Raw genomic sequence first — 93,009 nt, forward strand, 5'->3', positions numbered from 1 at the left:
TTCTTTGGCTACTTTCTGTCGCCGGACAGAAAGTGGCTCGCCGTCCAGGCGAAATACAGCGCTTCCAGTCGCTACAGCACTTGGTGAGAGGGCTGGTTTTGAGTGTCGGTGGTCTCGCCAAACGTCAGTGCTGACGTTGGCGCTGAGTTTCGCCCTGATGGCGAGTGACTTTCTTTTGGGTCGCCAAAAGAAAGTCACCAAAGAAAAGGCGACCCCTGCGCCCCTGCCGCCGGGCCGATGAAGCCGGCCCAGCGGTGCCCTGCGCGGCTCGCCGTCCCGGGGCGGCTGCGGAACTCGGCCTGCGGCCTCAAACAGTCCTCGCCGACACCTCCCCGGGCCGGCTGCGCTGCTCGGCGGGGGTGAAGGGGGGAGGGCGCAGTGCCGCCGATGTGGTGGGAGCGTTTTGCGTTAAGGGCGGTGGAGGGCTGGCGGCTGCCCGAAAGCGGCGCCAGCGGCTCAAAAGGCGTGCTGACGCTTCAGGCCCACACCCCGCTGCGCCGGTCCTCCACACGCTTGGCCTTGTGGGTGGCACGGGGCAAGGTGTCCGGGGGCAGGATGGTGACCGCCGGCAGCACGCCGGTGACCGACTTGAGGTGCTTGGCGAAGCGCTCGGCCAGGTCCGTGTCGCTGCCTTTGTAGCTGGCGGCCCGCTCCACTTCCACGGTCAGGTGGTCCAGGTGGTCGATACGCTCCACCACCAGCTTGTATTCTCCGGTGAGGTCGTGGTCCTTGCGGGCGATGGCTTCCACGTCGCTGGGGAAGAGGTTCACGCCCTTGATGATGAGCATGTCGTCGAGCCGGCCGTGGACGCCGAGCAGGCGCTGGGAGGTGCGGCCGCAGGCGCAGGGTTCGCTGGTGAAGGAGACGATGTCGCCGCTGCGGAAGCGGACCATGGGGCGGGCGCTCTTCTTCAACGTGGTGAGCACCAGCTCGCCCCGTTCACCCTCGGCCACCGGCTCGCCGGTTTCCGGGTCGAGCACTTCGGCCAGGATGTGGTCCTCGGCCCAGTGCAGGCCGTGCTTCTCTTCGCACATGCCGGCGCAGGAGCCGAAGATGTCCGAGAGGCCGTAGTAGTCGTACACCGAAGCGCCCCACAGTTCCTCGATGCGGTTGCGGGTTTCGGGGATCGAGCCGCCGGGCTCGCCGGCGACGAAGATGCGTTTGATCGCCAGATCCTGCTTCGGGTCGATGCCTTCCTTCTTGGCCGTCTCGCCCAGGTACCAGGCGTAGGACGGGGTGGTCCAGATGGCGGTGGCCTGGAACTGGCGGGCGATGGTCAACAACCGCTCGCTCGGCACGGTGCCGGCGTGGATGGAGAGGGCGCCGAGCTTCTGGGCGCCGAGCACGCAGGGGCCGCCGACGAACAGCGAAAAATTGAGCGAGTGGCAGTAGCGGTCTTCCGGGCGCAGGCCGGAGGACCAGAACTGGCGCGCCTCGTAGTCCATCCAGTCGTCGAAGTCCCGGGCGGTGAACGGCGAGGCGGTGGGGATGCCGGTGGAACCGCTGGAGGCGGAGATGTACACGATGTCGCGCTCGGGCACCGCCACCAGGTCGCCGAAGGGCGGGGCGGCGAGCTGGCGCTCGCGCAGGGTCTGCTTGGTGATGAAGGGAAAGCGGCGGATGTCGTCCAGGCGTTTCACCTGGTCGGGGTGCACCCCGGCGGCGTTCCAGGCGGCCCGGTAGTAGGGCGAGCCGGCGTAGGCGTGGCGCAGGTGGCGCTGCAACAGGTCGAGCTTGAGGGCGTCCCAGTCGGCCCGGGGCTGGGTTTCCAGGGCGGCGTCCCAGTAGGGGGCGTCGGAGGCAGGGACGGACGAGGGGGAAAGATGGCGGTCGGCGTGGCCCATGGCGGCAAGGCTCCTGTGATCCTGTGATTCTGTGGCTCCGTGATTCCGGGGCCGCGCCCAGCGTGGCGGGGCGATCCCCCGGCCGGAGCGCCGGCAAGGCCAGGGAGTATGGGGAGCGGGGCCGGGAGGGCCAACGAAGATTTATCTCCTAGCATATGAACATCGGGAATAAGGGCCGGCCTACGCTTTGTTACAGCGGGGGCCGGCGCCGTGATTTATTCTTCAGTCGTCATGATCGCCGCGCTGCCCGCGCGCTCCCGTTTTCGGGAAAGCGGCGGGCAGGCTTGTGCCCGCGCGGTTCTTTCATGGCGGACGGCAGCCGTCGCCAGACCGTCCCCCCGCAGCACCCGCACCGCCGCCGTACCTGCGTCAGCCGCAGCATCCCCGCCCTTCCCGCTTTTCACACAATTCGAGCGATGCACGACTTTCCGATACTCATCACGCTATCCGGCGGTCTCGCCCTGGCCCTCGTTTTCGGCTGGATCACCCAGCGCCTGGGGCTTTCCACCCTGGTGGGCTACATGATCGCCGGCATCATCGCCGGTCCTCATACCCCGGGGTTCGTGGCCGATACCAAGCTGGCTACCGAGATGGCGGAAATCGGCGTGATCTTGCTCATGTTCGGCGTCGGCATGCACTTCCATCCCCAGGAACTGATCCGGGTGTGGCGCATCGCCGTGCCCGGGGCGGTGGTGCAGAGCACCGTGGCCACCGTGGCCGGCTGGGGCCTGGCCCGGGCCTTCGGCTGGGAGCACAGCGCCGGTCTGGTGTTCGGCATGGCCCTGTCGGTGGCCAGCACGGTGGTGCTGATGCGCATGCTGGTGGACCAGAACCGCCTGTCCAGCCACGACGGCCACGTGGCCGTGGGCTGGCTGATCGTGGAAGACCTGTTCACCGTGGTGGCCCTGGTGGTGCTGCCGGCCCTGGCGGTGGAGCAGGCCTCGGCCGGCGCCGTGTTCGCGTCCCTGGGCCTGGCCCTGGGCAAGGCCGCCCTGTTCGCCGCCCTGGTCTGGCTGGTGGGCAACCGCTTCGTCTCGCCGATCATGGAGCGCATCGCCCGCTCCCGTTCCACCGAGCTGTTCACCCTCAGCGTGTTCGTCATCGCCCTGGGCGTGGCCATGCTGGCCGCCGAGGTGTTCCACGTCTCGGTGGCCCTGGGCGCCTTCTTCGCCGGCCTGGTGGTGGGGCAGTCCCGCTTCGGCCCCCAGGCCACCGCCGACATGGCGCCGTTCCGCGACGTGTTCTCGGCCCTGTTCTTCGTCTCCATCGGCATGCTGTTCGACCCCAGAGTGGTGCTGGAGCAGCCGTGGATTCTGCTCGCCTCTTTGGGCATCGTGCTGATCGCCAAGCCCCTGGCGGCTCTGGCCATCGTCGCCCTGCTGCGCGACACCCGGCGCACGGCCCTGACCGTGGCCGTGGGCCTGTCCCAGATCGGCGAGTTCTCCTTCATCCTCGCCTCCCTGGGCCGGGCCCTGGGCGTGCTGCCCGACGAGGGGCTGGGCATCCTGGTGGTGGCGGCGATCCTGTCGATCGCCCTCAACCCCTTGCTGTTCCGCATGACGCCCTGGATCGAGGCGCGCCTCGACGCCCGCCGCGCCGCCCGGGGTCTTGCTCCGGCGGACGTGGCAGCAGCGATGGTCGCGCCGCCGCCGGTGTCCACCGAACCCCACGGCGAGGGGCCCATGGTCATCGTCACCGGTTTGGGCAAGGTGGGCGGTCGCTTCGTGCGCCGCTGCGCCGAGGCCGGCCTGTCGTTGAGCGCCATCGACCAGGCGGTGGAGCGGGTCCAGGAGGTGCGTGAACTGGGCAACCCGGACATCAGCGCCGTCTATGGCGACGCCGGCCGGGAGGATGTGCTGGCCGCTGCCGGCGTGGCCGAGGCCCGGGTGCTGGTGGTGACCAACACCGCCCTGCCGGACAAGATGCGCATCTGCATGACCGCCCGGGCCATCAACCCGCGCATCGCCATCGTCGCCACCGCCAACACCCCGGCGGAGCGGGGCTGGCTGCAGGAATTCGGCGCCACCTCGGTGTGCGACCTGTTCGACGAAATGAGCGAGGCCCTGCTGCGCTCGGTGCGCGGCAGCCTGTAACCTGCCGGCAACTGGGGGTCGGGCCGCTCCGGTTGCCGAAACCCGGCGCATGACCTGCATCACCCGGTGCTGCGGCACGCTGTTCGAGATGGTCTTCTGGCTGACCGACGTCGCAGCCCTGGGCTACAACGTCCCCCCCGCTTCCTATTGCTGATCCGGCCGCTGCCGGTCCTCACCGTGGCCGTGGGCGTCGTCCTGATCGTCCACAACCCGGTGCCTCCTGCCGCTGGCCGTCCGGCAACCCGGCATGGTCGCCGTGCAGGTCGAGGATAGGGGGAGCGGGGTGCCGACGGTGCAGCGCCCGCTGTGGCGCGCCAAGGGGAGGGCGGAAAATGGTGGCGGCAACGGTGTGCCGCCTAGGAACGGTAAATGGGCGATACGCTTCAGGCGGCGTCGGTGCCGCCGGTCCCGCCGGTCCCGTTCGTCAGGCCGCTTTCCTGCGGTTGGGCCAGCCCGGCGGCTGCCCGCTCCTTGGCCTGGACGGCCTGCCACTGGGCTTCGCTCAGGCCGTGGCTGCCATCGCAATATTCCCGGCGGCCGCAGCCGCAGCGGCCGAAGTCGGTGGGGTTGGTCTGTACGCGCATTGCTGTTTTTCCTGAAATCGCTGGGTGAATCCGGCTGAAGAATGGTCCGGCACGGGGCGCATCCTACCCCAGGATGCCCCGGCGTTTGCCGGGAAGCTTCGGGCAGCGGTGCAGGATTGGCGCCGCTGCCGCCCTCCGGCCATGGAACTGTTCGCATCCCAGGGAGTCCGGAATAATCTTCGCCATGCCCGTTGTTGGCCACATGCCTGATGTCGCGCCGTCGGCACGGCGCCTCTTACGAGCCTTTCGACCATGACCCACGACGTTCCCGTTTCATCTCCCCAGCCTCTCAACCTGTCCATCCTCGATCTCGCCCCGGTGGTGGCCGGCAGCACACCGGCCCAGGCGTTGCGCAACACCGGGGATCTGGCCCGGCATGCCGAGGCGTGGGGCTACCGGCGCTATTGGCTGGCCGAGCACCACAACATGGCGGGCATCGCCAGCGCCGCCACGGCGGTGGCGATCGGCTACGTGGCGGCGGCCACCACCACCCTGCGGGTGGGGGCCGGCGGCGTCATGCTGCCCAACCACGCCCCCCTGGTCATCGCCGAGCAGTTCGGCACCCTGGAATCCCTCTACCCGGGCCGCATCGACCTGGGCCTGGGGCGGGCGCCGGGCACCGACCAGCTCACCGCCCGGGCCCTGCGCCGCAATATGGGCAACAGCGACGACACCTTTCCCCAGGACGTGGCCGAGTTGCAGGGCTATTTCCGCCCCGCCGCCCCGGACCAGGCGGTGCGCGCCGTGCCCGGGGCCGGGCTGAACGTGCCGATCTGGCTGCTCGGCTCCAGCCTCTACAGCGCCGGATTGGCGGCGCGGCTGGGCCTGCCCTTCGCCTTCGCCTCCCACTTCGCGCCGCGCTTCTTGCTGCGCGCCATCGACCTCTACCGGGAACAGTTCCAGCCCTCGGAAGCCCTGGCAAAGCCCTACGTGATGGTGGGGGCCAACGCCATCGCCGCCGACACGGACGAGGAGGCCCACTTCCTGTTCAGTTCCCTGCGCACCCGCTTCGCCAACATGGCCCGGGGCGTGCGCGGGCTGCTGGAGCCCCCTGGCGATTTCGACGAATCGCGCTGGACCCCGGGGGAACTGGCCTTCGCCACCGAATCCCTGTCCTGCTCGGTGGTGGGTAGCCCGGCCACGGTGCGCGCCGGCCTGGACGACCTGATCGCCCAGACCGGGGCCGACGAGGTGATGGTCACCGCCCAGATCTACGACCACCAGGCGCGGCTGCGTTCCTTCGAGATCGTCGCCCGGGCCGGGGGCTTGGCGGCATAACGGCCGGCGTGGCCCCGCGCCCCCTGCTGGCGCGCCAAAAGCACGGCGGGCGTGGGGAACGGGGATGTCCCCGTCCACCGCGCCCGCCGGTGCGTCGTGTTGGCGAGAAGGCCGGTCAGCCGTGCAGCACCGCCGCCATGGCCTCGGCCACGTAGTCCACGTTGCCGCCGTTGAGGCCGGCCACGCACATGCGGCCGGAGGCGACCAGGTACACCGCGAACTCCTCGCGCAGGCGGTCCACCTGGGCGGGGGAGAGGCCGGTGTAGCTGAACATGCCGCGCTGCTTGATGAAGTAGGAGAAGTCCTTGCCCGGCACCCGGGCGGTCAGCACTTCATACAACTTCTGGCGCATGGCCTGGATGCGCACCCGCATTTCGCCCACTTCCTTCACCCACTGGGCGTGCAGGGCGGCGTCGCTCATCACCCGGGTGGTGACCTTCTCGCCGTGGATCGGGGGGCTGGAGTAGTTGCGGCGCACGGTGAACTTCAGCTGGCCCAGGATGCGGCCGGCTTCCTCGGCGTCCTTGCACACCACCGAAAGGCCGCCCACCCGCTCGCCGTAGAAGGAGAGGTTCTTGGAGAAGGAGTTGCTGACCAGGAAGGGGAGCTTGGCCTCGGCCAGGGCGCGGATGGCGTAGGCGTCCTCTTCCAGGCCGTCGCCGAAGCCCTGGTAGGCGATGTCGAGGAAGGGAATCAGGTTGTGCTCGGCGACGATGGCGATGACCTGCTGCCATTGCTCCCGGGAGAGATCCACGCCCGTCGGGTTGTGGCAGCAGGGGTGCAGCAGGACGATGCTCTGGGCGGGGAGGCTCTTGAGGGTGGCGACCATGCCGGCGAAGTCCACGCCGCCGGTCTTGGCGTCGTAGTAGGGATAGTCGTGCACCGGGATGCCGGCGCCTTCGAAGATGGAACGGTGGTTGTCCCAGGTGGGGTTGCTGACCCAGGCTTCGCTCTTGGGGAAGTAGCGCTTGAGCAGGTCGGCGCCCACCTTCAGCGCCCCGGAGCCACCCAGGGTCTGGATAGTGGCGATGCGGCCGGCCTTCAGGGCTTCGCTGTTTTCGCCGAAGAGCAGCTTCTGCACCACTGCCCGGTAGTCGGCGGCGCCTTCCATGGGCAGGTAGGAGCGGGGACCGGATTCGGCGGCGATGGCGGCTTCGGCCTGCTGCACGGAGGCCAGCAGCGGGATGCGGCCCTGTTCGTCGTAATAGAGGCCGATGCCCAGGTTCACTTTTTGCGGGCGGGGGTCCTGGAGGTAGGTTTCGACCAGGGACAGAATGGGGTCGCCGGGGTAGGCGTCGACGTGTTCGAACATGAAGGGGCAAATCCTCGGGGCTGTGGTCGTGGCTTGCGGCGCAGCGCGCCGGCCTGCCGGCGGGCGACTCACGGCCACGCACCCAGGGGATGGGCGGGCATGGCGGGCCGGCGGCAAGGGCTAAAGGGTACCACTCCCGCCGCGCTGGCGGCGGCACCGCCAGGAGGTCTGGGCAGCTGGAACGGGCGGCGGGGCCCGCCCTTGGGCTACTTGAGCCGGATGTCGTTCTTCACGTCCTTGACCTTGCGGGCCGCATCCCCTGCCTTGGCGATCTCGGCGGAGGTGTCGGCCCCACCTTGTTTCACCATAGCCAACCCATAGCCAACCGATGGTGGCGACCAACGTTCCAGGGCCGGTCCGGGGGGCTTTTGAAAACGAAAAAAAACCGCACGGCGCAGGGCCGTGCGGCGGGTGGAAGAGGGCGCGGTAGCGCCGTTTCCGTAGGGGCCGACCGGTGAAGGTGCGGCCAAGAGGAAGAGAACAGACGTCCAACAACGCGACGAACCCGGACCCAAAACCGAAACGGCCGAAATCTGGAATCCGTCCGCGGCCCGGGGGGCTGAGTCCCTAGACCGCACCGCCAGGGTAGGACGGGATGATCCCCCGGGGGAAATCACTATTTTCGATAAGCATAGAGGGGGCGGTGCAGCTCGGCGCCCGGGGGGCGGCGACGGCCCGGGCGGCTTTCTGCCGGGCCTGGGCGATCCACTCCACGGGCAGCGCCCAGGGGCCGAAGCCGGCGGCCACGTTGATGTGGCCGGCGCCTTCCAGCAGTTGGAAACGGGCGCCCCAGACCTCGGCCAGCCAGGCGGCGTCGGCACTCTTCATCCATGGGTCGTTGGTGCTGGCGATCAGGTCGTTCTGCTGGCCGTGGCGGGGCAGGGGCCAGGCCAGGGCCGAACGGGGGATGCCGAAGCGGGCCGGGTTGGCCGGGGCCACGTACAGCCCGGCGGCCACCGGTGCGCCCAGGTGCAGGGCGGCGTAGGCCCCCGCCAGGCAACCGAAGCTGTGGGCTACCAGCAGCGGGGCAGTACCGTATTCGTCGGCCAGGGCCTGGGCCTGATGGGCGACGCGGCGGGCCCAGGGCAGCAGTTCCGGGTTGTCCCAGTTGGCCTGCTCCACACGGCGGCAACCGGCGACCTGGGTTTCAAGCCAGCTTTGCCAGTGGGCGGGTTCGCTGCCGCCCTTGCCGGGCACGATCAGCACCGGCAGTGGGGAAATGTCGCTCATGGGGAGGCCCTTGTGGGGAAGGTATCGATCCTGGAGCGTAGCAGGCCGGGGCGGCAGGCCAAATCGTCTTTGCGCATAAGCAAATGCCGCCGCGGCAGGCGCGGCGGCCTGGGTTGTGGTTATAAACAAATCGATATTTATTCGTATGCGTTATGAAGGGGGCTCCTTACAGTCCGGGCCGTGAATTTCCGCTTCCGCGACTCGAAAGGATGCTCCATGACTGTTGCCCGTAACCGCCGCCGGCTCTCCCTGCTCTCCCGGCTTTCCCTGGCCGCCGCCTTCGGCGCCGCCGCACTGGCGCCCCTGGCCGCCCTGGCCGATACCGCCGTCAAGGTGGGCTACCTGCCGGTGACCGGCCACGCCAAGTTCTTCGTCGCCAAGGAACAGGGTTTCTTCAAGAAGGAAGGCCTGGACGTGGACCTGGTGGAATTCCAGAACTCCGCCGACGGCATCAACGCCGTGGTGGCGGGCAAGCTGGACGTGGGCGCCTTCGGCACCACGGCGCCCCTGGTGTTCTACTCCAAGGGCTCCGACCTGAAGATCATCGGCGGCATCATGGGCCAGGACGCGGCCCTGGTGGTCAAGCCCGAACTGGCCGGCACCATTCGTAGCATCAACGACCTCAAGGGCAAGAAGGTGGCCACGGTGCGCATGGCCTCCGGCGATGCGGTGCTGCGCGGCGCCCTCAAGGACGCCAGGATCAACTGGAAGAACGACCTGCACATCTTCGAGCTGAAGAACCCGCCGGCGGTGATCGAAGCGGTCAAGTCCGGGCAGGTGGACGCCGGCCTGGTGTGGGGCCCCCACGACCTGCGCGCCGAGCAGCAGGGCCTCAAGGTGGTGGTGCGCTCCGGTGAGCTGTCCCCGGGTCACCCCTGCTGCCGCCTGGTGGTGACCTCGGCCAAGCTCAAGGACGAAGCCGTGGTCCAGGGTTTCCTGCGCGCCATCCTCAAGGCCGAAAAGTTCGCCGCCGAGAACCGCAAGGAAACCATCGACGCCATCGCCAAGTACATCAAGCTCGACCGCGCCCTGCTGGAAAAGGGCTACTACTCGCCCAACCTGGAACAGGGTTCCGACCCCAACGTGAAGGGCGTGCAGAAGTTCTGGCTGACCATGGTCGGGTCCGAGTTCATCGAGGGCAAGCGCGCCCTGGACCCGATCTTCGAAGTCGGCCCCTACAAGAAGGCCCTGGACTCCCTGGCCAAGGAAAGCCCCAAGGACCCGTTCTGGCAGGCCCGCCTGAAGGAGTTCAAGGAAAGGGACGTGTTGTGAACACGGTGAGCGCTGCGACCGCCGGCCTGTCCATCGCCGACGTCTCGTTCGCCTACGCCGCCGGGGAAACCACCCTGCGGCGGGTGAGCCTGGAGGTGCCGGAAGGCACCTTCCTCACCCTGCTCGGGCCGAGCGGCTCGGGCAAATCGACCCTGCTGCGCCTGATCGCCGGGCTGGAAGCGCCCAGCGGTGGGCGCCTGGCCTGGAACGGCGTGACCATCGACGGTCCCGGCATCGACCGGGCCGTGGTCTTCCAGAACTATGCCCTGTTCCCCTGGTTCACCGTGGTGGACAACGTCGCTCAGGCCGTGGCCAAGGCCCATCCCCAGGCCCGCCGCGCCGAGCGCCGGGAGCGTGCCCGGGAGTACCTGGCCAAGGTCGGCCTGGGCGACGCCGCCGGCAAGTACCCGTTCCAGTTGTCCGGCGGCATGCAGCAGCGCGCCGCCATTGCCCGGGCCCTGGCCCTGGAAGCGCCGGTGCTGCTCATGGACGAGCCCTTCGGCGCCCTGGACCCGATCAACCGGGGCAAGTTGCAGGACCTGCTGCTCGACGTGTGGCAGAGCACCTCCCCGCGCCGCACCATCGTCTTCGTCACCCACGACGTGGACGAGGCCCTCTACCTGGGCGACCGGGTGGCGGTGCTGGGTGCCTCGCCGGGGCGGTTGCTGGCCCAGGTGGCGGTGCCGTTCCCCCGGCCGCGCCAGCGCGCCCAGTTGTTCGCCTCCGCCGAATTCCACGCCCGCCGCGAGGAAATCGCCGAACTGCTCGATGCCGACGTGCTCCAGGGCCTGTCCGGCCAGGCGGCCTGATCCGGTATCGCCGCCGCAGTCACCGCAGTCACCGCAGTCACCGCAGTCGCTGTAAAGGAAACGCCATGTCCCAATTCATCACCCTGGCGGCGGAAGCGCCCGACGCCGCCGTCGCCGCCGATGTGCATGCGTCGGCCTCCGCCCCGTCTGCCGCGGCCTCCGTCCGCTCCTTCGCCCCATCCTTCACCCGCTTCCTGCCGGCCTGGGAATCCCTGCTGCTGTGGGCCGTGCTGATCGCCGCCTGGCAGATTTCCAGCTACTTCATCGACCAGACCACCAACCCGCTGCTGCCGGCCCCGCGCATCGTTCTCGACGCCCTGTGGGATTCCCTGCCCGAACTGTGGAAGGGCACCGTCTCGTCCTTCTTCATTCTGGTGCCGGGCTATGCCCTGGCGGTGGCCCTGGGCGTGTTGCTCGGACTCTTGGCCGGGTTGATCCCGGGTCTGGGCCGGGCGGCCTTTCCCTTCGCCAAGGTGGTGGCGCCGGTGCCGCCCACGGTGTACATCCCCTACGCCATCGCCGTGCTGCCCACCTTTCACCTGTCGGCCACCTTCGTGGTCTTCATCGGCGCCTTCTGGCCGGTGTTCCAGAACGCCGCCGCCGGCGCCCACGCCGTGGAAAAGCGCTACCGGGACAACGCCCGGGTGCTCGGCTTTTCGCGCCTGGAAACCCTGGTACGGGTGGTCTTTCCCGCCAGCCTGCCGCACATCTTCTCCGGCATGGCGGTGGGCTTGGGCTTCTCCTTCATCCTGCTCACCGTGGCCGAGCTGTTCGGTGCCAACGCCGGCCTGGGACGCTTCGTCCAGTACTACGCCGACTTCGCCGACTATCCGCGCATGGTGGCTGGCATCCTCTACACCGGCTTCATCACCTGGCTGGCCATGACCGGCCTGGACAAGCTGCGCCACCGGGCGCTCTTCTGGTTGCGCTGAGGTTGCCATGGCCGGAGCGAGACGCGCCCCGCCACCGGGCAGCATCGGCGGCTTCGGCCTCTTGCCGCACCCCGCGTCCGGGGCGGCGGGCGAGGCCGAAAATCAAGGCAGTCGGGATGCCGCTGCCCGCCGGCCGCCCGGGCTATCCTGGCTGAAGTGGCTGTCCGGCGGTCTGCTTGCCGCCAGCCTGGCCCTGGGCGCCCTGGCTTGGCAGGGGCCGGCCCACGCAGCGCCTGCCCATCAAAAGGCCGACGCCGGTGCCGTTCCCCCGAGCCTGTTCGTCCTTGAACCCGAGGCCGGCGTTCCCCTGGATCTGGCCCGGGAAGCCGCTACCGCCCGGGCCGAGGGCAAGCGCCTGGCCCTCTACTTTGAGCTGCCGGACTGCCCCGGCTGTGCCCGCATGAAGCGGGAGACCTTCCCCGATCCCCGGGTGCGGGCCGACTTCGGCCGGCGCTACCGCACCGTGCGGGTGGCGCTGCCCGGCGAGCCGGGGGCCCCCGGGGCGACCCTGACCGATCCCCAGGGACAGCCTGGGAGCGCCAGCCAGCTGGCCGACCGCTACCGGGTGCTGGGCACCCCGGCCTTCGTCTTCTTCGATGGAGCGGACTTCCTCTACCGCCACGTGGGGCCTCTGGATGCCACGGATTTCCGCGCCCTGGGCCGTTTCGTCGCTGCCGCCGCCTACGAGCGGGAACCCTTCGCCGAGTACCGGGCGAAGCAGCGCCCCCGGCTCCTGGCGGACCTCGGCAAGGCGAGCCTGCCGCCGCCCACGGCGGTGCTCAACGCCGCCCCGGCGCCCGAGGCGGTCTATGGCTTTGCCCTGCGCGAGGTGGGCATTGCGGGGGCGCCGCTGCGCCGCCTGGCCGACTACCGGGGCAAGGTGGTGGCTCTGGCGGTGGGCTACACCCAGTGCCCGGACGTGTGCCCCACCACCCTGGCCGAGTTGAAGGCGGCCCTGGCCGCGTTGCCCGGATTGTCAGGGTTGGGGGCGGCGGCCCAGGACGTTCAGGTGCTGTTCGCCACCCTGGACCCGGAGCGGGATACCCCGGCCCTGCTCGGCGAGTACGTCCACGCCTTCGACAAGCGTTTTGCCGCCTTGCGCGGCGACGCCCGGCGGACCGCCGCCTTCATCCGCGACTTTGGCCTGGTGGCCGAGCGCCAGCCGTCCGAGGCCCTGGGCTACACCCTGGACCACACCGCCGGCATCTTCCTCATTGATCGCCAGGGCCGGGTGCGTGGCCTGTCGCCCTACGGTCAGCCGGTGGAGCTGCTCGCCGCCGACCTGGCGGCTCTGGTCAAGGAGGGGTGGGCGCGGGGCGCCCAGCCCCTGGCCGGCGCGTCCACCCGGCGTGACGGGGGCGGCTGATCCGTGGCTGTTCAGAGGCGGTGAATCAGGCGCCGTGTCATGCGGAACCACATGCACCAAGGGGGGCAGGCGAGCCGCCACTCGCGGATGAGTGGGCCCCCCGTGTCCGAGGGGAACGGCGATCAGGGCGTGGGAATGGCGGGGTCGATGAGGTACAGGCGCACCCCGTTGCGGTCCCGGGCGCTGTCCGTGCCGTCCCGGTCGCCTACCATGGTGGCCTCGATGCGGTAGGGGCGGATGCCCTGGGCGATCACCCGGCTGCGCACCACCTGGAGGCTCTGTTCGGCCATGGCGATTTCCCAGGCGTTGCTGCCCCGGTCGGGGGAATAGGCTTCCAGGCGTACGCGCACCTGGTCGTTGCCCCGGGCACGGGCCAGGACGCGGTCGAGGCGGGCGTCCATCTCGGGGGAAAGGGCGGTATCGCCCGGGGCGATGCGGATGGTTTCGTCCGGCGCCCGGACCGGTGCCGCCGGCGCGTTGCGGGCCGCGCGGGCCTGGCTGCCGGGGCTCCGGGCCTTCGGGTCGGCGGCGCGGGGGGCGTTTGCCCCCGGCTTGGCCGGGGACGCGTCCGCAGCCGGGTCGGGCAGGGTCTGGCAGCCGGTCAGGACGACCAGCGCGGCCAGCGTGGCTAACGTGGTCACCGCGGCCCGGCGGGGGAAGGGGAAAGGGGAAGGCGGCGACAAGAGCGAGCGCGGCGCCGGGCAGCGGGCGCCGGGGGGCAGGGCAGGCATGGCGTGTTTCAAGATCCCGGGAAGCCCATAAACTTAGAACATTGGCGGCCCCTTGTCACGACCTTGCTCGTCTTTGGATGCCGGCGTAATCGGTGCGGATCGGCTCACGATCGGCGCCAGGTCGCGTCGGCACCGGGCCATGCCGCCGCGGTAGCGCCGCTTTCCGCCGGCGGCCCGGGGGCCGCCTTCGCCGTGGTTGAGCGGGGCAGGGGGCCTTTGCCGCGTAAAATCGGCCCGCAAGCCGCCGTACCGGGCGACCCCGGCGCGGCCTCGTGTTTTTGCTCTCCGGCCTGGGCCGGGGAGCCAGCCAAGGAATCGTGCATGAGCGACATCGCCACCCTGCGCCGGGTGTTGCAGCAGACCCGCAGCATCGCCGTGGTCGGCCTTTCCGCCGACTGGTCGCGCCCCTCCAACTTCGCCGCCAAATACATGCTGGAGCACGGCTACCGCATCGTTCCGGTCAATCCGCGCTACGACGAAATCCTGGGCCAGAAGTGCTACCCGGACCTGGCCTCGATTCCCGAGCCGGTGGATATGGTGGACGTGTTCCGCAAGCCTGCCGACTGCGTGCCCATCGCCGAGCAGGCGGTGGCCATCGGCGCCAAGACCCTGTGGCTGCAACTGGGGGTGGTCAACGAGGAAGCGGCGCGCATCGCCGCCGACGCCGGCCTCACCGTAGTCCAAGACCGCTGCGTCAAGATCGAGTACGCCCGCCTGTTCGGTGGCCTGCACTGGTTCGGCGTGAACACCAAGGTGATTTCCGCCCGCCGCCCCACGGGGCTGCCGCATCAGGGCTGAACCGGCCGCCACCGCCATAACGACATCGAGACAGATTCCATGACCGACCGCACCTTCGGCTTCGACACCCTGGCGCTCCACGCCGGCCAGATTCCCGACGCCGAGACCGGCAGCCGCGCCGCGCCGATCTACCAGACCACCTCCTACGTGTTCGATTCCCCCGAGCACGCCGCCAGCCTGTTCAATCTACAGACCTTCGGCAACGTCTATTCGCGCCTCTCCAACCCCACCGTGGCGGTGTTCGAGGAACGGGTGGCGGCCCTGGAAGGCGGCCGGGCGGCGGTGGCGGTGGCCTCCGGCATGGCCGCCCAGATGATCGCCATCCTCAACCTGTGCCAGGCCGGCGACCAGATCGTGGCGGCCCGCACCCTGTACGGCGGCACCCACACCCAGCTCGACGTGAACTTCCGCAAGCTGGGCATCGACACCGTGTTCGTGGACCCGGACGACCCGGAAAACTTTGCCCGGGCCATCACCCCCAAGACCAAGCTGCTCTACGCCGAGACCCTGGGCAACCCGTCCCTCAACGTTCTCGACCTGGAAAAGGTCGGCAGGATCGCCGCCCAGGCCGGCCTGCCGCTCTTCATCGACAACACCTTCGCCAGCCCCTACCTGTGCCGCCCCGGCGAGTGGGGGGCGGAGGTGGTGATGCACTCCGCCACCAAGTTCTTGGGCGGCCACGGCACCACCATGGGCGGGGTGATCGTCGAATCGGGCAAGTTCGACTGGTCCGTCGGCGATGGCCGCTTCGCCACTATGACCGAGCCGTCGGACGGCTACCACGGTGTGCGCTTCTTCGAGACCTTCGGCAACTTCGGCTTCACCATGAAGTGCCGCATGGAAGGGCTGCGCACCTTCGGCCCGGCCCTCTCGCCCTTGTCGGCTTTCTTGCTCCTGCAAGGGGTGGAAACCCTGTCCCTGCGCATGGAGCGCCACTGCGCCAACGCCCTGGCCGTGGCCCGCCACCTGGAGGCCCACCCCCAGGTGGCATGGGTCAATTACCCGGGTCTGGCCTCCAGCCGCTACCACGACCTGGCGCAAAAGTACCTGCCCAAGGGCGCCGGGGCTGTGCTTAGCTTCGGTATCAAGGGCGGCGCCGCCGCCGGTGCCCGCTTCATCGACAGCGTCGAATTCCTCTCCCACCTGGCCAACATCGGCGATGCCAAGACCCTGGTCATCCACCCAGCCTCCACCACCCACCGCCAGATGAGCGAGGAACAGCAGCGTGCTGCCGGGGTGCCGCCGGACTTGATCCGCCTCTCGGTGGGGCTGGAGACCCTGGACGACATTCTGTGGGACATCGATCAGGCGTTGGCCAAAGCCTGCGCCTGAAATCGGCACCTGAGGCCAGAGGGGACGCCCGCGCCGGTCTGTCGTTTGCCGCCGGATGGCGCCGCCCCATGAAAAACCGCCCCGCCTGGATTTCCGGCGGGGCGGTTTTTTTTACGCTTCAGGCGATTCGCCGGGCCGGATGCGGCACTGGATGGGATGCGCTTCCAGATGCCGCATCGTCCGGCGCCAGGGGCGCCACCGGCGTCCGGTTCAGCCGGCCCTCCACCAGCCAGGCCAGGGAATCCGGCCACAGGGTGGCGCGGAAACGGTCGTTGAACCAGGCGAAGTGGCCGATCCCCGGCACGCCGACATCGGCCGGGTTGAGGTGCACATGGTGGCGCTGGCTGTTGCGGTAATAACCGAGCAGGCGCTCGATGGCCGCCGGAGTGCCGAAGGGGTCGTCGCTGAGGCTGACGGCCAGCAGGTCGCCTTTCATGGCGTCGAAATGGGCCAGGGGATCGTCGTCGTGGCGGCGCAGGCGGCGGTAGGCGGCTTCCAGGGTGGCGGGGCGGAAGGCCCATTCGTAGGCGGCGCCGGCCGGCAGGTCTTCGTGCCAGCCCAGCCGGCGGGCGGGGAAGTAGCCGAGCAGGGCGGTGAGCGCCGGCATCAGCAGGTGCCAGCGCAGCCACATGCGCGCCTTGCCCGGGCCGTAGTCGGGCCAGTAGGCGTATTGGGCGCCGACGGTGAAGGCCCGGGCGACGACGCCGGCGTGGGGCGCCAGCCCGAGCAGCAGACCGCCGATGCTGTGGCCCACCAGATATACCGGCACGTCCGGATAGGCGGCGCTGGCCCAGGCCAGGGCGGCGTCGCAGTCGAAGCGGCCCCAGTCGAGCTTGGTGATGTGCCGCCAGCGGCGCAGGCTGCCCTGGCGCGAGGCGCCGATGCCCCGGTAGTCGTAGGTCAGTGCCGCCAGGCCGTGCTTGGCCAGGTAGCGGGCGTAGCGGTGGTAGTAGTCGGCCTTCACCGCCGTGGCCGGGTTGATCACCACCACGCCCTGGGCCTCACCGTCGGGGCGCCAATGATGGGCGGCCAGGGGGTAGCCGTCCCGGGCGGTGAGGGTGAGGGGCTGGGGCGGCATGGCGGGTCCGATGCGGTGGGGATGGACGGAGGATAACGGCGGCGGGGCGTGCCGGGGGGCGTTCATCGGCCGCCTCCCGGGCCGCCGTGGCCCAGGTGCAACCGTTGCCCGAGGGCGGCCAGCCGCATTGTCAGTTGCGCTGCCAGTTGTGCCGCTCCCCGGGTGCCGCCTTCCATCATGACCCCGACGGTTCGGCCCAGCGTTGCGGTATGGGGGATGGGGTGCAGGCCGCGACCCGGCGGCGCCAGGACGAACCGGGCGGCGTGGCAGGCGGACACCACCAGGGGGCCGCGCCGGGTCAGGGCGATGGCCTGGCCGGCGGCGAGGATGCGGTCGCGCCGGTCGCCGTCTTCGGTGATCCACACTTCCCCGGCCTGGCAGGCCAGGATTTGCCCGGGCTGTCCGGCCAGCACCGCCACCTGGCGGCGTTCCAGGCGCAGGGCGGCGGCGTGGTTGCCGGACAGGATGGCGGGGTGGGGCAAGGGAGCGGCCGAGAGTGCAGGAATCCCCTGGCAGTGCGGTGCATCCACCACGTGCTGAACGCCGCCCTGTGCCGGTGCATGGGCCGAGGCCGGCGGCGACGGGGCCGAGTGGGATGCGAGGGGGGTAAGGCCGGCACTTCGCCTATGCCCGCCCACCGGGGCGGAGATTGGGGATGCGCTGGGCGCCATATCCGCTCCGGTCGTGGCGAGAGGAGTGGCCGGGGGCAACGCACTAGGCGGGGAGGTTGAATCGGTCGAAGTGGCCGGAGCAGCCACTGGCCGTAAACCGGTGGCGCCGTGGGGCGATTGCGGACGGAACGGCATTTTCCTATCCTTCATTCATGCGTTTTTGCCATGGCTTGCCGGGGGGCATGCCTCCATACGCAAAGTATGGAAACGAGCTTGACCGTGGACAAACGGAAAATCCGTATCACATTCATGCGTAAAACGCAGAAATCAAGCCGCCATGAGCCTGCCCTATCCGCTGCGCCAACTGCCCTCCCTGGACCCTCTCAAGGGCTTCGTCGCCGCCGCCCGCCATCTGTCCTTCACTCGGGCGGCGGAGGAGTTGTGCCTGTCCCAGTCGGCGGTGAGCCGCCAGGTGCAGACCCTGGAGGCGCAGTTGGGCGTGGCCCTGTTCCAGCGCAGCACCCGGGCCCTGCACCTGACGCCGGAAGGGGAGCGCCTGTTCCGCTGCGCCAGCGACGCGCTGGATCGCCTCGGCGCGGCGGTGGCCGACCTGGCCGCCAGCCGGCGCCGGCCCAAGGTCACCGTGTCCGCCTCCATCGGCGTCGCCGCCCTGTGGCTGGTGCCGCGCCTGTCAGCCTTCCAGGCCCGGTATCCGGAGGTCGGGGTGCGGGTTTCCGCCGACAACCGCAACGTGGATCTGGAGGCGGAGGATGTGGACGTGGCCCTGCGCTACACCACGCCGGGGGCCGCCCCCGCCGGCAGCCGGCGCCTGTTCGGCGAGCGGCTGGCGCCGGTGGCCAGCCCGGCCGTGGCCGTCGCCCTGCCGGACGGCCCCCGGCTGTCCGCCGCCAACCTGCCCCACCTCACCCTGCTCGCCTTCGAGGACGGGCGGGACCATCCCTGGCTGCGCTGGGACGGCTGGCAGGGCGAACTGGGCGGCGCGCCCTCCGCCGCCCGGGGCCTGTTGCAGTTCAACCACTACGACCAGTGCCTCTACGCCGCCCAGGCCGGCCAGGGTGTGGCCCTGGGCCGCCTGCCCCTGATCGCCGACGCCCTGGCCGACGGCCGCCTGCAAGCCCTGCTGCCGCCCCGGCCCACCCCGGGGGAGCGGGGCTTCTACCTGCTGCGCGGCCGCCACAGCCAGCGGCCCGAAGTGGACGCCTTCGCCGATTGGCTGGTGGGGCAGGGGAGCGGGGCCGAGGCTGGAATGACCGAATGACCGAATGACCGAATGAAAACGGGCCGGCCGGGATGCGCTGCAATCCTGGCCGGCCCGTGCCGGTTTGCTCGATGGGGAAGGGCGCTTGCCGGTAACGTTGGACACCGCCATCCCAACTTGGGGCGGTGCGCCTGGCGCTCGGCAGCCACGTCCCAGTCCCCGGGCCTGCCTGGGGCTGGTCGAGCGCCGGCCTCCACCGAATTCCCCCGCCTACTTCAGCGGCAGATAAATATCCGTCACCAGTTCGTTTTCCTGCGTTTCCGGCAGCAGGTTGAGGTAGTGGAAGAACAGGGGGAAATCCCGCAGCTCCTCGCCGCTGCCGGGCAGCCAGTTGCGGTAGAGCGGGTAGATGCTCTCGCCGATGCGGGTGTGGGAACCCAGGTGGCGCACCCGGGCGCAACGGCCGCCAGGAATGCGCTGAGTCACCACGCCCTGGGGGTTGGGCGGCACGGCGGCAGCCACTTCGCCGGCGATGCCGAAGCGGAACAGGGCAGGCTCGGTGGTGTCCGGGTTGTCGTAGGCGATGCCGAAGGTGTGGCTGCTCGCCTTGGGCGACAGCCCGGTCTGCTGGCGCCATTCGATGAAGCGGCCCACCGAGTCGTTCACCGTTTCGGCGGGACCCCGGTGCTCCAGCATGGCGATCTGGGTGGTGGCAAACGTGACGATTTCGACCTGCACGGCGATATTCCTTTCAGGGAGCCGGAACCGGTAGCGCTCGTGCCAGCTTTCCCAGTCCTGGCGCCGCCGGAAGGCGGAGGGCGACAGGCCGAAGGTGTGGCGGAAGGCGCGGGAAAAGGATTCCGGGTTTTCAAAGCCGGCCTCCAGGGCGATGTCGATGATCTTGGTCTTGCGGTCGAAGGCGAGCAGGTACGAGGCGCGCCGCAGCCGCAACAGCAGGATGTACCGCGCCACGCTGGTGCCGAGGTAATCGGCGAATTGCCGATGGAAGTGGAAGCGGGAAAAGTTCGCCACCCGGCTCAGGCGCTCCACCGGCAACGGCTCCTGGAGGTGGGCCTCGATGTAGGCCAGCACCTTGTCGAAGCGCGCGGCGTAGGTTCTGAGTCTGGTGTCGTTCATGGTGTTTCCCGGTTCGCGGCTCGCACTATGGGGGACGCGGCAGCTTAAATCTTGACCGGAATTGCGCAACACAGCCCTCCTTGCCGCGGCGAGCGCTGGCAACCCGACGGCCCGGCAGGCGACAATGCAGGCTGGATTCCCTTCCCGACCGCCATGCGCGACCTGCCGCCGCTCCACACCCTGCCGGCCTTCGAGGCCGCCGCCCGCCTGGGCAGCTTCCAGGCCGCGGCCGAGGCCCTGAGCCTGACGCCATCGGCGGTCAGCCACCGCATCCGCCTGCTCGAAGACCACCTGGGCCAGCCCCTGTTCGAGCGCCGCCACCGCGCCATCGCCCTCACCGCTGCCGGCCAGCGCTACCTGGCGGTGGCCCGGGAGGCCCTGCTGCGCCTGGACGAAGCCAGCGCCGCCCTGCGCGCCCCGGCCCGCTCCCGGTTGCGCATTTCCGTGGCCCCGGCCCTGGGCAGCAAGTGGCTGGTGGCCCGGGTGGCCGAGTACCAGGAAACCCACCCGGACACCGAATTCAGCTTGGGCACCGCCACCAGCCTGGCGCCGCTATTGGCCGGCGAGGCCGACCTGGGGCTGCGCTACGGCGAGGAGGAATGGCCTGGCCTGCTGGCCTGGAAGCTGTTCGAGGAACGGCTCTTCCCCGTGTGCAGCCCGGCCCTGGCGGCGGGGCTGAAAACCCCGGCGGACCTGGACCGGGCCCGGCTGCTGCGCCACCCGCTGCTTTCCTGGCAGCGCTGGTTCGCCGCCGCCGGAGTGACCCACCCGGAGCCCGCCGAGGGGCCGCGCTACGAGGACGCCCTGCTCATGCTCGAAGCCGCTGTGGCCGGGCATGGCGTGGCCCTGATGGTGGATACCCTGGCCGCCCCCTACCTGGCCGAAGGCCGGCTGGTGCGGCCTTTTCCCCAGGATTGCCCGGACCGCAGCTTCTACGTGGTCGCCCCGCCCAATATCGAGGAACGGCGCGGCGCCATGGATTTCATCCGCTGGCTGGTGCGCTCGGCGCGGAACGATGGCGCCGGCGCCGGCACCGAAGTTCGGCCGGAATGAAGAAACCCCGCCCGAGGGCGGGGTTGGCGTTGCAACGTTTGTACGCCGGAGCGCTGCCGGATCAGCTGGTGGTGCTGACCAGGCCGCCCACGGCGGCAGCCGCGGAGGAACCGTGGTTTTGCAGGTTCTGCTGCAAGGCCTGGAGGAAGGATTGCAGGTCCGGCTGGCTGGCGGCCGAAGCGCTGCTCGACGCGCTGCCCGAGGACGATTGCCCCTGGGTGGCGTTCATCAGGTTCTGGAAGTCGCTTTGCAGGGCGGAAATGGCGCTGTTGCCGGAAGTGCTGCCGCTGCTGCCCAGTTGCGAGATCAGGCTTTGCAGCCCGCTGGCGAAGTTGGCATAGCCGGAATGCACGCCGGAGGCGGAATTGCTGCCGGAGCTGCCGCCATTGTCGCTGTCGCCGTCGCCGCCGGAAGAGCTGCCGCTCCCCTGGGACTGGTGCAGGGCGGTGAACAGGTCGTGCATCAGCTTGTGCATGTCCTGGCCCACGGACTGGTTGCCGGATGCGGCGCTGGCGGAATTGGCGCCGTCGTCCCCATCGCCGTCGCCGCCTTGGCCGCCCTGGGACCCGGGGGCCCCTTGCCCAGCGCCGCCCGGACCGCCGGGCAGGGAAATGCCCAGCTGGCTGAAGGCCTGCTGCACCGCGTTCATGAACTCGCCGCCGCCACCGCCGCGGTGATGGTGATGCCCTTCCGTTTCCTGGGTGGACGAGGCGGGGCTGGAGCCGGCAGCGCTGACGCTGCTGGTCGAGGCCACTTGGCTGGTGTAAAGCGAGCTGGTATCGACGCCGGAAATGCTCATTTTGGTACTCCTTCTTTTGTCATGGGACTGACTTGGGTGATAAATCCTCCCCCGTTTCCGGGGCGGCAATTCGAGACGGAGCGAGACAGAAAAAACCTTGGCGGCTCTGCGTCAGGATTCCCCTGCCTCCAGGGGATTGCCTAGGCAATATTTCGGCCTGAAAGAAAATAACTGGAGTTACCGTTTTGCAAATGGCTGTAATCAAATGTTAAGGAAATCGGGTGGAGTCGTCCCTGTTTGTAGATCGTTGTTTTTCCATTGATTATATTGGCATTTTGTATCAATTTTGATACCGTTTCGGCGCTTCTGCGTGGCAATATTTTCCTTGTTTTGTTTTTGTGTAGATCGCTGTTTATTTTTGATTTTTACAAATACAAAAGGATATTGCCGCAGGTGGCGGCAATATCTGCCGCGCTGTTTTTACGCTGTAAAAATAAATGCACCAATACGGTGCGAATTCATTTACCGGCGGGTCGGTTTTTTTGTATCATCGCCGGGTTTTTCAATTTTGACTTTAATCTGACTTCTATTTGATTGCATCCGATCATGGCGCGCATCGAAATCACCCTTCCCGAGCACTACCTCTTTTCCACCGAGCTGCCCCTCTACATCGGCCACATCAACTACGGCGGCCACCTGGACAACGGCCTGCTGCTCACCCTGGTGTCCGAGGCCCGGGTGCGCTTCTACAAGCACCTGGGCTATTCCGAGCTGGACGTGGAAGGCGTGGGCACCGTGGTGGCCGACGCGGCGGTGCAGTACAAGTCCGAGGCGTTCCATGGCGAGACCATGGTGGTGGAGATGGGCGCCACCGATGCGCACAAGTACGGCTTCGACTTGGTGTGGCGCATGAGCGACCGGGCCAGCGGCCGGGAAGTGGCCCGGGGCAAGACCGGGGTGATCTTCTTCGATTACGGCCCGCGCAAGATCGCGCACATGCCGGAGGCGTTCCGCGCCAGGCTGGGGCTGGCGTAAGCCGCCCCATGGCCAGGGCGGCCGGGGCGGTTTGAGGCCTGGGCGGCCTGGGCGGCCGCCGGCAGAACGGGGCTTGCGCCCCGGCGCGGCTAGTCGGGGAAGGCTTGCAGGTAGGCGGCCACCGCCCGCATGTCGGCGCCGCTCAGGCCGTGGGCGATGGTCTTCATGACGCTGCCCTCGGGGCGCTCGTCGGTGCGTTGGAACACCACCAGTTGCTTGTAGAGGTAGTCGGCGTGCTGGTAGGCCAGGCGCGGGAAGGTGGCGTTGCCTTCGCCGTGCTCGCCGTGGCAGGTGGCGCAGGCCGGGATGTTGCCGTCCGGCAGGCCGTCCTTGAAGATGCGCCGGCCCGCCTCGGCCAGGGCCGGGGCCGCCGGACCGGGCGAGCGGGGGCGCTGGGCGGCGAAATAGTCGGCCAGCCCGGCGATCTGGGCGTCGGTGAGCTTGCGGCTCAGGCCCCACATGTATTCGAAACCGGCCGGATCGAGGCGATTGTGGCCGCGGAACTGGCGCAACTGGGCTTCCAGGTAATCCTTTTGCTGGCCGGCCAGGCTGGGGAAGTTGGGCGAGGGGGCGTTGCCGTCCAGCCCGTGGCAGTTGGAGCAGACCTGGGCCGCCAGGGTGGCGGCCGGGACGTCCGGATTCCCCAGATCGCGGGAGCGTTCGAGATTGACGCAGCCCCCCGCAGCCAGCAGGAGGGCGGCGGTGGCGAGGGCGGGACGGGCGTTCATGGCGGGGCTCCTGGCGTCTGGGGGTTTTATCCGGCGTGGGGGCCGGCGGGTAATGAGGCTGGAGGCTGCGTGTCTGCGGGTCGGTGCGCTCAGTAGGCCGCCCAGAGGTAGAGGAAGGTCAGGTCGTTGTCCTTGGCGCTGCGGCTGGAAACGCCGTCGTAGGCGGTGCTGCCGCCCATGAACTGGGTGTACTTGTAGTACTGGAAGCCGATGCGCACGTACTGGATGGGGGTCCAGAAGACCTCGGGAATCCACACCCGGGTGCCGGGCCGGTTGTTGGCCGAGCCGGTGATCGGGTTGGCGGCGTAAAGGATGGCGTCCTTCGACCCCTGGGAGCTCACGTAGGACAGGCTGGCGCCGTACTTGGCCAGGTAGATGTAGGTGGCGTTGAGCTTGAGCAGGTCGATGGTGTTCGACGAGTTGGCGTAGCTCCCGGTGTAGGCCGGGTTGTTGGGGTTCCACAGGGCGTCGTCGTAGCGCTGCCGCTCCCGGGTGTAGGAGAACTGGGCCGAAAAGGTGTGGGGGTCCAGGATGTGCTGGAACTGGCCGTCGATGCCCACGTCGTCGTTGCGGATCAGGGGCGAGCTGGCGTTGGTCGGGTCGGAATAGACCCGGGCGTTCAGGCCGTGCAGCCCGATCATGGCGCTATTGGCGCCCCAGTCGTGGTTCAGGGCCAGCCGCCAGTAGGGGTTGTAACCCTTGAGGGTGGTGGTGTTGTCGCTGCTCACCCCCTGGCTCATGATCGAGTAGATGCCGTTGGCGTTGCGGTAGAGGCCCACCTCGGCGTACACCGTGTTGTTCCAGAAGGCATAGGCGTTGAGGCCGGCGTTCAGGTTGCCCTGGGTCAGCATCGGCGAGTACTGGGGGCCGGTGAACACGTTGGCCTGCAAGGAGGCGGGGCCGATGGGGGAGGGCACCATCTGGAACGGGTTGTTGAAGGTGTTCCACACGTCGGTGGTGCCGATGTTGTTGTTCAGGCTGACGCCGACGATCAGGTCGCGCCCCGGGTTGATGAGGCGGTCGGCGTAGCGCAGGTCGAACTGGTCGGAGGCGGTGTGGCTGACCCATTTGCCCTGGCCGTTCTGCTGGGAATAGGGGTCGAGGGTCCACTGGGCGAACAGGCCCAGGTTGTCGGTGATCTTGCCGCCGGCGAAGAGGCTGGCCTGGGAAACCGTGAACAGGCCGTCCCGGGGGTAGTTGTCGTTCGGCATGGCGCCGTTGCCGCCGCTGCCGTTGGGGTCGACCAGGGAGCCGTTGGTCTTGTTGGCCACCTTGGTCATGCCCGCCTGGATCATCACCGACAACGGGATCGGATTGCGCACCCCGATGGTGTAGCCGGTGAGCTTGAAGATGCGGCCATAGGGGGTGAGGGCGGGAAACTGGCCGCCGGCATGGCAGGCCACGCAGTTCTGCCCGGTCTGGCGGGCGAACAGGGGAAGCGCCTGGGCTTCGCCGGAAAAAAGGCTGGCCGCGGCGATGAGCCAGGCGGCGAGATGGAAGAAAAACCGGGGCGTGCCCGGACGTACCCATGAATATGCCGATGCCGTGCCGCGTTCCATGACCGCTCTCCCCGGTTGGGACTGCCGAATCGCCAGATTCCACCTTAGGTCATGGCGTTCGATTATTCAAAAATGACGAAAAAACAGTATTGGGAACGATTTCGACTCATATTTAGATTTTTTGTCTTTGCAATGTATTGTTTTATATGAATTATTTGTTTTTATTGACGCCAAGCTGACGAAATTGACACTGCCTTGGGGCAAAGAGTGAGGAATAGGCACCCGCTCAAGGCGATGCGACATCGTCCGTCATGATCGAGGCCGTGTCGTTTTTCATGTTTTTTACCCTGTTGAGGATCGGGCGGCGGAACTGGCGCCATGGCCGATGTTCACGACGGTTTTTGTGCCAGCTGGATTGGGGGGCGAAGCGGTGAGTCGATGGCGCTTACCGAGGGGAGGGGGAATATCGTGCGCATGCTTGCCCCTCGGCGACGCCTGCGCTGTTGGCCGGCTACCCTGGTCCGGTTCATCCGATCGGTTCGGATGAATTATTTTCACCTCACCCTCTGCGGATTCGTTTGAGCGCCGGCCCCGGCGCTTCCATGCTGTGTGCACCGCCTCCTGCGGCTTGCCACCTGGCCCCACCGGGCCTCTCGGGTGCGCGCCGCCCCCGCCCGTTCCACCCACGCTCGGATGCGTGCGCCCGCCGCCACCTCTGGCGGGCCTCCGCCCCCTTTTGTCTGCCGGGGCCGGTCCGCGTGGCGCCTGTGCCTTGCGGCCCCTCCGGCGCTTTCGACATTGCGACATTGCGAACGCTGCGATTGAGGAGGACATCATGTCCATGGAAAACCGCGACGGCCTGATCTGGTTCGACGGCCAATGGCTGCCTTGGCGCGACGCCAAGGTGCACGTGCTCACCCACACTCTGCATTACGGCTACGGCTGCTTCGAAGGCATCCGCGCCTACGCCACCCCCAAGGGCCCGGCCCTGTTCCGCCTGCCCGAACACCTGCGCCGGCTCAAGGATTCGGCCCACATCCTGGCCCTGGACCTGCCCTGGGACAGCGAGGCCCTGGCCGATATCTGCTGCCAGGCGGTGGCGCGCAACAACCTGGAATCGGCCTACATCCGCCCCCTGGTGTTTCTCGGCGCCGAAAAGGCCGGGGTGGACCCGGCCGGCGCCTCCACCCACGTCATGGTGGCCGCCTGGCCCTGGGGCGCCTACCTGGGCGAGGGCGCCCTGGAGCGGGGCATCAAGGTGCGCGTCTCCAGCTACGCCCGCCACCACCCCAACGTGCAGATGTGCCGGGCCAAGGCCATCTCCACCTACAGCAACTCCATCCTGGCGGTACGCGAGGCGCGCCGCGACGGCTACGACGAAGCCTTGCTGCTCGACACCGACGGCTTCATCGCCGAAGGGTCGGGGGAGAACGTCTTCATGGTGCGCGACGGCCAGCTCTACGAGCCGGAAACCACCGCCGCCCTGGACGGAGTGACCCGTCGCACGGTGCACGTGCTGGCCCGGGAAATGGGCCTGACCGTGACCCCCAAGCGCATCACCCGGGACGAGCTGTACTGCGCCGACGAGGTGTTTCTCACCGGTACCGCCGCCGAGATCACCCCGGTGGTGGAAGTGGACGCCCGGCGCATCGGCGCCGGCACGCCGGGGCCGGTGGCCCGGGAGCTACAACGGCGCTACTTCGCCTGCGTGCGCGGCGAGGATGCCAACCACGCCGACTGGTTGCGCCTGGCCCGGGGCTGATCCGCCCAGCCATGCTGTCGCCGCTGGCCATGCCGCGCCGGAGCGCCTTGCCGCACTCCGGCGCGGTTTTTTTGTCTATGCCTATGGGCCAGCGTGGCCCGGACAGGAAAGGATGTTCATCATGAATGCGTGTTGCTGCCGTGGGTTGCCCGTGGTGGGGCGGATACTGCTGGCCCTGATCTTCGTCTGGTCCGGCTACGGCAAGATCGCCGGGTTCGCGGGCACGGTGGGTTACATCGCCAGCAAGGGCCTGCCCCTGCCCGAGGTGGCCACCGCCCTGGCGGCGGCGGTGGAACTGGGGGGCGGGGTACTGTTGATCATCGGCTGGAAGACCCGCTGGGCCGCGGCAGCCATCGCCCTGTTTTCCCTGGCGGCGGCGTTCTTCTTCCATAACTTCTGGGCGGTGCCTGCCGACATAGCCCAGAACCAGATGATCCACTTCATGAAGAACATCGCCATGGTCGGCGGCCTGCTCTACGTGGTGGCCTACGGCCCCGGACCGTGGAGCGTCGATGGGGAAGGGCAGGGCCGGTGCTGAAGGGGCAGCCTCCGGCGAGCGACGGGCGCGGCCGTGCAAGCGCGCTTCACCGCGCCATTTAATCCCTTAACCGTAACGACAACGGCCTCCCGAGGGAGGCCGTTGTCGTTGCCGGGGGAACCTTAGAGGCTCAGGCGGCGAGGAAATCCACCAGGGCTTGGGTGAAGGCCTCGGCCTGCTCCCAGTTGGAGATGTGGGACGCGTCCAGTTCCACATAGCGGGCGCCGGAGATGGAGGCTGCCAGTTCCTGGCCTTGCTGCGGCGTGGCCGCCAGGTCGTGGGTGCCGGCGATGACCAGGGTGGGGGCGGCGATGCGGCCCACCTGGTCGCGCAGGTCGGCGTCGCGCAGGGCGGCGCAGTTGCCGTTGTAGCCGGCTTCCGGGGTACGGCGCAGCATGTCCACCAGCTGGCGGGTCTGCACTGGCGCCCGGGCGCGGAAATCGGCGGTGAGCCAGCGTTCCACCAGGGCCGGGGCCATGGCGTCCAGGCCGTTTTCGCCCACGGCGGCGATGCGGGTCGCCCAGCCGTCGGCGGAGCCGATGCGGGCGGCGGTGTTGCACAGCACCAGCTTGTTCACCCGCTGCGGGTGGGCCAGGGCCAGTTGCATGCCGGTGGGGCCGCCCATGGACAGGCCGCAGAAGTGGGCCCGTTCGATCTTCAGGTGGTCGAGCAGGCCGGCCACGTCGTCGGCCAACTGGGCGAAGCTGTACTCGCCGGCGGGGATCGACGACTTGCCGTGGCCCCGGGTGTCGTAGCGCACCACCCGGAAGCGTTCGGCCAGGGCCGGCAGCTGGGGCGCCCACATGTCGGCGTTGGTGCCCAGGGAATTGGACAGGACGAGGGCGGGGGCGTCGGCCGGGCCGTCCTCCACGTAGTAGAGGCGCGTTGCGCCGAGGTCTGCGTAGGGCATGGAATTCCTTGGCGGGTCAGAGGTAGCAACGGCCGTCGACGTAGGCCTTGCGCCAGCGGGTGATGGTCACCCGGGCGAACAGGTCCGCCGCCGAGAAGGGGTCGGCGGCAATCAGCCGTTCCGCCGCTTCCCGGCTGTCCACATCGACCACGTACAGGCCGCCGCCGGCATCGCTGCCGTCGTCGTTGAGCTTGGCACCACAGGACAGCAGCAGGTGCTTGTGGCGGTCGAGGAACTCCAGGTGGGCCGGGCGGTGCTGCTGGCGCACCTGGGCGTGGCCCGGCTTGTCCCAGGTTTCGATGATGTAGGGCATGGCGGACGTCTCCGGCAGCAGGTCAGATGGCCGAGGGGTGGCGGGCCAGGGGGGTGACCTTGATCTCCATGTAGGGGAACAGGGGCAGGGCTGAGAGCAGGTCGTGCAGCTCGTCGTTGCTGGCCACGTCGAAGATGCTGACGTTGGCGTATTCGCCGACCACGCGCCAGATGTGGGCCCAGCGGCCGTCGCGTTGCAGGGACTGGGAGTAGGCCTTTTCCTCGGCCTTGATCCGGGCGGCTTCGGCTGGGTCCATGTCGGTCGGCAGATTCACTTGCATGTGCACCATGTACAGCATGGGAGGTCCTTTCGGGGAGGGAAGGGCGCCGGGGCCCGGGCCGGGGACTTTACACCCCGGCGGGGGCGGCGGCAGACAGGAAATCGGGGAAGGGAAAAACACGGGCGCCGGCCGTAGCCGGCGCCGGGTAGCGCATCAGTGGCCGAGGAAACCCCAGGCGAGCACGGCGACGATGTAGATGGCGCCCACCCACAGCATCATGATCACGGTGTAACCCATGATGTCGCGCAGCTTGAGCTTGGACAGGGCCAGGGCCGGCAGAATCCAGAAGGGCTGCACCAGGTCGTTCCAGGCGTTGCCCAGCATCACCGACATGGCGGTCTGGTTGAGGGAACTGCCGATCTCCTTGGCGGCGTCGATCATGAACGGGCCCTGAAGCATCCAGTGGCCGCCGCCGGAGGGGGCGAAGAAGTTGATCAGGAACGAGCTGATCAGGCCCCAGAAGGGCAGGCTCTGGGGGGTGGAGATGTCCACGAACACCTGGGAGATGGTGGTGACCAGCCCGGAGCCGGCCATGATTGCCATGATGCCGGCGTAGAAGGGGAATTGCAGGATGATGCCGGAGATGGTCTTGACCCCCTCGTTGAGGCGCGCCATGTAGGCGGCGGGGGTGCCCAGCAGCAGGATGCCGACGAACAGGATCGTGAAGTTGATCATGTTCAGGTCCAGGTTGCCGCCCTTGCTGAAGTGCAGGCCGATGTAGCCCAGGCCGAACAGGCCGATCAAGAGGCTGAGCAGGCGGCTGTTGTTGAGCTTGCTCGCCAGGGTGTTCTCGGCCAGCAGGCCGTCGCCGCTGCCCTCATGGCTTTCCTGGGCCTTGTCGATGTCCGGATTGACCTCCACCACGGCGTCGCCGGCCTTGGGGTGCAGCCAGGCGTTGAGCAGGGGCAGGGTGACGATCACGGCCAGGCTGGTGAGCAGCATGGGCAGGGTGAAGATGGTCTGGCTGAGGGGGATCAGGCCCATCTGCTTTTCCATCGGGTGGCCGGCGGTGGAGATCAGCACCGGGATGCTGGCGGACAGGCCCAGGCCGTACAGGGTGAAGCCGCTGTAGGCCGAGGCGATGATCAGGGGGTAATGCACGCCCTTGACCTTGAGGGCCAGCTTCTTGGCGACGATGCCGCCGATGACCAGGCCGAAGCCCCAGTTCAGGTAGCTGCCGATGCCCCCCACCAGGGTGGCGACGATGATGGCGGTGCGCGGGTTGTGCACCTTGCCGACGATGCGGTTGAGCAGGCGGTCGGTGAGCGGAGCGGTGGCCAGCACATAGCCCATGGCCAGGATCACCGCCATCTGGGTGGTGAAGGCGAGCAGGCTCCAGAAGCCCTTGCCCCAGGCGACGGTGAGGGCTTCCAGGCCCTGGCCCTCGATGGTCATGGCCATCACCGCGGTGAGCAGGGTGAGGCCGATGGCGAAGACGAAGGGGTCGGGCAGGTACTTGCGCATCAGCTCGGTGAAAAACGAGGCCAGCTTGTTCATACAGTCTCCAATTTACTTTTAACTATCCAACCCTAGGGGTGTGATTCCACGGCCGGGAATTGGCTCCCGGCGCCGGGAAATGCGTCACCTCTGATGGGTGCTTGGCTGAAAAAAACGGTGCGTGTTCGATCGCTGGCGGTCAGACCCTTTCGATGATCAGGGCCAGGCCCTGGCCCACGCCGATGCACATGGTGCACAGGGCGTAGCGGCCGTTGCGGCGTTCCAGTTCGTGCAGGGCGGTGGTCACCAGGCGGGCGCCGCTGGCGCCCAGGGGATGGCCCAGGGCGATGGCGCCGCCGTTGGGATTGACCCGGGGATCGTCGTCGGCCAGCCCGTGGTCCCGGGTAACGGCCAGGGCCTGGGCGGCGAAGGCTTCGTTGAGCTCGATCACGTCCATCTGGTCCAGGCTCAGGCCGGCCTTGGCCAGCACCTTGCGCATAGCCGGGGCCGGGCCGAAGCCCATGATGCGCGGCGCCACCCCGGCGGCGGCGGCCGCCACCACCCGGGCCCGGGGCGTCAGGCCGTGGCGGGCGACGCCGGCTGGCGAGGCCAGCAGCAGGGCGCAGGCGCCGTCGTTCACCCCCGAGGCGTTGCCGGCGGTGACTGTGCCGTCGGGGCGTACCACGCCCTTGAGCTTGGACAGGGATTCCAGGGTGGTGCCGGGGCGCAGGTGCTCGTCGTGCTCGACGCGCAGGGGCTTGCCCTTCTTCTGCGGGATCAGCACCGGCACGATCTCCGCGGCCAGGCGGCCTTCGGCCTGGGCGGCGGCGGCGCGCTGCTGGCTGCGTAGGGCGAAAGCGTCCTGGTCGGCCCGGGCGATGGCGAAGTCGGCGGCGACGTTTTCCGCCGTCTCGGGCATGGAGTCAACACCGTGGCGGGCCTTCATCTCCGGATTGACGAAGCGCCAGCCGATGGTGGTGTCCTCGATCTTCATGCTGCGCGAATAGGCCTGGTCGGCCTTGCCCATGACGAAGGGGGCGCGGGACATGCTTTCTACCCCGCCGGCGATGAGCAGGTCGGCCTCGCCGCTCTTGATGGCGCGGGCGGCGGTGGCGACGGCATCGAGGCTGGAGCCGCACAGGCGGTTGAGGGTGGTGCCCGGCACTTCCACCGGCAGGCCGGCCAGCAGGGCGGCCATGCGTGCCACGTTGCGGTTGTCCTCGCCGGCCTGGTTGGCACAGCCGTAGATCAAGTCGTCCACGGCGCTCCAGTCCACGCCGGGGTGGCGTTCCATCAGGGCGCGGATCGGCAGGGCCGCCAGGTCGTCGGCGCGCAGGCCGGCCAGGGCGCCGCCGTACTTGCCGAAGGGCGTGCGCAGGGCGGCACAGATGTAGGCGTTTTCCATAGGTCTCCTTGTCGTTGTTCTCTGGGGGCGGGGTGGGGAAGGGTCAGGCGCCGGCATCCACCAGGGGCACGGGCACCAGGGCCTGCAGGTCGGCGAAGCTCAGGCCGTCCACCCGCTCGCGCACCAGCAGCCCGTCGCGGGTGATGTCGATCACCGCCACGTCGGTGTACAGGCGGTTGACGCAGCCGATGCCGGTGAGGGGGTAGGTGCAGTGCTCGACCAGCTTGCTCTGCCCGGTCTTGGTCAGCAGTTCCATCATCACGAACACCTGCTTGGCGCCGATGGCCAGGTCCATGGCTCCGCCCACGGCGGGGATGGCGTCCGGAGCGCCGGTGTGCCAGTTGGCCAGGTCGCCCATGGCCGAGACCTGGAAGGCGCCGAGGACGCAGATGTCCAGGTGGCCGCCGCGCATCATGGCGAAGGAGTCGCCGTGGTGGAAAAAGCAGCCGCCCCGAAGCAGGGTCACCGGCTCCTTGCCGGCGTTGATCAGCTCCGGGTCTTCCTGGCCGGGGGCCGGGGCCGGCCCCATGCCGAGCAGGCCGTTCTCGCTGTGCAGGAAGATGTCCCGGTCGGCGGGCAGGTAGTTGGCCACCTTGGTGGGCAGGCCGATGCCCAGGTTGACGTAGGCCCCTTCGGGAATGTCGCGGGCCACCCGGGCGGCCATTTCGTTGCGGTTGAGTCGATTCATGGCGTGGCTCCGGGTCAGCAGGCGGCGGTGGCGGTGGCCACTACGCGCTGGACGAAGATGCCCGGGGTGATCACGCCTTCCGGGTCCAGGTCGCCCAGCTCGGCCAGTTCGTCGACCTGGGCGATGGTGCAGGCCGCCGCGGTGGCCATGATCGGGCCGAAGTTGCGGGCCGCCTTGCGGTACACCAGGTTGCCCCAGCGGTCGCCGCGGTGGGCCTTGATCAGGGCGAAGTCGGCGCGGATCGGGTACTCCAGCACGTAGTTGCGCTCGCCGATGCGGCGGGTTTCCTTGCCCTCGGCGAGCAGGGTGCCGTAGCCGGTGGGGGTGAAGATGGCGCCCAGGCCGGCGCCGGCGGCCTGGATGCGGGCCGCCAGGTTGCCCTGGGGCACCAGTTCCAGCTCGATCTCGCCGGCTTGGTAGAGGGCGTCGAACACCTGGGAATCGGCCTGGCGGGGGAAGGAGCAGATGATCTTTTTCACCCGCTTGGCCTTGAGCAGGGCGGCCAGGCCGGTTTCGCCGTTGCCGGCGTTGTTGTTGACGATGGTCAGGTCGCGGGCGCCCTGGGCGATCAGGGCGTCGATCAGGTGGTTCGGCATCCCGGCCGTACCGAAGCCGCCGATCATGACGGTGGCGCCGTCATGGATGCCGGCCACGGCCGCATCCAGGGATGAAACGATCTTGTCGATCATGGTCTCGCTTGCTGGTTCTCCCCTGCGGGGAGACCTCCTATGGGTGATGAAGGACGAACGTGCGACGATCTTTTGTGCGATAACCGCACGTAGATTCGTATTTCGCACAAAGTCTAGGAGGGCGAATGCGGCAGCGTCAACGGCGATAATCGAAATATTGTTCGATTATCGAACTAACGAAATCGATGCACTGCACCATGGGCCATGGGCTTTGGAGCCTGGAATCAGGGGGAAGGGAGGTGCACGGCACTGCGCGGGCGTGCGCGATAATCGTTGGCTTGTGCGATATTCGGATAGTTGGTTATGCTGATCGCTTGATGGCTGCTCCGGGCGCCCGCCGGCTTCCGGCGCCGAAACCCGGGCGGCCGCGCGAGCTACTGGAACCGAGCCCCATGCACAACACTCCCCCCGCCTCCGACGACCTGCCCGACGCCGCCGGCGACGAGGCTGCCGCCACGCCGGCCGACGACATCTCGGCCCAGGCCGGCGATCCCAACTTCATGGCGTCCCTGGCCCGGGGGCTGGCAGTGATCGAGGCCTTCTCGCCGCAGCGGCGGCAGATGTCGATCTCCCAGATCAGCCAGAAGACCGGCATTCCTCGGGCTGCCGTGCGCCGCTGCCTGTACACCCTGGCCAAGCTCGGCTTCGTCAGCGCCGAGGACGGGCGCAACTTCGCCCTGCGCCCGCGCATCCTGTCCCTGGGCCATGCCTACTTGGCCTCTACCCCCCTGGCCAAGGCGGCCCAGCCGGTGCTGCGCGACGTCAGCAACCGGCTGCATGAGTCCAGCTCCATCGCCATCCTGGACGGGGACGAGATCCTCTACATCGCCCGGGCGTCCACCTCCCGGATCATGACCATCGACCTGGACATCGGCAGCCGCCTGCCGGCGGTCTATACCTCCATGGGCCGGGTACTGCTCGCCCACCTGCCCGAGGACGAGCGCGAAGCCTGCCTGGGCCGGGCCAAGCTGATCCAGTACACCGCCCACACCCTGATGACCGTGGAGGCCCTGCGTGCCGAGCTGGCTCGGGTGCGGGCCCAGGGCTACGCCGTCATCGACCAGGAACTGGAACTCGGCCTGCGCTCCATCGCCGTGCCGATCGCCGCGCCGGACGGCAAGGTGGTGGCGGCCATCAACGTGGGCCTCCAGGCGGCCCGGGTGTCGGTGGCGGAAATGGAGGCGCACATCCTGCCGGTGCTGCGCGATGCGGCCGCCGAGTTGGCCCTCTTGCTGGCCTGACAAGCACCCCGGCCTGGCGGCACGCACCAAGCAAAAGCGCCGGGGATTTCCCCGGCGCTTTTGCGTTGTGGCGGCGCCGACAGCGCGCACGGGCGGATCAGTCGGCCAGCCCGGCGGCGGCCAGCAGGTCGCCCTGGACGAGCCGGGGCGGAACGGCGAGCAGGGTCTCGAAGCGGGCCAGGGCCGCCTGGAGCGGCGGCGAGGCCAGGTGGGCGGAACAGGCCGCGTCGTCCCGGTACAGCTCGTAGACGATGAAGCCGTGGGGCACGTCGCGGCGGCGGTGCACCGCGTAGGTCCGGTTGCCCGGCTCCTGGGCGGTGCTGCGCACCAGGTCGCGCAGGATGGCTTCGACGGCGGCATCGCTGTCGGGGCGGGCGGTCAGTTCGGCGAGCAGCAACATGGGGGCTCCTTAGCGTGAGGTGGGGGAAGGAGTTGTCAGGATGCCCGCCGACGAGCCGGGCGGATTGTAGAAATGCGTCCTCCCGGCCAGCAGCGCCCGGTACTGGCCCGGCGTCAGGCGGGCCAGGGCGCGGAAGTCGCGGATGCAGTGGGCCTGGTCGTAGTAGCCCAGGGCCAGGGCCGTATCGGTGAGGGAGGCGTCGGGTGCCAGGGCCAAGCGGCGGGCGGTCTTTTGCAGCCGCACCAGACGCTTCCAGGCCACCGGGGCGAGGCCGGTTAGGGCGCCGACGCGCCGCTCCAGCTGGCGCCGCCCCAGGCCCAGGCTAGCGGCCAGGCGGTCGATGCCGGCGTCGGCCATGTCTCCATCCGGGGTCACGTCTATCGCGGACTTCCCGTTTCTTCCAGCCGCATCGCCAGCCCATGGCGCCCCGGCCGGAGACTGGCGGTAGAGCCGGTCCACGGCGGCTTCGGCCAGGGCGTCGGGGGCCTCGGGGCGCAGCCGGGCGCCCAGGAAGGCGTGCAGCAGGGCGGCCCGGGCGGGCAGGGAAGGGGTCTCGGCGAGCCGCGCCGCCAGCACCGCGCCGGCCGGCCCCCAGAGGTCCCGGGGCGTCAGCGGCGCATCGGCCAGTTCGGCGCCGGGGATGGGGGTGAAGCGGTGGATCATGCCGGCGCGAAAGCGCACGGCGATGAAATCGACCCGGGGCGCCGGCAGCAGGTGCAGGACGCGGCGGCGCAGGGCCAGCAGGTGGGCGTCGGGCAAGGCCTGAGCCGGGGGCGGGATTTCCTCCCGGGCATTGCGGGCCTCCCCATTTGCCGCTGCGGAGGCCAGGGCTTGGAAGGGGGCTTCCCGGTGGAAATAAATCTCGGCACCGGTGCCCGGTAGCAGCAGGGGCAGGGGAATGGACGCCTGGCCCGGATTCCGTGCCGACGCAGGAAACTCCGGCGATTGCCAACCCCAGAAGCGGTCGATGAAGGGCCGCAATTGCAAGGCGGGGCGTAGGTGGAAGATGCGCATCGGACGTTGCGAGTCAGGGGGCGGCAGACACTGGCGAGGTCACAGTCCCCACAGGATGAGAGTGCCGGTACCGGTCAAGCCAGAAGAGCAGGGGAGTCCATGTTGTTTTTTCATCATGGATGAAGACCAGGGGGGAGCAACGGCTCGGGCGGCTGACTCGCGCTGGGCATGGCCGATCCTATGAATGATGGCCGTTGCTGCTGGCGTTTAGAGGCCAAAATCCGGCAAGTCCGTTTCGGTGGGGATTTTGACGAGGCATTTCGTCTTGTCCTGGTCGGGATAGCGTTTGATTATCTTGGTGACTATCCCCGTCTTGCCATCACCGAGTTTGACTTTGGCGCCTGGAATCGGAGATCCCTTCACCGTCATTTCCGTGTCCTCGACGTCGGAGAGAAATGGTGTCGGCGGCGGGCTCATGTAGCCCGGGTAGTCATGCCGCTTGGCATCGGTGAAGTCCTTGCCTGGCTTGTGGATGCTGGGTGTGGGATAGGGGTTGTACCTTGCAGCCGTTCTGCCCATGGTGCTCTGGTAGGCCTGTTGTCCGACATTCTTGGGACGCACCTTGTTGGTGTCGCGGTAGTTGGTGGTGCCAGTGTTGTCTGTGCTCAGGTCGTCATAGCCCGTGGGGGTCGATCTACGGTAAAAGATGGTGCTGGGGTAAGCGATTCCCATGGCGCCAACGCTGATGTCATGGTTGATCTGAGTGAATGGAAGATCGGATTTGATCGCAGCGTTCTCGATCTGGTTATATCTCCAACTCGATGTTCCGCCGTTACTCTGGGTGGAGTCGCTTTCGGCCGTGTATGTCCGAGGGTCGGTATCCATCGTGGATTCGTCATCGTCGGTACTTATCTGGTTTTGTGCCAGTGCGAATGCATGGCCCCTGACTTGGCCTGGGACCGTTGGCAGGCCTCCATAGGTCGCTTCCGATCGTTTGATCGGTTTCTTATATTTCTTCTTTTTCGTGGGCTGGATGTGCATGCCGAGATTCAGCCCGCCCTGGTTCATGATCAATGACGGCGCGTCGGGATTGCCGAAGGTCAGCGGGATCGTGTCTGTCGTCGGCGGATTGAACTGATGTTGATAGAGAAAATAGGAATTCCCCGAGCCTACAGGCATCTTTGCCCAATAGTGGTCCTTTCCGGAAGGCGGCATCATCTTTTCGTCGATGTTGTGAGCGCCCGGCGCCGTTTCTGAAATCTGCTGACTGCTTGGTTGGTAGAGCGTGGCGAAGCGGACGTCCTGGGCAAACTCATGCCCCTGTTTGAGTTTGGCGGAGGATATTTTTTTCTCGGTCGGCGCTTGAATTCCGCTGGATGACTGTTGCCCGGTGGCAGCCTTGAGGTATTGGAGCAGGTGGTTGTCGTCGTTGAAGGAATAGATCGTACTGCGGTCGTCGTTGAGTCTTTTGAATTCGGCTTCCAGCCCTTCTTTCTGCAGATATTCCGTGATTTCCTTCGTCATGTTGACGGTACGTGGAATGGGCCTATCGCCGACCTTGATCGCACGCTGAACCACGGAGTGGGCCCCTCCGCCAGTATTTCCGGGCGCATTTTCATGGCTGTCCGCGAGGGCCTGCAACTGGGTGAGCGCCGAAACGATCCGACTCTTATCCGCGGCGCGCTGATAAACCCCCTGGGCTGGTGCGTCGCTACTCGTGCCGAGACGGCTGGCTGGCGGTTGTTGATCCGTGAATGAGGGTCTTTTTGCCAGGCGTGCCGTTGTCATCGGGAGGCTCCTCGATTCGGCGTCGGAACACGCCAGGTCAGGGGAGACCAAACGTCCATGCTTTTTTCGCCTTGCGGGTGTTGAATCGCCTGGAGCCGCCGGTGTGGCTGGGGCATAGCCAATTCGTAAGGTAGGTATTTCATTGTGTATATGCGGTACTGGATAAGAACCATTCTCGATGACAACAAGATTATCCCGACCATGGGAACGCAGCAAGAAAGGGTAACTTCAAGCCTCGCGCCAATCCCGCCGGATCGTTGTCCGTGCCTTCTGGATATGAATGGGGAATCAACCGCGCCAGCCTTATGTGACAGTACTTATGTGACGGTACTGAATTGGTGCTTCGGCGCCGTGCGGTGGCAACAAAAATCCCGCCGAAGCGGGATTGGGGGGATTGGGGGCAAAAGAGCCAGGAGGCTCGCTTCGGTCAGGGATGGTAGTTCGTACCGTAGGGGTTGCCGCCCACATCCACGCCGCCGGCCATGGGCAGGCCCGAGGCCGGGTTGATGCCGGGGGCTCCGTAGGGATTGCCCCTGGCGTCGACGCCTCCCGGGTCGCCGGTCATCGGCAGGCCGGTGGTGGGATTGATGGCGGGCGCATCGAGATAGACCGGGTTGTTGCCGCTGGCGATGACCAGGGTGCGCCGGGTCCGGGACCGGATCAGGTCGACGAAATACCAGACGAGGCCGATGGCGAAGCCGGCGATGGCGCCCAGAAGGCCCCAGGCGGCGAACGCGTTGTCGAACACGTAGCCGGCGATGCCGGCGGCCAGGCCCAGGGCGATGCTGAGGCCCAGGGTGTATTGCAGGGAGGTGAAGAACAGGATCACTCCGGCGATGCCGGCGACCCACAGGCCGACCTTTTTGGCGCGGCTCCAGGCGTCGTTCGATTCCGCCCCGGCGGCCTTGGCGCTGTTCTGGACCGCGTTCTTCCGGTCGCCCTGGGCGGTGGCGGCGTTCTTTTTCGCGGCTTCCTTCGGCTTGGCCGTTTTCCGGGTTTCCGACGCAGCGGGGCGTCCGGACGAGTCGTCGTCGGCGGCAACGACGCCGCTGCACGAGAACAAGGCGATGAACAGGAGGCCGATGATCTTTTGACAGAGCGTCATGGGGCGCAGTCCGGAAGGTCTGGTGAAAGCGGGCCGGAATTGTAACGCAGCGCCCCGGGGCGCTGCCCGGTTGTCCCGCGACCGGGAACGGCTTGTCGACTGAGGACAGTGGCGTGGCGCGCGTGGTTCCCCATGCGGGCCGGAAGGGGCTGGAAGGGGGGCGAGGAGGGCGGTGCGGGTGGCGACCGCATCGCCCGGGCGGCCCCTCGCCGGAGAACCGGGCGAAGGGCACCGCCGCGGGGTTACATGAAGTTACGGGTGTGCAGGGAGGCCAGCCGCCGGGCCGATTCTCCCTGAAAGCCGAGCTTGGCTAGCCGCGCTTCCCGGCCCCGGGCCATGTCCTGCAACAGCTCTTGGACCCGGGCGTAGCCGGCGGCGATGGCCGCCGGCTCGCTGCTGCCGGCCGCCAGCAGGATCAGGGCGTCGAACACTTCCTCGTTCAGGCCGGAGGTGCCGGCCAGGTGCTCGTAGCGGGCTTCCACGGCGTTGCCCAGGCGGGCCAGCAGGGCTGGTTCCAGGGCGATGTGCTGGCCCAGATGGGCCATGCCGAAGGCCACGTGGCGCGCTTCGTCCCGGGCGGCCAGGCGGGCGATCTGCCGGGTTACCGGGTCCGGGGCGTGGTGGTGCAGAAAATTGAGCAGGCTGACGAAAGTGCCTTCGCCGAGCACCGCCAGCAGGAACTGGGCGGTGGAAAAGTCAGGCTCGTCCACCAGGGTCTTCAGCGACGCCTGCCCGCCGGCGGTGGACAGCCCGGGCTGACGGCCTTTGAGGGCGATGCGGCGGGTGAACACGTCGATGTGCCGGGCCTCGTCCGCCACCTGGATGGCCAGCAGCGCCTGCACTTCGCGGAAGTGAGGGTGGAGCTGGCCGAGAAAGCGGGCCGGCACCACCAGGGCGGCGTTTTCGTTTTCCACCATGTAGGTCATCACCTGGACCACCGCGTCCTCCACCTCGTCGGGCAGATCGCAAGGGGCCTGCCAGTCGATGGCGGTGTCGGCGTTCCACTGGGCGGCCACGGCCTCGGCGTAGAGGGTGGCGGCGCTGTCGGCCCAGACGTCCTCGCGCCGGGTGAGGCGGAAAGCGAAGGCGGGGCTGCCCGCCTCCACGGTGGCGCCCCGGGCGGCCAGGCCCCAGCGGGCATCGGCCTCCGCCCGCACGGCGCCGTCCGCGCCGGGGTCGATCGCCCCGGTGGCCGCCGCGCCGCGCCAGCGGCCGGCCTGGACCGCGCCCCGGGTGATGCGGGCGCAGGGGCGGCCGTCGCCGCCATCCTCGAAGGCCACGGGATGCCCCTGGCTGCGGCACCAGGCGGCCAGGGGGCCTTGCCAGCCCTCGCCCTGGCCGCGCACCTCCAGCACCTCGCCGACGGCTACCCGGCCCAGGGCCAGCTTGACCACCAGGTGGGCGCCGGCGTCGAAGCCGAGGGAATCAATATCGATAGTCGGCGGCAAGGATCTTCCCTTCGGCGTCGTAAAAGGCTTCGTCGTCCACCGCACGGTCCAGGGCCGCGTAGCCGCTGGTGCGGCCGGGGCGCCAGGCGCGCAGGCCTTCCAGTTCGAGCAGGGGGCGCACCGCCGGATCGTCCCAGGACATGCCCAGCAGCAGCTCGATGAAGCGTCCGATCAATTCACTGGGGGCGCCGGGGCTGACGGTGAAGTTGCAGTGGTCGTAGAGGCCGGTGCGGGCCAGGATGCGGGTCGCGCCGCTGGGCAGCACGCCCTCGTTGGCGAAGGCCAGGTAGTTGCCGTCGATCATCCAGGCCGCGTCGATCTCGCCGGCCATCAGGGCCTGGGCGGCATCGCGCTCGCCGCCGATGTGGTCGCCGTGCTTGCCGCCGAGCACGTCGAAGCGGCGGGCGGTGTAGTCGCGGCCGGCGACCAGGCCGGCCTGGCGCAGGTGGTCGAGGGGGATGAGGGTGGCCTGGGGCGAGTCGATGGCGCCGAAGCCCACCCGCTTGCCGACCAGGGCGGTGCGGTCGGCGGGGCCGTCCTGGCGCACCACCAGCACCGAGGACAGGTCCTGGTCCGTGTCGCGCATGGCCACGGCGGCGACCTCCAGCCCCCGGGCCCGGGCCATGCGCTCGGCGCGCACCCAGGCCAGGGGCGAGTTCCAGGCGAGGTGGAGGGTGCCGTCGAACTGGGCTTCCACCTGGCGTTCGTAGTTGGAATAGAGGACGAAATCGAACTCCAGGCCCTGGTCCCGAAACCAGGCCTTGAAGCCTTCCCAGATGGTGACGACCTTGGGGGCGTAGGCGACGGCGCCCATCACGAGGGGTTGGGTCATGGCGCCTCCTCAGCCGAACACCGGCATGCTGCAGACGGCCTTGCCGATGAAGTCGTAGAGCACGTCTGCCGTGGGCGCCATGACGGTGGCGGCCCGGGCGTCGCGGAAGTGGCGTTCGACGCCGTGGTCCTTGCGGAAGGCGGCGCCGCCGCACACGCGCATGGCCAGGTCGGTGACCTCGGTGCCGGTCTCGGCAGCGGCGGCCTTCACTTCGAGCAGGCGAAGCATGGTGTCGGGGCGGCCTTGCTCGACGGCGTCCAGGGTGTCGAGGAGCAGGGTGCGCACCAGATCCACCTTGATGCGGGCGCGGCCCAGGTAGGCGCGCACCGTGGGCAGGTCGGCGATGGATTGGCCCAGGTGCTCGAAGCGGGTGGCGCTGACGTGGGCGATGGCCTTGGTCAGGGCCGCCTCCATGTTGCCCAGGGAGACGGCGGCGGTCATCAGGTTGAAGTAGGGGACCACGGTGCCCATCATGATGTCGAAGCCGCCACCGTCGGCGCCCAGGCGGGCATCGGCGCCGAGCCGCACATTTTCGGCGGTGATCGGGGATGAGGCGTTGCCGCGCAGGCCCAGCCCTTCGAACTTGCCGACCACGGTCAGGCCCGGGGCATCGCCCGGCACCAGCCACAGGGTGCTGGCGCCTTCGGCCGCCACGGGGCGGCTCGACCAGACGTAGGAATCGGCCTCGCCGGCGGAAGTGATCATGCTCTTCTTGCCATCCAGGCGGATCGCGCCATCGGCGGCCGCGGCCGTGCCGACGGGGGCCCAGAAATGGCTGCGGGAGCCGGTTTCGGAGAAGGCCAGGGTGGAAACGTGGCGGCCGGCGGCGACGGCGCGGCGCACCTCCAGGCTGCCGTGGGCCTCGATCACCGCCGTGGCGCAGTAGTGCATGCATAGCACCATGGCGGTGGAGGTACAGCTTTGGGCCACCTTTTCCACCGCCAGGGCGGCGGCGCGGTGGCCCTGGCCCAGGCCGCCTACCTCGGGGCTGCTGATCAGTCCGAGCAGGCCGGCCTGGCCCAGGGCGTCGAGGGCGGCGCGGGGATAGGTGCCATTGGCGTCGACGTCGGCGGCGGCGGGGGCGACGACGCGGGCCACCACGTCGTCGATCTTGGTCAGGTTGGCGGCGAGCGCATCCGCCACGGGACGGTTGTCGTGGGTCATGGGGTCTCCATTCACATAGCCGCCCGGGCACGGAGTTGCCCGGGCTTAATCGCGGCCTGGGGCCACGGCAAAATCGGCAGGCGGTACGCAGACCGCCGTTGCTGAACGGGATTCAAGGATTCAGGCCAGGGGGGATTTTGCCGCAACGGGCGCTATCCCGAGCGGGTTTCGTGCGTCCGCGCCGCGGGATGCAGCCCCTGCATCGAGCGCGGCCGGGGCGCGAAAACGGACACGCCCCGCACAGGGCGGGGCGTGTCGAAGCGGAGAGGGGACCGGGACTGGAAGTCAGCGCAGCGGGCCGAATTCCACCGCCACCCAGCTGTAGCGCTTGCCGTCCTGGCGGACGTGGCCGATGCCGGGGAAGGGCAGGTGCATGCCGGCCACCAGCAGCTTTTCCTTGGCGGCGTAGGCGAAGATCTTCTGCCGGGTGCGCACCGCCTGGGTCTTGTCGGTATCGAACTCGATGGCCACCGTCGGGCGGGCGAACTGCACCGCGGCGTTGTGCACCAAATCGCCCCAGATCAGCAGCTTTTCACCGTTGGAGGTGAACAGGTAGCCGCCGTGGCCCGGGGTGTGGCCCCGGGCGGCCACGGCACGCACGCCGGGCAGCAGCTCGGTTTCGCCGGCGAAGGGCTTCCACTTGCCGGCGGCCTGGTAGGGGGCGGCGGCATCCCGGGCCATCTTGAAGAAGGGCTTGAAGTCCTCCGGCGCCTTGTCGGCGTTGGCCTGGCTCAGCCAGAAGTCGCTTTCCTCCTGGGCCAGGCGCACCTCGGCGTTGGGGAACACAGCCTTGCCGTCGGGGCCGACCAGGCCGTTGGCGTGGTCGCCGTGCAGGTGGGTGAGCAGCACCACGTCCACCTGGGCCGGGGTGTAACCGGCGGCCCGCAGGTTGTCCACGATGAAGCCCAGGGTCGGGCCGAACAGTTTGGCGGCGCCGGCATCCACCAGCACCAGCTTGCTGCCGGTGTTGACCAGGTAGGCGTTCACCGCGGTCTGCATCTTCGGCGCGGCGAGGAATTCCCGGGCCAGCAGGCGCTGGATCTCGGCCTGGCTGGTGTTCTTGAGCAGGGTCGGGTCCAGGTCGATGAAGCCGTCGTAGAGGGCGGTGACTTCGAAGGCGCCGTGCTGGTAGCGGTAGAAACCGGGGACCTGGGTCTTCACCTGGGGCGCCTCGGCATGGGCAGGAACGGCCAGGGGAGCGGCGATGGCGGCGGCCAGGCACAGGGCGGCGCCGCGCAGCAGGCGCCGGGTGCGGGCGAGACGGGGGAGGAGAGCGGAGTGGCGTGGGGTCATGGACTGGCCTCGCGTTGGATCGTTGCACGGGGAGGGCCGCGCCGGGCGCGGCGTGGGGCCATAGTGTGGCACATTCCGGTGGGATTTCGGACCGGAGGCTGACGTAAAACCGGCGGCAGAGCCGGACCGGGCTGAAACCGGCGGGCCCTGCCTGAGTCGGCCTTGATCAGTCCGGATCAAGCCGCCGCAGCGGCTGCAACGGCAGCGGCGGCGCGGAAGCGCAGGGCGATGCGGGTGCCCTGGCCCTTGCTGCCGGCCTCGACGTGCACCGTGGCGTTATGCAGGCGGGCGATCTCGGCGACGATGGCCAGGCCCAGGCCGCAGCCGCCGCTGGGGCTGCCGGCCAGCCGGTAGAAGCGTTGCAGCACCTTGTCGCGCTCCTCGGGGGGAATGCCCGGGCCGTTGTCCTCCACTTCGAGGAAGGGGGCGCCCCGGTACAGGCCGCAGCGCACCGTGACCCACCCGCCGGGTTCGGCGTAGGCGATGGCGTTGTCCACCAGATTGGCCAGGGCCTCGTGCAGCAGCCAGGAAACGCCGTCCACCTGGACCGGCTTCAGCTCGAAGCCCAGGTCGATGTTGCGGGTGATGGCCCGGTCCAGGTGGGACGAGGCGATCTGCTCGGCGATCTGGGACAGGTCCACCCGTTGCAGGGACACGGCGCCGGCGGCGGCGGGCTCGGAGCGGGCCAGGGCGAGGAGCTGGTGGACCAGGTGGGTGACGCGGCGGGTGGCTTCCTCGATCTGTTGCAGGCGGGCGCGGCGCTGGGCGTCGTCCTGGTCCAGGATGGCCAGTTCGAGTTGGGTTTGCAGGGCGGACAGGGGGGTGCGCAACTGGTGGGCGGCATCGGCGAGAAAACGCTGCTGGGCCGCCGAGGATTCGCTCAACACCGAGAACAGCCGGTTCAGGGCTTCCACCAGGGGGCGCACTTCGCCGGGCACGTTGGCCAGGTCGATGGGCCGCAGGTCCTGGGGGCTGCGCTGTTCCACCTCCTCGCGCAGGCGGGTGAGGGGGCCCAGGCCGGCCCGCACCGCCAGCAGCACCAGGGTGACGATGGCCAGGCTGAGCAGCACCGCCGGTCCGATCAGGGCGGTGAGCACCCGGCGGCGCAGCCGTTCCCGCTTCTTGGTGGTCTCGGCCACCTGCACGGTGACGTCGCCGGCGGCGGAAGGGGCCACGTACACCACCCCCCGGATCGGCTCGCCGTGCACCACGCCGTCGTAGAAGAGGGGGCCCTGGTGGTCCGGCTCTACCGGCTCCAGGTTGGGGTCGCCGGCGATCAGCCCGCCGTCCTTGGTGTGGACGGCGTAATAGATCTGGTCGAAGCCGTCGGTGCGGATGATCGAGTCGGCCTGGGGCGAAAGTTGCAGGCTGAAGCGCCCTTCCTCCAGGCGCAGGTGGCCGGACACCGCCAGGGCCGCGTCGAGCAGGGCCTGGTCGTAGGCGTCGGTGGCGGGGGAGAGGATGAAGCGGTAGTCGCTGGCGACGCTGACCAGGAAGATGGCGGTGAGGGGCGGCATCAGCCACAGCAGCAGGCGTTGCCGGATGCCGTGGGAGGGATCGAAAAAGAGCTTCATCCGGTCAGCCGAGGGCGGGTTCGTCGAGGCGGTAGCCGATGCCGCGCACGGTGCGGATCTGGAGGTTGCCCGGGGCGAGCTTGGTGCGCAGCCGAGAGATGTAGACCTCGATGGCGTTGGGCGTCAGGTCCCCCTCCCAGCCACCGATGGACTGGATCAGCCGGTCCTTGCTGACCACGTTGGGGGCTTGCAGCAGCAAGGCTTCGAGGATCGACCATTCGCGCCCGGGCAGGTCCAGGGGGGCACCCAGGAGCAGGGCGGTGTGCCGCGCCGTGTCGAGCTGGAGCCCGCCCCAGGCGAGCACGGCGCTGGACAGGGAATGGCTGCGCCGCACCAGGGCGCGCACCCGGGCGATCAGCTCGGGCAGGCGGAAGGGCTTGGTCATGTAGTCGTCGGCGCCCACGTCCAGGCCGTCCACGCAGTCGGTCAGGGTATCCCGGGCGGTGAGGATCAGCAGGGGCAGGCCGAGGCCGCGCTGGCGCAGGCGGCGGATCAGGGTCAGGCCATCCATGCGCGGCAGGCCCAGGTCCACGATGGCCAGGTCGAAGGCTTCCTCGGCCAGGGACAGCTCGGCCTGTTCGCCCGTCGTCACGTGATCCACCGTCATGTTGATGTGGGACAGGCCCTGCCGGATGCCCTCGGCCACCAGGGGGTCGTCTTCCACCACCAGAACGCGCATCGCTCGATTTCCTTCTTGTTGGCGGGGGGACATTAGACCACGCCATTTTCCATTAACCTGACGATTGACTGACGTTTCGCCGACGTTTGCCGCGCAATTATGGAAAAACAGCACCATCGTGGTGCGTTTTTGGCCAGGCGACAGGTTTCCGCAAGGTTCCCCTACCTAGAATGCAGGTCGTTTCCGTTTCGAGGTCGCCATGCCCTCCCTCGCATCCCTGTTCGCTTCTCCCGCCCTGGCTGCGGCGGGGCGCTTCTCGCGGCGCTTCGCCCTGCTTGCCCTGGCGGCGGGCCCGGCCCTGGCGGCCGCCCCCGCCCCGGTCACCCTGGACGACCTGATCGACGTCCTGCGCCAGCAGAACCCCCAGATCGAGCAACTGCGCCAGCTCCAAGTGGCCGCCCAGGCCGCCGTGCCCCAGGCCCTGGCCAGCGCCAACCCGCAGGTCGGCTTCATCCAGAACCCCATTCCCTCCAGCCCGTTCCGCTTCGGTGCCTCGGAAGGCTTCAGCTACACCCTGACCCAGCCCTTCCAGTTTCCGGGCAAGAAGCGTCTGGCCGCCGACATCGCCCAGGACCAGGCGGACATCGCCGGCACCCAGGTGGATGCCCTGCGCGTCCAGCTGATCGGCCAGCTGCGCGCCACCTTCTATCAATTGCTCGCCCTGCGCCACCAGGAACGCATCAACGCCGAGAACATCCAGCGCCTGGAGCAGATCAAGAAGATCAGCAAGATCCGCTACGCCAACAACGCGGCAGCCTACGTCGATTATTTGAACGCCCAGGTGGCCCAGAGCAGCGCCGAGAACGACCTGTTCGCCCTGCGCCGCCAGATCGAGACCACCCGCCAGACCCTCAACGCCCTGGTGGGCCGCGACCCGGCCACGCCCCTGGAAGTGCGCGGCGAGATTCCCGCCCTGGCTTCCAGCATCCGGACCCTGGGTGAGTTCAACGACCTGGCCTTGCGCCTCAATCCCCAATTGCGCGGTTCCGAACTACAGATCAAGGCGGCGGAGAAGGGCGTGGAATACGCCAAGAAGGCCTACCTGCCCGACTTCCAGATCATTGCCACGGCGATCAGCAACAAGCCGCCCTGGGGGGCTTCCACCGATACCTACGGCATGGAATTCGACGTGATCCTGCCCACCTGGTTCTTCCAGAAGGAAAAGGCCGGGGTGGACCAGGCCCGGGCCAACCTGATCGCCTCCCGCGCCAACGACACCGCCAACCGCCAGCAGATCCTGCTCGGCGTGGCTTCGGCCTACAACACCCTGGAGCAGGCGCGCCAGCAGGTGGCGTTCCTGCGCGACCGCCAACTACCCCAGGCTCAGGCGGCCTGGCGCCTGGCCATCCAGAACTACGCCAACAACGGCCAGGCCTTTTCCGACCTGCTGCTCGCCCAGGTGAACCTGCGCAGCGCCGAACTCGGCCTGCTCCAGGCCGAGAGCGCCGCCGTGCAATCCTGGGCCAGCCTGGTGGCGGCCGTGGGCGCCGAAGCCGACAGTTTCGAGCTTGTCTCGCACTAAAAAACCTGATTAGGACGAATCCCGTGAAACCCGCTCAGATCCTGGTTCCCCTCGTATTCCTCGGCGTCGGCTCCGCCGCCGGCTGGATGCTGGCCCAGCGCGACGAGGCCCCCGCCGCTCCTGCCGCCGGCGCCCCGGCTGCCGCCGCCAACACCGCGAAGGCCGCCAATCCGGCCGGCGCCCGCCCCGCTGCATCCCGCGACATCGTCGAAGCGCCCAAGGGCGGCTTCGACCCGGCTTTCGTCAAGGTGGCCGCCGCGACGAAGGCCCGGGTGCCGGACGGCACCCCCATCTCCGGCAAGCTGGCCTTCGACGCCGAGCACCTGCACCTGGTGTCGTCCCGCGTGGCGGGCCGGCTCGATCGCATCCTGGTGTTCGAAGGCGCCAAGGTGGGGGCCGGCCAGCCCTTGGCCGAGCTGTACAGCCCGGACTGGATTTCGGCCCAGAACGAGTTGCTGCTCGCCCGCAACACCCTGCGCACCCTGGCCTCCGCCGGCCAGCCCGACCTGCTGGAAGACGCCAAGGCCACCGAGCAGTCGGCGCGCAACCGCATGAAGGTGCTGGGGGCTTCCGACGGCGACATCGCCCAGGTGGCCAAGACCGGGGTGGTGAGCAACTACCTGACCCTGCGGGCGCCGATCGCCGGCACCGTGACCAAGCGCAACATGGACCCGGGCGCCTTCCTCAACGTGGGCGACAACTTCATGACCGTTTCCGACACCAGCCACGTCTGGTTCGTCGGCAACATCTACGAGCAGGACTACGCCCGCATCAAGATCGGCCAGACCCTGGAATTGCAGGCGCCGGCGCTGCCGGGCCGCACCTTCCGCGGCACGGTCAACTTCATCGGCACCAACCTGGACCCGGTGACCCACACCTTGCCGATCCGCTGCACCGTGCCCAACGGGGACGGCACCCTGCGGCCCGAGCTGTTCGTCTCGGCCACCCTGGTGACCGGCGAGAAGGACGTGGTGGTGGTGCCCAAGGCGGCGGTGGTGACCGCCCGCCAGGCGTCCTACGTGTTCGTCGAGGAAACCCAGGGGCGCTTCCGCCGCGTGGCGGTGACCGCCTCGCCCTTGCCGGACGGCCGCATGGCCGTCGCCAGCGGCCTCAAGGGCGACGAGCAGGTGGTGGTGGAAGGGGCGACCCTGATCAACGAAATCATGGCGCGCCAGTGAGCGCCGCAACGGAACCCGTCCGATGAGTTCTGCCAGCTCCTTCATCCACGGCGTCCTCAAGCGCCGTGCGATCATCCTCGCCCTTTCCCTGGGCCTATTGCTGCTGGGCGCCTTCTCGTTCAAGCAGCTGCCGATCGAACCCTACCCGAACATCTCGCCCCTCAACGTCCAGATCATTTCCCAGTGGGCCGGGCGCAGCACCCTGGAGGTGGAGCGCCAGCTGACCATCCCCATCGAAACGGCCCTGGCCGGGGTGCCGGAGGTCAAGTCGTTCCGCTCCGTATCCCTGTTCGGCCTGTCGGTGGTGACCTTGCAGTTCCGCGAGGGGGCCGACGCCTTCAAGGCGCGCCACGACGTCCAGCTCTACCTGACCAACGCCAACCTGCCGCAGAACGTGCAGCCGTCCCTGAGCCCGGACGCCGACGCCCTGGGCGAGGTGATGCGCTACCGGGTGGAGAGCGACCGGCACGACCTGATCACCATCAAGGCCTACCAGGACTGGGAAATCTACAAGCTGCTCAAGACCGTGCCCGGCGTGGCCGACATCACCGGCTTCGGCGGCATGGTCAAGCAGTACCAGGTCCAGCCGATTCCGGCCAAGCTGCTGGCCTACGATGTGTCCCTGCCCCAGCTGGTGACCGCCCTGACCAACGCCAACGCCAACGTGGGCGGCGACACCCTGGCCGCCGGCGAGCAGCGCTACGTGGTGCGCGGCGTCGGCCTGATCCGCTCCCTGGAGGACATCCGCAACATCGTGGTGGCGGTGAACCAGGGGGTGCCGGTGCGGGTCGGCGATGTGTCCAACGTCACCCTGGGCTACGCCCCCCGCCTCGGCCAGGTGCAGTACAACGACCGGGACGAGACGGTGGAAGGCATCGTCCTGATGCGCCGCGGCGGCAACGCCACCGAGATGCTCGACAAGGTGCGCACCCGCATCAGCGAGATCAACCAGAGCGGCCAGTTGCCCGAAGGCATGAAGATGGTGCCGTTCTACGACCGGCAGAACCTGCTCGACCTGACCACCCACACGGTCAAGCACGCCCTGTTCTTCGGCATCACCCTGGTGCTGGTGGTGCTGTACACCTTCCTCGGCAACTTCCGCGCGGCGATCCTGGTGGCGGCGGTGATTCCCCTGGCCCTGTGCGTGTCCTTCGTCGGCATGCACCTGTTCAAGGTACCGGCCAACCTGATCTCCCTGGGAGCCATCGACTTCGGCCTGATCGTGGATGCGGCGGTGATCGTCATCGAGAACATCATGCGCAAGCTGGAGGAGGGCGAGACCCACCTGTGGCCGGCGATCATCACCGCCACCGCCGAAGTGCAGCGGGCCATGATCTTCTCCACCGGCATCATCATCACCGCCTACTCGCCCCTGTTCATCATGGGGGGGGTGGAAGGCAAGATCTTCCATCCCATGGCCATGACCATGGGCCTGGCGCTGATGGCCTCCATCGTGCTGTCCCTGACCTTCATTCCGGCGGCCGGCTCGTTCATGTTCAAGGGCGGGGTCAAGCCCCATGCCCCCCGCTTCGTCGGCTGGATTCTCAAGGTCTACGAACCGCTCCTGGTGAAGCTGCTCGACCGGCCCAAGACCGTCCTGTCGGTGGCCCTGGTGGCCTTCGCCCTGGCGGTGCTGAGCGCCATCAAGCTGGGTACCAGCTTCCTGCCGACCCTGGAAGAGAACAACCTGTGGATCCGGGTGACCCTGCCCAACACGGTGGACCTGAGCTACTCGTCCCAGGTGGCCAAGAACATCCGTTCGTTCATCTACCAGCAGCCCGAGGTGCAGAACGTCACCGTGCAGATCGGCCGGCCCGACGACGGCACCGATTCCACCGGCGTGTTCAACCTGGAGTTCGCCACCTTCTTCAAGCATCCGGACACCTGGCCCGCCGGCGAAACCCGGGAGGACATCATCAAGCGCCTGGAAAGCGAGTTGAAGCGCATCCCGGGCATCGAATACAACTTCTCCCAGTACATCCAGGACAACGTGGCCGAGGCCATTTCCGGGGTGAAGGGCGAGAACTCGGTGAAGATCTTCGGCGACGACCTGGTGCAACTGGAGCAGAAGGCCATCCAGGTCCAGGGCATCCTGCGCAGCATCCAGGGCGTGGCCGACGTGGGCATCTTCCGCGAGCTGGGCCAGCCCACCCTGAACGTGGCGGTGGACCGGGCGGCGGCAGCCCGCTTCGGCCTCAACGTGGCCGACATCGAGTCCCTGGTGACCAACGCCATCGGCGGGGCGCCCGCCACCTCCATCCTGGAAGGTGAGCGCAGCTTCGACCTGGCGGTGCGCTTCCCCGAAGTGAACCGGAACACGGTGGACAAGATCGGCAACATGCTGGTGGATACCCCGGACAGCCAGCGCATTCCCCTGTCCATGGTGGCCAAGGTGGAGATCGCCGACGGCCCCTTCTTCATCTACCGTGAAGGCGCCCTACGCTACATCGCCATCAAGTTCGGCGTGCGCGAGCGCGACCTGGGCTCGGCGGTGGCGGAGGCCCAGCAGCGGGTGAACGCCGAGGTCGAGCTGCCCCGAGGCTACCGGGTCAAATGGGACGGCCAGTTCAACCAGATGAAGGAAGCCCAGCAGAAGCTGGCGGTGATCATCCCGCTCACCCTGCTGACCATCTTCCTGCTGCTCTACACCACCTTCGGCAATGCCCGGGACGCCGGCCTGGTGCTGCTCAACGTGCCGTTCGCGGCCATCGGCGGCATCGCCGCCCTGCATCTGGCCGGGGAGGACCTGTCGATCTCGGCCGGCATCGGCTTCCTGTCCCTGTTCGGTATCGCTATCCAGGACGGGGTGATCCTCATCTCCTACGTCAAGAAGCTCTACGACGAGAAGGCCGGCACCTTGCGCGACGCGGTGATCCAGGGCGCCTCCCTGCGGCTGCGGCCGGTGCTGATGACGGCGCTGCTGGCGGGCCTGGGCCTGCTGCCGGCGGCCCTGTCCCACGCCATCGGCTCCCAGGCCCAGCGGCCCCTGGCCCTGGTCATCGTCGGCGGCATGATCACCACCACCCTGCTTACCCTGCTGGTGCTGCCGGTGGTGTTCTACCGCACCCACGAACGGCGCGCCAAACCCCGGGATTGATCCCGGCGGGCTGCGGCCCGGACTCTGCCCGAGCAGACGAAACGCCCTCTTCGGAGGGCGTTTTCGTTTGCTGCTTTCGTTTCGTCGTGGCCGGGAGACTGGAAGGTTGGGGCGGGAGCGTTGCGGGGCTCTGCAAAGGCCGACGCCCTCCGGCAGGGGAGGGCGTCGGGGGTGGGGCGGTGGAGGCGGCGGGCCGCCGTGGGATCGCCTACCAGGTCACTGCCAGCCGTAGCGGCGGGTGTAGAAGCCCTTCATGGCCTGGGTCAGCACCATGTAGCCGAGCAGGATCGCCAGCAGGAAGGGGAAGTAGCCGGCGGGCAGGGGCTGGAACTTGAAGTAGTCGGCCAGGGGCCCCATCGGAATGAACAGGCCGACGGCCATGATGAGGATCGTGGCGCTCATCAGGGGCCAGGAGGCGCGGCTTTGCAGGAAGGGGATGCGCGGGGTGCGGATCATGTGCACGATCAGGGTCTGGGTGAGCAGGCCGACTACGAACCAGCCGGACTGGAACAGGCTCTGGGCGGCCACCGTGTCGGCCTTGAAGACGTACCACATGACGGCGAAGGTGGTGATGTCGAAGATCGAGCTGATCGGGCCGAAGAACAGCATGAAGCGGCCCAGTTCCCCAGCCTGCCAGCGCTGGGGCGAGCGCAGCATGTCGTCGTCCACGTTGTCGAAGGGGATGGCGATCTGGGAGATGTCGTAGAGCAGGTTCTGCACCAGCAGCTGCATCGGCAGCATGGGCAAAAAGGGCAGGAAAGCGCTCGCCACCAGCACCGAGAAGACGTTGCCGAAGTTGGAGCTGGCGGTCATCTTGATGTACTTGAGCATGTTGGCGAAGGTGCGCCGCCCTTCCTGCACTCCCTCTTCAAGCACCATCAGGCTCTTTTCCAGCAGGATGATGTCGGCGGCTTCCTTGGCGATGTCCACCGCCGTGTCCACCGAGATGCCGATGTCGGCGGAGCGCAGCGCCGCCGCGTCGTTGATGCCGTCGCCCATGAAGCCCACCACGTGGCCGTTGGCCTTGAGCTGACGGACGATGCGGTCCTTGTGGGCCGGGGTCAGCTTGGCGAAGACATTGTTGCGCTCCACCGTCTCGGCCAGGGTAGCGTCGCTCATGGTCTCGATCTGGGTGCCCAGCACCACGCCGCTCATGTCCAGGCCCACCTCGCGGCAGATCTTGGTGGTGACCAGCTCGTTGTCGCCGGTGAGGATCTTCACCGCCACGCCGTGGTCGTTGAGGGCCTGGATGGCCGGGGCCGAGGTTTCCTTGGGGGGGTCCAGGAAGGCCACGTAGCCCACCAGGGTCAGTTCCTTCTCGTCGGCCACGCCGTAGGTGTCCTGGGTCGGCGGCAGCTCGCGGCAGGCCACCGCCACCACGCGCAGGCCTTCCCGGTTGAGGGCTGCGGTCACGTCGCGGATTTCGGCCAGCAGGGCGTCCCCCAAGGGCGCCTCGGTCTCGCCCTGGCGCACGTGGCTGCACACCGAAAGGATTTCCTCCACGGCACCCTTGCAGATCAGCAGGTGGTGCTGCTCCTGTTCGGCCACCACCACCGACATGCGCCGCCGGGTGAAATCGAAGGGAATCTCGTCCACCTTGCGGAAGGCGGTGGCCACCTGCAGGTTCCGGTGCACCTCGGCGTGCTCCAGTACCGCCACGTCGAGCAGGTTCTTCAGGCCGGTCTGGTAGTAGCTGTTCAGGTAGGCCAGCTCCAGCACGTCGTCGGAGGGCTCGCCGAAGACGTCGGTGTGGCGTTCGAGGAAGATCTTGTCCTGGGTCAGGGTGCCCGTCTTGTCGGTGCACAGCACGTCCATGGCGCCGAAGTTCTGGATGGCGTCGAGGCGCTTGACGATCACCTTCTTGCGCGACAGCACCACCGCCCCCTTGGCCAGGGTCGAGGTGACGATCATCGGCAGCATTTCCGGGGTCAGCCCCACGGCGATGGACAGGGCGAAGAGGAAGGCTTCCAGCCAGTCGCCCTTGGTCAGGCCGTTGATGAACAGCACCAGGGGCGCCATCACGAACATGAAGCGGATCAGCAGCCAGCTCACCTTGTTGACCCCGGCCTGGAAGGCGGTGGTCACCCGGTCGCCGCCGGTGACCCGCTGGGCCAGGGCGCCGAAATAGGTCTTGCCGCCGGTGGACACCACCACGGCGGTGGCCACCCCGCTCACCACGTTGGTGCCCATGAACAGGATGTTGTCCAGCTCCAGGGGGTTGGCCTGGCTTTCATCGCGCAGCTGAGCGAACTTTTCCACCGGCAGGGATTCGCCGGTCATGGCCGACTGGCTGACGAACAGGTCCTTGGCGGTGAGAATGCGCAGGTCGGCGGGGATCATGTCGCCGGCCGAGAGCAGCACCAGGTCGCCGGGCACCAGCTCGCTCAGGGGAATCTCCCGGCGCCAGGCCGGGCGGGTGTGGATTTCCACCCCGTAGTAGCGGCGGAAGAGGGGAGCGGCCTCCTCGCTGATGTCGCGGCGAATCACCGTGGCCGTGTTGCTCACCATCTCCTTGAGCTTGTCGGCGGCCCGGTTGGACTTGCCTTCCTGCCAGAAGCGGATGAGGGTGGAGAGGGCCACCATGGCGGCGATCACCACCGCCGCCTTCATGTCCTCGGTGACGTAGGAAATGCCGGCCAGCAGGGTGAGCAGCAGGTTGAAGGGGTTCTTGTAGCAGTGCCACAGGTGGTGCCACCAGGGCAGGGGCTTTTCGTGCTCGACCTCGTTGGGGCCGACCCGCTCGCGGATCGCTTCGGCCTGGCTCTCGGTCAGGCCGTCGGTGTGGGAATCGAGCTGGGCCAGCAACTCGGGCACCGCCTTGCGGGCGGCGGCCACCAGGTCCTGGGCCAGGGACGGGGGCATTTCCCGGCTGATGCCGGTGCCGGTGAGCCCCTCCAGCAGCGCCTGGCGGCGGAAGTGGCGGGTGATGGCGCGGGTGCGCACGAAGCCGGCGAAGAATTCTTTGACGATGGAGAGATTCATCGGGGGATCTCCTGGGCCAGCCCCCGGCGCCGGCGGGATGTGCTACGCCGGGGGCATGGATAGCGATGGATTGTCGGGCATAAAGCGGAAACGGGTGAATCCGGTGCGGATGGAGCGAACGGTTGGCCGGGGACGGGACCGGTGGGCCCTGCCCCCGGCGGGGCTTACAGCGTCGGGCGCAGGCCCAGGCTAAGTTGCAGTTGCACCGTGGCGGTGGCCAGGTCGGCGTTGGCTTGCAGGTAGGCCAGGTAGGTGTCGTCGGCGTCGCGCTGGGCGTTCAGCAGTTCGAGCAGGGAGGCGGCACCGCGCCGGTAGGCCTGGCGCATGCCGTCCAGCACCCGGTCCGCGTCCAGCAGCACCGATTCCCGGTAGCGGCGCACGTTTTCCCGGGCAGCGACGAACTGGCCGTAGGTGGCACGCACGTCGCTCTCGGCCTTGAGTTCCACCGAGCGCAAGGTGAGCATGGCCTGGGTCACCGCCGATTCGGCCTGGATCAGCTCGCCCTTTTGCAGACGCGACACCGGGATGGGCAGCGTGACGGTCAGGGACAGGGTCTTGGACTTTTCCGCCGGCGAGTTGATCACGTCGCCCTCGGGACCGTAGATGGGATTGACCCGGGGCGTCTGCGAAATGCCGACGTTGAAGGTCGGGTCCACCCAGCGGTTGGCGTGGGCCAGCTGGGCCTGGTCCCGGGCGTTCTCCAGGGCGGCCTGGGCCACCAGCACGTCGTCGCGCTGCTTGAGGGCCTGGGCCACCAGGGCTTCCGGGTCGCCGGCAGGCGTGTAGGCCTTGAATTCGCAGTCCAGGGACGCCTCGGGGAAGAGATCGGAGTAGCGCCGGCCCAGGGGTACCGACAGGTTGATCAGGGCCGTCTGGGCGGCAGCCCGGGCCGAGGTCACGTCGGCGGTGAAGCGGTCCCGTTCGACCCGGGACTGGGCCAGTTCCAGCCCGCCGATGTCGCCGGCCTTCTTGCGCCGCTCGTTCATGCGCACCACGTCGGACAGGGCCTGAAGCGAATCCTCCTGCCGGACCAGGGCCTGGTTGGCACGGCAGGCCTCGGCGAAGGATGAGGCGGCGTCGTTGAACAGCTGGCGGCGGAAGCTTTCCACCGTGGCCTCGGTGAGCCGCACGTTGCTCTGGGCGGCGCGGATGCGCCGGTCGCGCTTGCCGCCGGTCTCGATGGTCAGGGCCAGGCCCGCGGTCATGGAGTTGGCGGCGTTGGGCTTGTTTGGGGTGTACAGCTCCTTGGAGGCCAGGCCGTAGGTGAGCTGGGGGTCCGGACGCACGCCGGCGATGGATACGCCGGCCTGGGCGCTGGTGATGGTTTCGCGCTGGGCCGCCAGGTCCAGGCTATGGTTTTCCACCGCTTCCAGATAGCGGGCGAAGGGGGTGCGGGCAGCGGCGGTGGCGGTCTGGGCGCCGGCCGTCCCCGGCCCGAAGGCCAGGGGGAGCAGCAGCGCCAGGGCGGTCAGGCGGGGGGCGGCGCCCGCGATGTCGTACAGCATCTTCATGTTGTTGTTCTCCTATAGCGCCATGTCCGGGGCGGCCTGCTTGGCGGCAAGGCGCTGGGCGCGGCGTTCGGCGAATTCTTCGATGACCCGGTAGAGGGCGGGTAGCAGCAGCAGGGTCAGGGCGGTGGCGGTGACCAGGCCGCCCACCACCACGGTGGCCAGGGGGCGCTGCACGTCGCTGCCCAGGCCGGTGGCGAGCATGGCCGGGGTGAGGCCCAGGGCGGCCACGGTGGCGGTCATCAGCACCGGCCGCATCCGGCTGCGGGCGCCTTCGAGCACGGCTTCACGCAGGGGCTTGCCTTCTTCCGAGCGCAGCCGGTTGATCTGGGCCAGCATCAGCACGCCGTTGAGCACCGCCACGCCGAACAGGGCGATGAAGCCCACGGCGCTGGACACCGACAGGGTCATGCCGCGCAGGTGCAGGGCGGCCAGGCCCCCCAGGGTGGCCAGGGGCACTACCAGCAGCACCAGGGCGGGCTGGCGCATGTTGCGGAACTCGGCGAAGAGCAGCACGAACATGATGGCCAGGGTCATGGGCAGGATCACCGCCAGGCGCGCCTCGGCCCGTTCCAGGTTCTCGAACTGGCCGCCCCAGCTGATCTGGTAGCGCAGGTGGTCGTACTTCACGTCCCGTTCGATGGCCTTCTGGGCGTCCGCCAGGAAGGAGGCCAGGTCCCGGCCCCGGGTGTTGAGCTTGACCGTCAGGTGGCGCCGGGCGCTTTCCCGGGTGATGGTGCTCTCGCCGCTGCTGGTCTGGACCCGGGCCACCTCGGAGAGGGGGATCTTGGCGCCGGTGGGGCTGGTGAGCATCAATCCGGCCACCGCTTCCGGGCTGTTGCGTACGGATTCGGGGAAGCGGATGGCGAGGTCGTAGCTCTTCTCGCCGACGAACACCTGGCCGATGGGGGTGCCGCCAATGCCGGTGGAGATCAGGTCGGCCACGTCGCCGGCGTTGAGGCCGTAGCGGGCGGCGGCGGCCCGGTCCAGGTCCACGCGCAGGTTGGGCAGGGGCGGTTCCTGGTCGATGGCCACGTCGGCGGAACCCGGGACCTTGCCCAGGGTGGCCACCACGTCGCCGGCGATGCGCCGCATTTCGTTGAAGTCGTCGCCGAAGATCTTCACCACCAGGTCGCTGTGGGCCCCCGAGAGCTTGTCCTGCACCCCGTCGATCATGGGCTGCATGAAGCCCACCATGAAGCCGGGCAACTGGCGGTAGCGGGCGTCGAGCTTGGCGATCAGCTCCTGCTTGGTCATGCCCGATTTCCAGGTGCGGTAGGGGTGGAGCCCGACGCTGACCTCGATGTGGGAAGGCGTCCACGGGTCGGTGCCGTCGTCGTTGCGGCCGAGCTGGGTGACGATGTAGGCGACCTCGGGGAACTCCCGGGTGGCGGCGCGCAGCTCGCTGGCCATTTCGCTGGCCTTGTTCAGGGTGATGCCCGGGGGCAGGGTCACCTGGAGCCAGATCGAGCCTTCATCCAGATAGGGCAGGAAGTCGCGGCCGATGGTCGCCCCCAGTCCCACCACCCCCGCCAGGGCCACCAGGGCCACGGCGATGGCCAGCCGGGCGTGGGTGACCATGTGGTTGAGCCAGTGGCTGTAGCGGACGGCCAGCCATTCCAGGGCCTTGTTATGGAAGATGCGCCGGGGCTTGCGGAAGGCCAGGTAGGCCAGGCCCGGGATCAGGGTCAGGGCGGTGATCAGGGCGCCGATCAGGGCCGCGCCGACGGCGTAAGCCATGGGCGAGAACAGCTTGTACTCGATGCGCTGGAAGGCGAACAGGGGCAGGTAGGCGGCGATGATCACCAGCATGCCGAAGAAGATCGGCCGGGCTACCTGGAGGGTGGCGTCGATGGCGTCCCGGGGCGTTAGCGCCCGGTTTTCCTCCTCCTCGCGCCGGCGCAGGATGTTTTCCACCAGCACCACGGCCCCGTCCACCAGGATGCCGAAGTCGATGGCCCCCAGGGACAGCAGGTTCGCCGGAATCTTGAAATGGTGCATGAAGATGAAGGCGATCAGCAGCGACAGGGGGATGGTCAGCGCCACGATCAGGGCCGCCCGGGGGCTGCCGAGGAACAGCAGCAGCACCACGGTCACCAGGATCATGCCCTCGGTGAGGGTCATGCTCACGGTGTGCATGGTGGCGTCGATCAGAGTGGTGCGGTCCAGGTAGGGGACCAGCTTCACGTCCTTGGGCAGCAGGTTGTCGTTGAGGTCGCGCACCGCCTCGTGGATGCCGTCCAGGGCCATGGAGGCGTTGGTGTCCTTGAGCAGCAGGACGATGCCAGAGAGGGTGTCGGGCACATCGTCCTTGCCCAGGATGCCGCGCCGCTCCACGTTGCCGTAGCGCACCGTGCCCAGGTCCTTGACCAGCACCGGGGTGCCGTTCTTGGCGGTGACCACCACGTTGCCCATGTCGTCCAGGGAGCGGATCAGGCCCACGCCACGGATCACGTAGCCCTGTTCGCCCCGGTTCATCAGGCTGCCGCCGGCGTTGGCGTTGTTGGCGTTGATGGCGTCCTTCACCTGGCCCAGGGTCAGGTTGTACTGCACCAGGCGGGCCGGGTTGAGTTCGAGCATGAACTGGGTGGTGAGACCGCCGAAGTTGGTGACGTCGACAATGCCGTTCACCTTCTTGAGCCGCGGGATCACGGTCCAGAATTGAAGCTCGGACAGCTCGCGCAGATCGCGGGTGGGGGATTCCAGGGTGTAGCGGAAAATCTCGCCGATGGGCGAGGTGTAGGGGTCCAGGCCGGGCTGGGCGCCGTAGGGCAGGGCCACCTCCTGCATGCGTTCCTGAAGGCGCTGGCGGGACCAGTAGCCTTCGACGCCGTCCTGGAACACCACGGTGATGATCGACAGGCCGAAGGTGCTGCGGGAGCGCAGCACGTGCATCCCGGGAGTGCCGAGCAGGGCGCGCTCCAGGGGGATGGTGATCTGCTGCTCCACCTCTTCGGCGGCCAGGCCGGGCACCTGGGTGATGATCTGGGAGGTGACGTCGGCGATGTCCGGATAGGCTTCCACCGGCAGGCTCTTCCAGCTGTGCCAGCCGTACAGGGCCACCAGCACGAACACCAGCCAGAGGATGCCGCGGCGCTGGAAGCAGAGGGAAACGAGGCGCTCAATCATTGAGAAGCACTCCTTCCTTCACGACGATGCGCTCGCCGGCCTTGAGGCCGCCGGTCACTTCCACCTGGTCGCCCAGGGTGGCGCCCACGGTGACGTTGCGGGCCCGGTAGACGAAGGGGGCGGTTTCCACGAACACCCGGGTGTACAGGCCGCTCTGCACCAGGGCGGTGGCTGGAATGACGGTGGCGCGGCGCTTCTCGCCGGACAGGGTGACCTTGGCGAACATGCCCGGACGCAGTCGGCCGTCCTGGTTGTCGATGGCGACGCGGACCTTCACGGTGCGGGTGTCCGGGTCGAGCAGCTCGCCCACGTAACGCACCCGGCCGCGCAGGGTCAGCTCGTCGAAGGCGTTGAGGCGGATCTCCACCGGCTGGCCGACGAACACGCCGCCCAGGTCGCGCTCGGAGACGTTGGCCACCAGCCACACCGTGGACAGGTCGGCCACGGTCATGATCGAGGCGTTGGTGTCGTTCCAGTAACCGCCCTGGGCGCCGTTCAGTTCCACCACCCGACCGGCGATGGGCGAGCGCATGGCGTATTCGCGGCCGGCGGGGGAGGAGGCCACGGCCCCCAGCTGGGTCAGGCGGGCGTGGGTGGCCTGGGCGTCGCTCTCGGCCTGGCGCAGGCCGGTTTCGGCCGTCTCGTAGTCCTTGCGCGAGATGATGTCGGCGTCGAACAGTTCCTTCTGGCGCTCAAAGTCGCGGCGGGCCTGGATCAAGGCCAGCTGGGCCTTGCTGGCGTCGTTGCGGGCCGAGCTGAGGTCGGACGAATCCAGGGTGAACAGCACGTCGCCCACCTTGACGCCGTCGCCCAGCACCTTGTTCAGGCGGGTGATGCGGCCGGCCAGGGGCGGCACGACCTTGATGAACTTGGCCGGATCGGCCTCGATGGTGCCGGGGGCAGCGATGGGACGTTCCACGTCCCGGTCTTCCACGGCGGCCACCTTGATGGTGGTGCGCAGGGGGGAGCTTTCGGGGACCTTCACCTGGGGGCCGTCATGCTGGACGGCGGCGGGGGGCTGGGCGGGGGCATCGGCCTTGCCGCAGCCGCTCAGGGCGACACAACTGGAGGCGGCCAGGGCCAGGGCCAGGGGAAGAGTGGCGGTACGCAATGTTTTCTCCTGAGTTCTTATCGGTGTTGCCGGTCGTGGATCGTTTATGACGCGATTGTTGCAGCTGTACGTTACGAACGCTCGACGACCTGCCAAGCGGGAAAAAAGGTGCGCCGGTCCGACATCGGTCGGGCGGCGGTCCGACGCACCCGTCGAGGGCTAGGGTCGGGGTCCATGGCGGGTCCTTTGTCGTGACGCCGGCCGGTCAGTGGCAGCGGCAGGCGAAAGTGGCGGAAGGCACGGTTTCCCAACGCACCGAGCGCACCGGGGGAATCAGGCCGATTTCCTGCACCAGGCGCACCAGGATGCCGCGGCGCTCCACGGGACAGGACACCAGCACGCGCATCAGGCGGGCGTCCATGCCGGCGTTGGCGTTGTGGGTGGCGATCTCGGCCGGGGGCAGCCCGGTGTCGTCCAGGGTCAGGCGCACCAGCTGTTCCACCCGATCCTGGACGGATTCGGGGCAGAGCACGGTGATCACGTAGGGCCGGGCGGGAGGCACGGCGGGCAGGGTGCGGGCGGCGGCGCGGCCGCCGGCGAAGGGGATCCAGGAAGCGAAAGCCATGGCGTGTCCTCCTTATTCCGGAGTGCCGTTGAGGGTGGCCCAGCGGATGGCCGAGACGCTCTTTTCCAGGCTGACCCGGCTGACGATCTGCTCCAGCAGGCCGTGGTTGCCCGAGGTGGCGAGCAGGTCCGCCTGGACGTCGATCTTGCCGATGCGGCTGGAATCCTCGCTGTGCAGCGACTGGAGCACCAGAGCGGGCATGGCCCCGAGCATGTGCAGCATCAGGCTGCGCACATGCACTTCCTCGGTGGCGTCGCAGGTGGCGACGATGCGATAGGGCTGTTCGACCTCGATGCCGGCGGCGGCCGCCTGGCGGTTGAGGCGCTGGCCCATGCCGCGCAGCAGGTAGTTGGCACCGATGATGAAGGCGGTGCCGATGGCCGCCTCCAGGGCATGGCCGATGCCCGCCAGCAGGCCCACGGCGGCTGAGCACCACAGGGTCGCGGCGGTGTTGAGGCCGCGCACGTTCATGCCTTCGCGCATGATCACCCCGGCGCCGAGGAAGCCGATGCCGGACACCACCTGGGCGGCGATGCGCTCTTTGTCCTGAGCTTCGGGGGAAAGGATGGACACCGCCACGAACAGGGCGGAACCGGCGGAAACCAGGGCATTCGTGCGCAGTCCCGCCATGCGTTGGCGCAGCTGCCGCTCGGTGCCGATGAGGGCGCCCAGGGCCAGCGCGACCAGCACGCGCATTGCAAAATCAAACCAGATCATCACCGTCTCCCGTGGGTACGAGGAACAACGGTGAGCCTTGAACGAAGCCGTGAACGGGCGCGCCGCGCCAATTCAAGCGGATTCAGGACTGCAGAAGGATCGGGGTGGCGGAGGGGAACTGCATTTCCGCCCAATGACGCCGCGTCGGGAGACGCGACAAGGGAATGGAATTCGCGCGTCTCTTAGCGGTGGTCGTCGTTGCACGATCGACTACTGTCACTAGAACAAGAGCCCACGTCGAAACTCCATGAAGTTGAAAACGGCGCGATTTTCGGCGTCGCTTCAGGCCTTGTCAAGACGGAAAGTATTAAACAAATGTGACATTTTGATGATGTCGGTTTGTGCGCTGCCGCAAGACCCCGGGGGGCCTGGGAAAATTCCCGAAAGTGGCTTGAAAAGCCAGGGTTTTATTGTTTTTCAGGCTTGCGGAAGAAGTCTGACGCGAGACTGATTGTGCGGTGCGGTGCGGTGCGGTGCGGTGCGGTGCGGTGCGGTGCGGTGCGGTGCGGCGTCGCGAGCGGCACCGACAAGGCGCGCTTTCCCGAGCGCGGGGGCGCCACCCGGCCAAGGCCGGCGGTTGGCCGGGGCGAACGATCGTGCGGCGCTAGCAGCCGCTGGTGTTGACCGTCACCACCGGCGTGCCCGATCCGTTATATGTGTATTGGACGGAGCACTGGGCGGGATCGGGAGCGCTTTCGATCCGCCAGCCGGCATCGCCGCCGGGAATTTGGCCGTTTCCGTAGCCATAGAAAGTGAAGTTCCCGTAGGGCACTGCCGCCGCCGAGAGGTAGCAGCCGCCTCCTGGCGCCGTGAACCCCTGCTGGCTGACGCCGATGCCATCGCACCATCGGTCCGGATAACCGTTCCAGATGCGCATTGGCGTTCCGCCGATGGTGATCCAGGTGATATCAATTTGTTCGCCCGGCGTGCCGGTACCGCTGACGCCGGTCATGGCGGCGACCAGGTTCAAGGCGCTGCTCACCGAGCCCCCCAGGCCCTGGATCGCCGCCGTCCGCGCCGATGAGCCGAGGTTGATGAAGCGGGGAAGGGCGGTGGCCGCCAGGATTCCGAGGATGACCACGACGACGATAAGCTCAACCAGTGTGAATCCGCGGTTTCTGCGCATGGGGGACCTTCAGGGGCGACGCGGGAGATCTCGATGACGGGTGGCAATTTTAACTGCAATGCCCCACGGAAACTTCATGTTGAATTTTCATGTCATGAAAACGTGCCCTTCCTGTACCGGGCGAAACCCTTGGCGGGCCCGAAAACGCAACAGCCGCGGAAGTTTCCTTCTGCGGCTGTTGCGCCGTCGGCCCCGAGGGGCCGACCGGGATGGTCGGGGGCTGGGCGTTTAGCCGCAGGAACCCACGGCGCCGCAGGCGGTGCAGAAGTCGCAGCCGTCCTTGCGGATCACGGTGTAGTTGCCGCAGTCGCCGCACAGCTTGCCCTGCATGGTCCGGGGCGAGGTGCCGTCCTCGGCGCTTTCCAGGATGCCCATCTGCTGCAGCGGCAGACCGTTCTCGTCCAGGATGCCGAGCATGGCGTAGCGGTGGATCACCAGCTGGGCCAGGTAGGCGACGGTGGAAGGGTAGGTCTGTTGCTTGCGTGAGCCGGGCACGAAGGCCATGAAGTCGCCCAGGGGCTCCGGGTAGTCGAGCAGCTTGCGCAGCTTCATGCCGATCCAGGCCGGGTCGAGGACGCGCATATCCAGGGACAGCATCTTGCACAGGCCGTCCAGGGAGCGCGGGTAGTTGCCCGACAGCCACATGGAGTAGGGGCGGGTGACGCCGTCGGGCAGGGTGATTTCCTTCAGACCCAGGACGAAGTCCTCGCCGGTGGCCGGGTTGAACACGTCCACGGTCCAGGACAGGGTGCCGTCGGTGCCGGTCTTGGGCTCCTTCAGGCTGAACATGGCGTCCAGCACCGGGGACGGGCCGTCCTGGCCGAGCCAGCCGAGTTGCTCGATGCGGTAGCGCATCAGCTGGGCCATAGCGGACACCACCGAGGGCATGCGCTTCTGTTCGCCGTGGGGCGGGAAGGGCATGTCGAAGGATTCGCCGGAGGGCGTCTTGGCCAGGGTGTCGAGCTTGAGTTGCAGCCAGGCCCGGTCGTTGGCGCGCATGTCCATCGACAAGGTCTTGGCCACGGCGCCCAGACCGCGGGGCTGGGCCGGACCGTTGACCCACACCTCGAAGGGCCAGGCCTTGCCTTCCTGCTCGACGTGGCCGATGAACAGGGCGAACTTGCCCAGGGGCGATTCGAGCATGTAGGTCCAGGCCAGGTTACCTTCCGGAATGCTCGGACGGCTCGGCCATTGCAGGCTGGACAGCACCGGGGCGGGCAGGGACTTGATCGAGAGGCGGCGGTTGGCGTCGGAGACGAAGTCCTGGGGATTGGCCTTGTCGTCGCCGGGCTGGGCTGTGGGGGTGGAGGGCTCCACCGACAGCACCGAGCCGAGCACGCTGTTCGGGCGGTAGGTGGCCAGACCCTTCAGGCCGGACTTCCAGGCATCCATGTAGAGGTTCTGGAATTCGGCGTAGGGGTAGTCGGCCGGCACGTTCACCGTCTTGGAGATGGCGGTGTCGATGTAGGGGGCGACGGCGGCGACCATGTCCTTGTGCGCCTGGGCGGACAGTTCCAGGGCGGTGACGAAGTACTCGGGCAGCTTCTCCACGTTGCCGCCCAGGTGCTTGTACAGGCGCCAGGCGTAGTCCTCGACCGCGTACTCCTTGAGGGTGCCGTCGGGCATGCGCTTCTTGCGGTTGTAGGTCCAGGAGAAGGGCGGCTCGATGCCGTTCGAGGCGTTGTCGGCGAAGGCCAGGGAGATGGTGCCGGTGGGGGCGATCGACAGCAGGTGCGAATTACGCAGGCCGTGCTTGCGGATGGCCGCCTTGATGTCGTTGGGCAGGCGCGAGGCGAAGTTGCCGCCGGACAGGTATAGCTCGGCGTTGAACAGGGGGAAGGCGCCCCGTTCCTGGGCCATGTCCACCGAGGTCAGGTAGGCGGTGTCGCGCATGAACTCGGAGATGCGCGAGGCCATGGCCCGGGCTTCGGGCCGGTCGTAGCGCAGGCGCAGCATGGCCAGGGTGTCGCCCAGGCCGGTGAAGCCGAGGCCGATGCGGCGCTTGTTCATGGCTTCTTCGTGCTGGCGGGGCAGGGGCCAGTGGGTCACGTCGAGCACGTTGTCGAGCATGCGGGTGGACACCTTGACCACTTCGGCGAAGGCGTCGAAATCGAACTCGGCCTGCTCGGAGAAGGGGTGGCGCACGAACAGGGTCAGGTTGATCGAACCCAGGCAGCAGCAGCCGTAGGGGGGCAGGGGCTGTTCGGCGCAGGGGTTGGTGGCCTCAATCACTTCGCAGTAATTGAGGTTGTTGTCCCGGTTGATGCGGTCGAGGAACAAGATGCCCGGCTCGGCGTGGTCGTAGGTGGACTTCATCACCTGGTCCCACAGGTCCCGGGCGCGCACCTTGCGGTACACCCACAGACCGTCTTCGCGCTGGAAGGCGCCGGCGCGCTTCATGTCGGCGTTGGGTTCGGCGCGGTGGGTCAGCTCCACGTCCTTGTCTTCTTCCACCGCCTTCATGAACACGTCGGTGACGCCCACCGAAATGTTGAAATTGGTCAGGTCGCCGTGGTCCTTGGCGTGGATGAAGTCCTCGATGTCCGGATGGTCGCAGCGCAGCACGCCCATCTGGGCGCCGCGGCGGGCGCCGGCGGATTCGACGGTCTCGCAGGAGCGGTCGAACACGCGCATGTAGGAGACGGGGCCGGAGGCGCGGGACTGGGTGCCCTTCACCAGGGCGCCCACCGGGCGGATGCTGGAGAAGTCGTAGCCGACGCCGCCGCCGCGGCGCATGGTCTCGGCGGCCTGGGCCAGGGCGGTGTAGATGCCGGGACGGCCGTCAACGGTCTCGACGATGGAATCGCCCACGGGCTGGACGAAGCAGTTGATCAGGGTCGCTTGCAGGTCGGTACCGGCGGCGGAGTTGATGCGGCCGGCGGGGACGAAGCCGTTTTCCTGGGCCCAGAGGAATTTTTCCTCCCACTTGGCCCGTTCCTTTTCGGTCTCGACGGCGGCCAGTGCCCGGGCTACCCGGCGGCGCACGTCGTGGACGCTGATTTCCTTGCCCTTGGCGTATTTTTCGACCAGGACTTCGACGGAAATCTCCTGCTCGGGCAGGGGGCCCACTTCGGGGGCGTCGGGGATGGCGGTAAGCGACAGCTGTTCGGCAACCTTGCTCATGATTCGGCCTGTCTCCAGAAGGAATTGCGTAGATATTGAAGCTGTGAAAACTCAAAAAGCATGGACCCGCTGGGGGTCCGATTCGGCGCAAAATCTACTACATGTAGTGGTCAGCGGCAACGACTTGACTAAATATAGGTTTTTCTGGGCCAGGGGGCAAAGATTATTTGCAGCCTTGCAACGGCCGGCTTCTGCCCCGTATTGGCAGGGAAAATGCGGGCAACGCGCCTGTCATCGTCAGCGCGCCGGCAGGGAAAAATACCCGGGACGAATAGGTTCGGGAGGGAACCATCGGCCCCCGCTTCCATCAGACCGTTTCCGGGAGCGTTCGTGCCGCCCGGGGGGCGGCAAGGGTGGGCTCCGGACGGAATGAAAAGGAGCAACACCATGCAACTGAACGGAAAAGTCGCCCTCATCACCGGGGCCGCAAGCGGCATCGGCAAGCGCATCGCCGAGGTCTATGCCCAGGCCGGCGCCGCCGTGGCCATCGCCGACATCAACCTGGACGCCGCCCGCAAGGCGGCGGACGAGATCGCCGCCGCCGGCGGCAAGGCCATCGGCGTGGCCATGGACGTGACCAGCGAGGCGGCGGTGGACGCCGGCACCCAGGCCGTGGTCGATGCCTTCGGCCAGCTTGACATCCTGGTGTCCAACGCCGGCATCCAGATCGTCGCCCCCCTGGTGGACTACAGCTACGCCGACTGGAAGAAGATGCAGGCCATCCATGTGGACGGGGCTTTCCTCACCACCCGGGCGGCGTTGCGCCACATGTACCCGGGGGACCGGGGCGGCACGGTGATCTATATGGGCTCGGTCCATTCCCACGAAGCCTCGCCGCTCAAGTCGGCCTACGTGGCCGCCAAGCATGCCCTGCTCGGCCTGGCCCGGGTGCTGGCCAAGGAAGGGGCGGCCCACAACGTGCGCGCCCACGTGATCTGCCCGGGCTTCGTGCGCACGCCCCTGGTGGACAAGCAGATTCCCGAACAGGCCCAGGAACTGGGCATCAGCGAAGAGGAAGTGGTGCGCCGGGTGATGCTCGGCGGCACGGTGGACGGGGTGTTCACCACCGTGGATGATGTGGCCCAGACGGCCCTGTTCCTGGCCGCTTTTCCCAGCGCGGCCCTGACCGGTCAGTCGTTCGTGGTCAGCCACGGCTGGTACATGCAATAAGGGAGGCGGCATGGACGCCTGCAGCGACGGCGAACGCTACTACGACAGCCCGGCCCTGCCGGCCGGGCACAGCTACCAGACCGTGGCCCTGGTGCTCCAGGGCGGCGGCGCCCTGGGGGCCTACCAGGCCGGGGTGTTCGAGGGACTGGCGGCGGCCGGGCTGCAACCGAACTGGGTGGCCGGCATCTCCATCGGCGCCCTCAATGCGGCGATCATCGCCGGCAACCCGCCGTCCCGGCGGGTCGAACGGTTGCAGGAATTCTGGCAGACCATCTGCCGCCCCCCTTTCTTTCCGCCCACCCCCCTGGGGCCCCTGGACGTGAAGGATTGGCCGGCCTCCCTGGCAGAGCTGATGAACGGCTGGGAAGCCTGGCGGGCGGTGACCGAGGGGCAGAACGGCTTCTTCTTGCCGCGCCCGCCCTTCACCGGCGGGCGGGCGCCGGGGCCGGACACGGCCAGTTACTACGACACGGCGCCCCTCAAGGCCACCCTGGAATTCCTGGTGGATTTCGAGCGCATCAACGATCCCGGCGCCATGCGGGTCTCGGTGGGGGCGGTGAACGTGCGCACCGGCAACTTCGTCTATTTCGACAACACCCGGGAACGGTTGCGCCCCGAGCATTTCATGGCCTCCGGCGCCCTGCCGCCGGGCTTTCCGGCGGTGGAGATCGACGGCGAGTTCTACTGGGACGGCGGGGTGGTGTCCAACACCCCCCTCCAGTACGTGCTTGCCACCCCGCCGCGGCGCCATTCCCTGGTGTTCCAGGTGGACCTGTGGAGCGCCCGGGGCGACCTGCCCGCCGACCTGCCCGAGGTGATGCTGCGCCAGAAGGACATCCAGTATTCGAGCCGCACCCGCACCATCACCGACGCCATGGCGCACATGCAGCGGCAGCGCCGCCTGCTGCGGGAGCTGATGGAGCTGGTGCCGGAAACCGAGCACCGCAACCCCTGGTACCGGCGCGCCGCGGAAGAAGCCTGCGACCGCTTGTTCAACGTGATCCACCTGATCTACCGGGACAAGGCCTGCGAGGGCCACTACAAGGACTACCAGTTCGGCGCCCTCACCATGCGCGAGCACTGGAAGAGCGGCCTGGCCGACATCGGCCACACCCTGGACCATCCGGAATGGCTGGAAATGCCCACCCCGGAACAGCCCTTCGTCACCCACGACGTGCATCGGGCCGGGCTACGGCACGAGGAGCATGGGGGGTGAAGGGTTGGGGGGCGGGCGGGCCAACAGGGCTGTCGTTCCTGTCGTTCAGGCGGCGGCTTGAGCGGCGGTCCAGGTCGGTGGCCGGCCCCCGCTTGATTTCCCTGGTTCTCTCCATCTTCTTGGCGGGGGCGGCCTTGCCGTGGCCCGGGCCGGCCCAGGCTCAGGTGCTCTACGAAAAACGAGGGTCGGGGGGCGCCGTGTTCTCCGACACGCCCCTGCCGGGCGGCCGGCCGGCCCGGGTGCCGCCGGACAACGCGGTCCCGGCCCCGGCACCCCCCGCTCCGGCGCCGCTCCCGCCCGCCGCGCCGGGGAAAGACGCCGATGCGCCCCGGCCCTTCGCCTACAGCGCCTTCGCCATCGTCTATCCGGAAAACGCCGGCAGCGCCTCGGCCAACACCGCCGCCTTCGCCGTGCGGCTGCGCATCGAGCCGCCCCTGCGCTTGGACCTGGGCCACACCGTGGCGCTGCGCCTGGATGGGCAGCCGGTGCCGGGGCGCTATACCCAGGAGGAATTGGTGCTGCCGCCGGAAGCCTTCGGCGATACGGTGGCCCTCAACCGCCGCTATCGGCTGGAGGCGAGCATCCTGGACCGGGACGGCCGGGTGCTGATCAGCGCCAGCCCGGTGGATTTCTACCTGCGCCTGCCGCCGCCGCTCCGGCAACCCCGCCGCTAGCCGGGGGGCGCAAGCCACCCGGGGTAGCGCGATAAGACGGCCAGGCGCCCGACCGACGGGGAGGCGGGGCCGTAGGGGCGTTGGGCGGCTGTCGCGCCGCCCCTGCTGTCGTGACGCCACCCCGCGATGTATTAATTTTATTCATGTATTCCGGTGACGGAAACGTGAAACTCGGCGACTGGCGCGGACCTTCGTTTTTCCGTCAGCCGGTTACTTGAATATTTTTAATATATTGCCCGGTGCGTGTGGCTGGCGCGGCTCGCCTTCGCCGACGGCCGGTAACGCCCGGGTCGGCCTTCGGGTGCGAGGCGGGGGATCAGGCGGAGGGTCAGGAGATGCCCGAGGCGGGGCGCGACCGGGCGTCAGCCGTTTTCCCGCGCCGTTCCCAGCACCGCCGCGGCGGCGCGCCGGCCGGAGCGCACCGCGCCTTCCAGGGTGGCGGGCCAGGGCGCCCAGGTCCAGTCCCCGGCCAGGTGCAGGCCCGGCGCCAGGGTGATGGCCGCCGGGCGGCCCAGGCCGGCGCTGGCGGCGAAGGTGGCCCGGGCCTCGACGATGCGCTTGTGCCAGGCGAGGGGCGGCGCGTCGCGCAGCGGCGCCTTTTGGCCGGCAGCGCGCAGGTAGGGGCGAACGTGGGCCAGCAGGCGCTGGGCCAGTTCCGCCTCGGGCAGGGCCTGCCAGGGGCCCCGGGCGGAAATGACGCAGGCCAGCACGCCCGGGTTGCCCGCCGCGCCCCGGTCGAACACCCAGGCCGGGCTGTCGCCCGGGGCCGGGCCGTCGATCTGGACGATGGGGCGGGCTAGCCCGATGCCGGGGGGCAGCCCCAGGTACACCGTGGCGATGGGCTCGTAGCGGTAGCCGGCGAGCAGGTCCCGGGTGGCCTGGGCGGCGGGGATGTCGGGCAGCAGGGCCGACGCGTGCTGGGGGGCCACCGCCAGCACCACCTGGCGGGCCTCGATGGTTTCTTGGGCGGCGCCGTCCAGTTCGATGCTCCAGCCGGCCACGGCCGGCACCAGGCTTTTCACCCGGGCCGAGGTGCGCACCGCGCCGCCTCGGGCGGCGATCCAGGCGGCGGCGGGGCCGGGGAAGACGGCGGAGAGATCGGCGGCGGCCACCAGGTAGTCGGTGGCGCCGGGGATGCGGGCGCCGGCCCCCAGGGAATCCCCCAGCACCCGGGCGAAGACGGCCATGGAGGCGGCCTCCAGGGGGGTGTTGAGGGCGGCCAGGCACAGGGGGGCGTAGAGGCGCCGGGCCAGTACGCCGCCGGCCAGGCCGGTGGCGGCGAGCCAGTCGGCCACGGTCTGTTCCGGCGGGGCGCTCCAGCCGGCGGCCTCCAGGGCTTTCATGGCGCGCACGGCGCGGAATTTTTCGCCCCAGCCGGCGCCCCGGGCCAGCAGCAGGCCGGCGGCCACGTCCAGGGGCGGCGGCAGGGGAGGGAGGGCGAGGCGCAGTTCCGGCGATGCGACGAACAGCCGGTGGCGGGTGAGCAGGGCGTCCGGATCGGCGCCGACCCGGCGCATCAGCGCCAGGGTATCGGTGTAGGCGCCGATCAACAGGTGCTGGCCGTTGTCCAGGCGCTGGCCGTCCACGGCCACGCCCCGGGCCCTGCCGCCCGGCTGGCGGGCCGCTTCGAGCACCAGGGGGCGCTCCCCGGCAGCGGCCAAATCCACCGCGCAGGCCAGGCCGGCCCAGCCGGCACCGATGACGGCGACGCTCATGCGAACAACGGGGAAGATGATCGGGAAAGGGCGCGGGCCATGGCCGGCCTCAGCTGCGCAGCCAGACCTTGAAGGCCAGCCACAGCTTGCGGGTGGGGGGCAGGGAGGTCCGGTGGGTGAGCACCCGGCAGCCGTCCCGCTCGATCTCGGTGAGCAGGGTCTGGTAGATCTCGGCCATCATCAGCCCGGGGCGCTGGGACTTGCGGTCGGCCGCCGGCAGGTGGGCCAGGGCCTGGGCGTAGTACTGGCGGGCGCGCTCGATCTGGAAGCGCATCAGGGCCTGGAAGTTGTCGCTCTGGCGCGATTCCAGGATGTCCTTGGCCGGCACGTTGAAGCGTTGCAGCTCGTCGATGGGCAGGTAGATGCGGCCGCGCCGGGCGTCCTCGCCCACGTCGCGGATGATGTTGGTGAGCTGGAAGGCCATGCCCAGATCGTGGGCGTACTTTTGCGTGCGCGGGTCGGTGCTGCCGAAGATTTCGGCGGCGAGCAGGCCGACCACGCTGGCGACCCGGTAGCAGTACAGGGACAGGCCCTTGAAATCCAGGTAGCGGGTCTGGGTCAGGTCCATCTCCATGCCGTCGATGATCTCCAGCAGCTGCTCCTGGGGCAGGTTGAAGCGCGGCAGCACGTCCTTGAGGGCCTGGGTCACCGGATGGGTGGGCTGGCCGGCGTAGAGGGCGGCCACCTCGCGGCGCCACCAGGCGAGCTTGGTGGCGGCCAGGGCGCTGTCGTGGCACTCGTCCACCACGTCGTCCACCTCGCGGCAGAAGGCGTAGAGGGCCATGATCGCCTGGCGCTTCTCCAGCGGCAGGAAGAGGAAGCTGTAATAGAAGGACGAGCCGCTCTTGGCGGTTTTATCGCGGCAGTAGTCGTGGGGATTCATCGCAGCAGAGCGGTGGTGATGAGGCGGAGCCAGTCGCCGGCCCCGAGGGTGGGGCGGCGGGCGAACACGTCGTAGGAACGGGCCTGGATTTTATCGAGAATGCGCTCGCCCCCGGCCACCGTCAGGGCGATTTCCCACTTGAGCCGGCCGGAAAGGGCGCCGAGCAGGGGGCGGCCGGCGTCGAACAGGGCTCGGGTGCGCTCGACCTGGAAGGCGAGCAGGGCGCAAAAGCGCTCGTCGGCCACGCCCCGGGCCAGGTCGGCCTCGGCGACGCCGAAGCGGGCCATGTCTTCCTGGGGCAGGTAGATGCGGCCAGTGGTCTCGCCGTAGCGGTTCTTCTGCCAGTCGATGCCAACGTCCTGCCAGAAATTGGTCAGTTGCAAGGCGGTGCAGATGGCGTCGGACTGGGCCAGGTGCTCGGGCTCGGTGCGGCCGGACAGGTGCAGCACCAGCCGGCCCACCGGGTTGGCGGAGCGGCGGCAGTAATCGAGCAGGCTGGCGTAGTCGGCGTAGCGGGGCGTCACCACGTCCTGGGCGAAGGCCGAAAGCAGGTCGCGCAGGGGCTGGAGCGGCAGGCCGTGGGCGGCGACGGCCTCGGCCAGGGGGACGAAGATCGGCGCCAGATCGGCGGGCGCCGCCTCGCCTCGTTCCAGTTGGGTGAGGGCGGCATCGAGCCGGGCCAGCTCGGCCAGACGCGGCGCCGCCGGGGCGTCGCCCTCGTCGGCCACGTCGTCGGCGTAGCGGGCGAAGCGGTAGATGGCCTCGATGGGCCGGCGCAGACGGCGCGGCACCAGCAGGGAGGCGACGGGAAAGTTTTCGTAGTGGTCGACCGGCATGGAGGCGGGTGCCGGATACGGCCGGCGCACTGGGAGTGCGGCGGCTCCGGCGCCATGTCTTCTTTTATGGTTTCGTGGCGGCGGCTGACAGTATAGGGGGCAGTCGGTTAAAATGGCAGGCTTGCTCCCGCGAACGGCCCATGGCCGGCGGCGGGCAAGCGCGCCGCGTGCAACGCGCGGCGCAGGCCGTTCGGCCATGCCCGGTTGGTGAAATTGGTAGACACGCGGGATTTAGGTTCCCGTGCCGAAAGGCGTGAGGGTTCGAGTCCCTTGCCGGGCACCATCTGCAACGCTTCCTCAAGACCCCGATTGTTCGGCTGCTGCCGGCGCTTCGCTCCCGGTCCGCTCGTGGGCGCCATGGCTTTCCCGGAATGCGTCAAATTGCGGATTTTGCCGCCGCTGGCGGCATCCTGGCGCTGCTGCGCCGTTTTCCCCTGTTTGGGTCAATATTTACGGTCGATACGCTATCCGCGTGCCGTACTGCAACGCTCTCTCAGCAGCTTGTAAGCGCATCAACTCGAAGCATGATCCAAGCGTGACTTAATGTATTTCAGCATGTCTTCGGCAGACACGTTTGAATTGGCCGGAAGAAGTATCCAGAACGGATTAAGGAACGTTGCTTGCCTTGGAAGTAGCCTTATTGCGGGCTCTGCCGTGCTATTTCGCCTCCCCAGTGGGCGAGATAACGGTGCGAAATCAAATAACTCAGCATTTTTCACCGCTGACCAAGGAATAGTCTTTGGTTTGAAAAGTCCAGGCAATTCCAACCCTCGTTCGTTGATTATGTAAGCCGGCTTTCTTGTGATACACCTAAATATCACCTTGGCAGCACCGAAAATCGTTACAGCGGCCAGAAAAAACGCCGGGACACGGACTAAGAGAGGAAAGGCATTAGTCCATCCGATAAATGCAAAAAATGGAGCCAAGGTCGTCGCCGCAACCAGATGTTTTATGGTGGTCAAACCCGACAGACGAACCTCGACACGATTTGTCATTTATTTACGCAAGCTGGGATGGTTGATTTGCTATGCATCGTGCTGAATTTCAAAGTACGAGGCAATCTTGGAGGCTCGCTTCAGCCCTGATTCACAAGGATTCGGCCTTTCTGCAATGCTGCGGCGCGCAGAAAGAAACCAACCGCAAATTGCGGATACCCCCTATTTCTCCCCATCTTCCAGATTGTCCGCCGCGCGCGCCGCCGGGCTTCCCGGGCGGGCGCCGATGTGGCGGCCGCAGTCGCTCAGCAGGCGGCGGATCCAGCGGTGGCCGGGGGAGTGGTGGTTGCGGTCGTGCCACAGTTGGTAGAAGCGCATCGGTGGGAAGTCGATGGGGGAGGGCAGGATGGTCAGGGGCAGCAGGTCGGCGTAGAAGCGGGCGAAGTGGCGGGTGGTGGTGAACACCAGGTCGGTGTTCTGTAGCAGGTAGGGGGCGGCGGTGAACGACTGGACCACTACCCGCTCGTCCCGGGCGATGCGCATCGAGGCCAGCACGCTGTCGATCACGCCGCGCTGGCTGAGGGAGTAGGGCAGGGGCACCACGTGGGCGGCCCGGTGGTAGTCCTCCTTGGTCATGCCCTTGCGCGCCAGGGGGTGGGTGGCGGCGACCAGGCAGACGATCTCGTCTTCGAGCAGCATGGACAGGTGCATGCGCTCGGGGGGCTCGGGCCAGTTGCCGATCACCAGGTCCAGGGTGCCTTCGGCCAGGGAACGTTCGAAGTCGAAATCGGGCCCCAGGGAGTGGAGGGTCAGCCGGGCCTGGGGCGCCTCCCGGCGAAAGCGCTCGGCCACCGAGGCGACGAATACCGGGGCCAGGTAGTCCGGGGCGCCGATGCGGAAATCCTGGCGGCTGACGTGGGGATCGAAGGATTCGGGAGCGCCGGTCATGCGCTCGATTTCGGCCAGGGCGCTCTTGGCGTGGGAGAACAGGGTCAGGGCCCGCTCGGTGGGAACCATGCCGCCTTTGTCGCGCACCAGCAGGGGGTCGCCGAGGATTTCGCGCAGGCGCTTCAGGGAGGCGCTGATGGCGGGCTGGGACTGGTTCATGCGCAGGGCCGTGCGCGACACGCTGCGTTCGGTGACGAGCAGGCAGAACACCCGCAGCAGGTAGGTGTCGAGCGGGTCGTCGCTGCGCCGGAGCGTCATCGTGTCTGCCTCTGTCCAAGGGCGTGGGCGCCTGGGTGGGCCCCGTTCAAAGATAAGGTAAATCGTATACCGCTTATAAGGATATAAGCGTTCCGATAAGAGCGATCGATCTTACACTGGATTCGTTCCGATAACTTCAATACAGAGGAGACAGCCATGGGACGACTGACCACCCATGTTCTCGACACCGCGTCCGGCAAGCCCGGCGCCGGCATCGCCGTGTCCGTGTTCCGCCTGGACGGCGGGCGCCGCCAGGTGGCCGAGACCGTGACCAACGCCGACGGCCGCTGCGACCGGCCCCTGCTCGAAGGCGAAGCCCTGGAACGGGGCCGCTACGAGATCGTCTTTGCCGTGGAGGACTACTTCCGCGCCCAGGGCACGGCCCTGCCCGAGCCGGCCTTTGTCGGCGAGGTGGTGCTGCGCTTCGGCGTGGCCGAACCCGGCCAGCACTACCACGTGCCCCTCCTGGTGTCCCCCTGGAGCTACTCCACCTACCGCGGCAGCTGACCCGGCCCCGTCGCCTTCCTTTTCCGAACCGGATTACTGAATCATGGAAGCCTATCTGCTTGACTGGGCCAATCTGCTGCTGCGCTGGCTCCACCTGATCGCGGGCATTGCCTGGATCGGCGCGTCCTTCTACTTCGTCATGCTCGACAACTCGCTCCGGCCGCCGAAAAAGCCGGAGGACGCCAAGCGCGGCGTCTTCGGCGAGCTGTGGGCGGTGCACGGCGGCGGGTTCTACTGCAGCCAGAAGTTCCTCACCGGCCCCAAGGGTGAACCCCTCACCGACGACCTGCACTGGTCGAAATGGGAAGCCTACACCACCTGGATGTCCGGCATGGGCCTGATGGCGGTGATCTATTGGGTCGGCGCCTCCAGCTACCTGATCGACCCGAAGGTGATGGCCCTGGCCCCCGCCACCGCGGTGGGCATCTCGATCGCCTTCCTGGTGGGGGGCTGGGTGGTCTACGACCTGCTGTGCCGCCTGCTGGTGGGCCGCGACAATCTGCTGGGCGCCCTGGTGTTCGCCTTCGTCGTCCTGTGCGATTGGCTGCTGCACCAGGTGTTCTCGGCCCGGGGCGCCTACATCCACGTCGGCGCCATGATGGCGACGATGATGGTGGCCAACGTGTTCTTCCACATCATTCCGGGCCAGAAGCGCATGGTCGAGCAGATCCGCGCCGGCCAGGAGGTGGATACCCGGCCCGGCCTCATCGGCAAGCAGCGCTCGGTGCACAACACCTACTTCACCCTGCCGGTGCTGTTCATCATGATCAGCAACCACTACCCGATGACCTACGCCAACGCCAACGGCTGGCTGATCCTGGTGGTGATGATGTTGGCCGGCGTGCTCATCCGCCAGTTCTTCGTGCTGCGCCACCGGGGTCAGGTCAAGTGGTGGCTGCCCGCCTCCGGCGTGGCCCTGATCGCCGTACTGGCCGCGCTGATGGCGCCCCGTCCCGTCGATGCCGGCGGCGCCCCGGTGGCCTTCAACGCCGTGCATGAGGTGGTGGAGCAGCGCTGCATCGCCTGCCACTCGGCCCACCCCAGCCAGCCGGGCTTCGCCCAGCCGCCCAAGGGCGTGACCTTCGACACCTCGGCCCAGATCGGCCAACACGCCGCCAAGATGGCCGAGACCGTGGCCAGCGGCTACATGCCCCTGGGCAACCTGACCCACATCACCGACGACGAGCGCAAGCTGATCGCCACCTGGTACGCCCAGGGCGCCAAGCTGGCCAACTGAGCCGGAAAAGACCCCGACATGAACAGTCCCCACAACAGCATCCCGGGCGCCGCCGCGGCCCCGTCCTCCCTTGACGCCCTGTCGTCCCTATCGACCCTATCGTCCCTTTCCCAGGCCGATTTCGCCGCCCGCCTCGGCGACATCTTCGAGCACTCGCCCTGGATTCCCGAGCGGGCCTGGCAGCGCCGCCCCTTCGCCAGCGTCGACGCCCTGCACGCCGCCATGGTGGCGGCGGTGGACGCCGCCAGCCGGGACGAGCAGCTCGGCCTGATCCAGGCCCACCCGGAACTGGCCGGCAAGGAAGCCGCCGCCGGCACCCTGACCAGCGCCTCCACCGGCGAGCAGCGCGGCGCCGGCCTGGACCAGTGCAGCGCCGAGGAACTGGCGCGCCTGCGCCGCCTCAACGCCGCCTACCGGGAGCGCTTCGGCTTTCCCTTCGTCATTGCGGTGAAGGGCCTGTCCCGCTACCAGATCATGGACGCGGTGGAGGCCCGGCTGAACAACGACGCCGCCACCGAGTTCCGCGCCTGCCTGTCGGAGATCGGCAAGATCGCCCGGTTCCGCCTCGACGCCCTGTTTTCCTGAATCCGCCGCAAGGAGCGCCAGATGCCCCTCGATCCCTCCTACCCCCGCGACCTGGTCGGCTACGGCCGTAATCCGCCCCACGCCGCCTGGCCGGGCAACGCCCGGGTGGCGGTGCAGTTCGTCCTCAACTACGAGGAGGGCGGCGAGAACTGCGTGCTGCACGGCGATGCCGGGTCCGAGCAGTTCCTCTCGGAACTGTTCAACCCGGCCAGCTACCCGGCCCGCCACCTGTCCATGGAGTCGGTCTACGAGTACGGCTCCCGGGTCGGGGTGTGGCGCTTCCTGCGCGAGTTCGAGCGGCGCGGCCTGCCCATGACCGTCTTCGGCGTGGCCATGGCCCTGGAGCGCCACCCGGAGGCCACCGCCGCCTTCCGCGAACTGGGCCACGAGATCGCCTGCCACGGCTGGCGCTGGATTCATTACCAGGGGGTCGATGAGGCGACCGAGCGCGAACACATGCGCATCGGCATGGAAATCATCGAGCGACTCACCGGCGAGCGCCCCCTCGGCTGGTACACCGGCCGCGACTCGCCGAACACCCGCCGCCTGGTGGCCGACTACGGCGGCTTTCTCTACGACTCGGACTACTACGGCGACGACCTGCCGTTCTGGACCGAGGTGCAAAAGAGCGACGGGAGCACGGCGCCCCACCTGGTGGTGCCATACACCCTCGACACCAACGACATGCGTTTTTCCCTCCCCCAGGGGTTTTCCCACGGGGATGAGTTCTTCGAATACCTGCGCGACGCCTTCGACCTGATGTACGCCGAGGGCGAGGAGCGCCCGGCCATGATGAGCGTCGGCATGCACTGCCGGCTGCTCGGCCGCCCGGGACGCTTCAAGGCGCTGCAACGCTTCCTCGACCACATCGAGAAGCACGACCGGGTCTGGGTGTGCCGGCGCGTCGATATCGCCCGCCACTGGATCCGGCACCACCCCTACCTCCCGAAGGCCTAAGACACAACAAGGAGACCACCATGGCCAGCCACACCTCCGGCCCCACCGTCATCGCCCCTCCCGCCGACCTGCCCGACTGGGCCCGCCGCTCGGTGGACCTGGCGAACCCGCGCCTGGGCGCCAAGGCCCTCCATGCGTCCGACGATTTCTTCGCCGAAGTCGCGCGCATGCTCAACCCCGAACCGGCCCAGTTCGTGCCGGGCAAGTTCGACACCAACGGCAAGTGGATGGACGGCTGGGAATCCCGCCGCAAGCGCGTCGCCGGCCACGACTGGGCCCTGGTCAAGCTCGGGGTGAAGGGCCGCATCCGCGGCTTCGACGTGGATACCAGCCACTTCGTCGGCAACTACCCCCCGGCGGTGTCCATCGAGGCCACCGTCTCCGACAGCGACGCGGTGGATGCCCTCCAGGGCGCCGCCTGGACCGAAATCCTGCCCGCCACCCCCCTGGGGCCGAGCAGCCACCACCTGCTCGAAATCGCCAACGACGGCGTGTGGACCCACCTGCGGGTGAACATCTACCCCGACGGCGGCATCGCCCGCCTGCGCGTCTACGGCCAGCCCGTGGGCGGCCTGGAAGGCGCCGGCCCGGATCAGCTGGTGGACCTGGTGGCCCTGGAGAACGGCGGCCGCCCCGTGTCCTGGAACGACGCCAGCTTCGGCTCCTCGGCCACCAGCCTGCTGCTGCCGGGTCGGGGCGTGAACATGGGTGACGGCTGGGAGACCCGCCGCCGCCGCGAGCCCGGCAACGACTGGTGCGTGCTGGAACTGGGCGCCCCGGGGATCATCGAGAAGGTCGAGGTGGATACCGCCTTCTTCAAGGGCAACTACCCGGACCGCTGCTCGATTCAGGCGGCCTACGTGCAGGGCGGCACCGACCAGTCGGCCACCACCCAGAGCATGTTCTGGCCGGTGCTGTTGCCGGAACAGAAGCTGTCCATGGACGCGGTGCACACCTTCGCCGAGCAGCTCGCCGCCCTGGGGCCGGTGACCCACGTGCGCTTCAACATCTTCCCCGACGGCGGCGTCTCGCGCCTGCGCCTGTGGGGCAAGGTGGCCAAGTAATCGAGGAGCCTCTGCCATGACGACGATCACCCTGGTGCCCGAACCGCTGACCCGGGAAGGCTTCGCCCCCTTCGGCGACGTCATCGAAGCCAGCGACGCGGTGCGCCACTTCACCATCAACGCCGGCAACACCGAGCGCTACCACGACCTGGCCGCCGTCGAGCCCGGGCCCGACGGGCGGGTGATCGTCTCGATCTTCCGCGGCCAGCCCCGCCAGCTCCCCTTCAAGGTGGAGATGATGGAGCGCCACCCCCTGGGCAGCCAGGCCTTCGTCCCCATGGCCGACTGGTCCTACCTGGTAGTGGTGGCCCCGGCCGGGGAATCCCCCCGGGTGGAGGACCTGCGGGTCTTTCTCGCCCGGGGCGACCAGGGGGTGAACTACGCCCCCGGGGTCTGGCACCACCCCCTGCTGGCCCTCGATGCGGTGTCCGATTTCCTGGTCATCGACCGCGGCGGCCCGGGGAACAACTGCGACGAAGTCAGCCTCGAAACTCCCGGGTGGATTCCCGCCCCCTAGGAGAAACGCCATGGATGACGCGGCCCGCCCGGACGACGGCACGGCCCCGGCCTACGCCGCCCGCCCGGCCCACATCGGCGAGGCCGAATGGCGGGCCCGGGTGGATTTGGCGGCCTGCTACCGCCTGGCCGGCCGGCATGGCTGGGACGACCTGATCTATACCCACGTCTCCCTGCGCCTGCCGGGGCGGGGCGACGCCTTTCTGATCAATCCCTTCGGCCTGGCCTTCGCCGAGATCAGCGCCTCCAACCTGCTGGTGGTGGATACCCGTGGGCAGGTGATCGACGGCAGCGGCCGCCGCGCCAACCCCAGCGGCTTCGCCATCCACGGGGCGGTGCACCGGGCCCGGGCCGACGCCCATTGCGTCATCCACCTGCACACCACCGCCGGCATCGCCGTCTCGGCCCTGGCCGAGGGGCTGCTGCCCCTGTCCCAGCACGCGTTGCGCTTCTGGCACGACATCGCCTACCACGACTACCAGGGCCTGGCCCTGGGGGCCCAGGAGCAGGCGCAACTGGTGGCGGAACTGGGCGGCCACCGAGCCATGATCCTGCGCAACCACGGCACCCTGACCTGCGGCCGCACTGTGGCCGAGGCCTACGTGCTGATGCACACCCTGGAGAAGGCTTGCGCCATCCAGCTGGCGGCCCTGGCCGCCGCCCACGGCGGAGGGGGCCTGCATGTGCCGCCCGCCGAGGTGCTCGAACGCAGCCACGCCCAGCTCACCGCCGACAGCGAGCCCGAGGGTGCCCTGGAGTGGCCGGCCCTGCTGCGTGGCTTGCTGCGGGAAGCCCCGGGCTTTGCCCGCTGAACGTTCCGGTGCCGGCATTTCCCTTCGGGGCCGGCGCCTAGTGTCTGGAGATTGCCATGCCCACGTTGCACATCGAACTCTTCGAGGGGCGCAGCCCCGAGCAAAAACGCGAACTGGTGAGCGCCCTGACCCGGGAGACCTGCCGGGTCCTGGGCTGCGACCCCGGGGCGGTGGACATCGTGCTGATCGACGTGCGCCGCGACAACTGGGCCACCGGCGGCGTGCTGTGGTCCGATCGGCCGGCCTGATTTCCCGCAGGGGAGGGCGGGGCGGCCGAGCGGGGCGCCCGCCGCATTTTCCCCTGGCATCGGGGCGGCCCTGCCGGCGCCGCCCGTCCTTGTTTTTTCCCGCTTTTTCCGCTTCTACCTCCCTTGTTCCCGCGTCCTGTCCGCACGGCGTTGCCGCCGCGGCAGGCGCGGGCTTTTTTTGTCCGTGAAAACAGGGGGCTAGGACTATATGAATTTCCTTATGTGACGTATCAGGGCTACCCCGTTTCGGCGCGGCAGCCGATCCCTAAACTAGGTTTGCAGTCAACGACGTCCGCAGAGACGCATCAACTCATAACTACTGGATGGAGACAACGATGTCCAACTGTGTCACGGAAACCGTTCCGCAACAGCCGGATGCGGTCGACGAGCGCCTGCCCGCCGGCCGCCTGGCCACGCTGGGATTGCAGCATGTGATGGTGATGTACGCGGGGGCGGTGGCCGTGCCCCTGATCATCGGGGCCGCCCTCAAGATGCCCAAGGAGCAGATCACCCTGCTGATCAACGCCGACCTGCTGTGCAGCGGTCTGATCACCCTGATCCAATCCCTCGGCGCCGGCATGTTCGGCATCCGCCTGCCGGTGATGATGGGGGTGACCTTCGCCGCGGTGACGCCGATGATCGTCATCGGCACCGACCCCAGCCTGGGCATTACCGGCATTTTCGGCGCCAGCATCGTCGCCGGCCTGTTCAGCATCCTCATCGCCCCGATGTTCAGCCGGCTGATGGGGCTGTTTCCGCCGGTGGTCACCGGCACCATCATCACCGTCATCGGCGTTTCCCTGATGCGGGTCGGGGTCAACTGGGTCGGCGGCGGCCAGCCCATGATCAAGAATCCGGCCACCGGCCTGATGGTGCCCAACCCCAGCTACGGCTCCCCGGAGAACCTGGGCATCGCCCTGCTGGTGCTGGTGGTGATCCTGCTCATCTCCAAGTACGGCAAGGGCTTCGTCGCCAACGTGGCCGTACTGGTGGGCCTGGTGGTGGGCTTCTTCGTCTCCCTGGGGATGGGCCGCATCAATTTCTCGGGCCTTGACCAGGCCAGCTGGTTCGCCGTGATCACCCCCTTCGAGTTCGGCATGCCCACCTTCGACCTGGGGGCCTCCACCGTGCTCTGCCTGATCATGATGGTGGTGATGGTCGAATCCCTGGGCATGTTCCTGGCGATCGGCGAGATCACCGGGCGCAAGCTGACCCGGGAGGACCTGGTGCGGGGGCTGCGCACCGACGGCCTGGGCACCCTGGTGGGGGGCATCCTCAACACTTTCCCCCATACCTCCTTCTCCCAGAACGTGGGCCTGGTCAGCGTCACCGGCGTCAAGAGCCGCTGGGTGTGCGTGGTGGGGGGCGCCATGCTGATCGCCCTGGGCCTCTTCCCCAAGATGGCCTTCGTGGTGGCCTCGGTGCCCCAGTACGTGCTGGGCGGCGCCGGGATCGTGATGTTCGGCATGGTCGCTTCCACCGGCATCAAGATTCTCATGTCGGCCAACCTGGGCAGCAACCGCTATAACTCCTACATCGTCGCCATCAGCCTGGGCTTTGGCATGATCCCCGTGGTGGCCGACCACCTCTTCGAACAGATGCCCAAGGCCCTGGCGCCCCTGCTCCATAGCGGCATCCTGCTCGCCGCCCTCTCGGCGGTGCTGCTCAACCTGTTCTTCAACGGCACCGGCCGCAAGCAGGCCGACTGCATCGGCGAAGTCGGCGCCCACCAGGCGACCGCCCACTAAGCCGCTCCACGCTGCACCCGCCAGGCCGTGACCGCCACGGCCTGGCCAACCCCTCCCCGAACACTCCCGAGTCTTTCCGGCATCGCCGGGGCGCGTCCGCGCCCGGCGCCGGCTTCGGCCGCCCGTGACTCACGACCACGATTTCGAGACGACACCCATGAAAACCACCTCCGCCGCCACTGTTTTCGCCCTGTCCGCCGCCGGCCTGGCCCTGTCCGCCGCCACCGCCCAGGCCCAGAGCTGGAGCGACACCTACATCGGCTATCGCTACGGCACCGCCTTCACCGAGCCGACCAACCGCAACGACATCACCAAGAACGTCATCCAGTTCACCCACGCCAGCGGCTATTCCCTGGGGCAGAACTTCTTCAACCTGGACATCCTCAAGTCCGACAGCAAGGACCCGGCCAACGGCGGCTCCAGCGGCGCCACCGAGTTCTACGCCACCTACCGCCACCTGCTGTCCTTCGGCAAGGTGCTCGACAAGAACCTGTCCTTCGGCCCGGTGAAAGACGTGGGCTTCACCGCCGGCTTCGACCTCAATTCCAAGAACACCGCCTTCGCCCCGCAAAAGCGCCTGCTGGTGGCCGGCCCCACCCTGCGCTTCGACGTGCCCGGCTACCTGGACGTGAGCGTGCTGGCGGCCCGGGAATGGAACCACTGCGGCCTGGGTGCCCCGGCCTGTCCCAAGAGCGACATCGTCTTCGATCCCCAGCTGATGCTTAGCGCCGCCTGGGGCATCCCCTTCCAGGCCGGCCCGCTGCCCCTCAAGTTCCAGGGCTTCATCAACTACCTGACCGCCAAGGGCCGGGACTACGCCAACGTGGAAACCAAGCCCGAGACCCTGATGCGTACCTCCCTGATGGTGGACGTGGGCCAGCTGACCGGCGGCAAGAAGAACACCTTCCTGATGGGGGTGGGCTACGAGCTGTGGCGCAACAAGTTCGGCAACCACGCTTACGCCAACGGCGTCACCAAGCCGGGCATCGACACCAATGCCCCGACCTTCCAGGCCGAGTGGCACTTCTGATCCGGGACGCCCCGTAACCGACCCGTCCCTCCGGGGCGGCGGCGCGGACCCGGTCCGCATCGCCGCCCGCCTTTCATTGCGGCTGACACCTAATACCTGATACCACCATGCACGAAATCACCCACATCGAGGCCCTGGAAATTCTCGATTCCCGTGGCAATCCCACCCTGGCGGCCACCGTCACCCTGCGCTCCGGCGCCCGGGGCCGGGCCGCCGTGCCCTCCGGCGCCTCCACCGGCGCCCGGGAGGCCCTGGAACTGCGCGACGGCGACCCGGCCCGCTACGGCGGCAAGGGCGTGCTGCGCGCCCTGGCCCACGTCGAAGGCCCCATCGCCGAGGCCCTGCGCGGCCGGGACGCGAGCCGCCAGGACGAGATCGACCGCCTCCTGATCGACCTGGACGGCAGCCCGGGCAAGTCGCGCCTGGGCGCCAACGCCCTGCTGGCCGTGTCCCTGGCCTGCGCCCACGCGGCGGCGGCGGACCGGGGGCTGCCCCTCTACCGCAGCCTGGCGGCGGAGGGCCGGGCGCCCGTGCTGCCGGTGCCCCTGATGAACGTCCTCAACGGCGGGGCCCATGCCAACAACAGCCTGGACATCCAGGAATGCATGATCGTGCCCCACGGCTTCGAACGCTTTTCCGACGCCCTGCGCGCCGGGGCCGGGGTGTTCCACGCCCTGCGCGGGCTGCTCGACGCCCAGGGCTTTTCCACCGCCGTGGGCGACGAGGGGGGCTTCGCCCCCAACGTGCTCGGTACCCGCCACGCCCTGGACCTGATCGTCGAGGCCATCGAGAAGGCGGGCTACGCGCCGGGGACGGAAGTGGCCCTGGCCCTGGATTGCGCCTCGTCCGAGTTCTACCGGGGCGGGCGCTACGTCCTGCAAGGCGAGGGGCTGGACCTGGGCGCCGCCGGCTTTGCCGCCTACCTGGAAGCCCTGGCGGCCGACTACCCCATCGTCAGCATCGAGGACGGCATGGCCGAGGACGACTGGGCGGGCTGGAAGCTCCTCACCGAGCGCCTCGGCGGCCGGGTCCAGCTGGTGGGGGACGACCTGTTCGTCACCGACGCCGCGACCCTGGCCGAGGGCGTGGCCCAGGGGGCGGCCAACGCCATCCTGATCAAGCCCAACCAGATCGGCACCCTGAGCGAAACCGTGGCGGCCATGGAGCTGGCGCGCCGCCACGGCTACGCCGCCATCGTCTCCCACCGCTCCGGCGAAACCGGCGACACCACCATCGCCGATCTGGCGGTGGCCAGCGCCTGCGGCCAGATCAAGACCGGATCGGCGAGCCGTTCGGACCGGGTGGAAAAGTACAACCGGCTGCTCGCCATCGAGCGCCAGCTCGGCGCCGCCGCCCGCTTCGCCGGCAGCGCGGCCCTGGCCCGGGCGTAGGAGGCGGCATGTACCAGGGCCTCGTGCTGCTCTACGTGGGGGCCGTGCTGATCCTCAACGGGCTGTGGATGCTGGGCCGCATCGACGACCGGGAGATCGGGGCGATCAACGTGCTCGTTGGCGGGGTCAGCCTGGCGGTGGCCCTGCGCCTGGCCTTCGGCCCCGACGCCGACCCGGCCTCGGTGAAGGCGGCGGCCCTCTCGCTGCTGTTCGCCTTCACCTACCTGTGGGTGGCCTACAACCGCTACAGCGGCGCCGACGGCCGGGGCCTGGGCTGGTTCAGCCTGTTCGTGGCCCTCACCGCCGTGGCGGTGGCGGCCGAGACCCTGGCGGGCGCCGCCACGCCGTGGCAGCTCTGGTCGGGCCTTTCCTGGGCGGCCTGGGCCGTCCTGTGGTGGGTGTTCTTCCTGGTGCTCGCCCGGGGCCGGCCCCTGGCCCGTACGGCGGCCTGGCTGGCCATTGCCGAGGGGGTGACCACCGGCTGGATACCGGGCTACCTGCTTCTCACCGGCGCCATTCCCCAGCCATGAAGCGCGCCGCCCGTTCCGTGCCGCCGGGGCGTCTAGCCCCGTTCCCCTTCCCAGTAGCCGGGGGAGTTGTAGATGCCCTTCAGGTAGTCGATGAAGTGGCGCACCTTGGCCGGCAGGTAGCGTTGCTGCGGATAGACGGCCTGGATCGGGTAGCCGGGCACGGCGAACTCGTCGAGCACCGTCACCAGCTCGCCGCGCTTCAGTTCGGCCTGGATCTCCCAGGTGGAGCGCCAGCCGATGCCCAGGCCCTGCTTGACCCAGTTGAACAGCAATTCCCCGTCGTTGCAGGCCAGGTCGCCGTCCACCCGCACGGCGATCAACCGGCCGTCCCGGGCGAAGCTCCAGCCGCGCTGCTGCCCCCCTTGCAGGTTGAAGGCCAGGCAGTTGTGCCCGGCCAGGTCGTCCGGGGTGCGGGGCACGCCGTGGCGGGCGAAATAGGCCGGGGTGCCGCACACCACCCGGCGGTTGGGGAAGAGAGGCACCGCCACGTAGTTCGGGTCGGTCACCTCGCCGATGCGGATGGCCATGTCGTAGCCCTCGCGCACCAGGTCCACCACGCTGTCGGTGAAGTTGAAGGACAGTTTGAGGGCCTCGTAGCGCGCCTTGAAGGCGGGGGCGTGGGGCGCCACGTGGCGCCGCCCGAAGGCCGCCGGAGCCGACACCACCAGATGGCCGCGCACCACGTCGCGGCCGGCGCTGATGCTGCTCTCGGCGGCGTCGAAGTCGCGCAGCAATTGACGGCACTGGTCGAGGAACTGCTCCCCCAGGGCGGTGAGGGTCAGGCCCCGGGTGGAACGATGCATCAGCCGCACCCCCAGGCGAGCCTCCAGGGCGTCCAGGCGGCGCCCCATCACCACCGGGGTGACGTTCTCCGCCAGGGCGGCGGCGGCGAAGCTGCCCTTTTCGGCCACCAGGGCGAAGCTGCGGATTTCGGTATAGCGGTCCATTCGGTACTCCAAGTATCTACAGAAGCAATGGTAGCAGCAATTCAACAGCCCGCCCGTTCTCTTTATTCTGGTCCCATCGACCTGATTAACGCATGGCAATGGAGAAGACAATGGCACGTATGAGAGCAGTGGACGCCGCCGCGGCGGTGATGAAGAAAGAGGGCGTGGGCACCGTTTTCGGCGTTCCCGGTGCGGCGATCAACCCCTTGTATTCTGCGATGCGCAAGAATGGCGGTTTCAGCCACGTGCTCGCCCGCCACGTCGAGGGCGCCGCGCACATGGCCGAGGGCTACACCCGCACCCGGGCCGGCAACATCGGCGTGTGCATCGGCACTTCAGGTCCGGCGGGCACCGACATGATCACCGGGTTGTATTCCGCATCGGCAGATTCGATACCTATTCTATGTATTACTGGCCAGGCCCCCCGGGCCCGGTTGTACAAGGAAGACTTCCAGGCGGTGGACATCGAATCCATCGCCAAGCCGGTCACCAAGTGGGCGGTGACGGTGCGCGAGCCGGCCCTGGTGCCCCGGGTCTTCCAGCAGGCCTTCCACCTGATGCGCTCGGGCCGCCCCGGTCCGGTGCTGATCGACCTGCCCTTCGACGTGCAGATGGCCGAGATCGAGTTCGACCCCGACACCTACGAGCCCCTGCCGGTCTACAAGCCCGCCGCCACCCGGGCCCAGGCCGAGAAGGCGTTGGCCATGCTCAACGCCGCCGAGCGGCCCCTGATCGTTTCCGGCGGCGGGGTGATCAATGCCGACGCCGCCGCCCGCTTGCAGGAATTCGCCGAGCTCACCGGGGTGCCGGTGATCCCCACCCTGATGGGCTGGGGCACCATCCCCGACGACCACCCGCTGATGGCCGGCATGGTCGGCTTGCAGACCTCGCACCGCTACGGCAACGCCACCATGCTCGCCGCCGACTTCGTGCTGGGTATCGGCAACCGCTGGGCCAACCGCCACACCGGCTCGGTGGAGGTCTATACCGAGGGGCGCAAGTTCGTGCACATCGACATCGAGCCGACCCAGATCGGCCGCGTCTTCGGCCCGGACTACGGCATCGTCTCCGACGCCGGGGCGGCCCTGGACCGGCTCCTGGAAGTGGCCCGGGAAATGAAGGCCGCCGGCACCCTGCGCTGCCGCAAGGCCTGGGCCGCCGAGTGCCAGGAGCGCAAGCGCACCCTGCAACGCAAGACCCACTTCGAGGCCACGCCGCTCAAGCCCCAGCGGGTCTATGAAGAAATGAACCTGGCCTTCGGCAAGGACACCTGCTACGTCAGTACCATCGGCCTGTCCCAGATCGCCGCCGCCCAGTTCCTGCACGTCTATCAGCCGCGCCACTGGATCAACTGCGGCCAGGCCGGTCCCCTGGGCTGGACCGTACCGGCAGCCCTGGGCGTGTGCGCCGCCGACCCGCAGCGCAAGGTGGTGGCCATCTCCGGCGACTACGACTTCCAGTTCATGATCGAGGAGCTGGCGGTGGGGGCCCAGTTCAAGCTGCCCTACCTGCACGTGGTGGTGAACAACGCCTACCTCGGCCTGATCCGCCAGTCCCAGCGCGGTTTCGACATGGACTATTGCGTGCAGCTGGCCTTCGAGAACATCAACGCCCCGGAAACCGAGGGCTACGGGGTGGACCACGTGGCGGTGGTGGAGGGCCTGGGCTGCAAGGCCATCCGGGTGCGCCGCGCCGAGGACATCCAGCCCGCCTTCGCCCAGGCCCGCACCTGGATGGAGGAATACCGGGTGCCGGTGGTGGTGGAGATCATCCTGGAGCGGGTGACCAACATCGCCATGGGCACCGAGATCAACGCCATCAACGAGTTCGAGGACCTGGCCGAGTCCCGGGACGATGCGCCCACCGCCATCGCCCTGCTCGACTGACCCGACTGACCCGACTGACCCCGGCCTCACCAGGAGACACCAGAGATGCCCAAGTTCGCCGCCAACCTGACCATGCTGTTCAATGAGGTGCCCTTCCTCGACCGCTTCCAGGCCGCCGCCCAGGCCGGATTCAAGGGGGTCGAGTACCTCTTCCCCTACGACTTCGCCAAGGAGGAACTGGCCGAGCGGCTGGCGCGCCACGGCCTGGTCCAGGTGCTGCACAACCTGCCGGCCGGCGACTGGGCCGGCGGCGAGCGGGGCATCGCCTGCCTGCCCGAGCGGGTCGGCGAGTTCCAGGACGGGGTGGGGCGCGCCATCGAGTACGCCCGGGCCCTGGGCTGCGCCCAGGTCAATTGCCTGGCCGGCATCGTCCCCGCCGGGGGCTGCCAGAACACGGCGCGCCGCACTTTCGTGGACAACCTGCGCTTTGCCGCCGGCCAGCTCAAGGAGGCGGGCATCCGCCTCCTGATCGAGCCGATCAACACCTACGACATCCCGGGCTTCTTCCTCAGCCGCACCGACCAGGCCCTGGCCATCATCGACGAGGTGGGCTCGGACAACCTGTTCCTCCAGTACGACATCTACCACGCCCAGCGCATGGAGGGCGAACTGGCCAACACCATCGCCCGCCACCTGCCGCGCATCGCCCACATCCAGCTCGCCGACAACCCGGGCCGCCACGAGCCGGGCAGCGGCGAGATCAACTACCCCTGGCTGTTCCGCCACATCGACGGCCTGGGCTACGCCGGCTGGATCGGCTGCGAGTACAAGCCCGCCGCCGGCACCCGCGAGGGCCTGGGCTGGATCGCCGCCCTGACCGGCCAGGCCGGCTGAACGGCGCACGGCACCATTCATCACACCGAAGGAGACAACGACATGGCAAAAATCGGCTTCATCGGCCTCGGCATCATGGGCGCCCCCATGGCCGGCCACCTCATCGGCGGCGGCCACGCCGTCTTCACCTACACCCACGGCGAGACGCCCCAATTCCTCCTCGACCAGGGCGCCCAGCCCTGCGCCAGTGGCGCCGAGGTGGCGCGCAACGCCGAGGTGATCATCACCATGGTGCCCGACACCCCCCATGTGGAGGACGCCCTGTTCAACCCCACCGGGGTCGCCGCCGGCCTGGCGCCGGGCAAGATCGTGGTGGACATGAGCTCCATCTCCCCGGTGGCCACCAAGGACTTCGCCAAGCGCATCAACGCCCTGGGCTGCGACTACCTGGACGCCCCGGTGTCCGGCGGCGAGGTGGGGGCCAAGGCCGCCTCCCTGACCATCATGGTGGGCGGTCCGGAAGCCGCCTTCGCCAAGGTCAAGCCCCTGTTCGAGCTGATGGGCAAGAACATCACCCTGGTGGGGGGCAACGGCGACGGCCAGATCACCAAGGTGGCCAACCAGATCATCGTCGCCCTGACTATCGAGGCGGTGGGCGAGGCCCTGCTGCTCGCCGCCAAGGCCGGCGCCGACCCGGCCAAGGTGCGCCAGGCCCTGATGGGGGGCTTCGCCAACTCGCGCATCCTCGAAGTGCACGGCGAGCGCATGGTCAAGCGCACCTTCGATCCGGGCTTCCGCATCGAGCTGCACCAGAAGGACCTCAACCTGGCCCTGACCACCGGCCGCCAACTGGGCGTCTCCCTGCCCAACACGGCCACCGCCCAGGAGCTGTTCAACGCCTGCGCCGCCCACGGCGGCTCGGCCTGGGACCACTCCGCCATGGTCCGGGCCCTGGAGAAGATGGCCAACTTCGAGATCGGCAGCGGGCGCTAGGCCCCGCCGCCAGGGCGGTTCCGGCGCCGCCGCGCGCCGCGCCGGGACCGCTTCACCGTTTGCCATCGCCCACGAGCCCGCCGGCCGGGACGCCGTCGCAGCCCGGTCCGGCCCCCATTCCGAGGACCCCCATGCGTCATCTCGCCATCGATGTCGGCACCCACCGTTTCATCGCCCGCCTGGAAGAAGAGGCCGCCCCGCGCACCTGCGCCGCCTTCCTGGAGATGCTGCCCTTTTCCAACCAGGCCATCCATTCCCGCTGGAGCGGCGAAGCGGTCTGGGTGCCCCTGGGCGACTTCCAGACCGGCCTGGACTACGAGAACCACACCAGCCACCCCTCCCGGGGCGACGTGCTGCTCCACCCTGGCGGCCTGTCGGAAACCGAGATCCTGTTCGCCTACGGCAGCAGCCGCTTCGCCAGCAAGGTGGGCCAGCTCGCCGGCAACCACTTCCTGACGGTGGTGGAAGGCGCCGACAAGCTCATGGACATGGGCCGCACCGTGCTGTGGAAGGGGGCCCAGTGGATTCGCTTCACCGACCTGGGCGAGCGCTGAGGCCCGGGCCAGCACAACGACAGAACGGGATACGACCATGACCTCCGCTCCCCTTGCATCCCTGGCGCCCCGCGAACTGCTCGGCCGCATGTTCGCCGCCGCGGTGAACGCGGCCCAGCCCGAGCATTGCATTCCCCCCCACCTGCCCGAGCCGCCCCGGGGCCGCACCCTGGTGATCGGCGCCGGCAAGGCCTCGGCGGCCATGGCCCAGGCCCTGGAGCGGCACTGGCCCGGCCCCCTGTCGGGCCTGGTGGTGACCCGCTACGGTTACGCCGTGCCCTGCGAGCGCATCGAGATCGTCGAGGCCGCCCATCCGGTGCCCGACGCCGCCGGCCAGGCCGCCGCCGCGCGCCTGCTGGAGCTGGTGCGGGGCCTGAGCGCCGACGACCTGGTGATCTGCCTCGTTTCCGGCGGCGGCTCGGCCCTGCTGCCCCTGCCCGGCGACGGGGTGACCCTGGCGGACAAGCAGGCCATCAACCGGGCCCTGCTGGCCTCCGGCGCCACCATCGCCGAAATGAACTGCGTGCGCCGCCACCTGTCCGCCATCAAGGGCGGGCGCCTGGCCGCCGCCTGCCACCCGGCCCGGGTGGTGAACCTGCTCATTTCCGACGTTCCGGGGGACAACCCGATGGACATCGCTTCCGGCCCCACCGTGGCCGACCCCACCACCTGTGCCGACGCCCTGGAAATCGTGCGCCGCTACGGCATCGAACTGCCCGAGGGCGCTCGCCGCCTGCTCGAAAGCGGCGCTGGCGAGACGGTCAAGCCCGGCGATCCGCGCCTGGCCGGCGTCACCACCCGCCTGGTGGCCACGCCCCAGATGGCCCTGGAAGCCGCCGCCGCCGTGGCCCGGGACGCCGGGGTGACGCCCCTGGTGCTGGGCGACAGCATCGAGGGCGAGGCCCGGGACGTGGGCAAGGTCCTGGCCGGCATCGCCCTCCAGGTGCGCCGCCACGGCCAGCCGCTGCCGGCGCCCTGTGTGTTGCTGTCCGGCGGCGAGACCACGGTGACGGTGCGCGGCCGGGGCAGGGGAGGGCGCAACGTCGAATTCCTGCTCGCCCTGGCGGTGGCCCTGGACGGCGCGCCGGGCATCCACGCCGTGGCCGGGGATACGGACGGGGTGGACGGGCAGGAGGAAATCGCCGGTGCCTTCGCCACCCCCTGCACCCTGAAGCGGGCCTGGGAACGGGGCATCCGCCCCCGGGACCGGCTCGACGACAACGACGGCCACGGCTTCTTCGAGGCCCTGGGGGATTCCCTGGTGACCGGCCCGACCCTGACCAACGTCAACGATTTCCGCGCCATCCTGATCACCTGAACACCAGGGGCGCCGGGACCACCGCGAGAGCGAAAGAGGAGACAGCAAATGAAAACGATCAAGGCCCTGACCCTGGACGACGCCCGGCGCATCGCCGCCGCCGCCGAAAGCGAAGCCCTGGCCAACGGCTGGGCGGTGAGCATCGCCGTGTGCGACGGCGGCGGCCACGCCCTGTGGTTGCAGCGCATGGACGGCGCCCCCCCGATGAGCGCCGTCGTGGCCCCGGAAAAAGCCCGCACCTGCATCATGAGCGGCAAGCCCAGCAAGGCGTACGAGGACATGGTCAACAATGGCCGCTTCGCCGCCCTGGCCATGCCGGTGGTGCCCCTGGAAGGGGGCGAGCCGATCGTGGCCGGCGGCGCCATCGTCGGTGCCGTGGGCGTCTCCGGCGTCAAGGCCGGGGAAGACGCCCAGGTGGCCCGGGCCGGGGTCGCCGCCCTGGCGGGAGAATGCGCATGAGACGCCATCGCCGCTCGCGCATCCTCGCCACCCTGGGGCCGGCCAGTTCCAGCCGGGAGCGCATCCGCGCCCTGGTGGACGCCGGGGCCGACGTCTTCCGCCTCAACTTCAGCCACGGCAGCCACGCCGACCATGCCGAACGCTACCGCCTGATCCGCGACGTGGAACGGGACGTGGGGCGCCCCATCGGCGTGCTGATGGACTTGCAGGGGCCCAAGCTGCGGGTCGGCCGTTTCGCCGGGGGCAAGGCCGTCCTGGCGACCGGAGCCGCCTTCCGCCTCGACCTGGACCCGGCCGAGGGGGACGCCGGCCGGGTCTGCCTGCCCCACAAGGAAATCTTCGCCGCCCTGGAAGCCGGTACCGAGCTGTTGCTCGACGACGGCAAGCTGCGCCTGCGGGTGGAGCGCTTCGGCCCGGACCACGCCGAGACCACGGTGCTGGTGGGGGGAGTGCTGTCCGACCGCAAGGGTGTGAACGTGCCGGGCGTGGTGCTGCCCATCTCGCCCCTGACCGAAAAGGACCGGGACGACCTGGCCTTCGGCCTGGAGCTGGGGGTGGACTGGGTGGCCCTGTCCTTCGTGCAGCGCCCCGAGGACATCGCCGAGGCCCGCCGCCTGGTGGGCGAGCGGGCCTGGATCATGGCCAAGCTGGAAAAGCCCTCGGCCATCGAGCACCTGGACGAGATCGTCGCCCGGGCCGACGGGATCATGGTCGCCCGGGGCGACCTGGGGGTGGAGCTGCCGCCCCAGCGGGTGCCGGTGCTGCAACGGCGCATCGTCGAGGCGGCCCGGGCCGCCGGCAAGCCGGTGGTGGTGGCTACCCAGATGCTCGAATCCATGATCACCGCCCCGGTGCCCACCCGGGCCGAGGCCTCGGATGTGGCCACGGCCATCTACGAAGGGGCCGACGCCGTGATGCTCTCGGCCGAATCCGCCTCGGGCCAGTACCCGGTGGAGGCGGTGGGCATCATGGACCGCATCATCGCCGAGGTGGAGCAGGACCCGGCCTGGCGCATCGGCCTGGAGGCCAGCCACACCCCGGCCGCCGCCACCACGCCGGACGCCATCTGCTGCGCCCTGCGGCGCATCGCCGGGCTGCTCGCCCCGGCGGCCACCGTGGCCTACACCGTCAGCGGCTTCAGCTGCCTGCGGGCCAGCCGCGAGCGGCCCGCCACGCCGATCCTGGCCCTCACCCCCAAGCTGGCGGTGGCCCGCCGGCTGGCCCTGGTCTGGGGCGTCCATCCGGTGCCCTTCGAAGAGGCCGCCAACCTCGAGGCCATGGTGGACGACGCCGCCGCCGCCGCCGTGCGTTTCGGCCTGGCCGGCCCGGGCGACGACCTGGTGGTGATCGCCGGCCTGCCCTCGGGACGGGCCGGCAGCACCAACCTGCTGCACGTGCTGCGCATTCCCGACGCCCCGCCGGCGCGCTAGACGCCGCCCCGGCGCCGGCCGTTGCTGCTTCCCGCAGGGCGGCCGGTGCCGGAGGCCGAGCGGCCTCCGCCCCACCCCGACGCCGAGAATTTTGATCCCCATGAACGCCAAAGCCCCCTTCACCGCCGCCCAGGCCCACGTCGACAGTGC

Annotated in this window: 81 protein-coding genes and 1 tRNA gene; 40 read left to right on the forward strand and 42 right to left on the reverse strand. The window is 68.5% G+C overall.

Features of this window, described 5'->3' with window-relative positions; translation table 11 throughout:
• Nucleotides 1-476: 476 nt before the first annotated feature.
• Nucleotides 477-1,844: a phenylacetate--CoA ligase gene (locus LWW89_RS14870; protein WP_293265534.1), complete on the reverse strand. Its 1,368-nt coding sequence runs from the start codon at nt 1,842-1,844 to the stop codon at nt 477-479.
• Nucleotides 1,845-2,260: 416 nt separating this feature from the next.
• On the opposite strand from LWW89_RS14870, the gene LWW89_RS14875 reads away from it, so the two are divergent.
• Nucleotides 2,261-3,937: a cation:proton antiporter gene (locus LWW89_RS14875; RefSeq protein WP_293265536.1), complete on the forward strand. Its 1,677-nt coding sequence runs from the start codon at nt 2,261-2,263 to the stop codon at nt 3,935-3,937.
• A gap of 383 nt (nt 3,938-4,320) precedes the next feature.
• On the opposite strand, the gene LWW89_RS14880 is transcribed toward LWW89_RS14875, so the two are convergent.
• Complete coding sequence (locus LWW89_RS14880; protein ID WP_293265538.1) at nt 4,321-4,521, reverse strand: hypothetical protein; 201 nt, start codon at nt 4,519-4,521, stop codon at nt 4,321-4,323.
• Nucleotides 4,522-4,773: 252 nt separating this feature from the next.
• Here LWW89_RS14880 and LWW89_RS14885 point away from each other — a divergent pair, with 252 nt between their 5' ends.
• Entirely contained in the window at nt 4,774-5,799 is a 1,026-nt protein-coding gene (locus LWW89_RS14885; RefSeq protein WP_293265540.1) for an LLM class flavin-dependent oxidoreductase, read from the forward strand.
• A gap of 115 nt (nt 5,800-5,914) precedes the next feature.
• Here LWW89_RS14885 and LWW89_RS14890 read toward each other — a convergent pair whose 3' ends face one another.
• Nucleotides 5,915-7,111: an amino acid aminotransferase gene (locus tag LWW89_RS14890; RefSeq protein WP_293265542.1), complete on the reverse strand. Its 1,197-nt coding sequence runs from the start codon at nt 7,109-7,111 to the stop codon at nt 5,915-5,917.
• Between the two features lie 567 nt (nt 7,112-7,678).
• Complete coding sequence (locus LWW89_RS14895) at nt 7,679-8,341, reverse strand: alpha/beta fold hydrolase (RefSeq protein ID WP_293265544.1); 663 nt, start codon at nt 8,339-8,341, stop codon at nt 7,679-7,681.
• A gap of 216 nt (nt 8,342-8,557) precedes the next feature.
• Between LWW89_RS14895 and LWW89_RS14900 the strand changes: the two genes are divergently transcribed.
• The 4 genes from LWW89_RS14900 to LWW89_RS14915 all read left to right on the forward strand — a co-directional run bounded on the left by LWW89_RS14900 (nt 8,558) and on the right by LWW89_RS14915 (nt 12,720).
• Complete coding sequence (locus LWW89_RS14900) at nt 8,558-9,613, forward strand: ABC transporter substrate-binding protein (protein WP_293265546.1); 1,056 nt, start codon at nt 8,558-8,560, stop codon at nt 9,611-9,613.
• 5 nt (nt 9,614-9,618) lie between these two features.
• Complete coding sequence (locus LWW89_RS14905; RefSeq protein ID WP_293265548.1) at nt 9,619-10,422, forward strand: ABC transporter ATP-binding protein; 804 nt, start codon at nt 9,619-9,621, stop codon at nt 10,420-10,422.
• A 65-nt stretch (nt 10,423-10,487) separates the two neighbouring features.
• Entirely contained in the window at nt 10,488-11,354 is an 867-nt protein-coding gene (locus LWW89_RS14910; protein WP_293265550.1) for an ABC transporter permease subunit, read from the forward strand.
• Nucleotides 11,355-11,361: 7 nt separating this feature from the next.
• Nucleotides 11,362-12,720: an SCO family protein gene (locus LWW89_RS14915; RefSeq protein ID WP_293265552.1), complete on the forward strand. Its 1,359-nt coding sequence runs from the start codon at nt 11,362-11,364 to the stop codon at nt 12,718-12,720.
• Between the two features lie 122 nt (nt 12,721-12,842).
• Here the strand turns inward: LWW89_RS14915 and LWW89_RS14920 are convergent, their stop codons facing one another.
• Complete coding sequence (locus LWW89_RS14920; RefSeq protein WP_293265554.1) at nt 12,843-13,361, reverse strand: hypothetical protein; 519 nt, start codon at nt 13,359-13,361, stop codon at nt 12,843-12,845.
• A gap of 411 nt (nt 13,362-13,772) precedes the next feature.
• Between LWW89_RS14920 and LWW89_RS14925 the strand changes: the two genes are divergently transcribed.
• Both LWW89_RS14925 and LWW89_RS14930 read left to right on the forward strand, forming a co-directional pair.
• Nucleotides 13,773-14,249 carry a CoA-binding protein gene (locus LWW89_RS14925; RefSeq protein ID WP_293265556.1) on the forward strand — a complete coding sequence of 159 codons (477 nt, stop codon included), beginning with the start codon at nt 13,773-13,775 and terminating at the stop codon, nt 14,247-14,249.
• A gap of 39 nt (nt 14,250-14,288) precedes the next feature.
• Nucleotides 14,289-15,581 carry an O-acetylhomoserine aminocarboxypropyltransferase/cysteine synthase family protein gene (locus LWW89_RS14930; RefSeq protein WP_293265558.1) on the forward strand — a complete coding sequence of 431 codons (1,293 nt, stop codon included), beginning with the start codon at nt 14,289-14,291 and terminating at the stop codon, nt 15,579-15,581.
• 118 nt (nt 15,582-15,699) lie between these two features.
• On the opposite strand, the gene LWW89_RS14935 is transcribed toward LWW89_RS14930, so the two are convergent.
• Together LWW89_RS14935 and LWW89_RS14940 are read right to left on the reverse strand one after the other, a co-directional pair.
• Nucleotides 15,700-16,725, reverse strand: a complete 1,026-nt coding sequence (locus tag LWW89_RS14935) for an alpha/beta fold hydrolase (RefSeq protein ID WP_293265560.1) — start codon at nt 16,723-16,725, stop codon at nt 15,700-15,702.
• Entirely contained in the window at nt 16,722-17,141 is a 420-nt protein-coding gene (locus LWW89_RS14940; RefSeq protein ID WP_293265562.1) for a DUF2917 domain-containing protein, read from the reverse strand. The genes LWW89_RS14935 and LWW89_RS14940 overlap by 4 nt, the downstream gene beginning before the upstream one ends.
• 466 nt (nt 17,142-17,607) lie before the next feature.
• Between LWW89_RS14940 and LWW89_RS14945 the strand changes: the two genes are divergently transcribed.
• On the forward strand, nt 17,608-18,549 hold the full coding sequence (locus LWW89_RS14945; RefSeq protein ID WP_293265564.1) for a LysR substrate-binding domain-containing protein: 942 nt from the start codon (nt 17,608-17,610) through the stop codon (nt 18,547-18,549).
• A 210-nt stretch (nt 18,550-18,759) separates the two neighbouring features.
• On the opposite strand, the gene LWW89_RS14950 is transcribed toward LWW89_RS14945, so the two are convergent.
• The gene (locus tag LWW89_RS14950) at nt 18,760-19,626 is read right to left on the reverse strand and encodes an AraC family transcriptional regulator (protein WP_293265566.1); all 867 of its coding nucleotides are present in this window, start codon (nt 19,624-19,626) and stop codon (nt 18,760-18,762) included.
• A 153-nt stretch (nt 19,627-19,779) separates the two neighbouring features.
• Between LWW89_RS14950 and LWW89_RS14955 the strand changes: the two genes are divergently transcribed.
• The gene (locus LWW89_RS14955) at nt 19,780-20,679 is read left to right on the forward strand and encodes a LysR substrate-binding domain-containing protein (protein ID WP_293265568.1); all 900 of its coding nucleotides are present in this window, start codon (nt 19,780-19,782) and stop codon (nt 20,677-20,679) included.
• A 61-nt stretch (nt 20,680-20,740) separates the two neighbouring features.
• On the opposite strand, the gene LWW89_RS14960 is transcribed toward LWW89_RS14955, so the two are convergent.
• Nucleotides 20,741-21,478 (reverse strand): hypothetical protein, encoded by a 738-nt coding sequence (locus LWW89_RS14960; protein ID WP_293265570.1) that lies wholly within the window; start codon nt 21,476-21,478, stop codon nt 20,741-20,743.
• A 546-nt stretch (nt 21,479-22,024) separates the two neighbouring features.
• Here LWW89_RS14960 and LWW89_RS14965 point away from each other — a divergent pair.
• Complete coding sequence (locus LWW89_RS14965; RefSeq protein WP_293265572.1) at nt 22,025-22,453, forward strand: thioesterase family protein; 429 nt, start codon at nt 22,025-22,027, stop codon at nt 22,451-22,453.
• An 89-nt stretch (nt 22,454-22,542) separates the two neighbouring features.
• Here the strand turns inward: LWW89_RS14965 and LWW89_RS14970 are convergent, their stop codons facing one another.
• Both LWW89_RS14970 and LWW89_RS14975 read right to left on the reverse strand, forming a co-directional pair.
• A complete protein-coding gene (locus LWW89_RS14970) occupies nt 22,543-23,181 on the reverse strand; it encodes a c-type cytochrome (RefSeq protein ID WP_293265574.1) in 639 nt (212 codons plus the stop codon).
• 89 nt (nt 23,182-23,270) lie between these two features.
• Nucleotides 23,271-24,740, reverse strand: a complete 1,470-nt coding sequence (locus tag LWW89_RS14975; protein WP_293265576.1) for a hypothetical protein — start codon at nt 24,738-24,740, stop codon at nt 23,271-23,273.
• Between the two features lie 775 nt (nt 24,741-25,515).
• Here LWW89_RS14975 and LWW89_RS14980 point away from each other — a divergent pair.
• Both LWW89_RS14980 and LWW89_RS14985 read left to right on the forward strand, forming a co-directional pair.
• Nucleotides 25,516-26,442: a branched-chain amino acid transaminase gene (locus tag LWW89_RS14980; RefSeq protein WP_293265578.1), complete on the forward strand. Its 927-nt coding sequence runs from the start codon at nt 25,516-25,518 to the stop codon at nt 26,440-26,442.
• Between the two features lie 121 nt (nt 26,443-26,563).
• The gene (locus LWW89_RS14985) at nt 26,564-26,980 is read left to right on the forward strand and encodes a DoxX family protein (protein WP_293265580.1); all 417 of its coding nucleotides are present in this window, start codon (nt 26,564-26,566) and stop codon (nt 26,978-26,980) included.
• 130 nt (nt 26,981-27,110) lie between these two features.
• Here the strand turns inward: LWW89_RS14985 and pcaD are convergent, their stop codons facing one another.
• The 7 genes from pcaD to LWW89_RS15020 all read right to left on the reverse strand — a co-directional run bounded on the left by pcaD (nt 27,111) and on the right by LWW89_RS15020 (nt 32,702).
• Nucleotides 27,111-27,890: a 3-oxoadipate enol-lactonase gene (gene pcaD, locus LWW89_RS14990; RefSeq protein ID WP_293265582.1), complete on the reverse strand. Its 780-nt coding sequence runs from the start codon at nt 27,888-27,890 to the stop codon at nt 27,111-27,113.
• Nucleotides 27,891-27,906: 16 nt separating this feature from the next.
• Complete coding sequence (locus LWW89_RS14995; RefSeq protein WP_054622476.1) at nt 27,907-28,203, reverse strand: YciI family protein; 297 nt, start codon at nt 28,201-28,203, stop codon at nt 27,907-27,909.
• 22 nt (nt 28,204-28,225) lie between these two features.
• Nucleotides 28,226-28,501 (reverse strand): muconolactone Delta-isomerase, encoded by a 276-nt coding sequence (catC, locus tag LWW89_RS15000; RefSeq protein ID WP_293265587.1) that lies wholly within the window; start codon nt 28,499-28,501, stop codon nt 28,226-28,228.
• Between the two features lie 135 nt (nt 28,502-28,636).
• Entirely contained in the window at nt 28,637-29,980 is a 1,344-nt protein-coding gene (locus tag LWW89_RS15005; RefSeq protein WP_293265589.1) for a TIGR00366 family protein, read from the reverse strand.
• Nucleotides 29,981-30,119: 139 nt separating this feature from the next.
• Nucleotides 30,120-31,325, reverse strand: a complete 1,206-nt coding sequence (gene pcaF / locus LWW89_RS15010; protein WP_293265591.1) for a 3-oxoadipyl-CoA thiolase — start codon at nt 31,323-31,325, stop codon at nt 30,120-30,122.
• Between the two features lie 43 nt (nt 31,326-31,368).
• Entirely contained in the window at nt 31,369-32,013 is a 645-nt protein-coding gene (locus LWW89_RS15015; protein ID WP_293265593.1) for a 3-oxoacid CoA-transferase subunit B, read from the reverse strand.
• A 14-nt stretch (nt 32,014-32,027) separates the two neighbouring features.
• Entirely contained in the window at nt 32,028-32,702 is a 675-nt protein-coding gene (locus tag LWW89_RS15020; RefSeq protein WP_293265595.1) for a 3-oxoacid CoA-transferase subunit A, read from the reverse strand.
• Between the two features lie 392 nt (nt 32,703-33,094).
• Between LWW89_RS15020 and LWW89_RS15025 the strand changes: the two genes are divergently transcribed.
• A complete protein-coding gene (locus LWW89_RS15025) occupies nt 33,095-33,943 on the forward strand; it encodes an IclR family transcriptional regulator C-terminal domain-containing protein (protein WP_293265597.1) in 849 nt (282 codons plus the stop codon).
• A 97-nt stretch (nt 33,944-34,040) separates the two neighbouring features.
• Here LWW89_RS15025 and LWW89_RS15030 read toward each other — a convergent pair whose 3' ends face one another.
• The 10 genes from LWW89_RS15030 to LWW89_RS15075 form a co-directional block, all read right to left on the reverse strand.
• The gene (locus tag LWW89_RS15030) at nt 34,041-34,343 is read right to left on the reverse strand and encodes a putative quinol monooxygenase (RefSeq protein WP_293265599.1); all 303 of its coding nucleotides are present in this window, start codon (nt 34,341-34,343) and stop codon (nt 34,041-34,043) included.
• Between the two features lie 9 nt (nt 34,344-34,352).
• Complete coding sequence (locus tag LWW89_RS15035; protein ID WP_293265601.1) at nt 34,353-35,357, reverse strand: helix-turn-helix domain-containing protein; 1,005 nt, start codon at nt 35,355-35,357, stop codon at nt 34,353-34,355.
• 207 nt (nt 35,358-35,564) lie between these two features.
• Nucleotides 35,565-37,085, reverse strand: coding sequence for a hypothetical protein (locus tag LWW89_RS15040; RefSeq protein WP_293265603.1), 1,521 nt, complete (start codon nt 37,083-37,085; stop codon nt 35,565-35,567).
• Nucleotides 37,086-37,512: 427 nt separating this feature from the next.
• Nucleotides 37,513-38,190, reverse strand: coding sequence for a hypothetical protein (locus LWW89_RS15045; RefSeq protein WP_293265605.1), 678 nt, complete (start codon nt 38,188-38,190; stop codon nt 37,513-37,515).
• Between the two features lie 242 nt (nt 38,191-38,432).
• Nucleotides 38,433-39,638, reverse strand: a complete 1,206-nt coding sequence (locus LWW89_RS15050; RefSeq protein WP_293265607.1) for a ferritin-like domain-containing protein — start codon at nt 39,636-39,638, stop codon at nt 38,433-38,435.
• The gene (locus LWW89_RS15055) at nt 39,616-40,470 is read right to left on the reverse strand and encodes a PhnD/SsuA/transferrin family substrate-binding protein (protein WP_293265609.1); all 855 of its coding nucleotides are present in this window, start codon (nt 40,468-40,470) and stop codon (nt 39,616-39,618) included. Before LWW89_RS15055 ends, LWW89_RS15050 begins: the two co-directional genes overlap by 23 nt.
• A 9-nt stretch (nt 40,471-40,479) precedes the next feature.
• Nucleotides 40,480-41,634: an acyl-CoA dehydrogenase family protein gene (locus LWW89_RS15060; RefSeq protein ID WP_293265611.1), complete on the reverse strand. Its 1,155-nt coding sequence runs from the start codon at nt 41,632-41,634 to the stop codon at nt 40,480-40,482.
• A gap of 285 nt (nt 41,635-41,919) precedes the next feature.
• Nucleotides 41,920-42,927 (reverse strand): MBL fold metallo-hydrolase, encoded by a 1,008-nt coding sequence (locus LWW89_RS15065; RefSeq protein ID WP_293265613.1) that lies wholly within the window; start codon nt 42,925-42,927, stop codon nt 41,920-41,922.
• A 176-nt stretch (nt 42,928-43,103) separates the two neighbouring features.
• Nucleotides 43,104-44,501 (reverse strand): sensor histidine kinase N-terminal domain-containing protein, encoded by a 1,398-nt coding sequence (locus LWW89_RS15070; protein WP_293265615.1) that lies wholly within the window; start codon nt 44,499-44,501, stop codon nt 43,104-43,106.
• Nucleotides 44,502-44,505: 4 nt separating this feature from the next.
• Nucleotides 44,506-45,180: a response regulator transcription factor gene (locus LWW89_RS15075; protein WP_293265617.1), complete on the reverse strand. Its 675-nt coding sequence runs from the start codon at nt 45,178-45,180 to the stop codon at nt 44,506-44,508.
• A 199-nt stretch (nt 45,181-45,379) separates the two neighbouring features.
• On the opposite strand from LWW89_RS15075, the gene LWW89_RS15080 reads away from it, so the two are divergent.
• From LWW89_RS15080 to LWW89_RS15090, 3 genes are read left to right on the forward strand one after another with little or no spacing between them, the layout of a single operon-like run.
• Nucleotides 45,380-46,702, forward strand: coding sequence for a TolC family protein (locus tag LWW89_RS15080; RefSeq protein WP_293265619.1), 1,323 nt, complete (start codon nt 45,380-45,382; stop codon nt 46,700-46,702).
• Nucleotides 46,703-46,725: 23 nt separating this feature from the next.
• Entirely contained in the window at nt 46,726-47,880 is a 1,155-nt protein-coding gene (locus LWW89_RS15085) for an efflux RND transporter periplasmic adaptor subunit (RefSeq protein ID WP_293265621.1), read from the forward strand.
• 22 nt (nt 47,881-47,902) lie between these two features.
• Nucleotides 47,903-50,977: a CusA/CzcA family heavy metal efflux RND transporter gene (locus LWW89_RS15090; RefSeq protein ID WP_293265623.1), complete on the forward strand. Its 3,075-nt coding sequence runs from the start codon at nt 47,903-47,905 to the stop codon at nt 50,975-50,977.
• Between the two features lie 216 nt (nt 50,978-51,193).
• Here LWW89_RS15090 and mgtA read toward each other — a convergent pair whose 3' ends face one another.
• From mgtA to LWW89_RS15130, 8 genes are all read right to left on the reverse strand, one after another.
• Entirely contained in the window at nt 51,194-53,959 is a 2,766-nt protein-coding gene (gene mgtA / locus LWW89_RS15095; protein WP_293265625.1) for a magnesium-translocating P-type ATPase, read from the reverse strand.
• A gap of 164 nt (nt 53,960-54,123) precedes the next feature.
• Nucleotides 54,124-55,470 (reverse strand): TolC family protein, encoded by a 1,347-nt coding sequence (locus tag LWW89_RS15100; protein WP_293265627.1) that lies wholly within the window; start codon nt 55,468-55,470, stop codon nt 54,124-54,126.
• A gap of 12 nt (nt 55,471-55,482) precedes the next feature.
• Nucleotides 55,483-58,596 carry a CusA/CzcA family heavy metal efflux RND transporter gene (locus LWW89_RS15105; RefSeq protein ID WP_293265629.1) on the reverse strand — a complete coding sequence of 1,038 codons (3,114 nt, stop codon included), beginning with the start codon at nt 58,594-58,596 and terminating at the stop codon, nt 55,483-55,485.
• Complete coding sequence (locus tag LWW89_RS15110; RefSeq protein WP_293265631.1) at nt 58,589-59,707, reverse strand: efflux RND transporter periplasmic adaptor subunit; 1,119 nt, start codon at nt 59,705-59,707, stop codon at nt 58,589-58,591. The genes LWW89_RS15105 and LWW89_RS15110 overlap by 8 nt, the downstream gene beginning before the upstream one ends.
• Nucleotides 59,708-59,912: 205 nt before the next feature.
• Nucleotides 59,913-60,272: a hypothetical protein gene (locus LWW89_RS15115; protein WP_293265633.1), complete on the reverse strand. Its 360-nt coding sequence runs from the start codon at nt 60,270-60,272 to the stop codon at nt 59,913-59,915.
• 12 nt (nt 60,273-60,284) lie between these two features.
• Nucleotides 60,285-60,989, reverse strand: coding sequence for an MgtC/SapB family protein (locus tag LWW89_RS15120; RefSeq protein ID WP_293265634.1), 705 nt, complete (start codon nt 60,987-60,989; stop codon nt 60,285-60,287).
• 604 nt (nt 60,990-61,593) lie between these two features.
• Nucleotides 61,594-62,115 carry a prepilin-type N-terminal cleavage/methylation domain-containing protein gene (locus LWW89_RS15125; protein WP_293265635.1) on the reverse strand — a complete coding sequence of 174 codons (522 nt, stop codon included), beginning with the start codon at nt 62,113-62,115 and terminating at the stop codon, nt 61,594-61,596.
• Nucleotides 62,116-62,343: 228 nt separating this feature from the next.
• Nucleotides 62,344-65,238, reverse strand: coding sequence for an adenosylcobalamin-dependent ribonucleoside-diphosphate reductase (locus LWW89_RS15130; RefSeq protein ID WP_293265636.1), 2,895 nt, complete (start codon nt 65,236-65,238; stop codon nt 62,344-62,346).
• A gap of 387 nt (nt 65,239-65,625) precedes the next feature.
• Here LWW89_RS15130 and LWW89_RS15135 point away from each other — a divergent pair, with 387 nt between their 5' ends.
• The 3 genes from LWW89_RS15135 to LWW89_RS15145 all read left to right on the forward strand — a co-directional run bounded on the left by LWW89_RS15135 (nt 65,626) and on the right by LWW89_RS15145 (nt 68,298).
• A complete protein-coding gene (locus LWW89_RS15135; protein WP_293265637.1) occupies nt 65,626-66,408 on the forward strand; it encodes a 3-hydroxybutyrate dehydrogenase in 783 nt (260 codons plus the stop codon).
• A gap of 10 nt (nt 66,409-66,418) precedes the next feature.
• Entirely contained in the window at nt 66,419-67,624 is a 1,206-nt protein-coding gene (locus LWW89_RS15140; RefSeq protein ID WP_293265638.1) for a patatin-like phospholipase family protein, read from the forward strand.
• A 92-nt stretch (nt 67,625-67,716) separates the two neighbouring features.
• Nucleotides 67,717-68,298 carry a hypothetical protein gene (locus LWW89_RS15145; RefSeq protein WP_293265639.1) on the forward strand — a complete coding sequence of 194 codons (582 nt, stop codon included), beginning with the start codon at nt 67,717-67,719 and terminating at the stop codon, nt 68,296-68,298.
• 362 nt (nt 68,299-68,660) lie between these two features.
• On the opposite strand, the gene hpnE is transcribed toward LWW89_RS15145, so the two are convergent.
• Genes hpnE through hpnC form a run of 3 tightly spaced genes read right to left on the reverse strand, consistent with a single transcriptional unit; the run spans nt 68,661 to nt 71,732 of the window.
• Nucleotides 68,661-70,013, reverse strand: a complete 1,353-nt coding sequence (gene hpnE, locus LWW89_RS15150; RefSeq protein ID WP_293265640.1) for a hydroxysqualene dehydroxylase HpnE — start codon at nt 70,011-70,013, stop codon at nt 68,661-68,663.
• A 49-nt stretch (nt 70,014-70,062) separates the two neighbouring features.
• Nucleotides 70,063-70,896 (reverse strand): presqualene diphosphate synthase HpnD, encoded by an 834-nt coding sequence (gene hpnD / locus LWW89_RS15155; RefSeq protein WP_293265641.1) that lies wholly within the window; start codon nt 70,894-70,896, stop codon nt 70,063-70,065.
• The gene (gene hpnC, locus LWW89_RS15160) at nt 70,893-71,732 is read right to left on the reverse strand and encodes a squalene synthase HpnC (RefSeq protein ID WP_293265642.1); all 840 of its coding nucleotides are present in this window, start codon (nt 71,730-71,732) and stop codon (nt 70,893-70,895) included. The genes hpnD and hpnC overlap by 4 nt, the downstream gene beginning before the upstream one ends.
• 198 nt (nt 71,733-71,930) lie before the next feature.
• On the opposite strand from hpnC, the gene LWW89_RS15165 reads away from it, so the two are divergent.
• A tRNA-Leu gene (locus tag LWW89_RS15165) sits at nt 71,931-72,015 on the forward strand.
• A 229-nt stretch (nt 72,016-72,244) separates the two neighbouring features.
• On the opposite strand, the gene LWW89_RS15170 is transcribed toward LWW89_RS15165, so the two are convergent.
• Nucleotides 72,245-72,727 carry a hypothetical protein gene (locus LWW89_RS15170; RefSeq protein ID WP_293265643.1) on the reverse strand — a complete coding sequence of 161 codons (483 nt, stop codon included), beginning with the start codon at nt 72,725-72,727 and terminating at the stop codon, nt 72,245-72,247.
• 162 nt (nt 72,728-72,889) lie between these two features.
• The gene (locus tag LWW89_RS15175; RefSeq protein WP_293265644.1) at nt 72,890-73,873 is read right to left on the reverse strand and encodes a LysR family transcriptional regulator; all 984 of its coding nucleotides are present in this window, start codon (nt 73,871-73,873) and stop codon (nt 72,890-72,892) included.
• A 156-nt stretch (nt 73,874-74,029) separates the two neighbouring features.
• Here LWW89_RS15175 and uraH point away from each other — a divergent pair, with 156 nt between their 5' ends.
• The 12 genes from uraH (at nt 74,030) to LWW89_RS15235 (ending at nt 84,498) form a co-directional block, all read left to right on the forward strand.
• Nucleotides 74,030-74,380 carry a hydroxyisourate hydrolase gene (gene uraH, locus LWW89_RS15180; RefSeq protein ID WP_293265645.1) on the forward strand — a complete coding sequence of 117 codons (351 nt, stop codon included), beginning with the start codon at nt 74,030-74,032 and terminating at the stop codon, nt 74,378-74,380.
• A gap of 43 nt (nt 74,381-74,423) precedes the next feature.
• The gene (locus tag LWW89_RS15185) at nt 74,424-75,617 is read left to right on the forward strand and encodes a urate hydroxylase PuuD (protein WP_293265647.1); all 1,194 of its coding nucleotides are present in this window, start codon (nt 74,424-74,426) and stop codon (nt 75,615-75,617) included.
• An 18-nt stretch (nt 75,618-75,635) separates the two neighbouring features.
• Nucleotides 75,636-76,202 carry a 2-oxo-4-hydroxy-4-carboxy-5-ureidoimidazoline decarboxylase gene (gene uraD, locus LWW89_RS15190; RefSeq protein ID WP_293265649.1) on the forward strand — a complete coding sequence of 189 codons (567 nt, stop codon included), beginning with the start codon at nt 75,636-75,638 and terminating at the stop codon, nt 76,200-76,202.
• A gap of 21 nt (nt 76,203-76,223) precedes the next feature.
• The gene (gene puuE, locus LWW89_RS15195; protein ID WP_293265651.1) at nt 76,224-77,159 is read left to right on the forward strand and encodes an allantoinase PuuE; all 936 of its coding nucleotides are present in this window, start codon (nt 76,224-76,226) and stop codon (nt 77,157-77,159) included.
• Between the two features lie 20 nt (nt 77,160-77,179).
• Nucleotides 77,180-78,223 carry an allantoicase gene (gene alc / locus LWW89_RS15200; protein WP_293265653.1) on the forward strand — a complete coding sequence of 348 codons (1,044 nt, stop codon included), beginning with the start codon at nt 77,180-77,182 and terminating at the stop codon, nt 78,221-78,223.
• Nucleotides 78,224-78,239: 16 nt separating this feature from the next.
• Nucleotides 78,240-78,740, forward strand: a complete 501-nt coding sequence (locus LWW89_RS15205; protein WP_293265655.1) for an ureidoglycolate lyase — start codon at nt 78,240-78,242, stop codon at nt 78,738-78,740.
• Between the two features lie 10 nt (nt 78,741-78,750).
• Nucleotides 78,751-79,551, forward strand: coding sequence for a class II aldolase/adducin family protein (locus tag LWW89_RS15210; RefSeq protein ID WP_293265657.1), 801 nt, complete (start codon nt 78,751-78,753; stop codon nt 79,549-79,551).
• A gap of 56 nt (nt 79,552-79,607) precedes the next feature.
• The gene (locus LWW89_RS15215) at nt 79,608-79,799 is read left to right on the forward strand and encodes a 4-oxalocrotonate tautomerase (RefSeq protein WP_293265659.1); all 192 of its coding nucleotides are present in this window, start codon (nt 79,608-79,610) and stop codon (nt 79,797-79,799) included.
• A 335-nt stretch (nt 79,800-80,134) separates the two neighbouring features.
• On the forward strand, nt 80,135-81,547 hold the full coding sequence (locus LWW89_RS15220) for a nucleobase:cation symporter-2 family protein (RefSeq protein ID WP_293265661.1): 1,413 nt from the start codon (nt 80,135-80,137) through the stop codon (nt 81,545-81,547).
• Nucleotides 81,548-81,704: 157 nt separating this feature from the next.
• Nucleotides 81,705-82,577, forward strand: a complete 873-nt coding sequence (locus LWW89_RS15225; RefSeq protein ID WP_293265663.1) for a hypothetical protein — start codon at nt 81,705-81,707, stop codon at nt 82,575-82,577.
• Between the two features lie 107 nt (nt 82,578-82,684).
• The gene (gene eno / locus LWW89_RS15230; protein WP_293265665.1) at nt 82,685-83,968 is read left to right on the forward strand and encodes a phosphopyruvate hydratase; all 1,284 of its coding nucleotides are present in this window, start codon (nt 82,685-82,687) and stop codon (nt 83,966-83,968) included.
• An 8-nt stretch (nt 83,969-83,976) separates the two neighbouring features.
• A complete protein-coding gene (locus LWW89_RS15235; protein ID WP_293265667.1) occupies nt 83,977-84,498 on the forward strand; it encodes an AmiS/UreI family transporter in 522 nt (173 codons plus the stop codon).
• A 32-nt stretch (nt 84,499-84,530) separates the two neighbouring features.
• Here the strand turns inward: LWW89_RS15235 and LWW89_RS15240 are convergent, their stop codons facing one another.
• Nucleotides 84,531-85,445 carry a LysR family transcriptional regulator gene (locus tag LWW89_RS15240; protein WP_293265669.1) on the reverse strand — a complete coding sequence of 305 codons (915 nt, stop codon included), beginning with the start codon at nt 85,443-85,445 and terminating at the stop codon, nt 84,531-84,533.
• Nucleotides 85,446-85,555: 110 nt separating this feature from the next.
• Here LWW89_RS15240 and gcl point away from each other — a divergent pair, with 110 nt between their 5' ends.
• The 7 genes from gcl to pyk all read left to right on the forward strand — a co-directional run bounded on the left by gcl (nt 85,556) and on the right by pyk (nt 92,859).
• Entirely contained in the window at nt 85,556-87,331 is a 1,776-nt protein-coding gene (gene gcl, locus LWW89_RS15245) for a glyoxylate carboligase (protein ID WP_293265671.1), read from the forward strand.
• A 45-nt stretch (nt 87,332-87,376) separates the two neighbouring features.
• Complete coding sequence (gene otnI, locus LWW89_RS15250; RefSeq protein WP_293265673.1) at nt 87,377-88,165, forward strand: 2-oxo-tetronate isomerase; 789 nt, start codon at nt 87,377-87,379, stop codon at nt 88,163-88,165.
• A gap of 42 nt (nt 88,166-88,207) precedes the next feature.
• Complete coding sequence (locus LWW89_RS15255) at nt 88,208-89,098, forward strand: 2-hydroxy-3-oxopropionate reductase (protein WP_293265675.1); 891 nt, start codon at nt 88,208-88,210, stop codon at nt 89,096-89,098.
• 131 nt (nt 89,099-89,229) lie between these two features.
• Nucleotides 89,230-89,652 (forward strand): DUF3830 family protein, encoded by a 423-nt coding sequence (locus LWW89_RS15260; protein ID WP_293265677.1) that lies wholly within the window; start codon nt 89,230-89,232, stop codon nt 89,650-89,652.
• Between the two features lie 37 nt (nt 89,653-89,689).
• On the forward strand, nt 89,690-90,970 hold the full coding sequence (locus tag LWW89_RS15265; RefSeq protein WP_293265679.1) for a glycerate kinase: 1,281 nt from the start codon (nt 89,690-89,692) through the stop codon (nt 90,968-90,970).
• Nucleotides 90,971-91,018: 48 nt separating this feature from the next.
• Nucleotides 91,019-91,429 carry a heme-binding protein gene (locus LWW89_RS15270; protein ID WP_293265681.1) on the forward strand — a complete coding sequence of 137 codons (411 nt, stop codon included), beginning with the start codon at nt 91,019-91,021 and terminating at the stop codon, nt 91,427-91,429.
• Complete coding sequence (gene pyk / locus LWW89_RS15275) at nt 91,426-92,859, forward strand: pyruvate kinase (RefSeq protein ID WP_293265683.1); 1,434 nt, start codon at nt 91,426-91,428, stop codon at nt 92,857-92,859. Before LWW89_RS15270 ends, pyk begins: the two co-directional genes overlap by 4 nt.
• Nucleotides 92,860-93,009: the final 150 nt, after the last annotated feature.

Source organism: Oryzomicrobium sp. (assembly GCF_021287045.1).
Taxonomy (GTDB): Bacteria; Pseudomonadota; Gammaproteobacteria; order Burkholderiales; family Rhodocyclaceae; genus Oryzomicrobium.

Coding starts and splice junctions, on each gene's coding strand:
- LWW89_RS14870 (WP_293265534.1), bottom strand. CDS start 1,844: ATGGGCCACGCCGACCGCCATCTTTCCCCCTCGTCCGTCCCTGCCTCC.
- LWW89_RS14875 (WP_293265536.1), top strand. CDS start 2,261: ATGCACGACTTTCCGATACTCATCACGCTATCCGGCGGTCTCGCCCTG.
- LWW89_RS14880 (WP_293265538.1), bottom strand. CDS start 4,521: ATGCGCGTACAGACCAACCCCACCGACTTCGGCCGCTGCGGCTGCGGC.
- LWW89_RS14885 (WP_293265540.1), top strand. CDS start 4,774: ATGACCCACGACGTTCCCGTTTCATCTCCCCAGCCTCTCAACCTGTCC.
- LWW89_RS14890 (WP_293265542.1), bottom strand. CDS start 7,111: ATGTTCGAACACGTCGACGCCTACCCCGGCGACCCCATTCTGTCCCTG.
- LWW89_RS14895 (WP_293265544.1), bottom strand. CDS start 8,341: ATGAGCGACATTTCCCCACTGCCGGTGCTGATCGTGCCCGGCAAGGGC.
- LWW89_RS14900 (WP_293265546.1), top strand. CDS start 8,558: ATGACTGTTGCCCGTAACCGCCGCCGGCTCTCCCTGCTCTCCCGGCTT.
- LWW89_RS14910 (WP_293265550.1), top strand. CDS start 10,488: ATGTCCCAATTCATCACCCTGGCGGCGGAAGCGCCCGACGCCGCCGTC.
- LWW89_RS14915 (WP_293265552.1), top strand. CDS start 11,362: ATGGCCGGAGCGAGACGCGCCCCGCCACCGGGCAGCATCGGCGGCTTC.
- LWW89_RS14925 (WP_293265556.1), top strand. CDS start 13,773: ATGAGCGACATCGCCACCCTGCGCCGGGTGTTGCAGCAGACCCGCAGC.
- LWW89_RS14930 (WP_293265558.1), top strand. CDS start 14,289: ATGACCGACCGCACCTTCGGCTTCGACACCCTGGCGCTCCACGCCGGC.
- LWW89_RS14935 (WP_293265560.1), bottom strand. CDS start 16,725: ATGAACGCCCCCCGGCACGCCCCGCCGCCGTTATCCTCCGTCCATCCC.
- LWW89_RS14945 (WP_293265564.1), top strand. CDS start 17,608: ATGAGCCTGCCCTATCCGCTGCGCCAACTGCCCTCCCTGGACCCTCTC.
- LWW89_RS14950 (WP_293265566.1), bottom strand. CDS start 19,626: ATGAACGACACCAGACTCAGAACCTACGCCGCGCGCTTCGACAAGGTG.
- LWW89_RS14955 (WP_293265568.1), top strand. CDS start 19,780: ATGCGCGACCTGCCGCCGCTCCACACCCTGCCGGCCTTCGAGGCCGCC.
- LWW89_RS14960 (WP_293265570.1), bottom strand. CDS start 21,478: ATGAGCATTTCCGGCGTCGATACCAGCTCGCTTTACACCAGCCAAGTG.
- LWW89_RS14965 (WP_293265572.1), top strand. CDS start 22,025: ATGGCGCGCATCGAAATCACCCTTCCCGAGCACTACCTCTTTTCCACC.
- LWW89_RS14970 (WP_293265574.1), bottom strand. CDS start 23,181: ATGAACGCCCGTCCCGCCCTCGCCACCGCCGCCCTCCTGCTGGCTGCG.
- LWW89_RS14975 (WP_293265576.1), bottom strand. CDS start 24,740: ATGGAACGCGGCACGGCATCGGCATATTCATGGGTACGTCCGGGCACG.
- LWW89_RS14980 (WP_293265578.1), top strand. CDS start 25,516: ATGTCCATGGAAAACCGCGACGGCCTGATCTGGTTCGACGGCCAATGG.
- LWW89_RS14985 (WP_293265580.1), top strand. CDS start 26,564: ATGAATGCGTGTTGCTGCCGTGGGTTGCCCGTGGTGGGGCGGATACTG.
- pcaD (WP_293265582.1), bottom strand. CDS start 27,890: ATGCCCTACGCAGACCTCGGCGCAACGCGCCTCTACTACGTGGAGGAC.
- LWW89_RS14995 (WP_054622476.1), bottom strand. CDS start 28,203: ATGCCCTACATCATCGAAACCTGGGACAAGCCGGGCCACGCCCAGGTG.
- catC (WP_293265587.1), bottom strand. CDS start 28,501: ATGCTGTACATGGTGCACATGCAAGTGAATCTGCCGACCGACATGGAC.
- LWW89_RS15005 (WP_293265589.1), bottom strand. CDS start 29,980: ATGAACAAGCTGGCCTCGTTTTTCACCGAGCTGATGCGCAAGTACCTG.
- pcaF (WP_293265591.1), bottom strand. CDS start 31,325: ATGGAAAACGCCTACATCTGTGCCGCCCTGCGCACGCCCTTCGGCAAG.
- LWW89_RS15015 (WP_293265593.1), bottom strand. CDS start 32,013: ATGAATCGACTCAACCGCAACGAAATGGCCGCCCGGGTGGCCCGCGAC.
- LWW89_RS15020 (WP_293265595.1), bottom strand. CDS start 32,702: ATGATCGACAAGATCGTTTCATCCCTGGATGCGGCCGTGGCCGGCATC.
- LWW89_RS15025 (WP_293265597.1), top strand. CDS start 33,095: ATGCACAACACTCCCCCCGCCTCCGACGACCTGCCCGACGCCGCCGGC.
- LWW89_RS15030 (WP_293265599.1), bottom strand. CDS start 34,343: ATGTTGCTGCTCGCCGAACTGACCGCCCGCCCCGACAGCGATGCCGCC.
- LWW89_RS15035 (WP_293265601.1), bottom strand. CDS start 35,357: ATGCGCATCTTCCACCTACGCCCCGCCTTGCAATTGCGGCCCTTCATC.
- LWW89_RS15040 (WP_293265603.1), bottom strand. CDS start 37,085: ATGACAACGGCACGCCTGGCAAAAAGACCCTCATTCACGGATCAACAA.
- LWW89_RS15045 (WP_293265605.1), bottom strand. CDS start 38,190: ATGACGCTCTGTCAAAAGATCATCGGCCTCCTGTTCATCGCCTTGTTC.
- LWW89_RS15055 (WP_293265609.1), bottom strand. CDS start 40,470: ATGACCCAACCCCTCGTGATGGGCGCCGTCGCCTACGCCCCCAAGGTC.
- LWW89_RS15060 (WP_293265611.1), bottom strand. CDS start 41,634: ATGACCCACGACAACCGTCCCGTGGCGGATGCGCTCGCCGCCAACCTG.
- LWW89_RS15065 (WP_293265613.1), bottom strand. CDS start 42,927: ATGACCCCACGCCACTCCGCTCTCCTCCCCCGTCTCGCCCGCACCCGG.
- LWW89_RS15070 (WP_293265615.1), bottom strand. CDS start 44,501: ATGAAGCTCTTTTTCGATCCCTCCCACGGCATCCGGCAACGCCTGCTG.
- LWW89_RS15075 (WP_293265617.1), bottom strand. CDS start 45,180: ATGCGCGTTCTGGTGGTGGAAGACGACCCCCTGGTGGCCGAGGGCATC.
- LWW89_RS15080 (WP_293265619.1), top strand. CDS start 45,380: ATGCCCTCCCTCGCATCCCTGTTCGCTTCTCCCGCCCTGGCTGCGGCG.
- LWW89_RS15090 (WP_293265623.1), top strand. CDS start 47,903: ATGAGTTCTGCCAGCTCCTTCATCCACGGCGTCCTCAAGCGCCGTGCG.
- mgtA (WP_293265625.1), bottom strand. CDS start 53,959: ATGAATCTCTCCATCGTCAAAGAATTCTTCGCCGGCTTCGTGCGCACC.
- LWW89_RS15100 (WP_293265627.1), bottom strand. CDS start 55,470: ATGAAGATGCTGTACGACATCGCGGGCGCCGCCCCCCGCCTGACCGCC.
- LWW89_RS15105 (WP_293265629.1), bottom strand. CDS start 58,596: ATGATTGAGCGCCTCGTTTCCCTCTGCTTCCAGCGCCGCGGCATCCTC.
- LWW89_RS15115 (WP_293265633.1), bottom strand. CDS start 60,272: ATGGCTTTCGCTTCCTGGATCCCCTTCGCCGGCGGCCGCGCCGCCGCC.
- LWW89_RS15120 (WP_293265634.1), bottom strand. CDS start 60,989: ATGATCTGGTTTGATTTTGCAATGCGCGTGCTGGTCGCGCTGGCCCTG.
- LWW89_RS15125 (WP_293265635.1), bottom strand. CDS start 62,115: ATGCGCAGAAACCGCGGATTCACACTGGTTGAGCTTATCGTCGTCGTG.
- LWW89_RS15130 (WP_293265636.1), bottom strand. CDS start 65,238: ATGAGCAAGGTTGCCGAACAGCTGTCGCTTACCGCCATCCCCGACGCC.
- LWW89_RS15135 (WP_293265637.1), top strand. CDS start 65,626: ATGCAACTGAACGGAAAAGTCGCCCTCATCACCGGGGCCGCAAGCGGC.
- LWW89_RS15140 (WP_293265638.1), top strand. CDS start 66,419: ATGGACGCCTGCAGCGACGGCGAACGCTACTACGACAGCCCGGCCCTG.
- hpnE (WP_293265640.1), bottom strand. CDS start 70,013: ATGAGCGTCGCCGTCATCGGTGCCGGCTGGGCCGGCCTGGCCTGCGCG.
- hpnD (WP_293265641.1), bottom strand. CDS start 70,896: ATGAATCCCCACGACTACTGCCGCGATAAAACCGCCAAGAGCGGCTCG.
- hpnC (WP_293265642.1), bottom strand. CDS start 71,732: ATGCCGGTCGACCACTACGAAAACTTTCCCGTCGCCTCCCTGCTGGTG.
- LWW89_RS15170 (WP_293265643.1), bottom strand. CDS start 72,727: ATGACAAATCGTGTCGAGGTTCGTCTGTCGGGTTTGACCACCATAAAA.
- LWW89_RS15175 (WP_293265644.1), bottom strand. CDS start 73,873: ATGACGCTCCGGCGCAGCGACGACCCGCTCGACACCTACCTGCTGCGG.
- uraH (WP_293265645.1), top strand. CDS start 74,030: ATGGGACGACTGACCACCCATGTTCTCGACACCGCGTCCGGCAAGCCC.
- LWW89_RS15185 (WP_293265647.1), top strand. CDS start 74,424: ATGGAAGCCTATCTGCTTGACTGGGCCAATCTGCTGCTGCGCTGGCTC.
- uraD (WP_293265649.1), top strand. CDS start 75,636: ATGAACAGTCCCCACAACAGCATCCCGGGCGCCGCCGCGGCCCCGTCC.
- puuE (WP_293265651.1), top strand. CDS start 76,224: ATGCCCCTCGATCCCTCCTACCCCCGCGACCTGGTCGGCTACGGCCGT.
- alc (WP_293265653.1), top strand. CDS start 77,180: ATGGCCAGCCACACCTCCGGCCCCACCGTCATCGCCCCTCCCGCCGAC.
- LWW89_RS15205 (WP_293265655.1), top strand. CDS start 78,240: ATGACGACGATCACCCTGGTGCCCGAACCGCTGACCCGGGAAGGCTTC.
- LWW89_RS15210 (WP_293265657.1), top strand. CDS start 78,751: ATGGATGACGCGGCCCGCCCGGACGACGGCACGGCCCCGGCCTACGCC.
- LWW89_RS15215 (WP_293265659.1), top strand. CDS start 79,608: ATGCCCACGTTGCACATCGAACTCTTCGAGGGGCGCAGCCCCGAGCAA.
- LWW89_RS15220 (WP_293265661.1), top strand. CDS start 80,135: ATGTCCAACTGTGTCACGGAAACCGTTCCGCAACAGCCGGATGCGGTC.
- LWW89_RS15225 (WP_293265663.1), top strand. CDS start 81,705: ATGAAAACCACCTCCGCCGCCACTGTTTTCGCCCTGTCCGCCGCCGGC.
- eno (WP_293265665.1), top strand. CDS start 82,685: ATGCACGAAATCACCCACATCGAGGCCCTGGAAATTCTCGATTCCCGT.
- LWW89_RS15235 (WP_293265667.1), top strand. CDS start 83,977: ATGTACCAGGGCCTCGTGCTGCTCTACGTGGGGGCCGTGCTGATCCTC.
- LWW89_RS15240 (WP_293265669.1), bottom strand. CDS start 85,445: ATGGACCGCTATACCGAAATCCGCAGCTTCGCCCTGGTGGCCGAAAAG.
- gcl (WP_293265671.1), top strand. CDS start 85,556: ATGGCACGTATGAGAGCAGTGGACGCCGCCGCGGCGGTGATGAAGAAA.
- otnI (WP_293265673.1), top strand. CDS start 87,377: ATGCCCAAGTTCGCCGCCAACCTGACCATGCTGTTCAATGAGGTGCCC.
- LWW89_RS15255 (WP_293265675.1), top strand. CDS start 88,208: ATGGCAAAAATCGGCTTCATCGGCCTCGGCATCATGGGCGCCCCCATG.
- LWW89_RS15260 (WP_293265677.1), top strand. CDS start 89,230: ATGCGTCATCTCGCCATCGATGTCGGCACCCACCGTTTCATCGCCCGC.
- LWW89_RS15265 (WP_293265679.1), top strand. CDS start 89,690: ATGACCTCCGCTCCCCTTGCATCCCTGGCGCCCCGCGAACTGCTCGGC.
- LWW89_RS15270 (WP_293265681.1), top strand. CDS start 91,019: ATGAAAACGATCAAGGCCCTGACCCTGGACGACGCCCGGCGCATCGCC.
- pyk (WP_293265683.1), top strand. CDS start 91,426: ATGAGACGCCATCGCCGCTCGCGCATCCTCGCCACCCTGGGGCCGGCC.